This window comes from Streptomyces solicamelliae (assembly GCF_045348655.1).
In the GTDB taxonomy this organism is placed as follows: domain Bacteria; phylum Actinomycetota; class Actinomycetes; order Streptomycetales; family Streptomycetaceae; genus Streptomyces; species Streptomyces solicamelliae.
In genome coordinates this window covers 4,475,179-4,588,680 of sequence record NZ_CP160404.1, presented here as the reverse complement: position 1 = coordinate 4,588,680, position 113,502 = coordinate 4,475,179, and the positions used below count along the sequence as shown (strand labels likewise).

Genomic DNA, 113,502 nt, shown 5'->3' with positions numbered 1-113,502 from the left:
ATGACACCGATGTGCTTCGGCACCTGGGCGTGATCGAGTCGGCCTTCCACCCGGCGCGCATAGAGCCTGTACACCAGGTCGCGCAGGTTCACTGTTCCTTACCCCTCCATGGCTGCGGCGGCCCCCGAAGCCGCCACACTACTGCGGACGGGTAACGGGCTCCCAGCCCGGTGCTGTCACAAGGCCGTGATAAGGAGGGATACGTGACTGATTCCCTCCCCTACCGCGCCGCCGCGGACCGCTACGACCACATGGAATACCGCCGCAGCGGGCGCAGCGGCCTCAAGCTGCCCGCCGTCTCGCTGGGCCTGTGGCACAACTTCGGCGACGACCGCACCCTCGACTCGCAGCGGGCGATCCTGCGCCGCGCCTTCGACCTGGGCGTCACCCACTTCGACCTGGCGAACAACTACGGGCCCCCGCCCGGCTCGGCCGAGCTGAACTTCGGCAAGCTCTTCGCGCAGGACTTCGCGCCGTACCGGGACGAGCTGATCGTCTCGACCAAGGCCGGTTACCTGATGCACCCGGGCCCCTACGGCGAGTGGGGCTCCCGCAAGTACCTGATGTCGTCCCTCGACGCCTCGCTGCAGCGGATGGGCCTCGACTACGTCGACATCTTCTACTCGCACCGCTTCGACCCGCACACCCCGCTGGAGGAGACCATGGGGGCGCTCGCCTCCGCGGTCCAGCAGGGCAAGGCGCTGTACGTCGGCGTCTCCTCGTACAACAGCGAGCAGACCGCCGAGGCGGCGCGGATCCTGAACGAGATGGGCGTGCGGCCGCTGATCCACCAGCCCTCGTACTCCATGATCAACCGCTGGACGGAGGAGGACGGCCTGCTCGACACGCTGGAGGCGGCCGGCATGGGCTGCATCTCCTTCGTGCCGCTGGCCCAGGGCCTGCTCACCAACAAGTACCTGAAGGGCATCCCCGAGGGCTCCCGGGCCACCCAGGGCAAGTCCCTGGACCCGGACCTGCTCTCCGACGAGGTGCTGCGCCGGCTGCGCGGCCTCGCCGACATCGCCGAGCGGCGCGGCCAGTCGCTGGCGCAGCTGGCGCTGTCATGGGTGCTGCGGGACGAGCGGATGACGTCGGCGCTGATCGGCGCGTCGAGCGTGGCGCAGCTGGAGGAGAACGTGGCGGCGCTGGCGGCGGCGCCGCTGACGGAGGAGGAGCTGAAGGAGATCGACTCCTTCGCCGTCGACACGGCGGGCACGAACATCTGGGCCGGCCGGGGGTAGCCCGGCCCCGGCGGCGACAGAGGGGCGGTGCGTACGTGGGGTACGCACCGCCCCTCCGGCGTGTGCCGGGCCGGCTTCGGGCCGGGGTCAGGTCACTTGCTCGCCTTCACGGCGTGGTTCACCGCGCCGGGGCTCTGCTGCCCGCCCAGGAACCGGGCGGCGTTGTTCGTGCCGTCGGGGTTCGGCTGCAGCAGGATCCACCGGCCCCGGGGGTAGTCCGGGTCCAACGGGTCGTCGGTGACCGTGCTGCAGTCGAGCGTGTTGCCCGAGCCGGGAACCGTCACGCACCGGAACTCCCACACCTCGCCCTCGAGGGTGAGCGTCTCGACCGAGATCTGGTTGGCCTGCTCCGCGATGGACACCGAGCACGCGCCGTCCGGGGCGCCGGCGAGCGGGTGCCAGATGAAGTCCGTGACGTCTGCCTGCAGATCCCGGATGCCGGCGAACACGGCGCCGTCGACGAGCACGCCCTTGACCTCACGGCTGGCTTCGAGCCGGTGGGCGTCGATGTCGTTGCACACGGCCGGGCCGGTGTCGCCCTGGGGACCTTCCGGACCCTGAGGCCCTGCCGGGCCTGCGGGACCTGCCGGGCCCGCGGGCCCCTGCTGCCCGTCTTCACCCGCCGGCCCCTGGGGTCCTGCCGGTCCCGCCGGTCCCGCCGGGCCTGCCGGGCCTGCCGGGCCTGCCGGGCCTGCGGGACCTTCGGGGCCCGGGGGTCCGGGCGGGCCCGGCTTCCCTTCCTTGCACTTGTCCTTGTCCTTGTCCTTGTCGACGCCGCCGGACCGCAGGTACTGCGGCATGCTCTCCGCGACGGCGCGCAGCTCGCGGTCCACCAGCTCCCCGATCCCGTCCGGACCGCGGAGCCCCGCGGGTCCGCCCTCGGGGGGCGCCGGGTGGTGATCCTTGCAGTCGCCCCCGTTCGCGGGTTCCGCCGCGATCATGTCCGGGGACGGTGCCGGGGGCGGGGCGACGGCGACCGCCGGGGCGGCGATGCCCGCGATCGCGAGGGTGAGCGAGGCGACGGCCCCGCCGGCGGACCAGGAACGGCGTCGGGCGAGCGGTCCCAGAGGGGACCGGGTCCTGAGATCAGGACGCATGCGTATGCTCCTTCGATTACCGGATCGAACGATGATCTGGAAACCTGTTCGGGCCTCCTCGGGGGTTATCGGATCGCGACTGCAACGCCTTGAGGTCACGACGGAACCATCAACTCCCTGGCCTACGGGCCCTTCCGAATGGGCGCGTACGCGGGAGCGAACCCCGGACCGGCCTCGGCGTGCCGCATTCGGGTGGCCGGGGCCCGTTCATAAGGGCACCCGCCACCAGGCCCTCCGGACCGGTCCGCTGGGAGTGGGTTGCCATGAAGCCGTCTGTCTGCCTGTGCATGATCGTCAAGAACGAGTCCCGCGTGATCGAACGCTGCCTCGCCTCGGTCCGCGACCTCGTGGACACCTGGGTCATCTCCGACACCGGGTCCACGGACGGACCCCAGAAGCTGATCCGCGAGGCGCTCGACGGCATCCCCTTCTGCCTCGCCCAGACCCATGCGCGACCTGGGCCGTACGGACGAGGCCGTCGAGCTCTACGAGCGCCGGGCCGCAATGGGCGGCTGGGACGAGGAGGTCGCCTACGCGCTGCTCCAGGCGGGGATCCTCACCGCGGACGCCGGCGACTGGCCGGCGGCCGCGGAGCTGCTCACCCGCGCCTGGGAGGCGCGCCCGGGCGCCTCGAAGCCTGCTACGAACTGGCGTCCCGGCTGCGGAAGATGAAGCGTCACCATGTCGCGCACGCGATCGTCTCCGCCGCCGTCGACCGCGGGCAGCCGGACGACATCCTGTTCGTCCAGCCGTGGGTGTACCGCTGGGGGCTGCTGTTCGAGTACTCGATCACCGCGTACCGGGTCGGCGACCACGCGGCCGCGCTCTCCGCGTGCGACCGGCTCCTGGCCGTGCCCGCGGCGTACCGGCGGCAGACGCGGACCAACCGTGAGTTCGCCGTCCGGCGGCTCGCCCCGGTCCCCGAGCCGAGCCGGTGAGCGGCCCCGGGAAAGAAAACGGGCCGGTCCGTGGGGGGGGATACGGACCGGCCCGAGGGGGGGTTTCCACCATAACCCTTCATTAGTCGTGGTGCGTGCCACGTGACTCCGACGGAGTGCCGCGGAACCGCCGGAGGCCAGGCGGGACACGGGTTCTGGGGCCCGGTGGCGGGTTTACGCCCGGGCGTGGCGGCGGGTTCCGTCCCTCCCAAGGGGGACCCCCGGGACCGGGCACCCGGTTGACGCGGCAAGGAGGACGGAACCTGTCCTCCTTCACACCTACGGTCGGGTCATGACCTCCACCGCGCACATCACCTGGGCCCGGGCCGACGCCCGGCGCATCCACCGCCAGCATCTCGACGAGCCGGCGGACGCCGCCCCTGCGGCGGTGGCCGCGGCGATGCTCGGGGTGCATGCGCAGATCCTGTCGGCGGCAGAGCTGTCGCTCGCGCTGCGTACGGCGTCGGCGACCCGGGCCGACGTGCGGGCGGCCCTGTGGGAGGAACGCTCCCTGGTGAAGACGCACGGCCCGCGCGGCACGGTGCACCTGCTGGCGGCGGAGGACCTGCCGCTGTGGACCGGCGCGCTGTCCGCCCTGCCGGCCGGGCGGGGCGGACAGCCCGAAGGCGTCCGGCTGAGCGAGGCGCAGACGGACGAGATCGTGGCGGCGATCGGGGACGCGCTGACGGGCGCGGAGCTCACGACGGACGAACTGACCGAGGCGATCGTGGCGCGCACCGGGCCGTGGGCGGGCGAGCGCGTGATGGAGGCCTTCCAGGACAAGTGGCCGCGCTGGCGGCAGGCGACGATGACGGCCGCGCACCGCGGGGTGCTGTGCTACGGGGCGAACCGGGGCCGCAGGGTCACGTACACGAACCCCGGGGTGCGGCCGCTGGCCGGCCCGGAGGCGTTGGCGGCCCTGCTGGACCGCTACCTGTCCGCGTACGGCCCGGCGACCCCGCAGCACTTCGCCACCTGGCTGGCGGCCCCGGCCGGCTGGGCGAAGGACCTGTTCGCCGGGGCGGCGGAGGCGGGACGGATCGAGGAGCTCGTCTTCGAGGACGGCCCGGCGTGGGTGGTCGCGGGCGACACGGAGTTCCCGGCGGAGCCAGCGCGCGGGGTGCGGCTGCTCCCGTACTTCGACTCCTTCGCCGTCACCTCCCAGCCCCGGGCCCGTCTCTTCCCCGGCGCCACCTCCACCCGGGCCCTGGCCGGCGGTCAGGCGGGCAACTATCCCGTGCTCCTCGTCGACGGCGAGGTCGCCGGCGTCTGGCACCAACGCCGCAGGGGAGGCCGGGTGACGGTGACGGTGGAGCCGCTGAAGCCCCTGGACCCCGGCCGCCTCCACGAACTGGAGCGGCAGGCGGCCCGGGTGGGCGAGGTGCTGGAGAGCCGGGCGGAGCTGGTGGTGGGACGGGTGGAGGTGGGCCCGCACGCGTAGCGGCGCGGCGGGCCACCGCTGTCGGGCGATCGGGGGCTGGTCATGGGCCGTGCGGGGGACGGCGCGGCGGGGTGCCGGGCAGCGGTGCCTGACGGATCGCCATGTTCGTCGTGGCACCGCACGCCCCGCGCCGACCTGCCGTATCAGGAGAGAACCTCATGCCCCGACTCCCCCGTCTCGCCGCCACCGCCTCCGCCGCGCTCGCCCTCGCCGTCCTCGGTTCCGGCCCGGCCGCCGCCCACGAGCCGACCGTGTCGAACCCGCGGATCGTCGCGCACTTCGACCTCGCCGCCGGCCAGACCCCCGAGAACATCGCCCTCGCCCCCGACGGCTCCGCCGTCCTGACCTTCGCCCTGGCCCGCCAGGTCGTCCGCGTGGACCGGCAGGGCACGACCACGGTGCTCGCCCAGCTCCCCGCCGTGGCGAACCCCCAGACCCCCGTCATCGGCGCGGCCGCCACCATGGGCGTGGTCCGCGCGAAGGACGGCACCCTGTACGTCAACTACGCCACCGGCACCGCCGCCGAGAACGGCGTCTGGCGCATCCGCCCCGACGGCGGCGCCCCCGAACGGATCGCCGCGCTGCCGCCGGGCGGCTTCCCCAACGGACTCGCCCTCGACGAGAAGTGCGGCGCCCTCTACGCGGCCGACTCCGTCCTCGGCACCGTCTGGCGCGTCCCACTGGACGGCGGCGCGCCCACCGCCTGGGCCACCGGAACCGCCCTCCAGCCGCTGCCCGCACCGAACGGCCTCGTCGGCGCGAACGGGATCAAGGTCCACAACGGCGCCGTCTGGGTGTCCAACACCGACCGGCAGACCCTCCTGCGCATCCCCGTCCGCCACGACGGGACCGCCGGCCCCGCCGAGACCCGGGCCACCGGGATCGCCTGGATCGACGACTTCGCCTTCACCGGCCACGGCGACCACGTCCTCGCGGCGCTCATCATGAGCAACGAGCTGGCCCTCGTCCGCCCCGACGGCACGCACAAGATCCTGCTCACCGCCCAGGACGGGCTGTCCAACCCCACCTCCGCCGCCGTGCACAAGGGCACCCTGTACGTCCCCAGCGCGGCCTTCTTCACCCAGACCGACCCGAATCTGCTGCTCGCCGACCTCGAGAAGAACGGGAAGAACGCGAAGAAGTAGCGCTACCCGCCGCGGCGGTGGAGCAGGGTGACGCCGTCACGACGGGCCACCACCCGGTACCCGTGCACCTTCTCCGCCGCCGCGAGCTCCGCCTCCTGCTGCTCGACCGGGTAGGGCCAGTGGCCGGGCTTGTACGGCCAGGACTCCGGGGCCTCGCGGTCGTACACGATCCACTCCGCGGTCGGCGGCGGCAGCCGCTCGCGGTCGTACCGGTACAGCTCGCCGGCCACCGGGAACGTCGGGAAGACGACGACCGTGCACCGCGAGGTCAGCTGCGGGGCCAGCCGGTTCGACGCGGCGACCGTCGCGCCGTCCGGGATCCGCTCAAGGAGCGCGCGGGCCGCCTCGATGTGCGGGGTGGTCCGCCAGGTCGCCCGCTGGGCGAGCTGCGCCAGCGGGAACGACGGGAGCATGACGACGGTCACCGTCAGCACCGTCGCCAGGGACGCGCGGACGTCGCGCGCCGCGTCCGGCCCACCGCGCCGCCGCCGGCGAGCGAGTACGTCGACCAGCCCGGCGAACACCACCGGCATCAGGATCGCGCTGTAGTGGAACGAGGTCCCCCAGTGGAAGCCGTTCTCCGACACCATCCGCCACGCCAGCGTCGGCGCCGCGATCAGCGCCAGCGGCGAGCGCAGCGCCAGCAGCGCCGACGGCGCGAACACCAGCACCAGCGTCATCGCCTTCACGTCCGGCCGCAGCACGTCCAGCGGAGCGTGCGCCAGCGTGGAGAGCAGCGAGCCGTACCCGTCGGCGAGGTTGCCGCCGTGCGCGTACCCCCCGCCCGGGTTGAACGCGGGCAGCAGCAGCTTGATCTCCACCGCCGAGCCGATCAGGCCGGCCGCCGCCGTCACCAGGCCCAGCCGCCGCGGCCCCTTCAGCGCGATGTACCCGCCGACCGCGGCCAGCGTCACCCCCAGGTCCTCCTTGACGAGCAGCAGCGGCGCGGACCAGGCCACCGCCGCGCCCCAGCGGCGCCGTCCCAGCGCCTCCAGGGCGAAGGCCAGCAGCGGTACGGCGAGCGCCACCTCGTGGAAGTCGAACGCGGCGGCCGAGGCGATGCCCCAGCTCAGCCCGTACCCGGCGGCGACGGCATGCGCCGAGCGCCGCCCCAGGACGCGCAGCGCCCAGCGGGCGAGCGGCACGACGGCGAGGGCGAGCAGCGCGGACTGGGCGACCAGGAGCAGCAGCGGGGAGGACCACAGCCGGTAGAGGGGCGCGAGGACGGCGACCAGCGGGTGGAAGTGGTCGCCGAGGAGGTTGAAGCCCTCGCCGCGCAACGGCGCGACAGGGGCGCGTAGTTCGGCGTACGCGCGGACGGCCTGCTCGAAGATGCCGAGGTCGTACCCGGTGGTGCGGAGCAGGGCGTGGCGGCGCACGGCGACGGTGGAGTACAGCACGCAGAGGGCGAGGGCCCACGCCCAGGGGAGGAGAGGGGCGGCAGGGTGAGGACGGGACGGTCGTGCTTCCGCGGCGGGAACGGGCACATGACGACGCCGAATGTCGGTGATTGTCCGCATATGGCTGGATGCTAGGGCGGACGACCACCGATTCCGGGGACGTCAGTCGGTGCGTGGCAGGCGTGCGTGAGAGGCGTGGATGGAAGGTGTCCGTGCCAGGTGGCCGGCTCAGGCCGTCGCGGAGAGCGCGCCGAACAGTACGCCGAGCAGCGCGCCGCCGATCATGAACGGCCCGAACGGGATGTGGGACTTGCGGTTCGCCTTGCGCAGCAGCACGAGCCCGAACCCGTACGCCCCGCCGAACAGGAACCCCGCGAACGCGCCGGCGAACAGGATCCCCCAGCCGTACCAGCCGAGCAGCACGCCGAGCGAGAGCGCCAGCTTGACGTCGCCGAAGCCCATGCCGTTGGGGTTGATCACGAACAGCAGGAAGTACGCGGCGCCGAGCACCAGTCCGCCGAGCAGCGCGTACGCGAAGGACCCCGCCGCGCCCGGCACCAGCGCGGCCGCCCCGAGGAGCAGCGGCGCGGCCACGGCGAGCGGCAGCGTCAGGTGGTCGGGCAGCCGGTGGACCCGCAGGTCGACGACGGCGAGCAGGACGGCGAACGGCGCGCACAGCAGCCAGACCGCCAGCTCGGGCCGGAACCCGGTGGCCGCGGCGAGCGCGGCACACGACAGAGCGGTGACGACGGGGATCGCGGGGTTGGTGCGCAGCGGCGGTACGGGCCGGGGCGCAGGCGCGGCCTCCTCGCCGTCACCCTCCTCGCGGGCCTCGTCGGCGGGCAGTTCCGCACCCGCCTTCCCGCCCGCGGCGACCTCCGCGTGCACCGGCCGCCGAACCGGGGCGGCCACCGCGCACACCTGGCACTTCGTCCCGCCGAGCCAGCCGCGGGCCGGGCCCATGAGCGCATGGCCCTCGGGGCACTCGCCGCGCCACGCCTCCTCCGGCTCGACGGAGAGCCGGTACGCGGCGCGCGGCACGAGCAGCCCGGTGGCGGCGCCCCAGAGGGCGGCGACGGCGATCAGCGTGACGTACACGCTTCGACCCTACGGGGCGCCCCGGGCCCGGTCTTGGGCCCAGGGGCCCACTGGAGGCGGGTACGGGGCCCAAGTCACGGACCGCGGACGGGGCGCTACGGTCTTCGACCATGGCGAAATGGCGCAACGGCAAGGGCACATTGACCGTCCAGGGACGGAACGAGGCGATACCGGTCGAGATCGCCGCGTCGTACGGCACGCGCCGGCGCGGGCTGCTCGGCCGCGACGGCCTCGAGGGCGCACTGCTGATCACCCCGTGCAACAGCGTCCACACCTTCCGGATGAGGTTCACCATCGACGTGGCGTACCTGAACCGGAATCTGGAGGTCGTCGCGGTGAAGACGATGAAGCCGGGCCGGATGGGCCGCATCAGCCTGCGCGCCCGGCACGTCCTGGAGTCGGAGGCGGGCGCGATGGAGGCGTGGGGGGTACGGCCGGGGGCGAGGCTGAGCATCGAGGCGTAGGGGACGGGGGGATGGGCCGGCGGCCCCTCCCCGTCGTTCTCCCTACTCCCTACTCGCCACTTCTTCAGACTCCCTACTCCCTACTCCCTACTTCTTCAGCTTGTTCACCTGAGCCGTGACGATCGCCTCCGGGATCTTCGGCGTCGCGGGTCCCTCGAAGTTGGCGGTGTAGAAGGTCGCGACGGTCGGGCCCTGGCGGACGACCTGGAAGACCAGCGGCACCGGCGCGCCCTCGAAGTCGGCGGTGAGCTGGTACGTGAAGCTGTCGTCGCCGATCCGCTGCCCGGGCAGTTCCTTGACGCCCTTGTACGTGGACGGGCCCGAGGCGCTGCGGGTGGTGAAGCCGCCCTGGCAGGCGGTGGCGGCGGCGCGGAGCCGGGAGAGCACGGTCGCGGCGCTCGGCCCGTGACTGGTGAGGTACTCGGAGACGGCCGGCTTGAGGTCCTTGTTGGCGCCGGTGAGCTGGCGGTAGGCGGCGGCCGAACCGGTCGGTTCGGGCTGCCCGTTGAGAACCGAGATGAGTGGGGCGCACTCGGGCTTCTCGGCGATCTCGCCCTCCGGCGGCGGGGCGTCCATAGGACCGACGTTGAAGCCGGGGACGTCGGCGGCGACGAGCATCGCCTTCTCCAGCTCGGCCTTGGCCAGCGGCTTGCCGGCGGGCGCGACGGACGACGGCGTGGGCGAGGGCGCGGCCGGCGGGGCCGTGGCGCTCGGGGTGGGCTTCTGCTCGGCGACGCTCTTGCCCTCGTCCTTCTTTTCACCGCCGTCGCCCTCGCAGGCCGTGGTCAGCCCGAGGGTGAGCGCGGCGGCGACTGCCGCCGTGGTGAGCCGTGCGATCCGTCGTCGAGTCATGTACCGCACGCTAACAAGGCGGATCGGGCCGGAGCATGGGCCCGAGGACCCATTGCGGTGCGGTCGGCTACGGCGGTCCGGAGCCGAGCAGGCTGAAGGCGCCGAACGCCCCGGACGCGAGCGCGAGCACGGCGACGACGGCCACCCGGCCGCGTACCGGCAGCCGGACGAGGGCGACGGCCGCGGGCAGGAGCAGCCCGAAGGCGGGCATCATCAGGCGCGGCCGGGAGCCGAAGTACGCGGCGCCGATCAGGGAGATGACGACGACGGCGATCGTGTAGACGAGCAGCGGCAGCGGCTGGCGCTGCCGTACGCAGAGCACGAGCACCCAGGCGACGAGGGCGAGCGCGGCGCACAGGCCGAGCGCGGCGAGCGGCGGCTGGTCGGCGATGAAGCGGGCGAGTGCGACGCCGCCGTCGATGCTGTTGCCCCAGGCGGCCTGGACGTCGAAGTAGGCGGTGACGCTGCCGCGGCGGACACCGACGTACACGACGTACACGAACCAGCCGAGCGGCGCGAGGAGGGCGCCGGCGGCGACGGGCAGGCGCAGCCGCCGTTCGCGTACGACGGTGACGACGGCGGTGATCCCGATCGCGGCGACCAGGGCGGCGGCGGAGGGGCGGGTGAGTCCGGCGAGGGAGCAGAGCAGTCCGGCGAGGACCCAGCGGTCGCGCAGGACGGCGTGGAGGGACCAGGCGGCGAGGGCGGTGAAGAGGCTCTCGGTGTACGCCATGGACTGCACGAACGCGGTCGGGTACACCCCCCACAGCACGGCCAGCGCGATCCCGGCGGGCCGCCCGGCGACCTGCGCGCCCACGGCGTAGATCCCCCAGGCCGCGGCGAAGGCGGCGACCCAGGCGAGGACGAGCCCGGCGGTCGCGGCGTCGAACGGGGACACGGCGGCGAGGGCCCGCTCAAGGGCGGGGAACAGCGGGAAGAACGCGAGGTCGGAGTGTACGTCCCCGTTCGGCAGCGTGACCTCGTACCCGTACCCGTGCTCCGCGATCCGCACGTACCAGACCGCGTCCCACCGCCCCTTGAGCCGGTGCAGCGCGTCCTCCCCCTGCACGGCCGCGGCCACGGCGAACACCACCATCCCGACCGCCCGCACGGCGGCGTAGCCGAGGAGCGCGGGGGCGGCGGCGGTGAGGCGGGCACGGGCAACGGGCAGGAGATCAGACATCAGCGGCGTCGACGACAGCCATTCCCTCGAAGACGAACCGCTCCAGATCCTCGAAATAGTCGGGGAATCCACCGCGCCGTGTCAGCAATTTCACCGTCGTGCCGTGCTCGAGATAGTCGTCGTCGATTCCCACCGAGATCACGCCCACAAGGCGGTCCGCTGCTTCGAATCCGCTCGCGGCTTCCACGGCACAGGCCAGGAACCCACGCGCCCTCGCCACCATTCCGGGCAGGAAGACGTCGCGGTCCTCGTCGAGTCCCGTGGGCGGTACCCACACGTCGTTCACGTCGATCTCGTGACGCGCGACCTCGCCCGGACTCCAGTCGTCCCGCCACCCGTCACCGTGCATGCCCCCGAGGAGCAGCGCGCCGGCGGGACCGGTCTTCCAGCCCTGGTCGACCAGGTCCCGCAATTCCACCGGGAGGTCGCCGTACCCTACGTCCAGCGGCTCACGCCAGAGCGACCGCATCGACGAGTTCATTCTCATGGAGCTTCCATACCAAAGTACTGATACGCCTTCTTGATGGCGCTCTGCGGAACCTGCTTGGCAACCTTGGCCGGCAGCTTCGCCCCGTTCTCCGAGACCCAGCTCCCGTCCACGGGATTGTAGTAGTACTTCGTCGGGTCCGCGCCGCGCCCCATGAACTGCAGATGGATACCGGCTCCGGGCTTCCCGGGATTCTGGTTCTCGATATCGATGCGGAAGGAATTGTCCTTCGCCTTGAACACCGTCTTGCTGTTGATCACCGGTGCGTCCTTGGGCGTGGTGATCGAGCAGGGGCCGGGCGGGGTGTTGTGGACGAGCACGCTGCCGAGGCCGACACCGACGTAGTAGGTGTGCAGGCCCGCGACCGTCAGGTCGTGAGTGGTCTGCCGCTGCGTGAACCTGTCCACGGAGAGTACGGGGACTCGGGTTCCCGACGGCGTACGGAGCAGGTCGCCGGCCTCGATCTCGCCGGCGTCGGCCCAGCGGCGTTCGTCGACGAGCCAGAACGGGTGCGTGTCGGTGGCGGTGACCGTGCCCGTGGAGGTCGTGAGCCTCGTGAAGTCCTTGTCGTCGTGCGTGGTGAAGGTATGTGTCACGGTGCGCAGGGTCGTCAGGCCGGTGACCGGGTCGGTCGCGACGACCTGGTCGCCGAGCCGGACGGACTCGATCGGAACGGACAGGCCACCGGGGACGAGCACCCGCGTACCGGGTGGGAAGCTGTGACTGACGGGACAGGTCGTCGGGTCCGGTTCCTTGTCCTTGTCCTTGGGCGGGTCCTTCTGCTCGGCGTCGACCTTCCTCTTGGCGTCGTCGAGCTTCTTCTGGGCGTCCTTGACCTTCTTACGGTTCTTGATCAGGTCCTTGATGCCGTCGTAGAGATCCCCGCCGTGCTTCTTGAGCTTCTTGATCAGCTCGGCGGCCTTCTTCCACTTCCACGGAGCGCCGTACTTCGCGGCCAGCTTGCCGACGGCACCGCCGATCAGGCTGGTGAGGATGTTGATGAGGGTGTCCGTGCAGGCCCCCATGTCGCCCTTGGTGATGCAGTCGAGAGCGTCGGTGATGCCGAGCTCCTCGGCCAGGATCTTCGCCAGCTCCTTCGCCGCGTCCTTGGCCTTGTCGCCGGCGTCCTTCTCCGCCTTCTGCGCGTCCTGAAGCTCCTTCAGCGCCTTCTCGTAGTCGATCTGCGCCTGAGACTTCGGCTTGCCGCCGTCACCCTTGTCACCGGCCGGCTGATCACCGTTGCCGTTCGCACCGTCGGCCTGATCGTCCGCACCACCACAGTTGTCGCCGCCCGTGGCCTCACAGACCGCGGTCTTGAAACTGCCCGCCAACTCCGGCCCCATATTGGTGGCCAGGAGCGCACCGACGATCGCCACCACGACCACGATCAGACCGACGTACTCCAACGCCCCCTGACCCGACTGCGACTTACGCAGCCCGAACAGACGACTCTTCGTACTCGGCATCACCGCGCGCACGCGACGCCGGACCTTGCGGACACCCCGAGGCAACGACATGGGCCCGACGCTACGGACACCTCCCCGCAGAATCATGGGCCCAGAGGCCCAATGCGGGCCTCAACCCGCGCCTGGGCGCGCGTCCTGTTGCGCCTGCTCGTCCACGTTGCGTTGCTCAGGCGAGGCGGCCGGCGGCACGGCGCAGGCCTGCGGCCATCCCGGCGGCGTTCTCCCGGAAGTACCCCACCTGTTGCATGAAGGTGAGCTCGGAGGGGACGAGGACCAGGAGTGTCGTCAACATCGCGTGGATCGCGTGCAGTTGTTCGGAGGTGACGACGACCGTGACGGACCCTTCGGCGTCCCCCTCTGAGGGGGCGAGCAGCTCGACGAGGTCCGCGCCGCCCGGCCCGAGCGCCAGGTCCCGCCCCGGCCCCTCGGGGAGGAGCGAGCAGAACGCCTGGGCGGACCGGCAGAGCAGCTCGTGCTGCGGGCCGGTCAGCCGCAGCGTCACGCCGCGCCCGTCCGGCGCGGCCTCGACGCGTACGCGATTCACCGGGCCTCCCGGAGAGCCCCGACCAGGAGCCCGGCCAGCTGTCGTACCGTCTCCCGGAAGTGACCGACCCGCTTCACGAAGTCCTCCTCCGACTGCGGCCAGAAGGTCGCCACGGTGAGCAGCATCGCGTACAGCCCGCGGACCTCCTCGAAAGCGAGCGGGAGCGGTCCGGGAACCACGTCGGCGTAGTCCCGCTCCACCTGGAGCGCGGCTTCCAGACCCGCCCGGCCCGGGCCCAGCACCAGCGCCCGTGCGGCCGGGGCCGGCTCCGCGCCGAGGTACGTGATCAGCGCGCGCCGGAGCAGGTGGAACTGCTCCTCGTCGACACCGAACACGTACCGGTCACTGCCGGCCGGGTCATCGCTGCTCCGTGCTTCCAGTTCGGGCTTCATCAGCTGCGCTTGGCTCCCGGGGAGTACAGCCGGTCGAAGTCGGCCTTGGACATCTTGTAGCCGTGGATGTTCTTGCCATTGTTGATGATCACGACACCCTTGTCCTCATCGTAGAGAACGTCCGCCTGCGAACTCGGATTGTTCGGGTTCGGCGGGCGCGGGTCGTGGTGGGTGAACTTCTTGTCCTTGAAGGACGCGAAGTACTCCGCCATCTTCGCCGGGTCGCCGTTGGTGCCCGGGATGATGTGGTCGTCCGCGTTCTTGAGGCGCTGGGCCTTCTCCTCGGGGGTCTCGTTCGGCGGCGCCTGGTCCTTGGACTTGATGCGCTTCACGTTGTAGTCGACGCCGTCGGCGATCTCCACCCCGTACTTGTCGTCGATCTTGTTGAACGCGTCGTCCGTGATGCCGTACTCCGGGTCCGGGTCGTAGTCCGGGTGGTCGCACGGGTCGTTGTTGTGGACGAGGGCGTACTGCGTCCCCAGGCCGACGTAGTACGTGTGGATGCCGGCCACGGACAGGTCGTGGGTGGTCTGCCGCTGCGTGTACCGGTTCACGGCCGTGACCTGGAGCGTCGTACCGGACGGCAGGCGGAGCAGATCGCCGCGCTCGATGTCGCCGGCGTCCGCCCAGCGGCGCTCGTCGACCAGCCAGAACGGATGCGTGTCCGTGGCGGTGACCGTGCCCGCGGACGTCGTGAGCCGCGTGAAGTCCTTGTCGTCGTGCGTCGTGAAGGTACGGGTGACCGTGCGCAGCATCGTCAGGCCGGTGACCGGGTCGGTGGCCAGGACCTCGTCGCCCAGCCGCACCGACTCGATCGGGACCGACAGACCACCGGAGACGAGGACCCGCGTACCCGGCAGGAAGCTGTGGCCGACGGGGCAGGTGGTCGGCTTGTCGTCCGGCTTCTTCTCGTCCGGCTTGCCGTCGGGTTTGCCCTTGTTCTCCTGGTCGACCTTCGCCTTGGCGTCGTCGAGTTTCTTCTGGGCGTCCTTGACCTTCTTGCGGTTCTTGATGAGATCCGTGATGCCGTCGTACAGATCCCCGCCGTGCTTCTTGAGCTTCCCGATCAGCTCGGCGGCCTTCTTCCACTTCCACGGAGCGCCGTACTTGGCCGCCAGCTTGCCGACCGCACCGCCGATCAGACTGGTCAGGATGTTGATGAGGGTCTCCGTGCAGGCCCCCATGTCGCCCTTGGTGATGCAGTTGAAGGCGTCGGTGATCCCGAGCTCCTCGGCCAGGATCTTCGCGAGTTCCTTCGCGGCGTCCTTGGCCTTGTCGCCGGCGTCCTTCTCCGCCTTCTGAGCGTCCTGAAGCTCCTTCAGCGCCTTCTCGTAGTCGATCTGCGCCTGAGACTTCGGCTTGCCGCCGTCACCGGCCGGCTGATCCCCGTTGCCGCCGTTGCCACCGTCATCGGCCCGGTTGTCCGCACCACCACAGTTGTCGCCGCCCGTGGCCTCACAGACCGCGGTCTTGAAACTGCCCGCCAACTCCGGCCCCATATTGGTGGCCAGGAGCGCACCGACGATCGCCACCACGACCACGATCAGACCGACGTACTCCAACGCCCCCTGACCCGACTGCGACTTACGCAGCCCGAACAGACGACTCTTCGTACTCGGCATCACCGCGCGCACGCGACGCCGAATTTTGTGCAGACCCCGTGACAACGACATGCACTCGACGCTACGGACAACTCCCCGCAGAAGCATGGGCCCAGAGGCCCAAAGAGGGTCGCATCCCTCACAGTTGTCTCGAAGCGTGACGGGCGCACCGCGCTCGGCCCAGTCGTCCCCGATCCCCACGCAGGCACCGCAACGAGTCGAGAGGCACCGGCCGACGGCCACGCCGGCGCCCGCTCACGATCCCGCACGAACCGCAGCCCCGCGCCGTCGTCCCGGTACTCGGGCACAGCGATCGTGCGGTCGGGTCGTCCGCGTGCACGATTCAATCGGCCCAGGCCCGGCGCGGACGCCGCGTGCGCCACCAGCGTGCGTCGCCGGGTGCCGCCGGGTCCTCTTCCGTGAGCTCCCGGAAGAGCGCGTCCACCTCGGCGGTCGCGGCCGCCAGCGCCGCCCGGTCCGGCTCCGGGGTCTCGGCGAGCCGGCGTTCGAGGTGGTCCCGGGCGTCCAGGTCCTCCGCGTACAGCTCCAGCAGGTACCGCCCGGCCGGCGGCCAGCCGGCCGCCATCCGCCGGACCAGCCGCTCCCAGATCGTCAGCGAGACCACGCCACGGCCGTCGAAGCCGAGCGCCGAGGCGACGGGCGTCGAGAGCGGTCCCTCGCGGAGGATCTCGTACAGCGGGGTCACCTTCGCGTGGGGGAAGGCCAGGGACGGGTACTCGACGGCGTCGACCGTGTGCACCGGAAGATCGTCCTCGGAGGCGAGGAGCCGGATCCGGGTCAACGTGCCGCCGGAGTCGGCCAGCCACCACGTCTCCGGGTCGGCGCGGTCGTCCGAGTACACCACCCCTGCACCGGTCCGGCCCGCGAAGGCCGCGGCCAGGGCCGGTTCGCCGGCCGTACTGTTGCCGTGCTCGTCCTGTACGTACACGTCGAGGCTCATCGCGATGTCCCCTCGCACGTGGTGGTACGTGCACAGGACGGTCGCGTCCCAGTCACGGGCGTCCTGGTCGCCGTCCGAGAGACAGACGTCCACCTGGTCGACCGGTACCCCGACCACGTCCGCGAGCGCCGCGGCGAGCGCGGCCGGATCGAGACGCCGGCTGATCAGCAGGTTGGCGATCACTAGGGGAAGTTTCCTTCTTTGATCTTCCTGGCCTTTTCGACAGCCGCCGGGTTGTTCTTGAACTTCGGGGCCATCTCCAACTGCTTCAAGGACTTCGGGTCACCCTTCAGCAGGAGCTGGAGCTGGAGCGCCGAGTATCGGGTGTCGGGTGTCGGGTGTCGGGTGTCTGGTGACCGCCGTACCCCTCCGACTTCAGCGTCGACTCGTCCCCGGCATGGAAACCGAGCAACAGCGGCGCCCCCGGACGAAGAACCCGGTGGAAGTGGCGCAGGACGGGGCCGCCGTTCTCCACACGCGCAGGCTACTCAGGCCTCGGGGCGGAATGTGGCCAGTCGATGCGGTGACCGTCCCGTTCCAAGGACTCCTCGACAGCGGGCCAGTCCTCGACCCACTCGGCGCGGACGTCCACCGTGACACCCGGATCTCGGGCGACCCGGATCATCACGCCCATCGCCTCGGGGTGGTCGGCAAGGCGGTCCACGCGTATGTACCCGCCGGCGTCCCGCCCCTCCACGACACGGCCGACGACGCCGTAGCGCGGCACGGCGTGCGCGTACTTGGCGAGGACGGCGGAGCGGTCGACGGTCGCGGTCACACGGAGGGCGGGGCCGGGCGGCGGGCCGGCCGTGGCGCGCTGCCAGGCGGCTGCGACGCCCATGTAGTACCGGCCGTCCTCCGCCGCGGCCGCACGGAGCGCGAGCAGATCAGGCTGACCGTCCCGGTTGGCGGCCTGGATGTCGCGCTCCTGCGCCGCCTGATCCCGGGCGGCCAGGTCCCGGCCCGCCCGCTCGCCGAGCCCGGCCGCGAAGTCCAGGGCAGTCAGCGCGACCTGCGTCGCACCGAGGGAATCGCCTCCGTCTCCGCCTCCGCCTCCGAGAACGACCCCGAGTGCGGTGTGCGCCACGTCGATGGCCTCGGCAGCGAGCTCGTCGAGCTCATCGAGTGCATCGCCCTGCTCGGACATGCCATCGACACTCTCCTGCAGCTCACCGTAGACGCCGCCTACCTCCTCGAAATCCACGGGCCCGGGCTCCCACAACAACTCCATGGCCCGGAACCACGCCTCAGGCGCAGCCCGCCCCGTGGACTCGGCGTACGCCCAGAAGGCAACCGCCCCTGCCCTCTCCGAGCAGGCAGCCATGAAGCCCCTGGCCTGCTCGAAGGAGGCCGAACGGGCGAAGCGCATCACGTCCTCCGAAAGATCCACACTCTCCCCCTCCCTCTCCGATCCAACTCACACCACGTCACCGCAGCTCGACTCAACTCAGCTCAGCTCGACTCAGCCCAACCTCAGCTCGACTCAGCCCAACCTCAGCTCGACTCGACTCGGCTCAGCGCCAGGCTCTCCCACCAGCCCTGCCCGACCGGCGACCACTCCTTCACCTCCGGATCCCGCGGCACTCGACGTGCGTGCCGGGGGCGACGAGCGCCGGCTCGTCGCCGTCCTGGAAGTCGGCGGTCGAGCGGACCGACCCATCCACGTCGGCGCGAGCAGCCCTTCCAGAGCAGTCCTCACGCGATGTCCAATCCGTACGGGACACGGCACGGGCGTCGCTGCCACCACCAATCGCGGGTGCCGATCTCCGTGCCGGGTCCGGTGAGGCGCCCCAGGAACTCACCTTCGTCGACGACGGTGTGGCTTTGGAACAGCGCGTCCAACTCGGCCACGGCAGCGGCGAGCTGGGTCGCGAGGTCGGGCGGGAGGGTGGCCAGGCGGGAGGACAGTTCGTCGCGGCTGCGTAGGTCGTCGAGGTACGACTCGCCGGGGTAGCGGTCGGACGGTGACCAGTCGGCCTCCAGGCGCCGGACCAGGCGCTCCCAACAGTAGAGAAGCCAGCATGCCAGGCGGGTGGGCGAGTTCTGCGTGGAAGCGGTCCCGTCCAGGGCTATGGCCGCCTCGAACGCGTCCGTAACCGGCGTCGGGACGCGTTCCGCGGCGTACGCCTCCGGGAGGCACCGGACGCGTATGCCCGGGAGGTCCGCCACCGGATCCTCGACCGCGTCGACCGTCATGAGCAGGTCCGGCTCCTCCGGGTCGTAGACGCGGGCGCGGGTGCGGGTCCCGTCCGGGCTCATCGCCCAGCACGCGGAGGGCAGTCCCACGTCGAGGGCCTCGCAGAACACGGTCGCCCCGATCGCCGCGGCCAGGCGGGAGGCGGCGGTCTCCTCGTCGGGCGGGTCCGGGACGGCGTCGGTCACGTAGATGCTCCAGGACAACGTCAGGTCGCCGTCGAGGAAGTCGTACGTGCAGAGCACGTCCGCACCCCAGTCACGTCCGTCCGGATCGGCGTCGTGGTGGCCGACGTCGACGCGGTCCGGCGCGACCCCGACGGCTGCGGCGAGTCCGGCCGTCATCACGTCAGGCGCGGGGCGGTGCACCGTGTGGAATTCGTAGTCCGTCGTCATGGGGGAATCCGATCGTTCGCGGTCTCGGTCCTGAATCGACCATAGAACCCGGCGACGACACGGCCGGAGTTGTCCACAGCTCAGCTTTTGCCCACTGCCTCGTTATCCACAGGGAATGCGAATTCGGTGACGTGGATGGATCGTTGACAGCATGCGCGAACTCGACCTCACGGTGATGGCCAGGGGCGGAATCCTCCTGACCGCATGGGCTCTGGACGCCGGCGTCCCACCGAGCAGCCTCCGCGCCGCCCTGCGCGCGGAGGGCTGGCAGCAGCTGTGCCGGGGCGCGTGGGCCGTGCCGGGGAGAGAGGTGGACTGGAGGACCAGGGCCATGGCGATACAACTGCTCACCCCGGACCTCGTATGCAGTCACCGCACAGCAGCGGCGGTACTGCGCATCGAACGACTGACTGCGGAGCCGGCGGACTCGGCAGACTCGGAAACACTCGAGTTCGTACACCCGCGCCGCTCCGTCGCCCGGCCCGGTGTACGGGTCCACCGCGTGCCTGGGCTCGCCGGACGGGACCACGTGGTGCGCAGGGGCCTGCGGGTGACGACGCCCGCCCGTACCGTCGCCGACCTCATGCGCGCCGCCCGCTGCCGCGAGGAGGCGGTGGTGCCGGCGGACTCGGCCCTCGCGCGGCGCGTGATCAGAGGCGTACGCCGCGACGCGCTGGTCGGCGCGGAGGGGGTGGCCGCCGAGCTTCGGGCCCGCCGGCCCGGCGCCCCGGCCGCCCGCCGATGGCTGCGCCTGGCGGACCCGGGCGCAGGCTCGCCCGCCGAGACGGTGGCCCGGCTCCACCTGCACGACGCGGGCCTGCGCCCGGAGTCCCAGCCGGTACTCCGCACGGCGAGCGGCCGCGCGATGCGACCGGACTTCTACTTCCGCGCCGCGGGGCTGGTCGTGGAGATCGAGGGCTACGCCTTCCACGGCACCCGACACGCCCATGAACGCGACATCCGCCGCTACAACACCCTCGCCGGCTGCCACGGCGTCCGCAGAATCCTCCGCTTCACGGCAACGGAGGTGTTCGGCAGGCCGGAGGAGGTGATCGCCGCGATCAAGGGCGCCCTAAGGGAGCTGTCGGGCGAGGCGACCACGTGAGGCGCGGGTCCTGTGGCTTCAGGGGGTGGGGGTTGCCGGTGGGCTTCTGGTGCGGCCGCCCTCTTCCCGAGTGTGGCCCCTGGAGGCACCGCGTCAAGGGCGCTCCTCCGTCGCGTCGCTTCGCGATTCCGCTTGCGCTCCACCCTTGACCCGGCACCTCCAGGGGCCTTTTCACACTCGGAGGGCGGCCGGGGGTGAGGGTCCGCGCAGGGGGCGCCGATGTTCCTGGCCGCCGTAGGCGGCTGGCAGGTGGGTACGCGCCAGTTGAGTGGGGCGCCCAATGCCGTCTCGGCGCCTGGAAGGCCGGTGGGCGACGGCGTCCATGCCCGGCTGGTCATTGCCCGTGGGGGGGAAAAGAGAAGGCGGTACATGGGGCGGGCAACGATGGGGCCACCCCAGCCGCCAGTCACAACACCCCCACCCCCGGAAAGAGCCCCTGGGGCCGACGGGATGCCCTTCGTGTGCTCCCAACACCCTGGAGCGATACGCGAGTGGCAAGACGAGACCAATGTGACTCACGAGTCCGCGCGACCCGCTCCACCGCACCGAAACGACAGACGTCGACTCCCGCTTGGGAGGGAGTCAGGGGCAGGCACGCCGCACCCCCGGCGTCACACAGGCAACACCCGCCCCGGCCGTGACGGGCTAGAGGGACGAGAGGGCGTCGAGATTGTCGTTTCGGTGCTCTCAACGGACTGCGGGGGTACGGGGGTGACGGGACGAGACCCGTGTGACTCATGAGGCTTCGCGCCTCGCTCCACAGCACCGAAACGTCACATTCCCCCCGGCCCCGGCCCGTCTGTCTTCGCTCCCCACGGACAATGACCAGCCGGGCATGTACCGCACCCCACGACGGCCTGGTCGCCGCCGAGACGGCAATGGGCACCCCACTCAACGACCGCGTACCCACCCGCCGGCCGCCCACGGCGGCCAGGCACCACCGCAGGGCTACGCGCGGACCCTGCCCCCCGGCCGCCCTCCGAGTGTGAAAAGGCGGCTGGAAGGGGCGGGTCAAGGGTGGAGCGCAAGCGGAATCGCGAAGCGACGCGACGATAGGAGCGCCCTTGACGCGCCCCTTCCAGCCGCCACACTCGGAAAGAGGGCGGCCGCACCAGAAGCCCACCAGAAACCCCCACCCCGACTACCCCCTCCCCCGCCCCCACGCCCCGACGCCCGACGCCCCGACCGCCAGGGAGTGCGGCCCGCTCTCAATCGGCCTCGGCCCACGCGTGGCGCGGGCCCCAGGTGCGCCACCTGCTGGTGTCGGCGGGTACCGCAGGGGCCTCCTCCATAAGCTCCCGGAAGATCCCGTCCATTTCAGCGGTCGCAGTCGCCGGCATCACCCACTCCGACTCCGGGAGCTCCGCGAGCTCGCGCTCGAACCAGTCCCGGGCGTCCAGGTCAGCGTCCGGTGCGACTCGACGGTGAACCCGGCGTCGTCGAGCCGGGCGGCCGGCCGGCGCTGCCGGCGGCGGTGCACGTAGACCTTCATCGGGTGACCGCCGTACCCCGGCGCCGACGGCTACATCGCCGTCGGCGGTCAGGAGGACGCCCCGATCACCGACACCCGCGAGGCCCTGCGCAACCTCATCCTGGAGATCAAGGCCGGCAAGGCCGACCATCTTCTATAACCACCACGGCACGGGCGACGGTTCGATGCCCACTGCGCCGCCGAGGCTCATGCGGGCCACCGCCTATGCTGTGATCACGCGCAATGTGCGCCACGGGGGAGGCAGTTGAGGTGTTGGGGGAGTTGCACGACGGCGCTCCCCGGGCCATCGGCCCGTACCGGGTCGTCGCCCGGCTCGGCGCGGGTGGCATGGGCGAGGTGTTTCTCGGGGCGGACGAACGGACCCCCGCGGTACGGACGTTCGTCGCGCTGAAGATCGTACTGCCGGGGATGGCCGACGAGCCCGGCTTCCGTACCCGCTTCCGGCGCGAGATCGAGACCGGCCGGGCGGTCGTCGGGCGCTACACCGTCGACGTCCTGGACGGCGACCATGAGGCGGTCCGCCCCTGGCTCGCCACCGAGTACGTGCCGGGGCCGACGCTCGAACAGGCCGTGCGTGACCACGGACCGCTGCCCGAGGCGTCGGTGGCCCTGCTCGGCCGCGACCTCGTGCGCGCGCTCCGCTCGATCCACCACGCCCGCATCCTGCACCGCGACCTGAAGCCGAGCAACGTCCTGCTCACGGCCGACGGTCCCAAGGTCATCGACTTCGGCATCGCCCGCGCCTTCGGCGCGAGCCGGCTGACCGGCACGGGAATGATGATCGGCTCGCCCGGCTTCATGTCGCCCGAGCACGTCGCGGGCGGCGAGCACGTCGTCGCCGCGTCGGACGTGTTCTGCCTGGGCGCCGTCCTCGTCCACGCGGCGGCGGGCCGCAGCCCGTTCGGCGAGGGTTCGCTGCCCGCCGTGCTGTACCGCATCGCCCGCGCCGAGGCCGATCTCACGGGCGTCCCGCCCGGCCTGCGGGACATCGTCGCCGACTGCCTGCGCCTGGACCCGTCCGACCGCCCGGATGCCCTGGCCCTCGGCCACCGCCTCGACGCGGCCGTCGCGGCGACGACGCCCGGAACCGCCACGACGCCCGGCACCGCCACGACGCCCGGCGCCGCGACGGCCCCCTCGGCCGGGCCCGTCTCCCCCTGGCCGGCGCCGCTGGCCCGCGCGATCGACGACCGGGTGCGCGAACTGACCGCGCTCGACGCCCGCCTGGGCCCGCCGGTCGCGCACCCGCTCACCGTGCCCGCCCGCGCGCCCGGCCTGCACGAGGCCGCCACGATGACCGCGCCCGCACGGGTGGCCGATGCCGAGGACGACGCCGCCCGTCGCCGCCGTACGAGGCGACTCACCGCCGCCGTCGTCGCCCTGGCCGTCGTGACCGCGACGATCGTCGTCGCCCGCTCGACGGACCTGTGGCCCGGCAGCGGACCGAACGACCCTCCGGCGAACGGCGCGCCCGGCTCGCCCTCGCCCTCCGGCGGCGCCGGCCTCCCGCGCACCGTCACGTCGATGGACGCCCTCGGGGCGGCCGACCGCAACCGCAGCTTCGACGCCGCGCCCTCCCTGCGCCCGGCCGGCTGGAAGCCCTGGGACGCGCGACTCCCCGCCGGCCCGACCGCCTGCGCGGCCGACCCGGCCACGCTGGCCTGCCGGTTGGACGACGGGTCCCTGCAGGCCCTCGCTCCGGCCGACGGCAAGCTCCTGTGGCGGGCCCGGCCGGGCGCCGGGTCCGCGGCCGGTGCGGCGACCGGTCCGCTCATAGCCGGGGACGTGGTCGTCTCCGCCGAGGACGGACGTCTGCGCGCGCGATCCGTCCGTGACGGCGCCGTTCGCTGGGACACGCCGTTCACCGGACGGCCGGTCGGCCGGCTGCTCGGCGTCGAGCGGCAGGTCTTCGTCAACCGTGCCGACGCGACCGGGGTGCACGTGGACGCGTACGACCTCGCCACCGGGAAACGCCGGTGGACCGAAGTCGTGACGACGGCCTCCGCCTCCAAGGCCGGGACCGACGGCAAGGCCAGGAACGACGACAAGGCCGGGAACGACAACAGCAAGACCGGAAACGACAGCAAGACCGGGAAGGCCGAGCGGTACGGGGCGATGGCCTACGGGATGGGTCGCCTGCTCGTGAACGGCGAGCGCGGGCTCACGGCCCGCGATCCGGCGACCGGCGAGATCGAACTGACCGCCCCCGAGGCCACCCCCGCGGGCGGGTCCGGCACCACGAAGGCCTGCCCCGACCCGCGCATCTCGTCGAGCCAGCTGTTCTGCCCCGACCCGAACGGCAAGGGCATGCACGTACGGCTCCTGCGCGATCTGAGCCAGCTCTTCACGTCCGACGACCGGGTCACGATCCCGTCCACCGCGGCCGGCGACGTCGGCTGGGTCTTCGGTCCCGTGCGCAGCCTGTCGATGCTGATCGCCCTGCCCGCGCACGGGCGTGTCGTGTGGATCGGCAACAACCAGGTCGACGGAACACCCGCGGCCGAGGCCGGCCCCGTCCCGCGCGCCCGGGACGGCTCCCCGGCCGCCGTCGGCACGCCCGTCCTGCTCGGCTCGGCCGCCACATACGCCGACAACGCCTCGCTGTACGTCCGCCCCGCGGACGGCGCCCTGACCGTGGTACCGGTGCCGGGTGCGCCGGGGAACGTGTCCTCCGCGCAACGGCCGCCGGAACTCATGCCCATGGGCGACGTGGTCGTCCTCGGGTACGCCGACGGGACCGTGCGGAGCATGGCGCTGCCCGACGCCTGACGGGCAGTCCGCCACCACCAGCCCTGCACCGCGGCAGCGCCGCGGGACATCCGACCGAGTCATTGGGGAACCGTCATGCTTCAGCCGCTGGACGCCGCCGCCGTGCGCCGCGTCGGACCGTACGTGACGTTCGCCGTCATCGGCTCGGGCGGCATGGGCGCCGTCCACCTCGCCCGCCGAGCGGACGCCCAGGGAGCCGAAGCCGGAGCCGGAGTCGGAGCCGAAGCCGGGGCCGGGGACTCCGCGGTGGAGGGGGCGGGCCGGCCGACGGCCCCGGTACTGGCGGCGGTCAAGACGGTCCACGCCGGACTCGGCGTGGACGACCGGTTCCGGATCCGGTTCCGCCGCGAGGCGGAGGCCGCCCGCGCCGTACGCGGCCCGTACACGGCGGCCCTGCTGGACGCCGACCCCGACGGCAACCCCCCGTGGCTGGCCACCGAGTACGTCCCCGGCCCCTCGCTCGCCGACGCCGTCTCCCGGCTCGGCCCGCTGCCCCTGCCGTTGGTCCGCGCCCTGGGCGCCGACCTCGCCCGGGCCCTGCGGGCCGTCCACGGCGCCCGGCTGCTGCACCGCGACCTCAAGCCGGGCAACGTCCTGCTCTCCGCGGACGGCCCGAAGCTGATCGACTTCGGCATCGCGCGGGCCTTCGACGGCACGGTCCTGACCGCCGCGGGGCAGGTGATCGGCACGCCCGGGTTCATGTCCCCGGAGCAGGTGGCGGGCCAGGACGTCCTCGGCCCGGCCTCGGACGTCTTCGCCCTGGGCAGTCTGCTCTGCTGGGCGGCCACGGGGCGCGGACCGTTCGACGACACGGAACTCGCCGCCGTGTTCAGCCGGATATCGGAGGGCCACGCCGATCTCGTCGGTCTCCCGGCCGAGTTGCACGAGATCGTGGCGGCGTGCCTGGCCGTCGATCCGGCCGCCCGCCCCACGACGGACGCCGTCCTCCGCGCCCTGGACGAGCGCGCCGCGGAGGAACGGCCGGGCGCCGTGCTCGCCCGCAGGGAGGGTCCGTTCCCCTGGAACGGCGAGGTCCGTGAGCTGATCGGCACGTACGAGGCGGAGACCCGCCGGCTGCTCGCCGCCGCGCCGAAGGAGCCGCCTGCCGCGGCGCCGGGACAGCCGCCCCGGCCCCACACCGCGCCGGGACAGGCCGGCGCGCCCGGCCCGTGGGGCGTGCCCGGGCGGGCGTACGCTCCGACTCCGGCCGCCGCCCCCACTCCCGCACCGCGCGGGGCGAAGCGGCGCACCGGCGTCGTCGCGACGGCCGTGGCCGGGGCTCTGGCCCTGGTCGGCGGACTCCTCGTCGGCCTCGGCTACTCCGGCGGCGACAGCGGCGACGGCGCCCGGCTCGGGCCGAGCCCCTCGGCGTCCGCCCCGCAGCCGCCGCCGGTGGACGGGATCGAGCACGTCAGCGCGCGGGACGCGGTGGGCGCCCCGCGCACGCTGTCGTACCCGGCTCCGTCGCCCGACGGGAGCGACACCCCCCGCGGCTGGAAGCCGTGGCGGGCCGCCCACAAGGGCCGCGTGAGCAGCTGCGTCCACCAGGAGGACCTGCTGATCTGTGCGGGCGGGTCGTCCGCGACGGCGTTCGACCCCGCGGACGGCTCCGTCGTCTGGCAGCGCCCCAACGGCGCGCTCATCCCCGGCGTCTCCCGCGACCGCGTGTACCTCTCCGAGGGCGAGGCGGTCGTCGTCGCGCAGCGCTCCGACGGCAAGACGGTGGGGCGTTGGCCGGGAACGGCCGGCTTCGTCCCCACGCGTGCCCTGGCCGCCGGCGGCGTCGTGTACGTCGGTTACATGGGTGACGCCGGGGTCGGCACGGCGAGCGAGATGATGTTCCGCGCCTACCGGGAGAGCGACGGCTCCATGCTCTGGGAGTCGATGGTGCACCAGGCGTACCCGTGGGGCCTGACCCTCCTCAAGGACAAGCTCTACATCCCGGCGGCCGGCCCGATGAGCATCCTCGACCCGAAGACCGGCAAGGAGCTCGGGACGGACCGCGTCTGCCTCGATCCCGTGGTGAGCCTGGCGGGCACGATGCACTGCAACTTCAATATGGACGGGAAGGTCGAGGACGAGATCGTGGCCGCCGGGCCCGACGACGTCGTGATCACTCAGCAGGGCCACGAGGCGGGGGCGATCCTGATCTCCGCGGTGAAGGCGTCGACCGGCCGGGTGCTGTGGTCCCAGCCGGTCGTGTCCGCCTCCGAGCCGGTCGGCCTGGGCGGCACCCTGGTCGTCGGCGACCGCGTGGTCGTGGCCACGGGGATGGGCGTCACCTCGTACGCGCTGAAGGACGGCAAGCAGCTCGGCGAACCCGTCCCGGCCACGTGGCAGGTCCCGGCGGACGAGACCAGCCGTCCCTCGTTCCTGGTCGTCGGGGACGTGTTCTTCCTGACCTGGAACGACTCCGTCGTCTCGGCCCGCATCCCCCGCTGACCCGAGCGGGGAAGACCAGGGAGCCGCTCCGGGGCCGGCCGGGCCGCCCGGCCGGCCCGGGAGTCAGCCGCGCTCCGCGCCCGGCTCGACCGCACGCGCCGCCTGCTCCACGCGGTCGTGGTGGGCCTGCCAGAACGCCGCGCCGCCGGGCGGCAGGTTGCTGTTCACGGCTCCGTGACCCGCCGCGCCGTCGGTGAGTTCGCGGACGATGTCCGCGTGGCCCGCATGCCGTTGGGTGTCGCTCAGCACCCGTACGAGGACGTGGTGCAGGGTCACCTGCCGGCGCTCCTCCGGCCACCAGGGTACGAGCCCCTTCGCGTCGAGCGGCAGCTCGGCGACCGTGGCGTCGGTGTGCTTCCACGCCTGGCGGTACAGGTCGATGATCTGCTCCCGCGACTCCTCCGGCGTCGCCCACATGTCGGCGTTGTCCTCCGCGGTCTCCCGGTACCAGGCAGGCGCCGGCCTCGACGCCTCCTCGAAGAACGGCCGCCCGAAGGTGTCCCCGAAGTACCCCAGCTCCACACCGGTCACGTGCTTGACCAGGCCCAGCAGGTTGGTACCGGTCGGGGTCATCGGGCGGCGGACGTCGTACTCCGACAGCCCGTCGAGCTTCCAGAGCAGGGCGTCGCGCGCGTCCTGCAGGTAGCGGAGCAGGTCCGTCTTCATGTCCGTGTCGGTCATGCGCGGCAGTGTCCCACCGGCCACTGACAGTGCAGCTGCGCAGACAGCCGCCCGCCCTGCAGCAAAGCCTGTCGCGCCTGAGCAAGAGGGGGACGGCGAGCGGGACACGCGCGAGGCGGCTGAGTCACGGCGTCGTCCTGCTCGACTCGGAGGGTCTGAGCAAGTTCATTGCCAACGAGGCTCGAGTCACGGGTCTGATTCGGACGGCGCAGTCCAAGGACTCGCTTGTCGCCATCAGCAATCTCACGCTGATCGAGGCGTGGCAGTCGGAGACCCGCATGAATCGATTGCGCCGGAACGTCTCCCGACTGCAGGTTCTGCCCGTCACAGATGCCCTCACATGGCGGGCCATCGACCTGCTCCGGAACGCGAACCTCCACGGCCACGAGTACGCCGTCGTCGCTGCGACCGCACGCGGGCGTTGTCCGCCCACGCTCCCTTTCAGTGCTCCTTTCCACCTTCGGCGGCGAAGGTGATCGGAGTCGCCGTCGGCGCGGCAGCGATGACGGCGATCCCGTCGCCGGGGACTCCGACGGCCGGTCGGGGGACGCGACCGCCGTACGGGACGAGCCGCAGCGCGCCAAGGGCGATCTTGCACTCGCCGGCCTCCTCGACCTTCTTCCTCGCGTCGTCCGCGGCGTCCTGCGCTCGTTCGCAGCATCCCGCGCCCCCTTCGCGTCTCCTGGGACCGCGGCCTTCCCGGCCTTGCTCAGCGCGCCCTTGGCCTTGCCTGTCACCTCGGTGACCCGACCACCTCCCCGGGGACCTGATACCACCCGGGCCGACCGCCCGCTCCTGTCTCAAACATCGAAGCCGGTGTGCCAGTCGATCACCTCCTCCAACGCATCCCGGAAGATCTTGCGCCGGCGCTGGTCCCCTTCCTCGACCTGGACCTCCGCCAGCAACTCTCTGAGGGGCTCAAGTGCCGTGGGATCACCGTCCACGATCGTGTCGAAGACCTCGTCGTCTGTCAGGGCGAAGAAGCGAGCGACCCAGGTACCGAGCTCGGGATCCTCGGGGGAATCCGGCACTTTCGTCCACGAGTTGCAGAGGTGCGCGGCAGGGCGCTCCAGGAGCCAACCCACGTACCGACCATCTGCGATCAGCAGGTCGAGGTCCTGCGCGATTCCGAGCCGCGACCGGACGACCGCACCCCCTGAGAAGCCCTCCTCGGTCAGGCAGACCAGCGCCGAGCCAGAACGCTCACACCACCGCACGGATACCCGCGGCAGGTCGAAATTCCTGCCCGGGACTACTGCCAGACGGGCGTCGGCACGGTCTGCATTCAGCCAGGAACCCGGATCGGTGCCTTCCCTGGCAACTCTGCCGGGAGCCTGAAACCAGGCGCTCACCAATGAACCTGCGTCCAAGGAGAAGCGCATTTCGTCGCTGGCGTCGGCGACCCACCATCCGGCACCGCTCGTCGCCAAGAGGTGCCGCTCGTGGTCGTCCGCACTTCGATAGGGCCCGGCGATGACCAACCGTTCACCGAGGCTCAGGTCTACGGACAAGGGCAGCGGGGCACCGTGCACTACGCGCACAGGCATCTCGCCGAGCCTGATTTTTTCCATGTCAGTCTTCGTCTTTCATCTTGATCTCCACGCCTGGTGGAAGAGTGCCACCCTTCGGGTTGGGTATCTTTCCGCGCTCGATCATTTCCTTGGTGACCGGCATTCCTGGTTCCGTCGGAGATCCGCCATAGATGGCCGCCCCGCTCTCGCCCCTAGGTCCCGATTTTCCATAACTGGTCACCACCTGCCCCGCCTTGGCCCCCTGGCCTTCGACAATCACGATATTGCCGTCCTTCTGGAAGATGAGGCGGCCGCCAGTGCCCGTCGAGGCGTACACCGCTGAATCAGGGTTGCCGAGGATGTCCTTCTCCAGATCGCCTGGGAGCCGCCCGTGATAATTCGGTGCCTTGCGAACTGTCCCCGACTGGGCACGTCCACGGATCTTCTCTGCCCGCTTCTTGTCACGGGAGGTGGCGACCTTCTCGGCCTCCCGCTTCGCCTCGTCCGCCTGCGCCTGCGCCTCGTGCGCCTCTTCACAGGCCTTGCCCTTCCTGCGGCGTCCGGCCAGGACGGCTACCTGACCGTCGGCCGTGTCAGCAGCCAGGATTCCGGTGCCGGGCCCCGCAACCCCGAGGCCGGAGCGGTCACGCCCCCCGTACGGGACGGGGCGGTCACCACCGGCGGCGACGGGGCAGGCTCCTTCCTTCGCGGCCCTCTCCGCGGCATCGTCAGCATGTCGCTGGGCTTCGTCCGCGGCCTTCTTCGCTCCGTCGAGATCACCGGCCTTCGCCGCCCTACGGGCCTTGCCGGCGGCATCGGTTGCCTGCTGTGCCGACTCACCGGCCTTACCCGCGCCCTTTCCCTTGCCCGCTTTGTTGATCTTGTTGATCAGCGAGAAGCCCTTGCCGGCCTTCAGGATGGGGACGAACGTGGTGACTCCGTTGTAGACGAATTCGCCGCCGGCGCGACCCCAGTTGCCGTCTTCGACCGAGTCCTTGACGCTTGTCTAAGGAATTGTGCTCTCGCCCCAACCGGTGCCGTCTACGTGATGAGGCATTTGGATTGCGATTGCATAAGAGTCAACGCCCACGCGCCTGTTCCGACGCGAGTACGAAGACCTGACGTCGACCAGAACCGCCACCTCAGCGCGGCAGCACCACCCACGACCGCTTCCCGTGGTGCGGCGGCTGCGCGTCGCCGAACCCCCACTCGCCGCCCCAGTTCGTCCACCACCGCCGCACGCAGCCACAGCGCCCCCGCCGACGCGCGGCACAGAGGGTCTCGGCGTCCGGGTCCTCGTGCCGCAGATGCTGGTCCCACAGGGCCAGCCGAAGGGCGCCGGCGCCGGACGCCTCTCCCCCGCCCGCCCTCCGTCGCAAGGACAGGTAGAGCCTTCTGTGGCCCCGCCCGGGTCAGACTCGGTCCGCCGCCTCGCGGGCCGCGCGTTCCACGCGGACGCGGTGGTTCTGCCACGTCGCCGCGTCCCATCGAGCGGCAGCTCGGCGACGGTGGCGTCGGTGTGCTTCCACGCGTGGCGGGCGGTACAGGTGGTGATCTGCTCCCGCGGCTCGTCCGGCGTCGCCGTCGCGCGCGTCCAGCAGGTAGCGGAGCAGGTCCGTCTTCATGTCAGCCGAGACGGTTTTGCTCCGTGGTCTTCCAGCCGACACTGACGGCCTCCCGGTCGGCGACCGGCCCCGCTCAACGCGCCGGGGCCGCCACGGGAATCGTCCCGTGGCAGCCCCGGCCGTACTGCACGGCGACTACGAGCCGCTCGCGGTGCGCTGGAAGGAGACCTCCACGCGGCGGTTCTTCTTCCGACCCTCTTCGGTGGTGTTGTCGGCGATCGGGTACTGCTCGCCGTAGCCGCGGATCTCGTACGTGATCCCGGCCGACGCCAGTTCCTTCGCCAGCACCGTGTGCACGGCCTCGGCGCGCTGCTTGGACAGCACGTCACCGTGCGCCGACGAACCGAGGTTGTCGGTGAAGCCGAACACCCGGACCTTCTTCGCGTCCTGCTTCTTGATCTCGGCCGCGATGGCCGCGATCCGCGAGTTCGCGGCGGAGGACAGCTTCGCGCTGTCCTTGCCGAACAGCACCTCCGCCTGGAGCGCGAACTTGATGTCGGTGTTCGTGTCCTCCCGACGCTCGTTGCCCTCCAGGTCCTCGACGACGGACTTGATGTCGAGCACCTTGGCGGCCGCGAGCGTGCCGCCTTCGGGGAGCTTGAGGTCGGGGTCGTTCGGGTCGATCTTCACCGGCGGCGCGGCGGACGCCGACGGGTACGGGTTCTCATCGGCAAGAGCATTCGGCGCGGCCAGCAGGCCGAGAGCGAGCGCCCCGGTGACAGCGACACCGGCCGCGCGCACGGCGGTCCGCCGAGTACGGGTCAGGGTCAGGGTCATCAGGAGATCTCAATCGTGCCGGTGGTGACTCCCGGGAACGTGACGCCGACCTGGGTGGTCGAGGTGGGCGGCGCCGGGAACTGGGCGAAGAAGGGCAGCGTCTTGCCGACCGGAATCGTCGCATCGTAGTTCGTCGTGGTCAGCGGACGGTTGTCCGTGTCCCGCAGCACGTAGTACCGCTTCTTCTCCTTGGCGTCGGTCAGGGTCATCGCCGCCAGGGAGGGGCCCGTCAGGGCAACGTCCTGCTCCGCCCCGTTCCACTGAACAGGAGTGGTGAAGTCCTCGGTACCCGCGTTCTTCATCGTGCCCGTGACTGTGAGGAAGCCACCCGAGTCGCGCTTCGCCTCGTGGATCACCATCTCAAGGCCCTTCTCGCCCTTGAACGTGGCGATGACCTTGCTGTTGTCCGGGTAGGTCTTGCCGTCACCGCTCTTGGACGGCTCGTCCTTACCGGCGCCCGAGGACGAGGACGAGGAGGCGTTCTCCTTGCCCGTGCCGTCGTCCCCGCCGCAGGCGGACAGCGTGAAGGTCAGGGCTGCCGCCAACAGGGCGGCTGCGCCGGCCCGACGCGTCGTCCTCACATGCCGAATGCTCATGACTGGTGTTCCTTTACTTCGCTCGCGGTCAGTCCTCGGCAAGACGGACGTTGAACAGGTCCGCCATGCCCGGAAGGAGGTCTAGATTGCCTGGATCGAGTTCCCAGTCCCTGCCGTCACACTCGAGACCACCCAGAGAGGGCTTCTTGTCGTTGCCCTTGCCCTGATCGTCGTCGTCCCCGTCCTCGGGCTTGGGCGCCTCGGGGGGCTCGAACTGACAACGGAACTCGACCACGGCCGTGGCCTTGGATTCCGCGTAGTCCGTTTCCGTTCCCTCGACGATGCTCTTGCCCACCGGCTTCGTCGCCCTGACGTCCACCGTCACACCCCAGCGACCGTCCCACGTGTCCCGGCAACCGATCTGTCGGGCATCGTTTGCCTGGGCGAAACGTGGTGACTCCCAGCAGCCGTTGCGGCGCTCGGGAACGTTGCCGTTGTTGAACAGGGCCATCAGCCAGGGCACGTCGCGCGCGAGGATGTGCTGACGGAGGGCGTTGTCGAGGTCGTCCCGGGACTCCTGGGCCGCTGCGAGAGCAGCCGCGTCAGCGGCCGTCTGCGTCTTGTTGCGGCTGACATCCGCCTGACCGAACGCGAAGAACATCAACGCGAGAAAGAGCAGGCCGACCACCGCTGCGATGTACAGCGGTGCGGCCTGCCCTGACTCGCCGCGAAGGCGTCGCACTACTTGATGACGCTGCTGATCTTCGTCTTGAAGGTGTTCGCGATGGTCTGACCCATGTTGGTCTGCAGCAGGGCGGCGAGGATCGCGACCACGAGGATCGTGATGCCGACGTACTCCATCGCGCCCTGACCCCGGTCGCGCTTCGCCTGCAGGGCCTCGACGCGGGTGTTCACCCAGGAGCCGACGTAGACCTTGGTGGTGGTGGCAGCCTTCAGCATGACGTCGTTCATGATGTTCCCCTCCGGGTTCGGCCGACCGTTTGCCGGCCGACTCTGCGTAAGTCTTCGTGTCGTTCGCGCTTCCGGCTTCCTCCTGGCCGGTCTCGCTGTCGACATGAGAAACGTACGCCGGGGCAACACCCTCGGGCATGGGTCCCAGGGCCCAACTCCGGTCCCAACGCGGGGATTGGGCCCGCGCCTCGACGAGGTGGGCCCGGAGGCCCTGAATGCGCTCACGCATGGCGGGACGCACCTCCCCGGGTCACGCCGTGCCAGATGGCGATGGCCTCGCCACGGCTGCCGGCGTTGAGCTTCGCGAAGATGCGGTTGATGTGGTTCTTGACGGTCTTCTGACTGATGAAGCAGGTGGCAGCGATCTGCTGATTGGTCATGCCGGACGCGATCAGATCCATCACTTCCACCTCCCTCTGGCTCAGTTCGGACAGCAGGGCCCCACTCACCTGGGGACCCGTTGAAGACTGTCCCATATTCGCTTGCAAAAGCGAAGGGTTTTGCTGTGATTGTTGCGCAGCCGACACGCCGCCAACCGCGTTCACCTGCGGGTTCATTGGTGGCATGGGCTGATGATGCCCACTTGTGTCGTATGCGGGTGCAGACGGTTGCTGCGGTACGACCGGCTGGTAGCCGGGTCCCGTGAACGCCGTGCCCAGGCCCTCCGGCAGAGGATGTCCGCCCTGGCCCGGGACTCCGCCCCGCAGCTGCTCGATGAGCGCGGAGGAGGCCGAATGGGTGAAGTGGGCCCGGCCCTGCTTGATGTCGCGGACCGCGGCGACCAACTGGTCCGCGGTGAACTCGCCGTGGACGAGATAACCGCCCGCGCCCAGCCGCAGCGCCTCGTGCACGATCTCGCTCTCGCGGCTGTAGGTCATCATCAGCACAGGAGCGATGCGGACGAGATGCGGTAGGGCGGATATGCCGTCCACCCCGGGCATACGGACATCCAGCAGGACCACGTCGGGCCTGTGCTGGACCGCTGCCTCGTACGCCTGGCGGCCGTCCGCGCCCTCCGCGACGACCTCGATGTCGTCGCGTCCGGACAGCAGGACGGTCAGACCCGCCCGTACGACGGGGTTGTCGTCGGCGACGACGACCCGCAGCGGCTGGACCGCGGAGGGCGCCTGCTGGGGCAGGGCCGGGAAGCCCCCGGAGCCCGGGGTGGGTGAGGTGGGGACGGGTGATCCGGAAACCGGTGTTCCAGCGGTGTGGTGGGAGCTGAGCGGTGACGGATGCGACGAGGTGTGCTGCGAGACGTGATGCTGCTGGGTCCAGTGCTGGCCAGAGCTGGGGGAAACGTCGTCCGGCATGGTGCGGCCTCCTCTCTCAGAAGGTGGGGGACGTCAGGGAAGGAGCAGTCATGACAACGTGCTGTGGGGGGAGCAGCCGGGCCCACTCCGGGCCCAGCGATGCGACGGACAGTTCCAGTCGTACTTCGGTGCCTTGCGCGGCCCGGCCCTTGCCGATGCGGATGCGCGCCCCGATGGACGCGGCCCGCTCGACCATGCCGACCAGGCCGAAGTGCCCGGCGCGCCTGAGGTCGTCGAGCGTGGTGCCCGCGGGCAGGCCGGCGCCGTCGTCGTAGACGCTGATCCTCAGGACGTCCCCGACGATGCCGGCGGAGACCTCCACGTGCGTCGGACGGGCGTGCCGGTGCGCGTTCTCCATGGCCTCGCCCGCGATGGTCAGCGCATGACGGGCGATGACCTGCGGCATCGGCGGGACGGGGATCGGACTCAGGCGGCGGAACGTCGCCCGGAAGCTGTGGCGGCGCGAGAAGTCGGCGGTCCGCGCCTCCAGTTCCGTCACCACGTCGACGCCTCCGTCGAGGCCCGATTCGCGGCGCAGGTCCGAGAGCAGTTCCCGGGACTCCGCCGCCGCCCGCCGGGCCGAGCGGGCGACCAGTTCGGCCTGGTGCTTCACGGTGAGCGGATCCATCCGCTCGACCGTGCTGGCCAGGCCGTCCGCCGCGAGCGCCAGACCGTGCAGGGTCTTCGCGACGGAGTCGTGCATCTCCCGGGCAAGCCGGGACCGCTCCCCCTCGACCGCCTCATTGACGGCCAGCCGGGCGCGGGTCTCGGTCAGTGCGGTGGACGCGGCGCCGAAGCGGAGCAGCAGCCCGCGCAGGGTGCTGCCGACGGCGCCGGCCATCAGACACAGGCCGACAAGGAGCAGTGCCGACATGTCGGCTTCGGCCGGGCTCACACCGTAGGCCGCGCCGAGCAGCGCGACCTGGCAGACCGCGAACACCGCGCCGCCGCGCCAGCTGTAGACCAGGCCGGCGAGGAGAGGCGTACAGATGGTGACGTAGGCGAGCGTGGAGTTCGGCGACGCGGCGAACAGCAGCAGCGCGCCGAAGACCATGTCCGCCGCGAGCAGCCACGGATGCTTGAGCAGGAACGGACCGAAGCGCTCCCAGTCCCGCAGCAAGGCGTACGAGCCCATGACCGTGACCAGGACGGCTGCTCCTATGAGCCAGCCGGCCAAACCGTGCTCGGCCTTGGCGAGGGCGAACGGGGTGGCGAGCGCCGTCATGGCGAGCCGGAAGCCGAAGAGCTGCCGACAGAGCGCCTGGAGCGCGTTGATCTGGATGGGAATCCCGGGCGCCGGCTCGATGGCCGGCTGCGCCAGTCCACCACTGATCCCACCGGACATCATCGTCATGCCGTCGTCACCCCCTTCTTTCCTTCTCGTGCAGTCGCCGTGATCACCCGAACATGGTGCCGAAGTCGACCTCGGAGGCGTAGTAGAAGCCCACGCCGATGAGGATCATGGTGGCCGGCAGCATGAAGCTGGTGATGAGGAGCGTGGCCTTCGGTACGGCCTTCGATGCCTTCTGACGCGCCAGCTGTGCGTCCGTGCGGCGCATGTCGTTGGCGATCTGGATGAGCGTGTCGACGATCGGGGCGCCGAGCTCCTCACCCTGCTGGAGCGCGGAGACGAACATCGACACCTGCTCCGATTCGTTGCGCCTCCGCAGCTCCTCGAACGCCTGCCGGCGACCCATGCCCATGTCCATCTGACGCAGGGTGATCTTGAGTTCGTCGGCCCAAGGTCCCTCGTACTTCTCCGAAACGCGCTCGAGCGCCTGCCGGAAGCCGAGACCGGCGGAGACGACGACCGCGAGGACGTCGAGGAAGTCGGGGAGCGTGCGCTCGATGTCGTCGCGTCGCTTCTGCAGCGCGATGCGGAGCAGGAAGTCCACCCAGAAGAGGCCGTAGACACCGAAGATGACCGCGAGGAAGACCTGGCCGTTGATCAGCGTGGCGAACGCCGCAGCGCCACCGAGGATCGTGTAGCCAGCCTTCCGTGCCGCATAGCGGTTGATGGTCATGCCGTTCGGATTGCCCGCAAGATCGAGCTTCTTGCGCATCTTGTCGACGCGCTTCGGGCCCATGATCTTGTGCACCCGCCCGACATGCCGCTCACCGAGCTTGTCGATGAGCGAACCCGTCGCGCTCGTACGCGACGACCCCGACTCCAGCGCCGACACCAGGTCGCCGGGGAGCTTCGCGTCCGCGCGGTACATCCGTACGCCCTGGAAGACGCCCCAGACGGCGAGGCCTATGACAAGGGAGAGAATCAGATCCATGACAGCGTCCTCGCCCTTCAGGTACGGATCTTGGTGAGTCGGGTGATCAGGAAGAAGCCGGTGGCGTAGAGGCCGGCAGCGACGATCACGGCGATCTTTCCGGTGGTGGCCGCGGTCATGTCGTCCAGTGCGCCGTCGCGCATGCTGTCGATGATCAGCAGGAAGCCCGCGCCGAGCAGGGGCACCATCACGGCCGTCATCTTCACCTGCGAGAGGAGCGTGTTGACCTCGCGTCGGGTCTCCTTGCGCTCCTCCAGCGTGTCGGTGAGGTTGCGCAGCGAGGTGACGATGGTGCCGCCCGCGCGGCTGGAGAGGATCAGGGTCGTCATCAGTACCGTCAGCTCACGGGACGGCAGGCGCTCGCTCAGCTCGTTCAGCGCGTCCTCCAGCGAGTGGCCGACGGCCAGCTGGTCGGCCACGCGGCGCAGTTCGGAGCGGGCCGGGTCGTCCATCTCCTCGCAGGCCATCGCGATGGCGGTGCGCAGCGCGAGGCCGGCCTGGGTGGCGTTGGCGAGGAGGCGGGTCAGCTCGGGGAGCTGGTTGATGAACGCCTCGGTGCGCTTGTTGATCTGCATGTTGAGGAAGGCGTTGCCGCCCCACACGCCGATCGCTGCGGCCAGCAGGCCGAAGAACGGGGCGAAGATGGACGAGACGATGAAGTACAGCACCACGAGCACGGCCACGACGTAGACGGCGTACTCGCCCGGCGTCATGTCCAGACCCGTGGCCGCGAGCTTGCGCTCGATGTGGTTGCCGAGCTTGGTGCCGCGCAGCCTGCGGTCGACCTTGCCGAACCGGCGGCGCCGGCCCACGCCCTCGAACTGTCCCGTCTGGGACATCCGCCGGTAGAGCTCCTCCTGGTGGGCCTTGCCCGACGAGAAGGCGTGCACGCCTATCACCACGAGCACACACGCGGCGAGCGTGACTCCGATCGTCAGAAGCGGGAGTTTGTCCATGTCGGGCGGGAACCTTCGGGTGAGCGGCGGATGGGGGGACGTGGGGCGGGGCCCGTCGGGCGGCGGCCTAGGCGGACTTGCGCATGTTCAGCTGGTCGTCGGACTGGGCGACTCCGAACGCGGCGGGAATGGGCTCGCTCCTCATGTACAGCTTCTCGGCGATGCGGCGGGGCAGCGGGTAGTACTCCCAGTTGCCGTAGATCCGGCCGTCGGCGGCCATCGGCTGGGCGTGGTACTTGCAGACCGAGACGATCCGGTAGTCCTCGCGGCCGTGCGAGTCGACGATGGCGATCTCGGTGATGCGGCGGGAACCGTCGGTGTGACGGGTCAGCTGGACGATGACGTCGAGGGCGCTGTTGATCTGGTCCTTGATCGCCACGAAGGGGATCTCGACCTCGGACATGGACGCCAGGGTCTGGAGTCGCATGAGCGCGTCCTCGGCGTTGTTCGCATGGACGGTGGCGAGCGAGCCGTCGTGACCGGTCGACATCGCCTGGAGCATGTCAAGGGTCTCACCGCCACGGACCTCACCGACGATGATGCGGTCGGGTCGCATACGCAGGGAGTTCTTGACCAGGTCGCGAATGGTGATCTGGCCCTTGCCCTCGACGTTCGGGGGCCGGCTCTCCAGGGTGATGACGTGGGTCTGCTGGAGCCGGAGCTCGGCGGAGTCCTCGATCGTCACGATGCGCTCGCCGTCGGGAATGAGTCCCGAGAGCGCGTTGAGCAGGGTCGTCTTTCCGGTACCGGTGGCGCCGGACACGATCACGTTGAACTTGGCCCGCACCAGACCGGACAGCAGCACCATCATGTGCTCGTCCAGCGAGCCCAGGCCGATCATCTCCGCGAGCGTGTACGCGCGGGGGAACCGTCGGATGGTGAGGATCGGGCCCGTCAGGGACAACGGCGGGATGATGACGTTGACACGCTCGCCGGAGGGCAGACGGGCGTCGACCATCGGGTTCGCCTCGTCCACACGGCGGTTGACGGTCGACACGATGCGCTCGATGGTCTGCATGAGCTGCTCGGACGACGAGAAGCGCATCGGCAGCAGTTCGAGCCGGCCGCCGCGCTCGACGAAGACCTGGTCGGGGCCGTTGACCATGATCTCGGAGACCGACGCGTCTTCGAGCAGCGGTTCCAGGATGCCGAGGCCGAGGGCCTCGTCGACGACGCGCCGGATGAGCTGGGAGCGCTCGTTGGTGGAGAGGACCGGGCCCTCGCGGCTGATGATGTGGCCGAGGACGCGTTCCAGGCGGGCCCGGCGCTCGGCCGCGGCCAGCGAGGACATCTCCGCGAGGTCGATCTCCTGGAGGAGTTTGGCGCGGTAGACACCGACGAGGAGGTCGCCCTCGTTCTGGCCGCTGTTCGGCTCAGGGCTGTTGATGCGTGCCCTCAAGCTCATGTCGTCAACTCCTGCGTGCTGCTGGTTGCTTACTCGGTCGTGCGTGTACGGGGCCGGGTCCTGTCCCGGTCGGGACCGGTCGGTCCCGGTCGGTCCGGGTCAGTCCCTCGGCATCGTGGCGCTCTTCTCGGCCTCGCCGAAGCTGATGCCGGGCACGACCGAGGGGACCTTGACGCGGACGGTCACGGTGACCTCGTCGCCCCAGCCGCTCTTGGTGATCCGGGCGCCGCCGTTCTTCTCCAGGAAGTCGGAGAGCGAGTCCCGGGCGGCGCGCTCGTACCAGGTGTCGTTGCGCTGGTCGGAGTCGGCGCGGGCGGCCGCGCGCGCGGCGGTGCCGGCCTGCTGGGCGGCGAAGACGCCGAGGCCGAGCTGGATGACGAGCAGGCCGACGAGGAGCAGGAGCGGGGTCCAGCTGACCAGTTCGATACCTGCCTGGCCGCGGTCGCGGCGCTGTGTGCGGTTGCGTACGCGGAGGTTCATCGTCAGTTCTCCCTCGCCGCTGCGGACGTGAGCTCGGCGTCGAAGCCGATGCTGGGACCGCCGGGGAAGAGCAGCGGGATCGGCAGTTCGACCTCGGCCTCGACCATGTCCTTGTTGTCCGGATCAAGCCCGCAGTCGATGCGCGCGTCACGCCACTGCTCCGGCAGGTCCTCCCGCCCGGCGATCTCACACATCCGGTCCCGGCCGTCCCACCAGTTGTAGTCGGTCACCGCCGCCTCGCGGACCGCCTTGTCCGCCGCGTTCCCCGCCAGCGAGAAGGTGTAGCCGATCAGGGCGCACTGCCACAGCACGACCAGCACCAGCAGCATCAGCGGGAACGTGCCCGCGAACTCGATGGACGTCTGGCCCCGGTCGTCAGCCGACCGGGCAGGCGCTCCCACCCGTATCTCTGGTGAACTCATGATTCAACGTTCCCCCTTGACTCCTGATGACGACTGACTTGCGGCTGACTGACCACTGACCGGCTCGCCGGCTCAGCCGCGCTTGCGCAGCCCGAACGACCCCCGGTCGCCGCCCTTCGCGCGACCGCCCGCCTTCTCCGGCTGCTCCTCGCGCTTCACGAGCTCCAGCTCGCCCGCCAGGGCCCACATCGCCTGCTTGACCACGGCCCGGGCCTCCAGGTCCTGCATCCGGCCCGCGTCCACGGACGCCTGCAGTTCCTTGAAGTTGGACGGGATCGCGACGCCGGCCACCTTCGTCCCGGTGATCTTCTGGACGAGCGGCGGCTGGATCTCGGTGTTGCGGATGTAGCGGTTGACCACGGTGACCGTCTCCTCCGCCTTGCGGATCTGGAGGCGGGTCCACAGACCCACCATCCGCTTGGCGGCGCGCACGGTGATCACGTCCGGGGTGGTCACCAGGACGGCCCGGTCGGCCATCTCGATCGCGGCGGCGTTGGCGGAGTTCAGGACGGAGCCGCAGTCGATGACGACGATCTCGTACTTGGTGCGCAGGGCGCTGATGACCTGCCGTACGGCGCGGTCGTTGACCTCCTCGGCCCGCTCGCCCTCGCCGGGGGCGAGGAGGAGCGAGACGTTCCCCGCCTTGTCGCCGGAGTAGACGACGTCCTGGAGGACGCGCGGCGTGATGTCCTGGATGGAGGCCAGGTCGACGATGGAACGGCGGTGCTGGACGTCCAGGTACGAGGCGACGTCGCCGGCCTGGAGGTCCAGGTCGACCAGGACCGCGCTCATGCCCGACGCCTGCGCCGCCAGCGCTGTCTGGACGGCGATGACGGTGGTGCCGACGCCGCCCTTCGAGCCGCTGAAGGTGACGACCTTTCCGCCGGGTCCGCTGAACAGGTCGGCGCCCTGGCCCAGGTGACGGCGGACGCCCACGGACCAGGCGGCCGCGGCCTGGACGCGCTGGGTCAGCTCCTCGTACGAGAGGGGCAGCCCGACCAGGCCGCGGGCGCCGGAGTCCATCGCCGCCGAGTACAGCCCGGGGCTGGCGTCGGCGGTGACGAGGATGACGCCGACGGCCGGGAACCGCAGGGAGACCTCACGGATCAGCTCCAGCGCGGGGACCGGACCGATCCGTTCGTGCACCAGGACGACCTCGGGGAGCTCGTCGAGAGACTCGCCCGCCAGTTGCGAGAGCAGGTCGATGAGCGAGGTCGAGTCACCGACCGGCTGGGCCGGCTCCGCGTCGGGGAGCTGGCTCAGCAGGGTGGTGATGGATCGGGCGGCGTCGGCGTCGCCGACCGCGGGGAGGATACGTGTGGTCATCCGAGTGTCACCTGCTCGTGTCTTCCTGCAGCGTGTACCGGTCCTCGCCGGGCCGCAGGGTGGTGGGGCTGCCCTTGGCGACAAGGGCAAGACGGAGGTTCACGGCGAACGACTCCGCGAAGGCGACTCGCTGGGCGTCCTGGGTGTTCAGTGCGAAGGTGATCGGCACCGCCTCGGCGGCGCCGGCGTTGCGGTCGTCCTTCTTCGGCTCCAGGGCGGTCAGCTGGCCGACGTCCAGGACCTTGGCGTTGGCGACGATGATGCGGGACTCGGCCGGCTTCTTCTCGCCCAGCGCCTCGTCGTTGAACGTGGCGAAGATGTTGACCAGCGCGCCGGGCGTGATCTTGCCGGCCACACCGGTCGCCGCGTCGATCATGATGGCGATCTCCTGCTGGTTGTTCTCCAGCGCGGGACGCTTGACGATCATGTCTTCCTGCAGGAGCGAGCCCCGCCGCAGCGCCGTCACCGCGGTCTTCTGGTCGATCACGCTGATGTCCGTGACCGCGTTGGGCGACAGCCACCGCTTGGGCATGCTGACCTTCTCGAACTGGCCCGGTTCGAGCTTGCTGTACGGGGCTATGTCCTTCTTCAGCCGGTACGCGGTGACTTCGGGCCCCACCTTGGAATTCACGTCGCTGATCACCGACAGGACACCGGCGAAGGCTGCGAAGGCGCACAGCACGGAAAGGAGCAGAAGAACGACGCCGCGGCGTTGGCGTGAATTCATGGGCGGGACAACCTCATTGGGAGACGGTTACGGGCAGGCGGACGAACTGCGATGCACGTGCTGAGCGTGGGCGCGGTGCTGTGCAGCGGAGCTTCGAGCGGATCGATCCGTACGTGGGGGGCGGAACACGCGCATCGGGAGTGCACCTGGAACCAATTTGCGGGACACACCCTCGGCGTTCCTTGATGCCCCCTAAGCGTTCAGGACACCATGAGCGTGGTTTTGGTTCTCCGCGGGCGCCAGAGGTGCCGCGCAGAACCCGCACCGGTCTCCGATGAGTTCGAGACCGCACCAGGTGCAGATCTCGCGTCTGACGGAGGAGACCAGCTGGTAGATGATCGAGATGTTCGGCAGGAACGCGGCGAATTCCACCAGTTTCGACGTGCCCCACCAGCGCGCGGAATCCGACGGCAGCGCCACCTCCTGCACTCCCTGCACCTGCCAGGCGGGCGCCAGCGTGCTGGTCACCCAGTCCGACTGGAGCTGGCCCTTGGCGACCGCGAGGTGGGTGCCGAACTCGGGGCCGGTGAGGTCCCCGCTGCCGACCTTGATCAGCTGCGGCGTCGGGTTGGCCAGGACCGCGAACTGCGAGCCCGGGACCCACGACTTGGCGTGCGCCTTGAGGCTGACCGGTACGCGGTCGAGGCGGGTGACCGAGTTCAGCAGGGCGCCGGCGTGGATGTAGTGCGAGAGCAGGCGGGCCGCCGAGGCGACGACGCCCGCGCTGAAGTCGCAGATCGACAGCTGCCGCAGCTGGCGCACCAGGACGGCGACGCCCAGGGGCGGCAGGTCGAGCTTCAGCAGGGCGATGCGGTCGCTCTCCAGTACCGCGCGGATGGTGTGCAGGCGTCGCTCGTGCGCAGCCGGGATGGACGCCGGGTACACCGCGACGACGTAGCCGTGCTGCTCGACCAGGACCTGCATGTCGGCCAGGGCAGCTTCCAGCGGCTGCTCGTCAGGATGCTGCAGCAGCGCGGCGGTCGGCGTTTGATGATCTTGTGGTGGCAGCACCAGCTCCGTACTGGTGACGGCAATGGCGGTCGGCACGCTGATTCCCCGTTCAGCTCCGGTCCACCGGGGATCCGGCGGCCGCAGTTCACTCATACTCTCCGTGCTCAGGTATCAGCACTTTATCCACCTCCTACGACACAGAGAACACCCGGCAGGTTCCGAGCGGGCAACCATCACAAGGCCTCTACGGGTCAATCCGGGCATAACGCCTGCTAGTTCACTGTTCTACCAACTTTCCCTTCCACCGCACAGCGGGCCCAATCCCCGGGCTGGGCCCTCAATGGGGCCCCAGGGCCCACGCGCACGCCCCCGCACGATCCGTACTCTCGGCTTCCGTTCGGAGAAATCTCGAGGAGGCCGCAGCCGTGCGGCAGAGTTCGGAGGGGGCGCGGTATGCGACGAAGGAGCCGAATACCGGCCGAGTCCAGATTGTGGCGCGACACACATATGTCGCGTGACACATGGGGTCGTTCGCTGAGGCCCGACGGCTCCCCGTACGACGACCGCGGCGCCTCGGCCCTGGACTACGTCGGCGCGACCGTCGTCGTCGTCGCCATCGTCGCCGCGCTGCTCGGCACCGGCACCGACTCCCGGCTCGCCGACAAGTTCCGCTGTCTGCTGTCCTTCAGCGGCGCCCCCTGCGGCTCCGGTACCGGCGACGAGGCCTCCGCCCCCAAGACCGACGCCGACTACGAGCCCCCGCTCTGCCAGATCTCGGCCATCAGCGACAAGGCCGGCTCCAAGGCCAAGTTCCTGTTCTGGGAGTTCGGCAAGGAGTACGGCTTCCAGGAGCAGCACTTCCAGTCGAAGACCGACCTGAACAAGGACGGCAAGGTCGACGACAAGGACAAGATGGTCATGATGACCTTCACCGACGCCGCGTCGATCGCCGCCAAGAAGGAGTTCAAGCCGGGCCTCAAGGTCGGCAAGCTCGGCGCCGACACGCTGGAGCTCGGCGCCGGTGTGAAGGTCACCAACGGCGACACCTGGGTGTTCGAGAGCGAGGATGAGGCCAAGCGCTTCCGCGACGACATCGAGAAGCTGCAGATGTACGAGATGCGGCGCACCATGCCCGGAGGCGCCGAGGCCAGCATGGGCGACAGCATCCTGTACCTCTTCGGGACCGGCCCCCTCAAGGAGGAGGAGGAGACCCGGGAGCGGATCGAGCGCGACCTCGGCAAGAACCGCAACATCACGTACGGCAAGCTCGGCGCCGAGGGCTCCGCCTCCGGCGGTCTCAAGCTCTCGGCTGGCGACGACAAGAAGCTCAGCGCCACGCTCGGCGGCAACGTCAAGATCGCGCCCGAGGTCACCTGGACCGACAACAACTACAAGGGCACCAAGGCCTACACGTACTCCATGGCCATCGAGTACGGCACGAAGGTCGGGTACGAGGCGGGTCCGCTGAACGGCGAGCACTCCGCCCAGACCTCCCAGACCGGCACGATCACGGTCACCAAGGACAAGAAGACCGGCGAGATCGTCCGGATCGACATGACGCGCACCGTCGAGAAGAACGCGACGAAGGACGGCGTCAAGGGCAAGGGCGACAACGGCAAGAAGGACGACGACAAGCGCGGCGGCAGCGGCGGGATCAAGGGATCGGACTCCGAGACCGGCATCGATGTCGTCACGAATTCGATCGTGATCCCCAAGGGCGACCAGGGCGCCGCCGACCGCAAGACCGTCGAGGACTGGCTGGCCGGCAACAACGAATTGGGCACCGCCTGGGGCTACATGTTCGACGACAACGCGCCCACCACGCGTCCGGGCAATGACGACCCGTTCGGTCAGCTCATGTTCGACAAGGGAATGTCCAGCAAGACGAAGTACACCGGAAAGACCGACGCCGCGGAATACGGCTTCGATCTGAACCTCGGACTCAGCCTCGGATTCTCGATCTCGACGGAGCGAAAGGAAGAAACGCTCAACGACGCGGAATTCCTGGGCGCTCCCCAGGGTGGATCGCGGTCCTATGTCCCGTACAGCTACTGTGCGAACTGATCCGGACAACGGGAGCAGGAGTACGGTCATGAAGATCTTCCAGCGCGCGGCGGCCCTCGGGGTGGGCGCCGTCGTCGCCCTCGCCCTGACGGGCTGCGGCGGAGGCGACGACAAGAGCACGACGACGGCGGCGGTCCCCGAGGGCTGGTCCGAGCTGACCACGAAGGGCGTGGACGTCGCGTACCCGCCGGCCTTCAAGCCGCAGGGCGACGCGGAGCGGAGCAAGTACAACGCCGCCGCGGCCACCCTGACCGAGGGCGACCGGACGGTGGGCATCATCACCGTCCAGCTGAACTTCACCACCGCCCACGACGCGGAGCAGGCCGCCATCGCCGCCGAGGCGGGCGTCCAGCTCGGCTCGAAGATCGAGGGCACGAAGAAGGTGGAGATCGCCGGCACCGACGACGCGCAGCGGATCGACTTCGCCTTCGTCTCCGACGGGGACAAGGGCCAGCCCGTCAAGGGCGCCCGGATCCATGGCACGATCGTCACCGGCCTCGACTCGAAGGACAAGACCTTCGCCGTCCGCATCGACGCCCAGAAGGGCAAGCTGTCGGACGCCGACCTGGCGAAGATCGTCGAATCGATCGAGGTCCACTGACATGGACGTCCCCGGCGGCAACCTGCTGTTCTTCGGCTTCATGGCCGTGCTGTTCGGTGTGTTCGCGGCGTCGTACGGGCGCCGGCTGCTCACCGTGCTGCGCACCCTCCGCCGGGGCGTCCGTACGACGGGCACGTGCAGCAGGGTCGAGTACCCGGACCGGGACTCGGACGCCAAGGACCACTACTTCGTGTTCCGCACCGCCGACGGCCGCGAGGTGGAGTTCAAGGATCTCGCCGGCTGGACCATGAGCAAGGGCACGCAGGTCACGGTCGCGTACGACCCGGCCGACCCGGAGCGCACCGCGACCATCGCGAGCCGGGACAACTGGGCGCCGGTACGGCTCGGGCTCGTCGTGGTGACGGGCTGCGGGCTGGCGTGCCTGCTCTTCCTGGTCCTGCTGTTCCACGAGCTCACCGGCTGACCCGTACGCGCCTCCGGCACCACCCCCGCACCACCTGCACTCCCCGCACCACCCGCACCACCGGTCTCGGCGGACCCCACGCCGCGGGGACCGGACCCCCTGCCCCCAACGCCCCCGTTCCCCCCACTCGGATCCCAGGGATTTCCCATGTCGTACTCCCGCAACTACGGCTCGCCGGCCCCGGCCGACACCGGACGGCCCATATTCGCCCTGCTCAAGTCCTGGGCGGCCGGTCTGATCGTGCTGCTCCTGACCTCCTACCTCCAGACCGCCTACTTCTACGGCGCCCTGGCCACGCCCGAGCGCCTCGAGTCGTTCGCCGACGTGCTGTGGCTGGTGCACCTGCCCAACGCGGTCTGCATCGCGCTCGCCGTCTGGGTCTCGGCCCGCGTCCACGCGGAGCCGCACCGCGAGTCGACCGTGCAGCACATGAGCGCCGCGTTCGTGGTGCCGGTCGCCGCGCAGCTGGTCGGGTTCGCCGTGACCGCCGGGCTGCCGTGGCGGAATCTCGGCGTGCTGAGCGTGATCATGTCGATCGCCGTCCTCGTCGTCGGCTGCGTCGCCGGGTACGCGGCGGAACGGCTGCGTGAGCAGGACTGACGCTCCCTTTCCCCGCCGGAGGGCCCCCGCTGATGCGGGGGCCTTCGGCGTTCCCGGGGCACCAGAGGTCTTGACAACTCAATTGGTCTGGACCAGATTTCACCCGCGGTGGCCACCATCCGTACGACCCCCCGTACAACGCCGTACGCCCTCCACCTCCCAACTCCCCACTGGAGGCAGCAAGTGGACCGCACCACACGCGCTCGCGGGCGCCGCCTGCTCGGCGCCTCGCTCGCGCTCGCCGTCGGGTCCGGACTCGTCCTGATCGGTACGGCCGGCACCGCGCAGGCGGCCGACGTGAACGTCGCCAAGAACGCCGGCTTCGAGTCCGGCCTGACCAACTGGAGCTGCTCCGCGGGCTCCGGCGCCGTCGTCTCCTCCCCCGTCCGCACCGGAGCCGGTGCGCTGAAGGCCACCCCGGCCGGCCTGGACAACGCCAAGTGCGCCCAGACCGTGGCCGTGAAGCCCAACTCGACGTACACGCTGAGCGCCTGGGTGCAGGGCGGGTACGCCTACCTCGGCGCGTCCGGGACCGGCACCACCGACGTCTCCACGTGGACGCCCGACTCGCCGTCCTGGAAGCAGCTGACGACCACCTTCACCACCGGCGCGTCCACCACCTCCGTGCAGGTGTACACGCACGGCTGGTACGGCACCGCCGCCTACCACGTCGACGACGTCAGCGTGTTCGGGCCGGACGGGGGCGGCGGCACCGACCCCGACCCGGTCGTCCCGGCCACCCCGGCCGGCCTCGCGGCCGGCACGCCGACCTCCTCCTCCGTCCCGCTGAGCTGGAACGCGGTCTCCGGCGCGACCGGCTACAAGGTCTACAAGGACGGCGCCCTCGCCCAGACCGTCTCCGGCACCTCGGCGACGGTGAGCGGCCTCGCGGCCGACACCGCGTACCAGTTCCAGGTCTCCGCGACGAACTCCGCGGGCGAGTCGGCCAAGTCGACGGCGATCAGCGCCCGTACGGCCAAGACCTCGACCCCGGGGCCCGGGCCGGCCGTGCCCAAGCACGCGCTGACCGGTTACTGGCAGAACTTCAACAACGGCGCGACGGTGCAGAAGCTGCGCGACGTGCAGTCCCAGTACGACATCATCGCCGTCTCGTTCGCGGACTCCACCACCACGCCGGGCCAGATCGTCTTCAACCTCGACCCGGCCGTCGGCTACTCCTCCGTCGCCGACTTCAAGGCGGACGTCGCGGCCAAGAAGGCGGCCGGCAAGTCTGTGATCATCTCGGTGGGCGGCGAGAAGGGCAACGTCACGATCAACAGCGACGCCTCCGCGACCGCCTTCGCGAACAGCGCCTACGCCCTGATGCAGGAGTACGGCTTCAACGGCGTCGACATCGATCTCGAGCACGGCATCAACTCCACCTACCTGACCAAGGCGCTGCGCCAGCTGTCCGCCAAGGCCGGCTCGTCGATGGTGCTGACGATGGCCCCGCAGACCATCGACATGCAGAGCACCGGCACCGAGTACTTCAAGACGGCGCTCGCGGTGAAGGACATCCTCACCGTGGTCAACATGCAGTACTACAACAGCGGTTCGATGCTGGGCTGCGACGGCAAGGTGTACAGCCAGGGCTCGGTGGACTTCCTCACCGCGCTCGCCTGCATCCAGCTCCAGGGCGGCCTCGACGCCTCCCAGGTCGGCCTCGGCGTGCCCGCCTCCACGCGGGGCGCGGGCAGCGGGTACGTCGACCCGCAGATCGTGAAGAACGCGCTCGACTGCCTGGCCCGCGGCACCGGCTGCGGCAGCTTCAAGCCGTCGCAGACGTACCCGGGCATCCGGGGCGCCATGACCTGGTCGACGAACTGGGACGCGACGGCCGGCAACGCCTGGTCGAACGCGGTGGGTCCGCACGTCCACAACCTGCCGTAGTCCGGGAGGGCGTACGGCGTCCCCCGTGCGCCCTCCCCCGCCCCGCACACCACCCATGTGACCGCAGCGCCGCCGCTCCCCCGGCGGCGCTGCCGTGTGTAGTGGTGATTGTCCGAACCCCGTCTTGACCGGAGCATGTCACCGCTCGGAGGATGGCACGACACCCCGCACCACAGCGCATCAGTCTGCTTGTCGCACACCCCCACACTCCCCACCCAGGAGACAGCATGCGACTTCGAACCCGCGGCAGAAGGACCGCCACCCTCGCGGCCCTGGTGGCGTTCGCCCTCGCCGCGCCCCTCTCCGCAGGAGCCGGCCAGGCCGGCGCCGACGCGGAACCGACCGCCGCCGCCGAAGAGGTCATCCGGCAGTACGAGATCCACGGCCCGTCCACCGCGGCCGAGCGCACCGCGCTCACCGCGACCGGCGTCTCCGTCGACGAGGCCGACGACCACTCCGTCGTCGTCAGCGCCAACGCCGCCCAGCTGCGCAAGCTGCGCGCGCTCGGCCACAAGCCGGTGGCCCTGCCGGCCCCGCCCGACCGCTCCCTGGCCGGCCAGGCCGTCAAGCCGCTCGACTTCCCCTCCGCGGACGCGAAGTACCACAACTACGCGGAGATGAACGCCGAGATCGACCAGCGGCTCGCGCAGTACCCCACCCTCATGAAGAAGCAGGTCATCGGCAAGTCGTACCAGGGCCGGGACCTCGTCGCGATCAAGATCAGCGACAACGTGGCCACGGACGAGGCCGAGCCCGAGATCCTCTTCACCCACCACCAGCACGCCCGCGAGCACCTCACCGTCGAGATGGCGCTCTACCTGCTGCGCGAACTCGGCGCGGGCTACGGCAAGGACACCAGAATCACCAACGCCGTCAACGGCCGCGAGATCTGGATCGTGCCCGACCTCAACCCCGACGGCGGCGAGTACGACATCGCCTCCGGCTCGTACCGCAGCTGGCGCAAGAACCGGCAGCCCAACGCCGGCTCCTCGTACGTCGGCACCGACATGAACCGCAACTGGGACTTCAAGTGGGGCTGCTGCGGCGGCTCCTCGGGCTCCAAGAGCTCCGAGACCTACCGCGGCGCGGCGGCCGAGTCCGCGCCCGAGGTGAAGGTCGTCGCCGACTTCGTCCGCTCCCGCGTGGTGGGCGGCAAGCAGCAGATCAAGGCCGGCATCGACTTCCACACGTACAGCGAGCTGGTGCTCTGGCCGTTCGGCTACACCAACGCGGACACCGCCCCGGGCATGACCCAGGACGACCGCGACGCCTTCGCCGCCGTCGGCCGCAAGATGGCGACCAGCAACGGCTACACCCCCGAGCAGTCCAGCGACCTGTACATCACCGACGGCTCCATCGACGACTGGCTGTGGGGCAACCAGAAGATCTTCGGGTACACCTTCGAGATGTACCCGGCGTCCTCCTGGAACGGCGGCTTCTACCCGCCCGACGAGGTCATCGAACGGGAAACCAGCCGCAACCGCGACGCGGTGCTCCAACTGATCGAGAACGCGGACTGTATGTACCGCTCCATCGGCAAGGAGGCGCAGTACTGCGCCTGACGCCGTACGACGCCCTGACCGTTCTCAGCCGAGGACGGCCAGGGCGTCGATCTCGATCAGGAGCCCCTTCGGGAGTCCGACGTACACCGTCGTGCGGGCCGCGGCGGGGGCCTTGAGGTGCTGCTCCTCGAAGTACGCGTTGTAGATCTCGTTCATCTCGGCGAAGTGGTCCACGTCCGTGAGGTAGACGCGCATCATCATCACGTCGTCCCAGCCCGCGCCGCCCTCCTCCAGGACCGCCTTGACGTTGGCGAAGGTCTGCAGGGTCTGCTCGCGCAAGGAGGGCCCCGCGACCTCCGGCGCCCGGCCCTCGACGGCCGGCAGGAATCCGACCTGGCCGGCGACCTGGAGGATGTCGCCCTTCCGCACGCCGTGCGAGAACCTCGCCGGCGGCGCGGTGTGCGTGGACGGGGTGATCGCGATCTTCTCGGTCATGCGGTGGCTTCCTTCGGAGGGGTGGTGCCGGAGTAGTCCCGGCTGATGGCGTCCGCGGTGCGGCGCACCAGCGGAAGCAGGGCGAGGAGTTCCTCGGCCGTGACCACGACATTGGGCGCGGACACCGACATGGCGGCCACGACCCGGCCGTCCGCGCCGCGGATGGGCGCGCCGACGCAGTTGATGGACTCCTCGTGACCGCCGAGGTCGGTGGCCCAGCCCTGTTCGCGTACGGTCGCCAGCTCCGCGAGGAACGCGGCGGCGTTCGGCGTCGACCGGGGCGTGTACGGGGGGTAGTCGAGCTTCGCGGCGAGCGTCCGCCGCTCCGGCTCGGGCAGGTCGGCGAGCAGCAGCTTGGCCACCGCGGCGACGGTGATCGCGACGGGCTTGCCGATGCGCGAGTACATACGCACGGGGTAGCGGCTCTCGACCTTGTCGATGTACAGCACCTCGCCCTCCTCGTACACCGCGAGGTGGACGGTGTGCCCGATCTGCTCGTTGAGCGCGGCGAGATGAGGGTGGGCGATCTCGCGCACGTCGAGGTTCTCCACGGCCTCCTGCGCCAGCGCGAACAGCCGCGCACCCAGCCGGTACCGCTGGTCCTCCTGGCGGTACACGAGCCCGTGCTCGTGCAGCGTGCGCAGCAGACGCAGCGCGGTCGACTTGTGCACCCCCAGCCGCTCGGCGACCTGCCCGAGGTCGGCGGGGCCCTGGGCGAGCAGCGGCAGGATGCTGAGCGCGCGGTCGACGGTCTGGCTCATGACGTACGTACCTCCAGGTCCTCCCCCGTCCAGCCGGGGCCCAGTCGAAGTCTCCCCCAGGCGTCGTCGGACAGGGCGACGAGCCGGTCGGCGTGGGCGCGGGAGGGGGGTGCGGCCAGGTCGTGGGGGGTGGTGAGGGCGGCGGCGGCCATGAGGTGGCCGTGGCGGATTCTTTCGGCGACGGTCAGCCCGCGCAGGGTTCCGGAGAGGAACCCGGCGGCGAAGGCGTCGCCGGCACCGACGGGGGCGACGACGGTGACGTGGGGGGCGGGTGCGGCGGTGACGGTGTCGGGCGCCGGGGCGGGGACGGTGGTGCGGGCGGCAGAGCCCGGTGCGGGGCCGCTGCGCTGGGCTTCACCCCACGCGGCCCCTTCCCGACGGGCTGAGTCGCGCTCGTACGCCACCGCTCCCCGCCCTCCCCGCTTCACCACCAGCACACCCGGCTCCGGGAGCGCCTCCCGGATCGCGTCCGCTCCCCTCAACCCCCACGCCTCCTCCGCCTCGTCCTCCCCCACGAACACCACATCCGCCGCCCGCGCCAACTCCAGGAGCACCGCCGCTCGGCCGCCCCGCCACAGGCCCGCGCGGTAGTTCACGTCGAAGGAGACCAGCGGGCGACCCGGCCGGGGAGCGACCAGCTGGTGCATCAGCGCACCGCAGCCGTCCGACAGAGCCGCGGTAATGCCGGACACATGCAGCATCCGCCCGCCCTCCACCACACCCCACGGCACCGTCTCCGGCGACATCGCGGAGGCGGCCGAGCCGGCGCGGTAGTAGAGGACCTCATGCCCGCCGTCCGCACGATCCGTGGCCGCGCGGAAGTAGACGCCGGTCTGCCGGTCCGGGTCCCGGGCGACGGCCGTCGTGTCGACACCCCACCCGCCGATGGCCTCGACCAGATGGTCGCCGAAGGCGTCCGCGCCGACCCGCCCCACCCACTTCACCCGGTGTCCGGCCGCCGCCAGTGCGCACGCGACGTTGGACTCGGCGCCGCCGATCGTCCGGGCGAACGCGGACACGTCGGCGAGACGCCCCGGAGTCGTGGGTACGAAGGTGACCATGGACTCGCCCACGCAGACGACGTCGACGCCCGATGCACCGGTCACCCTCGGACTCCTCGTCGGTCATGCGGATCCGGTTCCATTGACCCGGCATCGGCTCGGATGTTAGACACCACGAAGCGACACACGCAACGATCGTTGCACATAATGCAACACACAAGGAGGCGCCCATGCACGCCGACGAGCGCGTCGACCACCGCTTCAAGGCCCTGCCGCCGGACGCCCAGGGCCTGACCCTCGACGAGCTGGCCGCGGAGCGCCGCAACCTGTTCACCGGCGGGTTCACCACGCCCGTCCTCGCCCTTTCCGCCGAGCGCCTGGAGCACAACCTCCGCCTCCTGGAGGAGTACACGCGCCGCCACGATCTGGCCTTCGCACCCCACGGCAAGACCTCGATGTCCCCGCAGCTCTTCGAGCGCCAGCTGGAGCACGGCGCCTGGGGCATCACGGCCGCCGTCCCGCACCAGGCGCGCGTCTACCGGGCCTTCGGCATCCAGCGGATCTTCCTGGCGAACGAGGTCGTGGACGCCGCGGCCCTGCGCTGGATCGCCCGCGAACTCGCCGAGGACCCCGACTTCCGCTTCCTCTGCTACGTCGACTCCGTCCGCGGCGTCGAGCTGATGGACGAGGCCCTGAGCGGCACGCCGCGCCCGGTCGACGTGGTCGTCGAGCTGGGGGCCGGCGACGGCGCCCGTACCGGCGCGCGCACCGAGGAGGACTGCCGGGCGATCGCCGACGCGGTCGCCGCCGTCGACACCCTGCGCCTCGTCGGCGTCGCCGGCTACGAGGGCGAGGTCCCGCAGGCCACCCCCGAGCGCGTCCGCGCCTGGCTGGACCGACTCATCGGACTCGCCGTCGACTTCGACAAAGCAGGCCGCTTCTCCGACGAGATCGTGATCAGCGCCGGCGGCAGCGCCTGGTTCGACGTCGTCGCCGAGACGTTCGCCCGAATCCCCGAACTCAGCCACCCCACGCTCAAGCTGATGCGCTCGGGCGCGTACGTCTCGCACGACGACATCCACTACCGCTCGCTCACCCCGTTCAACCGGATCCCCGAAGAGGGCGCACTGCAGCCCGCGTTCCGCCTCTGGTCCCAGGTGATCTCCCGCCCGACGCCCGAGCAGGCGTTCACCAACGCGGGCAAGCGGGACGCCCCGTACGACCTCCACCTCCCGGTGGCACAGATCGTCCGCACCCCGAGCGGCGCGTTCCACGAGGCGACCGGCATCACGGTCACCGCCCTCTCCGACCAGCATGCCTGGCTCGCCACCGACGCCACCGCAGAGCTCCGGGTCGGCGACTGGGTCGGCATGGGCCTCTCCCACCCGTGCACCACCTTCGACAAGTGGCAGCTGATCCCGGTCGTCGAGGCCGACGGCACCGTTGTGGAGTTCATCCGCACGTATTTCTAGGAGACCCGTGATCGATCTCGTCATCCAGGACGTCGAGGTCGTCGACGGCAGCGGCGCGGACTCGTACCGCGCCGATGTCGCGGTCGACGACGGCCGCATCGTCTCGATCGTCAAGGAGGCCGCGGCGGCGGGCTGTCAGCGGCCCACCGGCATGCGCATGCTCGACGCCGAGGGCCTGGCCCTCGCCCCCGGCTTCATCGACATGCACGCCCACAGCGACCTCGCCCTGCTCCGCGACCCGGACCACAGCGCCAAGCTCGCGCAGGGCGTCACCCTCGAAGTCCTCGGCCAGGACGGCCTGTCGTACGCGCCCGTCGACGACCGCACCCTCGACGAGGTCCGCAAGGCGATCACCGGCTGGAACGGCGACGGCTCCGACCTCGACCTCGACTGGCGCACCGTGGGCGAGTACCTGGACCGCCTGGACCGCGGCATCGCGGTGAACGCCGCGTACCTGATCCCCCAGGGCACGGTCCGCATGTACGCAATGGGCTGGGAGAACAGAACAGCGACACCCGGCGAACTCCTCCGCATGAGACAACTCGTCGCCGAGGGCATGGAACAGGGCGCGGTCGGCATGTCGTCCGGCCTCACCTACACCCCCGGGATGTACGCCCCCGACGCCGAACTCACGGAGCTCTGCCGCGTCGTCGCCCGGTACGACGGCTACTACTGCCCGCACCACCGCTCGTACGGGGCCGGGGCCCTGGAGGCGTACGCGGAGATGGTCGCCCTCACGCGCGACGCCGGCTGCGCGCTGCACCTGGCCCACGCCACGATGAACTTCGACGTGAACAAGGACCGGGCCCCGGAACTCCTCGCCCTCCTCGACAACGCGCTCGACGCCGGCGCGGACATCACCCTCGACACCTACCCGTACACCCCCGGCAGCACGACCCTCGCCGCGATGCTGCCGAGCTGGGCCCACGAGGGCGGCCCGGAGACCCTTCTGGCCCGCCTCCGGGACGACACAACGGCAGAACGCATCCGTGAGCACCTCGAACGGGGCTCCGACGGCTGCCACGGCGTACCGATCGACTGGAACACGATCGAGATCGCCGGCGTGGCCACCCCCGCCCTGTCACCCCACATCGGCCGTCGACTCCCCGACTGGCCCACGGCCCGCCGCCTCCTCCTGGACGACCGTCTGGGCACCACGATCCTGCACCACGTGGGCCACGAGGAGAACGTCCGCGCGATCATGCGGCACCGGGTGCACACCGGGGGCTCGGACGGCATCCTCCAGGGCGCGAAGCCGCACCCGAGGGCGTACGGCACGTTCCCGGAGTACCTGGGCCGGTACGTCCGCGAGGAGGGCGTCCTCACGCTCGAGGAGTGCGTCGCCCACCTCACCTCCCGCCCCGCGGCCCGCCTCCGCCTCCGGGACCGGGGCCTGGTCCGGGAGGGCTACCGGGCGGACCTGGTCCTGTTCGACCCGCTGACAGTCGCGGCAGGCTCCACGTACGAGACCCCCCGGGTTCTGCCCACGGGCATCCCGCACGTCCTGATCGACGGCAGGTTCGCCCTGGAGGACGGCCGGAGAACCGACGTCCTGGCGGGCAGATCGATCAGACGCACGGCGGGATAGCCGGACACGAACGGGAGCGGGGGACGTGGAGGGGGTGGTGTTCGGGACGTAGAGCGTGATTTGTGGCGCAGGAGAAACGCTCAGAACTGAAGCGACCCGAACGCGCCGTCAATCATGCAGTCCCGAACACCACCCCCTCCACGGCCCACGCGTCAGGCGGAGGCGCTGGTCAGCGAACCGTCCGCGGTCCGCACCCGTTCGACCCCAGCAGAACGAAGGCCCACGACACCAGCCATGGCCACCACCCCCGCCAGCACGAAGCCGTACCAAGGCGTGTGCCCCGTGGGCGCGGTCTCGTAGACGAGCGCAGCGGACAGAACCGCCGCCACACGCCGCGCACGCGAGTCCCCCGCGCAAGCCGCCGCCACGGCCGCCGTCCCCCACAGGAAGTACCACGGCTGAACCATCGGCGAGAGCGCCACCAACGCCAGCAGGGAGACACCGAGCCCCCGCACCGGATCCAGCCTCCCCTGCCACACGCGCCACGCCAGCCACGCGATGACGGCCGCCGCCACCGCCAGACCCACCCGCTGCACCGCCGTCTTCACCCCGTCGTCGCCGACGAGAAGCCCCAGCCCGAGCCCCACGTCGCTCGTGACGGACAGCGCCGTATGGATCGTCCCCGCGACCCCCTGCGTCCGCAGCCACCCGAACCCGGTCCCGGCCACCACGGAAGCCCCGGCCGCCACAGCAACCGCAACCGCTCCCGGCCCCAGCACCCCCCGCACCACCCCACCCCGCCGCGCGACCAGTACCGCCACGAACAGCAGCGCCACCGCCGCCGGCGACTTGACCATGATCGCGAGCCCCACGAGCGCACTGCCGAGCACCCACCGCCCCCGTACGGCGAGCAGCACCCCGCCCAGCATGAGCGCGATCATCAGCCCGTCGTTGTGCATCCCGCCCACGACGTGGATCAGCAGCAGCGGATTGAGCGCGGCCAGCCACAGCGCGCGCGGCCCGCCGCCGAGCCCCCGTACCGCCCACACGATCAGCGCGACCGCGCCGAGCGCGACGAGCCGCATGCCGAGTACGGCCGGCACGACCGTCCCGCCGGTCACCCCCACCACCGCCTCGGCGAGGAGCAGGAAGGCGGGCCCGTACGGCGCGGGCGTGTCCGTCCAGTGGCCGCCCACGCTGTCGGCGGCGTCCGCGCCGAGGTCGCCGGGGCCCAGCACGGAGGGCCCGACGGCGTACACGTCGTGACCCTCCAGGACCATCGCGCCCTGCGCGATGTAGCTGTACACGTCCGCGCTGTACAGCGGCGGCGCGAGGACCAGCGGCGCGGCCCACCACGCGAGCGTGACGAGCACCCGGTCGCGCACCCCACGGGCGAGCAGCACGCCGTACCGCCACCAGGCCGCGACGAGCAGCGTGAGCCCGAGATACGTGAGAAGGGCACCCGCAAGCGTCAGCGAGGAGCCCCGCGGCTCCCACAGCCCCCAAGGGTCACGGACCGGCAGCGCGCCCGCCGCGAGCCCGCCCACGGCGATGCCGAGCGACCCGGCCGCACCGAGCCACCGGCAGCCGGAGGCGCTCGCCACCCCATCGCGCACGGACGCCGACACTCCCATGACAGGTCAACCTACCGGGGCCGCTTGGTCACCCCATGGCCCTTGCCCGGCCTCCCGGGCCCGTCCCCGTCCCCGGTGGACGCGGTGCTCTGTACGGGCGCGGGCGCCGACGGCGACGCGCTGGCCTTCGGAGCGGAGGCGGAGGGCGCCGCGGACGGCCGCCCCGAGGGGGACGACGACGAGGACGAGGGCGACGACGAGGACTCGGCCGCGCCGCTGCTCACTCCCCCGCCGATCAGCTCCGGCGCCTCCCGCCGCTGCTGATCGGACTCCGGACGCGCGGGCCCGCCGGAGGAGCCACCGCCGAACAGCGCGGCGAGGCCGCCGACCGCGAGGCCGAGGAACGCCACGACCGCGCCGACGGGGGCCCAGGCCGGTATCCGGCCGCGCTTTCGATGCCTGGACGCACACATGTGCGCAGATCGTAACGGTCGTGCGCGGGGCCCGTGCACGCCCGCCCCCGCCTGCCTGTCCGCCCCGCCCGCCTCGCCCGACGTGTCCCAAAACACGGAGCGTCCCGCCCACCGCCGCCGTAAGCTCTCGTCATGCAGGTGATCCAGTCCACGAAGCTCGCCAACGTCTGTTACGAAATCCGCGGCCCGGTGCTCGAGGAGGCGATGCGGCTGGAGGCTGCCGGTCATCGGATCCTCAAGCTGAACACCGGCAACCCGGCCGCCTTCGGTTTCGAGTGCCCGCCGGCGATCCTCGAGGACGTGCTCCGCAATCTGGCGGACGCGCACGGCTACGGCGACGCGAAGGGCCTGCTGTCCGCGCGCCGCGCGATCATGAGCCACTACGAGACGAAGGGCATTCCGCTCTCCGTCGAGGACATCTACCTCGGCAACGGTGTCTCCGAGCTGATCCAGATGGCGATGCAGGCGCTGCTCGACGACGGCGACGAGGTACTCGTCCCGGCGCCGGACTATCCGCTGTGGACGGCGTCGGTGTCGCTGGCCGGCGGCACGGCGGTGCACTACCGGTGCGACGAGCAGGCCGACTGGATGCCGGACCTCGCCGACATCGAGCGGAAGATCACCGACCGCACGAAGGCGCTGGTGATCATCAACCCGAACAACCCGACCGGCGCGGTCTACGACGACGAGATGCTGCGGGGACTGACGGAGATCGCCCGCCGGCACAACCTGATCGTCTGCTCGGACGAGATCTACGACAAGATCCTCTACGACGGCGCGACGCACACCCCGACGGCCGCGCTCGCCCCGGACCTGCTCGTCCTCACCTTCAACGGGATGAGCAAGAACTACCGGGTGGCCGGTTTCCGCTCCGGCTGGATGGCGGTCTGCGGCCCGAAGGCGCACGCGGAGTCGTACATCGAGGGGCTGACGATCCTCGCCAACATGCGCCTGTGCGCGAACATGCCGGCGCAGCACGCGGTGGCGGCGGCGTTGCAGGGGCGGCAGTCGATCGAGGACCTGGTGCTGCCGGGCGGGCGCCTGCTGGAGCAGCGGAACACGGCGTACGAGCTGCTGACCCAGATCCCGGGCGTGACCTGCGTGAAGCCGAAGGGCGCGCTGTATCTGTTCCCGCGGCTCGACCCGAACGTCTACAAGATCAAGGACGACCGGCAGATGGTCCTGGACCTGCTGCGGGCCGAGAAGATCATGGTGGTGCACGGCACGGGCTTCAACTGGCACGAGCCGGACCACTTCCGCATCGTCACGCTGCCGAACACGACGGACCTGGCGGACGCGGTGACACGGATCGGGCGCTTCCTGGACGGCTACAGCCAGCCATAGTCCGACCACACTCCGGACTTCACTCAACTTTAGACCGAATCCAAGGTAGGATGCCTCCAGAGCTATCGCCCAGGAGGCCGTCCCCATGTACGAACCGATCCGCACCAAGTCGGTCCACCGGATGGCCGACGACGCCCAGGACTCCTTCCCGCACCGCTCCCGCGAGGAGGAGCTGGACATCCAGCTGGCCGGCCACCTCGCCGCGCTGCTCGCGGTCACCGACGAGCTCGGCGACGCACCGGCCGGCGAGCTGATCGCCCAGCAGATCGCCCGGCTCCGCGGCGCGCCCCCGGCCCGGCACGCCGGACTGTCCGGCGCGGACGCCGCCGCACTGCACCGCCGCGCGCACGCCCTCGCGGGCCGCGCCCTGGTCGTCGCGGCCTCCCGCGCCGACACCGCCGCCGCGATCCTCGCCGCCGAGCGCATGGACGCCCACAGCGCGGCCCTCGCCGACCACGACCTGGTCGGCGCCCCCTGACGGCCCCGGTCCGCGCGCCGGGGAGGCGGCGCGGACCGGGCGCCACCCACCCCTGACGCGACACCGCCGGCCCCGCACCGAACGGCATCGACACGCCCGTACCGAAATCCCCCACTCCGGTTCGGTACCGCGATACCAGCTTCACCTCGCGTCCACCCAACTCCCCCTGGAATGTGGGTTTCCGCGAGCAGATTGCCCCCGTGAGACGCATCGTGGGAATCATCCTGGCGGTGCTGCTGATCGGCGGTGTGGCAGCAGCCGTCGTCGCAGGCCGCGACACAGGAGACGGCACGGCAACGAAGACCGTGCGTGGAGTGATCGGGTCGGAGAAGGCGGAGTTCTTCGACGACCCCGACGTGGTGAAGGCCCTGGCCGCCAAGGGCTACACCGTGACGACGGAGACCTCCGGGTCCTGGGACATGGAGCAACTGACCCTCACGGGTTACGACTTCGCGTTCCCGTCGTCCAAGGCGCCCGCCGACACCCTCAAGGCCAAGTCGAAGGTGACCGGCGCTCCGCAGCGCCCGTTCTACTCGCCGCTCGTCGTCGTCGCGCACCGCGGCGCCGCCGAGGTGCTGGCGGGCAACGGGCTCGCGACGCTGAGCGGGCCGGCCGGCGGCACGCTGAAGATGGACGCGTACCTCGCCGCCGTCCGCGCCGACCGGACCTGGCAGCAGCTCAAGGGCGCGGAGAAGCACAGCGAGTTGAGCGGCACGCTGTTCGTCACCTCGACCGACCCCGTCGCCTCGAACTCCGGCGCGCTGTACCTCGCCGCCGCGAGTTACGTCGCCGACGGCGGGAAGGTCGCCGGCGACACCGCGGCCGTGGACCGCACCGCGCCGCTGCTGCGCAAGCTCACCCAGGTGCAGGGCGCCCAACAGGCCGGATCGGACGCGCCGTTCCGCGACTTCATCAGCGGCGTCGGCAACCCGCTGGTCCTGGTGTACGAGTCCCAGGTCGCCTCCCAGCTGCTGGCGAGGCAGGACCTCGGGGACCTGGTGCTGCTCTACCCGGACACCACGGTGAGCAGCGACCACACCGTCGTACCGATCACCGAGAACGGCCGGGCGTTGGGCGAACTCCTCGCCACCGACCCGGAGTTGCGCAAGCTCGCGGTCCGGCACGGCTTCCGCCCGCAGGGCGCCGCCGCCGAGTTCACCGCCGCCACCGCGGCCCACAAGGACCGCATCAACCAGACGCTCACCGGAGTCCGCCAGGCGCCCGTGCCCACCAGCGAGGTGCTGCACGAGATGGCGCGGCGGGCCCGTTCCTGAGGAAGACCAGGGGGACACACGCATGACCGCAGGCCCGCACGGACCGCTTCTGACCCCGCCCGGCGACGAGCCGCCGCTCGTCCTGACCCCGCCCGAGCCGGTCGCCCCGGTCCGCGCCGAGCAGGCGTCCGGGCTCGTCCCGCTCGATGCCTCGGTGCGCACCGAGATGACGCGGCGTGCCTCCGAGTACGTCGGCTCGCTCGCCGGCATCGACCCGCGCTCGCCCGAGTTCGCCGGTCGCATCGGCGAGATCACCGGCCTCGGCGCGGGCGACATCCGCAGCGCCGCCCAGCAGACCAACCGGATGCTGGACCGCACCGTCCACTCGCTGTCCGACGGCGGCGGCGACGCCTCGACCCGCGTCGGCTCGTCGCTGGTCGAGCTGCGCCGCACCATCGACGACCTCGACCCGCGCGACACCCCCGCGAAGGGGGCCCGCAAGCTCCTCGCGAAGCTGCCGGGCGGCAACAAGGTCCGCGACCACATTGCCAAGTACGCCTCCTCGCAGACCACCCTCAACCGGATCGTGACGACGCTCCGCGGCGGCCAGGACGAACTGCGCCGGGACAACGCCGCGTTGCAGACGGAGCGGGCACGGCTGTGGGAGACCATGGGCAAGCTCCAGGAGTACGCGGTGCTCACCGAGGCCCTGGACGCCGCCGTCGAGGCGCACATCACCGCCACCCCGGACCCGTCCGCGGCCGACGCGCTCCGCGCCGACGTGCTCTTCCCCGTCCGCCAGAAGCACCAGGACCTGCTGACCCAGCTCGCGGTCTGCGCCCAGGGCTATCTCGCGATGGACGTGGTCCGGCGCAACAACGACGAGCTGATCAAGGGCGTCGACCGGGCGGCGACGACCACGGTGTCCGCGCTGCGCATCGCGGTCATGCTCTCCTCCGCGCTGGAGAACCAGCGCAAGGTCACCGAGCAGATCAACGCACTGACGGCGACCACGGACCAGCTGATCCGCACCAACTCGGAGGTGATCGCCGGCCAGTCCGTCGAGATCCAGCGGATCGCGGCCGACCCGGCGGTGGCCGCGGACACCCTGCGCACCGCGTTCCAGCAGATCTACCGCACCCTCGACGCCATCGACACGTACAAGGTCCAGGCGACCGAGGCGATGGCCTCGACCGTGCAGTCCCTCACGTCCGAACTCCAGGCCGCGAGCACGTACTTGGAACGCACCCGCCGCACCGGCGCACTGGAGGGCGGACTCGGATGAGACGTACCCGTACGGGCCGGGCCCTCCGCCGCACCGGCGCCCTGCTCGCCGCCGCTCTCCTCCTCGCCGGCACCGCGGCCTGCGGGACCGACGGCGACGACGGCGAGGGCGAGGACCACACCTACAGGTCGGGCACTCTGCGTGTCCTCGCGTCCTCCGAACTGGCCGACATGAAGCCGGTCCTGGACGCCGCCGAGAAGGCCACCGGCGTGGCCGTGCGCCCCACCTACGCGGGCACCCTCGACGCCGTCGAGCAGGTGGCCTCCGGGAAGGCGGACGCCGCGTACGACGCCGTCTGGCTGTCGTCCAACGACTATCTGCGGCTGCGCCCCGAGGCGGGGAAGCGGATCACCGCAGAGACGCCGGTCATGACCTCGCCGGTCGCCCTGGGCCTGCGGCCCGAGGCGGTCGCCCGGCTCGGCTGGGACCCGGCGAAGGTCACCTGGGCGCAGGTCCACCGGGCCGTCGCCGACGGCAGGCTGGGCTACGGCATGACCGACCCGGTCCGCTCCAACTCCGGCTTCTCCGCACTGGTCTCGATCGCCTCCGGTCTGTCCGGCGCGCAGTCCGCGCTCACCGACGCGGACGTGGCGCGGGCGACGCCCCGGCTGAAGGAGTTCTTCGCCGGGCAGAAGCTGACGTCCGGCTCGTCCGGCTGGCTGGCCACCGCCTACGCCCGCCGCTCCGACGTGGACGCGCTGGTGAACTACGAGTCGGTGCTGCTCTCCCAGCCGCAGCGGCTGACGGTGGTCCGCCCCAGCGACGGCGTCGTCACCGCCGACTACCCGTTCACCACCCTGACGGCGGCCCGCCCCGAGGCCAAGGACGCCGCCCGCCGCCTCACCTCGTACCTGCGCGGTGCGGAGGCCCAGCGGCTGATCACCGAGAAGACGCTGCGCCGCCCGGTCGTCCCCGGAGTGAAGCCGGCGAAGGCGATCGCCGCCGACGCCCGCCGCGAACTGCCCTTCCCCGGCAGCCGGTCGGTGGCCGACGGGCTGCTCGACGCGTACGAGAACCGGCTGCGCCGCCCCTCGCGCACGGTGTACGTGCTCGACACCTCCGGCTCCATGTCGGGCGAGCGCCTGGAGCGGCTGAAGAAGTCGCTGACCGAGCTGACGGAGGACTTCCGGGACCGGGAGGAGGTCACGCTGCTGCCGTTCGGCTCGTCGGTGAAGCGGGACCAGGTCCGTACCCACAGGGTCGACCCGAAGGCCCCGGAGAAGGCGCTCGACGCGATCCGCGCCGACGCGGGCCGGCTGTCCGCCTCCGGCGAGACCGCGATCTACAGCAGTCTGCAGGAGGCGTACGAGGTCCTCGGCAAGGGCGACACCGGCTCCGCCTTCACCTCGATCGTGCTGATGACGGACGGCGAGAACACCGCGGGGGTCCCGGCCTCCGGCTTCGAGGACTTCTACGGGAAGCTCCCGGCGGACCGCCGCAGCACCCCGGTCTTCCCGATCCTGTTCGGCGACTCGGACCGCGCCGAGCTGGAACGCATCGCGAACCTCACCGGCGGCCGGCTGTTCGACGCCACGACCGGTTCGCTCGACGGCGCCTTCGAGGAGATCCGTGGCTACCAGTGACCGCCCCCACCCGGTGCTCCGCTACCTGGAGTCCCGCAAGAACCTGGCCGGATCCGCCGCGGGCCTGGCCGGTCTGGTGCTGACCTTCACCGGCCTGGCCGGCGCGTACTGGCCGGCGGTCGTCGCCGGGCTGTACGGCGCGGCCGCGCTGATCGCCCCGCCGGAGCGTCCGCCGGTGCCGCCCTTCCCGGACCCGGAGGAGGAACTGGGCCTGCTGCGGGAGAACTTCGGGACCCTGCGGACGTATCTCGCGGAGGTCGACCTGCCGCCGGCGGCGGCGGGCCGGCTGACCGAGCTGAACACGGTGCTGGAGGCGCTGCTCGACGAGCGCTGGGTCGCGGACGTGCTCAGGCAGGACCCGGAGGCGATGCACACCCTGTCCCGGACGGTCCGCCAGGACATCCCGGACGCGGTGGACGCCTTCGTCCGTACCCGCTGGTGGAACCGGGTGGCGCCGGGCGCGGAGCCGCCGGAGCGGCACCTGGAGCGCCAGCTGAACGCGCTGCACCAGAGGATGACGTCGATCGCGAGCGACATGCGGGACATAGAGTCCCGCCGTCAGCAGGCCCACACGATCTTCACGGAAGAGGACCGCTAGAACGGGCGCGGACAGAAGGGTCGCGGACGTGCTGCGGCCCCCGGAAGCACGGTGAGGGTGGCTTCCGGGGGCCGTTGCGTCGTGGCGGGCCGTCGTGACCCCACTGGTCAGGGCGGTGTTTCGGGGCAACCCGCCACGAGTCTCGGTGCGGGGACTAGCCCAGGCGCTCCACGAGGGCGCGGTACTCGTCCCACAGCTCCTTCGGCGTGTGGTCGCCGAAGGTGTTGAGGTGCTCGGGGACCAGGGCGGCCTCCTCGCGCCAGACCTCCTTGTCGACGGTGAGCAGGAAGTCCAGGTCCGCGTCGGCCAGGTCCAGGCCGTCGGTGTCCAGGGCCGCCTTCGTCGGCAGGATGCCGATGGGGGTCTCGACGCCCTCGGCCTTGCCGTCCAGACGCTCGACGATCCACTTGAGGACGCGGCTGTTCTCGCCGAAGCCGGGCCAGACGAACTTGCCGGCCTCGTTCTTGCGGAACCAGTTCACGTAGTAGATCTTCGGGAGCTTGGCGGCGTCCGCGGACGCGCCGACCTTGACCCAGTGCGCCATGTAGTCGCCCATGTTGTAGCCGCAGAACGGCAGCATGGCGAACGGGTCGCGGCGCAGCTCGCCGACCTTGCCCTCGGCGGCGGCGGTCTTCTCGGAGGCGACGTTCGCGCCGAGGAAGACGCCGTGGTTCCAGTCGAAGGACTCGGTGACCAGCGGCACAGCGGAGGCGCGGCGGCCGCCGAAGAGGATCGCGGAGATCGGGACGCCCTTGGGGTCCTCCCACTCGGGCGCGATGATCGGGCACTGGCCGGCCGGGACGGTGAAGCGGGCGTTGGGGTGGGCGGCCGGGGTCTCCGACTCCGGCGTCCAGTCGTTGCCCTTCCAGTCCGTCAGGTGCGCGGGCGCCTCTTCGGTCATGCCCTCCCACCACACGTCGCCGTCGTCGGTGAGCGCGACGTTGGTGAAGACGGAGTTGCCCCACATGGTCTTCATGGCGTTGGCGTTGGTGTGCTCGCCGGTGCCGGGCGCGACGCCGAAGAAGCCGGCCTCGGGGTTGATCGCGTAGAGGCGGCCGTCCTCGCCGAAGCGCATCCAGGCGATGTCGTCGCCGATGGTCTCCACGGTCCAGCCGGGGATCGTCGGCTCGAGCATGGCGAGGTTGGTCTTGCCGCAGGCCGACGGGAAGGCGGCGGCGACGTACTTCGACTCGCCCTGCGGCGGGGTGAGCTTGAGGATCAGCATGTGCTCGGCGAGCCAGCCCTCGTCACGCGCCATGACGGAGGCGATGCGCAGCGCGTAGCACTTCTTGCCGAGCAGGGCGTTGCCGCCGTAGCCGGAGCCGTACGACCAGATCTCGCGGGTCTCCGGGAAGTGCGAGATGTACTTGGTGGAGTTGCAGGGCCACGGCACGTCGGCCTCGCCCTCGGCGAGCGGGGCGCCCAGGGTGTGCACGGCCTTGACGAAGAAGCCGTCGGTGCCGAGCTCGTCGAGGACGGCCTGTCCCATGCGGGTCATGGTGCGCATGGAGACGGCGACGTACGCGGAGTCGGTGATCTCGACGCCGATGGCGGAGAGCGGGGAGCCGACGGGACCCATGCAGAAGGGCACGACGTACATGGTGCGGCCCTTCATCGAGCCGCGGAAGATGCCCTCCTGGCCCGCGAAGATCTCCTTCATCTCCGCCGGGGCCTTCCAGTGGTTGGTCGGGCCGGCGTCCTCCTCCTTCTCGGAGCAGATGAAGGTGCGGTCCTCGACGCGCGCCACGTCGGTGGGGTCGGAGGCCGCGTAGTAGGAGTTCGGGCGCTTGACCGGGTCGAGCTTCTTGAACGTTCCCTTGGCGACGAGCTCCTCGCACAGGCGCTCGTACTCGGCCTCGGATCCGTCGCACCAGACGACGGCGTCCGGCTGCGTGATCTCGGCGATCTCGTTCACCCAGGCCACAAGCTCTTTGTGCTGGGTGGGGACGGTGGTGGGAGCCGCGTTCTCGCGCGCCACGATTGCTCCTTGATGAGGGGTTTTCAGATGTATGCCCCGTGGGGGCTTCGACCCGGATGCGTCGTAGCTGCTCATCCGGTGCCGACCGCACTCATTTGATCGTAACCGACCCCCGTGCCCATATGTCCAGAGGGCCGCCCACGTGAGCATGGCCACTCCGGCCGTGGACCTACGCGCGCGTAGGTAGCATTCGGGCCATGACTGCAGCCGTGCCGGAGGAGACCCAGATGGAGCAGGCCCCGCCGGTGCCGCTGACACCGACGGCCCCGACGCCGGTACCGCTGAAGCCACGGCTGCGCGGCTGGCTGCACGCCGGCATGTTCCCCGCCGTGATCGTCGCCGGTCTGACGCTGGTGGCGCTCTCGGACTCGCCCCGGGCCCGGATCGCCTGCGGGATCTACGTCCTCACCGCCTGCCTGCTGTTCGGCATCAGCGCGCTGTACCACCGGGGCAACTGGGGCCCGCGCGGCGAGGCCGTGCTCCGCCGCCTCGACCACGCCAACATCTTCCTGATCATCGCGGGCACCTACACCCCGCTGACCCTGCTGCTGCTCCCGGACTCCACCGGCCGCCCCCTCATGTGGGCCGTCTGGGCGGCCGCCGCGGCCGGCATCGCCTTCCGGGTCTTCTGGGTCGGCGCCCCGCGCTGGCTGTACACGCCCTGCTACATCGCCATGGGCTGGGCCGCCGTCTTCTTCCTGCCCGACTTCATGCGGGCCGGCGGCATCGCCGTCCTCGTCCTGGTCATCGTCGGCGGCGTGCTCTACAGCGCCGGCGGCGTCATCTACGGGATGAAGCGCCCCAACCCCTCGCCGCGCTGGTTCGGCTTCCACGAGGTCTTCCACTCCTTCACCCTCGCCGCCTTCGTCGTCCACTACGTCGGCATCTCGCTGGTGGCCTACCAGCACGCCTGATGAGCTCCACCGACGACGAGGCGCCCCGGCTCACCCTGCGCGAGCGCAAGAAGCTGAGGACCCGGGCCGCGATCCGCCGCGCCGCGTACCGGCTGGTCGGCGCCCGGCCCTGGGAGACGATCACCACCGAGCAGCTCGCCGCCGCGGCCGACGTCTCCCCCAGCACCGTCACCCGCTACTTCCCGGTCAAGGAGGACATCCTCCTCACCGACGACGCCGACGAGCTCCTGGAGGCCCGGCTGCTCGCCCGGCCCGCCGGAGAGGACCCGCTGGACTCCCTGCGCGCCGTGGTCACCGACGCCGTGAGCGCGGCCCTGGCCGAGCAGCGGGAGCAGGTCCTGCTGCGGGCCCGGCTGCTCGTCGAACTCCCCGCCGTACGGGCCCGGCTCACCGAGACCACCGCGGAGACCGCGCAGCGGCTGGCCGGCGTCCTCGCCCGGCGCACCGGCCGGGACGCCGACGACCTGGAGGTACGGGTCTTCACCGCGGCCGTGCTCGCCGCGCTGCGCGAGGCCACCGTGTACTGGGCCGAACAGGGCCACGACCCCGAGGCGCTGGTCCCGCTGCTCGGCCGCACCGTCGACGCGCTCAGGGGCGGCCCGGCGCTGCGGGCGCGCCCCTGACCCGGGTCGACCGGTCCGCCGGCCCGTCCGTCAGCTCGTCCAGAAGTCCCACCAGCGGGTGAGGATCAGCATCCCGATGATCCCCAGGTGCAGCAGCGGCAGGGCGAAGGTGAACTCGGCGCAGAAGCCGCGCAGTCCCGCCGGCGCGGGCAGCACGCCCGTGCGCACGTTGTGCGAGGTCACGTACCAGAACATGACGATCGTCGCGGTCCAGGCGAGACAGCACCACAGGCAGAGCGCGTTGATCTCGTACAGCGACTGGTGCATCAGCCAGGTGCAGAAGCCGACGCCGAACAACGTGCCCGCGTTCAACCCCAGCCAGAACCAGGGGCGGTAGCGGGCCCCGGCCAGCAGCGCGGCCCCGATCGCCACCACCATCCCGTACGTGACGAGCCCCAGCATCGGGTTCGGGAAGCCGAACACCGACGCCTGCTCGCTCTTCATGATGCTGCCGCAGGACACCACCGGGTTGAGGCTGCAGCCCGGCTTGAAGCCCGGGTCCTCCAGGAGGTGGAACTTGTCGAGCGTGATGACCCAGCCGGCGAGCCCGCCCGCCGCGCCGGTCACGACCAGCAGCCACCCGAGCGCCCGGCTCGCGCCGATCCGCCCGTCGCCGGTCTCCGTCTCCCGGGACCTGTCCAGCCGGTGCCGCTGACCCGGCACCCCGTCCCGTACACCTGTCCCGGCCATCGGATCAGCCCTGGATGCGGCGCACCGGCAGCATCATGTGGGCCGCGCTGCGGACCACCTCGCCGTCGGCGACGAAGGTCTTCAGCCGCGCCTCGGTCACGGTCTCCCCCGGCACCGCCTCGGGCCACGGCTTCGTCGGGACGATCAGGTACACCTGCTCGCCCTCCTTCGCGGCCGCCTCCCACTCCGCCGGCACGGGGCACTGCACCTTCATGAAGGGCAGCGTCAGCACGGCCTGGCGGGCCTCGACGAGCAGGTGCGCACCGGGCTGCCGGGTGCCGTCGGCGACCTCGCCGCCGATCTGCAGCCCCATGCCCTCCAGGGCGGCCCGCATCGCGGCCTCGCCGGCCTCGGGGCCGTCACGGCCGTCGCCGAGGGAATACACCATCAGAAAGGGCGTGATGGAGGCGTTCTCGTGCGGACCGATGGTCCAGGGAATGACGGTGAGCGTTCCCAGCGGATTGGCGCTGCGCGCCCGGGAAATCGCGTTCGGTGAGGTCATGACGCCGGATGCTAGTGGCCCGCCGGGGAATGCCCGAGCCGGTGTCACCCGTCCGGCAGACATTCACCCGACCCCGCGATTTACCCGTGACTCCGGTGCTTCTTCCTCGTTTCAGTCAGAAGGGCATTCGCCCTTTCGCCTTTCGCCCAGGAGAACTCTCAGGAGAGGACCGTATGAGCGTTCCGCGCCGCTACGCCCTGCGCACCCTGTTCGCGGTGGCCGTCACCGCCTTCACGGGCGGTGCCCTCGCCCGTATCGCCGCCGTGGAGAAGGACGCACCGCGCACCGGCGGCGGCCGCCTCGCCTTCGACGAGGTCTACCGCGGTCGCCGCATCCAGGGCGAGCCGCTCGCCGCCGGGGCCGTCCGGGTCCGCGTCGACGGCCGCCCGCTGCACGTCATGCGCTGCGCCGACGGCGGCTGGCTCACCCCGATCGACCACTACCGCTCCTGCCCGACACCGCTGGCCGCGGCCCGCGCGGCCGTCGACGAGCTCGGCTCCGCCCAGCTGTCCCCGCTCGCCGCCGCCCACGGCGGCCACCCGGAAGGGAGCCCGCGTGGCGTACGTGCGTAAGAACCAGCGCGATCTGACCCCGGCCGAGCGGCGCCGCTTCGTCGACGCGGTCCTGGAACTCAAGCGCCGCGGCACGTACGACGACTTCGTCCGCCTGCACATCGACTATTTCCGGGCCGACGGCGAGGGCGGGCTGCGGCTGGCGCACGGCGCGCCCAGCTTCCTGCCCTGGCACCGCCGGCTGCTGCTCGACTTCGAGCGGGCGCTGCGCCGGATCGACCCGACGGTCACCGTTCCGTACTGGGACTGGACGCGGGACAACCGCGCGGACTCCCCGCTGTGGGCGGCGGACTTCATGGGCGGGACGGGCCGGCCGGGCGATCTGCGGGTGACGACCGGCCCGTTCGCGTACGGCGGCGGCCGCTGGCCGATCGTGGCGGCGATGACGACCACCCGCTTCCTCACCCGCGACCTCGGCCGGCCGCGCGCCCCGCTGAGCCTGCCGACGCCGGCCGACGTGGAGCGGGCGATGGGCGACGCGGTGTACGACGTCTCGCCCTGGGACTCCACCAGCCGCTCCGGGTTCCGCAATCTGCTGGAGGGCTGGGGTCCGGGCTCGGGCCCCACGAGCTGGCGCAACCACAACCGGGTGCACCGCTGGGTCGGCGGGATGATGCTGGGCGGGGCCTCGGTCAACGACCCGGTGTTCTGGCTGCACCACTCGTTCGTGGACCTCCTGTGGACGCGCTGGCAGCGCCGGCACCCGCGGTCCGGCTACCGGCCGGCCCTGCCGCCGCCGTCCGGGGACCCGCAGCACGGCCGGGTCGCGGCGCTGCACGAGCCGATGCCACCGTGGCAGGTGCGGCCGTCGGACCTGCTGGACGTCTCGCACATCTACCGGTACGCGTAGGGCTCCCGGCGCCGCACGAGAGAGCGGCCCCCCGGTCCTCGGACCGGGGGGCCGCTCTCGGCCCGGAGGCGGGTGGTCAGCTGCCGTAGCCGCCGTCGCCGTGGCCGCCGTCCACGTTGGCGCAGGTGTTGCCGAACGCCGGGTTGATCAGGCCGATCACGTTGACGGTGTTGCCGCACAGGTTGATCGGGACGTGGACCGGAACCTGGACCGCGTTGCCCGAACCGACGCCGGGCGAGTGGGCGGCGAAGCCGTGGGCGCCCGAGTCGGCGACGGCCAGGCCGGCTCCGCTGAGGGCGACGGCACCCGTGCCGGCGAGTACGGCGGCAGCCTTCGCGATGCGAGACATCAAGAACTCCTTGAACGGTGAAACGCGACCGCGAGAACCACGGCCGTCACAGGCGTTCAACGCGGTGACGCGGAAGGGGTAACGGGGAAATGTGTCAGCCGACCCGGATCACTCATCCGGCGCTTTCGCGTTCGAATTCCCTGGAGGAAGAGGAAGGCCCGTGGAGCGGAATCCGTCACGCCGTCGGATACGGCGGTACGGACCCCGGATCCACGGGCCGCGGCCATGCGACAAGCCTCCTGTCGCAACGAGCGAAAGCCCTTGGGGTGGCGGGGAAGAATCGTGTCTTCACGACCCCTCCATCGATCACACAAGAACGATTCGCCGAGGGCCCGTTCCGCGCCGGTGTCAGACCGCCGGCGGCTGGACGCCCAGGCCGGAGTCGAGGGTCCCGGACAGGGCCGGCGCGAGCACCCCGGCCTCCGGCGCGTTCAGCCCGGGCAGCGGCAGCCCGAGCGGGCCGGGCCGGCCGTCGGGCACGGCGACCGGGGTGCCGATGATCGCGCCCGGCGTGGCGGCCGAGAGCTCCGAGCCGGGCGCGGTGAGCAGCGCGCTGCCCATCTCGCTGCCGTCGAGGAGCTCGGGCAGCGGGGCCTCGACGAGGGTGCCGGGCACGGAGCTCGCGACGGGGACCCGGGGCAGCTGGGCGTCCGGCAGACCACCGCGCTCGGCGGTCGGTCCGGTCGGGGCGCCCGGCACCGGCAGGGGTACGGCGCTCGCCACGGTCGGCGCGTCCAGGCCGGGGGCCGCGGTCTCCAGGCCCTGCAGCGGCAGGACCACGGGAGCCTCGGCGGCCGACGCGGAGGAGGCGGTCGACGCCATCGCGGCGGAGGCCAGGCAGGACATCAGGATTCCCATGCCGGCTCGATTTCGCAGGTTCATCACTGCGCACGCCCTTCAGGAGCTTGTGGTGGGGAGGGGTGGGTGGGTCGGTGCTGTGCCGTCTAGAACGAGTCCCTTGACCGCCGCGTCGCGAAGTTCGCCTGATCGCAGCAACGTCTCGACCCTTGCCGGTGAGGGCGGCGGCGACCGGTTGACGCGACGGGACGGGCGGCGGGGCCCGTGGATCGCGCGCAGGGCCCGCTCCGGACGACTGGCTCCTCGTCCCGAGCAGACCCTGACCGCGCTCGCCCTTACTTGGGGAGCGGAAGGCCGCCGAGCAGCGGGGCGGTCTGGCCGACCTGGTTGACCTTCTCGGCGGTGTCCGTGACGGCCTTGAGCGGGGAGCCGTCGGTGGTGCTGCTCAGCGCGTCGCTCTTGAGGGGCTGGCTGCTGCTGAGCGCACCGAGCGCACCGTTCAGGCTGGGCGCGGCCTCGGCGGCCATCGCGGGCGCGGCCGCGCCCAGGGCCATCATCGAACCGGCGACGACCGCGGCAACCTTGGTGGGCTTCATGAATGAGTCCTTCCTCTGCGGGCTGGTCAGGGGACGCACCGGACTCCCGTTCTCCTGCTGGATTCCGGCGTGTCGTTTCCGTACTTCTGTAACGAGCCCTGTTCGCGCCGGAAACTCCAGGTCATGGGAATTCCGGCCCTTGCACTCGATCGATGAGGACCGGTGCGATTTTCGGACCGGAAGCCGGAAAAGGCCGTGCCGGCCCGGGTATTCCGGGCCGGCACGGCCGGTGCGAGGCTGCGTTACGTGCGTCCTAACGGAACGGCAGCGTCACGGGGAGATCGACGGCGGGATCGGCGGCGGGATCGGCGGGAAGCTCCACCAGCGGGTCGACCGGCAGGGTCGGCACGTCGGGCAGTTCCAGCTCGGGCAGCTCCGGGACGGGCACGTCGACGCCGAGCACCGTGTCGAGGACCTGACTGATCAGCGAGTTCACCGTCGTGGTGAGCTGCGGGATCAGGCCGAGCGGGTCGCCCGTGAGGGAGTCGAGCAGGTCGGCGACGGTCTGCTGGACGGTCTCGAGGACGTCGTCCGTCAGGTCCGCCGGCGCGGCCGGCGCGGATCCGGGGGCGACGGTGGCCACCGCGGCGGTCTCCGTACGGGGGGCCGGGGCGGTTTCGGCGAAAGCGGGTCCCGCCGCGCCGAGGGTGAGAGCGGCGCATATTGCGAGGGTGCAGGCGCGGCTGGATACGTGACGCATGTGTGTTCCTTTTCCTATGCGTCGGACAACTTCCCTTCCAACCTGACCTGCAGAGACTCCGCTCCGCAACCGCTCGACCACGTTCCGCGCCCGAACGTGTTCCGGGCAGCGGAAAGGCCGGTGCGCCGCGCTCCGTCGAGGGAGTGCGGCGCACCGGCCTGGGCGGGTGCGCGGGCGCCGGGCCCGTGCGGTCGCTCCTGGGGTCAGTAGTTGACGCAGACGTTGCCGAACGTCGGGTTCAGGGCGCCGATCACGGAGACGGTGTTGCCGCAGGCGTTGATCGGGATGTTGATCGGAACCTGGATCAGGTTGCCGGAGAGGACGCCCGGGGAGTGCACCGCGGCACCGTGCGCGCCGGCGTCGGCGACGGCGGACCCGGCGGCACCGGCGACGGAGGCGGCGGCGACGGCGGACAGGGCTACGGCCTTGGCGATACGGGACATGGAGAGTGCTCCTCGATTGTGCTGACGGTGCGGACGGTTTCGCCCGGCTCCATCAACAACGCAGTCGTATTTCATCGGTTGCTCTCCCGAACGGGTGACGTTCAGCAGATCTTTGGGCCATTGGAGGGGCGCGAACCGCATTCGGCCGTAAAAAGGCGCAACACGCTCAACGAGCAAACTGCCGAAAGGATACGGAAGTTGGCGTTTAAGGGCATCTAATGCTTACTATCGCCCGGCGTTGGGGTTATACCTGCCATCCTCCGGACCTTTATCGACGGTTCCGGACCCCTACTCGTCCCTGCGGAGAACCAATATGTGCAGTGCCGCGGTTCTTCCCCCGACCGTCCTCCACCTCGTCCAGCCCGGTGACGGCGGAGTCGCCCGCGTCGTGACGGACCTGGTCGCCGACCAGTCCGGCCGCGGGCTGCGCGTCGCCGTCGCCTGCCCGCCCGGCACCCCGCTGGCCGCCGCCGTACGGGACCACGGCGCGGAACTCCACCCCTGGCGGGCCGGACGCGAACCCGGTCCCCAACTCATCAGTGAAATCCGCGACTTGGCCCGGATCGTACACACCGTCGCGCCCGGGCTCGTCCACGCGCACAGCGCCAAGGCCGGGTTGTGCGGGCGGCTCGCCGTCCGCGGCCGGATCCCCACCGTGTACCAGCCGCACGCCTGGTCGTTCGCGGCGGTCGAGGGCACGACCGCCGCGCTCGCCCGCCGTTGGGAGCGGTACGGCGCCCGCTGGGCGCACCGCGTCGTCTGCGTCAGCGAGGCCGAGCGCCGTACCGGCGAACGGGCCGGCGTACGGGCCTCCTGGGCCGTGATCCGCAACGGCGTCGACGTGGCGCGGTTCGCCGCGGCGGACATCGGTGCGGAGCCGTCCGGCGACGGCACGCCGACCGTCGTCTGCGTGGGCCGGCTCTGCCGGCAGAAGGGGCAGGACGTACTGCTGCGCGCCTGGCCCGCGATCCTCGACCGCGTGCCCGGCGCCCGGCTCGTCCTCGTCGGCGACGGCCCCGACGAGCAGCGGCTGCGTGCCGCCGCGCCCGCGTCCGTACGGTTCACCGGCGCGGTCGCCGACACCGCCCCCTGGTACCGGGAGGCCGACCTCGTCGTCCTGCCGTCCCGCTGGGAGGGCATGGCGCTGGCGCCGCTCGAGGCCATGGCGGCGGGCCGGCCGGTCGTCGTCACCGACGTGGACGGGGCGCGCGAGAGTCTGCCGCCCGGCCACGCGACCCACTGCCTGGTCCCGCCGGAGGACCCGGCCGCGCTCGCCACCGCCGTCTGCCGTCTGCTCGGCGGACCGGAGCCCCGGCGCACCCTGGGCCGCCAGGCCCACGAGCACGTCCTCAGCACGTTCGATGTGCGGCGCACCGGTGCGGCCATCGCGGACCTCTACCGCGAACTGGCCCCCGTGCGGGGCACCCAGCGCGGAGAGCCGATCTTCCAGTGACCACGGAAAGCACCAGCGTTCCTCCCTCGTCCGGCCCCCTGTCCACCGCGGGCCGCCCCTCCGTCGCGCCGCCGCGCGGCTCCTCGGACCGGCTCGCGCTGCCGCCGCGGCGGCGCGCCGCGCCCGCCCGGGGCGCCGCGGCGCCGCTGATCGCCGTCGACTGCCTGGCCGTGCTGTGCGCGGTCGCGCTGCTGCCGGCCGCGCACCACGGGCCGCTGCTGCTCGTGCCGCTGGTCGCCGGCGTGCTGCTGCTCGACGGGCGGGCCGGGCTGCACCGGCCGCGCGGCGGGCTCGGCTCCGTCCTCGACGACCTGCCCGCGCTCGCCGGCCGGGCCGCCGTCGCCTGGTGCGCCACGGCCGCCGCCGTCGCCACCGCCGACCCGGCGCGGATGTTCGGGCCGGCCGCGCTCGGCACCGCGTACGCCGTCCACCTGGCGGTCGCCGCGGTCGGCCGGGCCGTGGTGCACGGGCGGATCCGCCGGCTCGCCGCGGCCCGGCCTCGGTCCGCGCTTGTCGTCGGCCCGGCCGGCGAGGCGCAGCGGTTCGCGGCCTCGCTCAGCGGGCGCCCCGAGTACGGCATCCGGCCGGTCGGGGTGGTCGGGCTGCGGCAGGACGGCGTGCCGCCGGACGCGGGCGCGCCCGCGCTGCCGGTGCTCGGCACGGCGGAGGACATCCACCGGGCGGTCATCCAGAACAGCGTCCGCGAGGCGGTGTTCCTCGCCGACGACCCGGCGATGGTCACGCTGTTCCAGCACTACGGCTGCGCCACCTGGCGGGTCGGCGGCGCGGGAGCGCTCGACACGCCGATGGGCGCGCACCTGTGGGGGCACGCCTGCCGCCGGATGACGCCGCTCGGCGAGCGGCGCGGCCGGGCCGCGAAGCGGCTGCTCGACCTGGTGGTGGCGGTGCCGGCGCTGCTGGCCGCGGCGCCGGTGCTGCTGGCCTGCGCGGCGGCGGTGCGGGTGTCGGACGGGCCCGGGGTGCTGTTCCGGCAGGAGCGGGTCGGGCAGCACGGGCAGCTGTTCACGCTGCTGAAGTTCCGTACGCTGCGGCCCGCCGACGCGACCGAGGCGGCGACGAAGTGGAGCGTCGCGAACGACTCCCGGATGGGCGCGGTGGGCAACTTCCTGCGGCGCAGCTCGTTGGACGAGCTGCCGCAGCTGTGGAACGTGCTGCGCGGCGACATGAGCCTCGTCGGGCCGCGGCCCGAACGGCCTTACTTCGTCGCGCAGTTCAGCCGGATCCACGCGGGCTACGCGGCACGGCACCGGATGCCGGTCGGGCTGACCGGGCTCGCCCAGGTGCACGGGCTGCGCGGCGACACCTCGATCGAGGACCGCTGCCGGTTCGACAACCACTACATCGACCACTGGTCGCTCTGGCAGGACGTCTGCATTCTGCTGCGGACCGCCGCCGGCCTGGTCCGTCCGACGGGGAGCTGACGATGCCGGGGGCGGGACGGCGGCCGCGGCGGCGGCGGCGGGAGCTGCGGGACCGGGTGCGGGATCGGCTGCGGGATCGGCTGCACCTGGCGCCGGTGATCGCGGTCGTCGCGCTGCTCGCGGTGCCGGGTGGGGGCGGGGCCGAGGGCGGCACAGGCGGTACGGGGACGCTCGCGGACGCGGCGTCCGGGCTGCTGGTGCTGTACTGCCTGGCCCTGGTGGTCCGCAGCGGGGCGCGGCCGCTGACCGTCACGGCGGCGGTCGTGCTCGGGCTGCCGGTGCTCGGTGTGTGCGCCGCCGCGATCACGTCCCACGACCCGGCGGCGAGCCTGCCGGGGGTGGCGCGGTACGTGCAGATCTTCGTCCTCGTCCCGGCGGCCGTGCTGCTGCTCGTACGGGACCGGGGGGACTTCGCGGTCCTCGCGTGGGCGCTGGTGGTACTCGCCCTGTTCCAGGGCGGGGTGGGCGTGGCCCAGTACCTGACCGGCACCGGTGCCTCGTACATGGGCGAGGACATCCGCGCGGTGGGCACGTTCGGGCCGACGGACGTGATGGGCATGGCGACGGTGGTGGCGTTCGGGCTGGTCGTCGCGGTGGGCCTGGCGCTCGGCGACGGGCCAGGGCGAAGGGCCGCCCTGGTGTGCGCGGCGCTGCTGGTCGTCCCGCTGGTGCTGTCGTTCAGCCGGGGCGCGTGGATCGCGACGGTGCTGGCGTGCGGGGCACAGTTGGTGCTGGCCGGGGTGCGGCGGGCGGTGAAGGTCGGGCTCGCGGTGGGGGCGCTGGCGGTGGTCCTGGTCGGGGGCCTCGGGGTCGGCTCGGCGATGGTGAAGGAGCGGGTCACCAGCATCACGCAGGTGACGGCGGCCCCGGACCGGTCAGTCACCGACCGGTACACGATGTGGGCGGCGGCGGCCGGGATGTGGCGCACCGACCCGCTGACCGGCGTCGGCCTGAAGGGCTTCCCGCAGTACCGCGACAGCCACGCCTCGCTGGCGCTGTCGTCGGGCAGCGACACGGCGGGGGCGGGGCGCGGCTTCCTGCGGCAGCCCCTGCTCTCCCCCCACAACATGTACCTGCTGGTCCTCAGCGAACAGGGCCTGCTCGGCGCGCTGGCCCTGACCGGCAGCTGGCTGGCGCTGCTGGTGGCGGCGGCGCGACGGCTGGGGAGGGGCGGTGAGTGCGCGCTGGTCGCCGTCGGCCTCCTGTCCTGGCAACTGGTCGACTTCGCCTACGCCGACATCGGCGGCCCGAGCACGGTCCTGACGGCGGTGGTCCTGGGCCTGTCCGCCTGGCCGGGCCTGTCGCCGCGCGCGAGCGCGGCGCACTCGTCCCGCCGGGGCGGCCCCCGCCTCCACCGCTGCGGGCCGTCACCCCGCCCCCGTGGGGGCAATCGTCCCTCCCCCAGACTTCGTCCGGGAGGTGCCCCCAGGGCGGGACGGGTGGGCACACGGGACGGCGCCCATGCGGGGCGCGTCCCGCTCCCGGGCCTGGACCCGCACCACGGGGGCGGCACGCTTGCGGGGGCCGACGCGCACGGGGCGCGGGTTACGGCACGGGGCGCAGGCGCGCGCAAGGGCGCCGTCCCGTTGTGCCCACCCGTTCCGCCCTGCGGAACGATTGCCCACGACGAGCGGGGCGAGGGCCGCGGCCTGCCAGACGAAGGCCCCCGCGGTACAAGGGGCCGTCGTGACTGAGTCCGTCGACGCGGTCGTGGAGGCGGCACCCCGGGTCGCCGTGCGGGCCGCGCGGGGGCGGCATCGGGCCACCGCCTCCGGGCTTCTCGCGCGCGCCGCGCTCGTCACCGCCGCGCTCACCGCCGCCGGGTCGCTCTTCGGGCTGGTGCGGGATCAGATCCTCGCGGAGTCCTTCGGGGCCGGTGCCGACAGCGACGCGTTCCTCATCGCCTGGACCGTCCCCGAGTTCGCGTCCACGCTGCTGATCGAGGACGCCATGGCGCTGATCCTCGTCCCCGCGTTCAGCCGCGCCCTGCTGCGCCGCGACGGCGCGCTCGCGCTCGTACGGGCCACCCTGCCCCGCCTCGTCATGGCCGTCGCCGCCCTCGCGCTGCTGCTCGTCGTGCTCGCGCCGCGCCTCGTCGCCGTCCTCGCGCCCGGCCTGCCCGATCCGCAACTCGCCGTCGACTGCACCCGGTTGACCGCGACCTGCGTGCTCAGCTTCGCGCTCACCGGGTACTGCAGCGCCGCGCTGCGGGCGCACGGCCGGTTCCTGCCGCCGGCCACGATCTACGTGGCGTACAACGTCGGGATCGTCTCCACTGTGCTCGTCCTGCGCGAACCCCTCGGCGTGCGGTCCGCGGCGGTCGGCGTCGCCGTGGGCGGGACGCTGATGGTGCTGGTCCAGGCCCCGTCGCTCGTACGGGCCCTGAAGGAGCCCCGGCCACCGGCCCTGTCGGACGACGCGCCGCCGCCCCACGTCGTACTCGCGCTCGTCGCGCCCGTCGTCGTCTTCACCGTCGCCCGCCAGTCGCAGGTCCTCGTCGAGCGATTCCTCGCCGCCCCGCTGCCCTCCGGCGCGATCTCGCACCTCAACTATGCGCAGAAGATCGCCCAGATGCCGATGATCCTGTCGCTGATGCTGTGCACGGTGACCTTCCCGGTCGTCGCCCGCGCCATCGCCGCCGGCGAGCGGGACACCGCCCGCCGCCGCGTCGAACGGGACCTGCTGCTCGCCGTCCTCGTCGTGCTCGTCGGCGCGTCCGTCGTGATCGCCGCCGCCCCGCAGATCGTCGACATGCTGTTCCAGCGCGGCGCGTTCGACCGCGCCGACACCGAGGCGACCGCCGCCGTCATGCGCGTGTACGCCCTCGGGCTGCTCGGCCAGACCCTCGTCGGCGTCCTCGTCCGCTGCTACTTCTCCGCCGCCCGCCCCCTGTGGTTCCCGGCCGCGACGATGCTCGCCGGGCTCGTCGCGACCGCGCTGGCCGGCCTGGTCGGCGTCCGCCTGTGGGGCGTGCTGGGGATCGCCGCCGCCAACGCCCTCGGGATCACCCTGACCGCCGTGCTGCTGCTCACCGGCTCCGGCCGGCAGAGCGTGCCGCTCGGGACCGGGCCGGTCGCCGCCGGAGTGGCCCGGCTCGCCGCGGTGGCCGCCGCGGCGACCACCGTCGCCTGGCTGTGCGCGGCCGCCGTCGCCACCGCCGTACCGGAGAGCCTCGCCCCCGCCGCCGGGACCGCCACCGCCTGCGCGGTCGTCGCCCTCGTCTTCCTGCCGTCCGTCGCGCGCGCCGTCCGGGCGCCCGGGGCACCGCCCCTGTTCCTTCCACCCCTGTTCCGTCCCGCCTCACGGAGGCTCGCCCATGCCCGCTGTCTCGGCCCCCGACCGCGCCCGCGCGCGACTGCGCCGGCTGCTGCCGACGCCGCCCCCGTGGGTGGCGATGTACCACTCGATCGCGGACGCCCCCGATGATCCGTACCGCGTGACCGTCTCCCCCGTCCGCTTCGCCCGCCAGCTGCACTGGCTCGCCGACCGCGGGCTGCGCGGCGTGTCCGTGCGCGAGCTGCTCGCCGCGACCGCCGCGGGGCGGGCCCGCGGGCTTGTGGGGCTGACCTTCGACGACGGGTACGCGGACTTCCTCGACTCGGCGCTGCCGCTGCTGCGCCGGCACGGTTTCACCGCGACCGTGTTCGTCCTGGCCGGCCGGCTCGGCGGGGAGAACGCCTGGGACGCGGAAGGGCCGCGCAAGCGGCTGCTCGACGAGGAGCAGATCGCCCGGATCGCCGCCGCCGGCATGGAGATCGGCTCGCACGGGCTGCTGCACAGCTCCCTGCTCACCGTCGACGACGACGCCCTCGCCGAGGACACCCGGCGCAGCCGCGAGATCCTCACCGCGCTCACCGGCACGCCGACCGACGGCTACTGCTACCCGTACGGGCATGTCGACGCACGCGCGGTCCGGGCGGTGCGGGCGGCCGGGTACCGGTACGGCTGCGGCATCGATCCGGGCGGGCTGACCAGCAGGTACGCGCTGCCACGGGTGCACATCGGGGAGCAGGACACCTCCTGGCGGCTGGCCGCGAAGCGGGCCGTGCACCTGCTGCGGCGGCGCCCGCCCGCCGAGAGCGCCGAGCCGTTCCGCCCGGCCGCCGGGGCGGCTCTGTCATGAAGGTCCTGCATGTCATCACCGGCCTCGACATCGGCGGCGCGGAGCAGCAACTGCGGCTGATGCTGCGGCACCTGCCGGTGCGCAGCGAGGTCGTCACGCTCACCGCCCCGGGTCCGGTGGCCCGGGGCATCGAGGCCGACGGCACCCCGGTCACCCACCTCGGCATGGCCGGCAACCGCGATCTGAAGGCGCTGCCCCGGCTCGTCCGGGTGGTCCGGCAGGGACGGTACGACGTCGTGCACACCCATCTGTACCGGGCGTGCGTGTACGGGCGGATCGCCGCCCGCGCGGCCGGTGTGCGGCGGGTCGTGGCGACCGAGCACTCGCTGGGCGACCGCCAGATCGAGGGCCGCCCGCTGAGCGCGGGCACGCGCGGCCTGTACCTGGCCACGGAGCGGCTCGGCTCGGCCACGGTCGCGGTGTCGGACAGCGTGGCGCGGCGGCTCGAGGGGTGGGGGGTGCGGCCCGGGCGGATCCGGGTGGTGCCGAACGGGATCGAGCGCGGCCGCTTCGGCTACGACGCGTCCGCCCGGCGGGCGGTCCGGGCCCGGCTGGGACTGGCGGAGGACGCGTTCGTGGTCGGCGGGGTCGGGCGGCTCGCCCCCGGCAAGCGGTTCGACCGGCTGGTCCGCGCGGTCGCCGCGCTGCCGGACGCCCGGCTGCTCCTGGTCGGCGACGGGGAGCAGCGCGGCCGGCTGCAGGCGGTGGCGCGGGCGTGCGGGGCCGGGGAGCGGGTCCTGCTGACCGGCGCCTGCGAGGACCCGCCGGGCGATCCGTCCTCCGGACTCCCGTCTCTACCCGCCCTGTTGTCCGCGATGGACGTGTTCGTGTCCGCCTCGCCCGACGAGGCGTTCGGGCTCGCGGTCGTCGAGGCGCTGGCCGCCGGGCTGCCGGTCCTGTACGTCGCCTGCCCGGCCGTCGACGACCTGCCGCCGGACGCCGCGCCGGGCGCGCGGCGCATCGGCGAGACCGTGCCCGAACTGGTCTCCGCGCTGGCCGGGATCCGCGAGGCGCGGGTCGGCCGACTGCCGCAGCCCGCCGCCGCGCACCGGTACGACATCGCCCGCAGCGCCCGGCAGGTGCTGTCCCTGTACGAGTCCCTCCCGCCCCTTTCCGATAAGCGAGTGACCCCATGAGCAGTCAAGACCCGAAGCCCGAACGCCCGTCCTTCCTGGCTCGGTTGCGGGCCCGACCCCGGCTTCTGGTGCTGCCCGCCGCCGTGTTGGCCGGCGTGGCCGCCGGCGCGGGGTACGGACTGCTCAAGACGCCCGAGTACGCGGCGACCAGCTACGTCGTGGTGGTCCCCGGGGAGAAGTCCGACCCGGCGGCCGCGCTCGGCTTCGCCCAGGCGTACGGGCGGGTCGCCACCGACCTCGCGATCACCGGCGACGCGCAGGTGTGGGCCGGGGTGTCGGTGGCGACGCTGCGCAAGAACGTGCAGGCGGCCACCTCGCCGGACGCGCCGATGATCTCGGTGACGGCCCGCTCGCCGAAGCCGGCCACCGCCGTGGCCATGGCGGACGGCGTCGCCCGGGCGCTGGTGACGAGCGGCACGCACGCGTCGGCCGGGACGGGCGTGAAGGTGGTCCAGTTCGCCCGGGCGACCAAGCCGACCAGCCCCGTCTCCCCGTCGGCACCCCTGTCCGCCCTGGTCGGCGGCTGCGCGGGCGGACTGCTCGGCGGCCTGGCCCTGCTGGTCCGCCCGAGGCGCGGGGCGGAGGCGGGGGTGGAGGTGGAGGCGAGCGACGAGGACGGCGCACGCGTCGCCGTACCGTCGCCGGCCACGTCCCCGGAACCGCAGCCGGAACCGGAGCGGGCGCGGGAGCGCGGGGGCGAGCGGAAGCGGAAGCGGGAGACCGCGTGACCGCGCCGGCGAGGTCCGGCTCCGCGGTCCCCTCGGCGATCGCCGCGTCCACCGCCGCACGGGCCCGCTCGACCGTGGCCGAAGTCTGCCGGGACGGGGAGGAGTTCGGGCGGCTCGCGACCGAGTGGGCGGGGCTGTACGCACGGTGCCGTGCCGCCACGCCCTTCCAGAGCCACGCCTGGCTGCACTCCTGGTGGAGCGCGTACGGCGTCCCCGGCGCGCTGCGCGTGTTCCTGGTCCGCGACGCGGTGGACGGGCAACTCGTCGGCGCGGCGCCGCTCATGCTGCGGCGCGGGCCGCTGCCCGTGCTCACCCCGCTCGGCGGGGCGATCAGCGACTACGGCGACGTGCTGCTCGACGACTCCCGGCCCGAGGCCGCCGCCGCGCTCGCCGCGGTGCTGGCCGGGGCGGCCCGGACCGCCCTGATCGACCTGCGGGAGGTACGGCCCGGCGCCGCCGCCGAGCGGGTCTACGCGTCCTGGCGCGGGCCGCGCCGGCGGCTCGACGACTCGGTCTGCCTGGAGCTCCCCGCCGTCGCCATGGACGTGCTGCTCACCCGGATGCCCAGCGCCAAGGCGGCCCAGCGCGCCCGCGCCAAGCTGCGGAAGCTGGACGCGCTCGGCATCGAGGAGCGCTCGGTCCCCGGCGAGGACGTACCCGCCGCGCTCGCGCGGCTCCTCGCGCTGCACCGGCGGCAGTGGGAGGGCCGCGGGGTGACGGCCGAGCACACCAACGAACGGTTCGCCCGGCACCTGACGCGGGCCGTACAGCCGATGGTGGCGAGCGGGAACGCGCGGGTGACCGAGTTCCGGCTGGGCGGCGAGGTCGTGGCCGTCGACCTGACGCTGCTGTCGCCGAGCCTCGCCGGCGGCTATCTGTACGGGGCCGACCCGGGCCTGCGGGAGCGGAAGGTCGACGTCGCCACGATGCTGCTGCGGCACGGGGCCCGCGAGGCGGACGCGGGCGGGCGGACCACGCTGAGCCTGCTGCGCGGCACGGAGCCGTACAAGCACCACTGGCGGCCGGAGACGGTCGGCAACCGGCGGCTGCTGCTGGCCCGTCGGCGCACCGCGCCGCTGCTGCTGCTCCGCGCGGCGGCGGTGGGCGCGCGGCGGCTCGCCGCCGAGCAGGTGCGGCGGCGGGCGTGGGCCGGACGGCTGCTGGGGAAGCGGAACGGCGGCGGAGGGTGACCTCCGCCGCCGTTCGGCGGTGACGCGACCGGTCGTACGGGTCAGAAGGGCCAGAGGTCCTTCAGGTCGTCCTTCCAGCCACCGGTCGGGACGCAGACGGCCCCGCCGACCCACTGCTCCACCCAGGACCCGAGGTCGACCTTGAGGCAGGCATCATCGGTGGGGGTGGGAGTCGGGGTCGGGGTGGCTTCCGGCTTCGGCTCGGGCTTGGGCTCGGGCTTCGGCTCGGGCTTGGGTTCCGGCTTCGGCTCGGGCTTCGGCTCCGGCTTGGGCTTCGGTTCCGGCTTCGTCTCCGGCTTCGGCTCGGGCTTGGGCTCGGGCTTGGGCTCGGGCTCGGGCTTGGCTTCCGGCTTCGTCTCCGGCTTCGGCTCAGGCTTCGGCTCCGGCTCGGGCTTCGGTTCCGGCTTCGTCTCCGGCTTCGGCTCGGGCTTGGGCTCGGGCTTCGTCTCCGGCTCGGGCTCCGGCTTGGGCTCGGGCTTGGGCTCGGGCTTCGTCTCCGGCTCGGGCTCGGGTTCCGGCTCCGGCTTCGTCTCCGGGAGGGGGATCGGGGTCGTCGGGTCGAACGGGCCCCAGGGGTCGGTCGGGTCGATCGGCTCCCACGGCTCCCACACGCCGCCCGGCGGGAAGTCCGGCTCGCCGGGCTCGGTCGGCTCGGCCGGCTCGACCGGCGGCGACCCGGGCTCCGTCGGCTCGGTCGGCTCGGTCGGCTCCACCGGCGGCAGACCGGGCTCGGTCGGCTCCGTCGGCTCGACCGGCTCCGTCGGCTCCAGGTCCGACAGCATCGAGCGGAAGACCTCCGCCGCCTTCGGGTTCGCGCCGCACTGCCAGACGCCGTGCGGGCAGTAGTCGGTGATCGTGTGGTACAGCGGCTTGTGCTGCTGCATCCATTCGAGCATCCGGCGCATGTACACGGGGTTGTCGCCGTTCCGGAAGAGTCCCCACTCCGGGTACGAGATCGGCTTGCCGTGCTCCTTGGCGAAGTCGACGTGCTTCTGGAGCCCGAACGGCTCGCCGATGTGCTCGTCGAAGTCCATGCCGGGCGGCTGGTCGTACGAGTCCATCCCGATGATGTCGACGACGTCGTCGCCCGGGTAGCACTCGGTCCACGGCACCGCGTCCCGGCCCCGGCTGGGCGTGAAGTCGAAGCGGAACTTCTGCCCCGGGACCGCCCGCATCGCGGTGACGATGCGCGTCCAGTACGCCTTCCACGCCTCCGGGTCCGGCCCGCAGCGGTGCGTGTAGGTGATCCCGTTCATCTCCCAGCCGAGGACGAGGACGGTGTCGGGAACCCCGAGTTCGACCAGCCGCTCCGCCAGGGCGGTGAAGTGCTGGTCGAACGCCCCGTCCGCGCCGCGCCGCAGCTGCCGGCGGACCTCCGCGTCGGAGACGCCGGCCTCGTTGCGCTCCAGCATGGGGACGTTGAGCACGAACAGCCGGTCGGCCTTCTGCTTGCGCCACTGCGCCCAGGAGTCCAGGAACCCCGGCCGGCCCTCGATGTTGGACCAGAGGTCGCCGGGCAGGTACGTGTGACCGACCCTCAGTTCCGTGCCGCCCAGCCACTTCTCCAGCTCGGCGATGCGGGCGACACCGCGCGGACCGTAGTCGAGGTACGCGCCCAGGGCGGTGGTCACCGGCGCCGCGGCCGGCCGGGGGTCCTGAGGCCGCGAGTCCTGCGGGCGCGAGTCCAGAGGCCGTGGGTCCTGCTGCCGTGGGTCCTGCGGCCGGATGTCCTGCGCCGGAGGCGACTCGGCGGCGTGACTCGGCGAGGAGAGCACGACGGAACCCGTGGCGAGGAGACCTGCGGTGAACACCCCCAGCCATCGACGCGTCGTTCGTCCGTTCCCAAGGGTCATGGCCGTGCTCCTTCGCACCTCGTGTTCCGCATGACCCCAGATGTACTCAGAAAATATGCTTAATAAGCCGAACGGAAAGGCAGTCACCTGATCAGTCGTCAGAGAAAAGCCGAAGGGCCGGTCCCGGCCGGGTGAGAACACCCGGACCGGAACCGGCCCCTTCCGCTCGCGTCAGGAGTTGACGCAGACGTTCCCGGCCGTCGGGTTCAGCAGACCGATGACGTTCACGGAGTTGCCGCAGACGTTGATCGGCGCATGGATCGGCACCTGGACGACGTTGCCGGACAGGACGCCCGGGCTACCCACCGCCGCGCCGATGGCACCGGCGTCGGCCATCGCGGGCGACGCCGCACCCAGGGCCATGACGAGTCCGGCGACGACGGTCGCAGCCTTCTTAACCAGCATTTCGCCTGATTCCTTTCTGCGGCGGAGGAGACTCGCGACTCTCGCGAACCCCGTGCCCCGTGAAGGACCCGGGCCTCCGCTGCACACATCGGACACGACCGTGCGGTATCCAGACACCGAACGGCGTGCGACAGGGCCGCGCCGGAGAAACCTTCACTCCTTCGACGGCCTCCGATTCCGCCGTGCGCCGAGGCGTTCGGCGGAATTCCGGGGCACGGCGTTTCAGCGCGGCGCGGAAAGGGCCCGGGCCAGCGCCTCCGGGTCTGTCGTCGGCGCCTCGCAGGCGAAGTGCCGGCAGACGTACGCGGCGGGCGCCCCGCCCACCAGCGGCCGGTCCGCAAGCAGCGGGAACTCGTCCGAGCCGGCCGGCCCGTGGGCGACGACGGCGCCCGGGGCGGTGCCCAGCAGGGCCGTACGGTGCAGGGCGCGGCCCGTGGCCCCGTCCCCGACCACGGCGATCTCCCGCGGCCCGTCGAGCAGCGCCTCGGCGACCGCGAGGCCCCAGCCGATGTGGCGCGGGGCGCGCGGGCCCAGGGCCCGTACGACGGCCAGGCCGGCCTCGGCGGCCGAGCGGTGCGCCTCGGAGCCGGTGTGCGCCGCATACGACAGGAGCGCGCCGGTCGCGGCGGTCCAGCCGGACGGCGTGGCGTTGTCGGTGGGGTCCTGGGGGCGGCGGATCAGGGCCTCGGCGTCGTGCGCGGTGTCGTAGAACGCGCCGCCCTCGGCCCGGAACCGGTCCAGGACCATGTCCAGGAGGAAGCCGGCGAACTCCAGCCAGACGCCCTCGCCGGTGACGGAGGCCAGCGCCAGATAGCCCTCGGCGACGTCCGCGTAGTCCTCGAGGACGCCCGCGTTGGTGCCCGCACGGCCGTCCCTGGAGGTGCGGACCAGGCGGGCGGAGTCGTCCATGTGGAGGCGGAGCAGCAGGTCCGCGGCCTCGGTGGCGCGGGCGATCAGGTCGGGCCGGTCGAAGTACGCGCCGGTCTCGGCGAGCGCGGCGATCGCCAGGCCGTTCCAGGCGGCGACGATCTTGTCGTCGCGGCCGGGGCGCTCGCGCCGCTCCCGGGCGGCGAGCAGCCGCTCCCGGATCGAGCCGAGCCTCCCCCTATGCCCTGGGGGCATGGGGGGACCCCCAGCGTCGGCGACCCCGGCGTCCTGCGGGAGCTGGAGGACGGAGGCGCCCTGCTCGAAGGTGCCCTCCTCGGTGACCCCGAAGTACCGTGCCGCGTACGCCGCGTCGTCCTCGCCGAGCACCTCGGCGAGCTGCGCGGGCGTCCACACGTAGTACGCGCCCTCGACGTGCCGGCCGGTGCCGTCGTCGCTGTCCGCGTCGAGGGCGGAGGCGAAGCCGCCCTCGGCGGTGCGCAGCTCGCGCACCATGAAGTCCGCGGTCTCCAGGGCGACCCGCCGGGCCAGGTCGCTGCCGGTGGCCCGCCACAGGTGGGCGTACACGCGGCAGAGCAGGGCGTTGTCGTAGAGCATCTTCTCGAAGTGCGGGACGACCCACTCCCGGTCCACGGCGTACCGGGCGAAGCCGCCGCCGAGCTGGTCGTAGATCCCGCCGCGGGCCATGGCCTCGCAGGTGTCGGCGGCCATCTGCAGCGAGCCCTCGGCGCCGGTGCGGGCGTGGTGGCGGAGCAGGAACTCCAGCACCATCGACGGCGGGAACTTGGGCGCCCCGCCGAAGCCGCCGTGCCGGTCGTCGTACTCGCGGGTGAGCCCGAGCAGTGCCTGCGCAAGCTCCTCCTCGCCGGGGACGCCCTCGCCGCCGAAGGCCAGGGAGCGCTCCGACAGGTCCTTGGCGATCTTCCCGGCGACCTCACCGACCTCGTCGCGCCGTTCGGACCAGGCCCGGGCGACTCCGTCGAGGACCTCGGGGAAGGACGGCATGCCGTGCCGGGCCTCGGGCGGGAAGTAGGTGCCGAAGTAGAAGGGCTCGCCGTCCGGGGTCATCCACACGGACATCGGCCAGCCGCCCTGCCCGGTCGCCGCCTGCACGGCCTCCATGTAGACGGCGTCGACGTCGGGCCGCTCCTCACGGTCGACCTTGATGTTGACGAAGTGCTCGTTCATGTAGGCCGCCGTGCCGGCGTGCTCGAAACTCTCGTGCGCCATGACGTGGCACCAGTGGCAGGCGCTGTACCCGACGCTCAGGAACACGGGGACGTCGCGCCGCCGGGCTTCGGCGAACGCGTCGGCCGCCCATGGCCACCAGTCGACGGGGTTGTCCGCGTGCTGGAGGAGATACGGGGACGTGGCCTGCGCAAGTCGGTTGGACATACCCCCATCCTTGCGCAGGTCCGTGCGTCAGGGCAGGTGTGACAGCAGCAGAACGCTCGGCGAGGCCCTGCCCCGAGCAGGGGCGGGCCTCGTCGTGGTGCGCGGGTGCGCGGGTGCGCGAAAGATCAGTAGTCGATGCGGTCGGCCTTGGCCAGCCAGGCGTCGAAGGGCTCGGTGCGGTTGGGCAGGTCGAGGCGCTCGACGTCCGTCGGCCAGTCCGACTCGGGGCGCTTCTCGAAGAGGTCGTAGAACTTGCGGTCGTCGAAGCCGGCCACCGCGGCGTCGTCGCGGTCGGCGGCGAAGACGATCCGGTCGACGCGGGCCCACAGGGCCGAGGACAGACACATCGGACACGGCTCGCACGACGTGACGAGTACGCACCCCTCCAGCGAGAAGGTGTTCAGCTGCTTGCAGGCGGCGCGGATCGCGCTGACCTCGGCGTGCGCCGTCGGGTCGAGGTTGGCGGTGACCTGGTTGTTGCCGAAGGCCACGATCTCGCCGTCCTTGGCGATCAGGGCGCCGAACGGCCCGCCGCCGTTCGCGACGCTCTGCGTGGCCAGTCTGATCGCCTCTTCCAGCCAGGCGCGCTCGAGCTCCTGCGTGCTGACTTCCTGGGTGTGCGCGGTCATGCTCGCTCCTTCTCGGAGGTGGTGCGCCGGGTCTTCGCGTCCAGCGCTTCCGCCCAAGTGGCGGGTCGGAGGAAGTCCACTGCGCTCATCCCTTGCTTTCATCGAACGTGTATCTGGAGTACACAGGGTGTGAGCGGAGTGAGCCAGGGACGGAAGGCATGAAGAGGTCCGCGAGGCGATCTCGTAGCTTCGTATCTTTCTCCAAGCGGTCCGCGTTCCGGCGCTCGTCACTTTCCGTTCATCCGCCTGTCACTGTGTGATCCCGGCGGTCCGGGCGGGTACGCAGACAGGGAACGGCCCCGTTCCTCGCACTGGCTCTGCGAGGAACGGGGCCGCTCACGGACGGGGCAGGGGTCAGCCGCCGACGTTCCCGTTCTGGGAGAGGACCTCGCCCAGGATGTGCGACAGGGCGTCGTCGCCCTTCTGCTGCACCGAGTTCTGGTTGCAGGTCTGGTTCGACATCGGGTTGCCGAGGACGTCCTGGACGGCGACCGGGACGGCGATGACGCCGACCGGCACCTGGGCCTGGACCTTCTGGATGTCGAAGCAGTGCAGGACGCCGCCGTTGACGAGACCGAAGTTCGGGCTCATGTAGCCACCGGTCTCGTTCGCGCCGATGGACTGCTTCGACGTGTTGCCGATGATGTTGGCGGAGCCGCCGTCGTTACCGGCCGCCATCGCCGTGGTCGCGGACATGCCGGCGACGGAGGCTGCGACTGCCGCGGTGGCGAGAACCTTCTTGATCACGAGATCGTCCTTCTTGCTTGAGCCGAGGGGCCTGGAGTGCTCCGTTGCCGAAGCACGCTGATCAACTGCCCGGCCGCTGTTTGGTTCCGGGCAGTCACCCGGAAGCCTCAATCAGCAGATCAACGCCATCGAACAGGGAAGATTCGGTCACACGCCCACCGTGGTTCCCCCCGGCCCGGCCGGTCCTCTCGACCGGGCGTCTCCCGGGCCTTCACCGGACGTCCCTCGCGCCGACGCGCGTCACGCAGGACACTTGGGGCCGGAAGCGGAAGATCTCGGAGGGGGACGCACATGCGGGACAGCCACCGGACCGAAGCCGAGCGGCTGTTGGGGCGCGCCGTCGAGGAGGAGGTGCGCCGCTCCGGTGGCGCGCTCGACACCACCGCGCTGCTGGCACGCGGACGGGCCGCGCTGGACTCCATGGCGGCGAGCGCGGGCGAGGAGTACACGGCGTACCGGCTGGCCCTGGAGGAGGCGGAGGCGGGCAGTCGGTCGCTGGCCGAACGGTTCACCGGGCCGGCCGTCGGAACTCCCTTACTGGTCACGGCCGTTGCCGCCACCGCGGCCTTCTCTGCGGACCTGGCCCTGGGCACGGCCACCGGCACGGCGCTGGGCGCCGGAGCCGTGGTGGCGGTCGCCGGCGCGGCCGCGACGGTACTGAAGGTGACCGCGCAGCACTGGCCGGCCGCCCACCGCCGGGCCGGGGCGCTCGGCCAGCCGGGCGGGGCCGAGCAGCTGCGGCTGCAGTGGCTGACGGCGCTGGAGGTGCGCGGGATACGGCCGTTCCTGGACCAGCAGCGGATGCTGCACACCGCGACCGCGGCGACGGCCAAGCCGGCGAAGCAGCCGGTACCGGCGAAGCGGGGCGGCGACCGCAGCGCGGCGGCCCGCCTGCGCCATGTCCTCGAGCAGTCCTTCGGCCATCTGCCGGACCGCGACGGGCCGTTCGCCGGGCGGCGGGCGGAACTGGCCCGGATCACCCAGTGGGTACAGGCCGCCCGCGCGGCGACCACGACCCGGCCGACGGTGGTGGTGCTGCACGGCGAGCCCGGCTCCGGCCGGACGACGCTCGCCGTCCGGGCGGCGCACTCGCTGCGGGACCAGTTCCGCGGGGCCTGCGTGGTGGACCTGCGCGGCGCGAGCCGCGGCGTGAAGCCGCTGGCGACCCGCGACGCGCTGCTGCACCTGCTGAACCGGCTCGGCGCCCCGCGCGACCAGCTGCTGTTCCGCGACCGCAGCTCCGCCGAGCAACAGGTCGGCCGGCTCGTGGAGTTGTACCACCAGCACCTCACCGGACTGCCGGTGACGATCGTGCTCGACGACGCGGCGAACGCGGCGCAGGTGCTGGCCCTGCTGCCGGAGCGCTCCGACAGCCTGGTCCTGGTGACCGCGCGGCAGCCGCTGGACCTGGGCGCGGGCGTGGCCGCCTCCGTCCACCACCTGGAGGTCGCGGCGCTCGACGCGGCGGGCGCGGAGGAGCTGCTGCACGGGGCGGCCGAGGACCCGGGCCCGTACGACGCGGAGGCTGCGGAGCGGATCCGGGAGCTGTGCGGCGGGCTGCCGCTCGCGCTGCGGGTGGCGGGCTCCTCGCTCACCCGGCGGTCGGCGGCTGAGCAGGCGCGGCTCCTGGAGCGGTACGAGCAGGACGGCGGCGCCGTCGAACGCGCCCTGGCCGCACGGTACTTCACCGATCTCGACGAGGACGGGCGGCGGCTGCTGCGGCGGCTCGCGCTGGCCGGGCGGGCCTCGCTCGGCGCGGCGGCGGCCGCGGCACTGCTCGACGGCGGCGAGGCGGAGGGATCGCGGCTGCTGCGCGAGCTGGCCGGGGCGGGCCTGATCGACCACGTCCGCGGGGAGCGGTACCGGCTGCACGAGGTGGTGCGCCGCTTCGCCTCGGCCCGGCTGCGCGACGAGGAGGACGGCGCGGCGGTCACGGCCGCGCAGGAGCGGCTGATCCGTACCTACGCGGAGCTGGCGGACGCGGTGATCCGGATGGTCGACGGCAAGATGTCGACCCGGGTGAATCACGCTGCCCGGTTCGGCGGGCACGGTTTCGGCTCGCTGGAGGCGGCGCTGCGCTGGCTGGACGACGAGTCCAGCTTCATCACCGCCGCGCTGCGGCACGCCGAGGGCGTCGACCAGGAGGCGGTGCTGCATCTGCTCGGCGCGCTGTGCGACTACTGCCTGCTCCGCGGCGACCTGTACCGGCTCGGCGAGATCGAGGAGCTGGCGGAGGCGGTCGGGCACGGCGGCCGGCTGTCCCGCTCGGTGCAGTGGCGGACCGGTATCGCGGCCCGTCAGCTGGGCGAGCTGGACAAGGCGCGGACGACGCTGACCTCGGTGGTCTCGCTCTACCAGGAGGCCCACCAGGACGCGGGCGCGGCGCTGGCGCTCTGCTCGCTCGGGATCACCCTGCACCACCAGGGCAATCTGCCGGAGGCCGCGGCGCGGCTGCGGGAGGCCCTGGAGCTGCAGGCCCCGGACTCGCTGGCGGCGGACCGGGCGTGGACGCTGCACGCGCTCGCGGCCGTGGAGCGGGACCGGGCGAACCTCGCGGAGGCGATGGAGCTCCTGGACCGGGCGCTGGCGCTGCACCGCGCCGCGGAGTCGGTGCACGGCGAGGCGTGGTCGCACTTCCAGCTGGGCCAGGTGTGGCTGCGCCGGGGCGACGTGCCGCGCGCCGAGGAGGAGCTGCGGGCCGCGCTCGACCGGTACGGCCGCACCCACGACGGCCGCGGCGAGGCGTGGGCGCTGACCCAGCTGGCCCGGGCCCGGCTGGTGGCCGGCGACGCCTCGTCGGCCGTGGACGGGCTGCGGCAGGCGCTGTCGCGGCACCGGGAGCAGGAGGACGCCCGCGGCGAGGCGTGGACGCTGTACTACCTGGGGCAGGCCCTGGAGGAGCGCGGCGACCTGGACCAGGCGGTGCGGGAGCTGGAGCGGGCGCGGACGATGTTCTCGCGGATGCGGGACGTGTACGGGCTGGCCTGCGCCCGGCACCACTCGGGGCGGGTCACCCGGGACCTGCGCGCCGCGCAGACCGGCAACCTGCGCAACTCCGGGTTCGCCCGGCAGCTCCTGAGCGACGCCCGGCACGACTTCCGGCGGATCGGGGTGGCGCACGGCGAGGCGTGGAGCTGCCTGGAGCTGGCGGTCGTCGACGCGGGCAACAGCAAATCGGCGCAGGCGCTGGAGCTGTGCGACGAGGCGGCGCGGTTGTTCGCCTCGTACGGGGACCGGCGCGGTGCGGACTGGGCCGCGTTCCTGCGGGTGACGCTGCTGCCGTACGCCTCGCCGGGCGGGGTGGAGGTCGGCACGGTGGTCGCCGAGGAGGAGCTCGCCCGGTTGTCCGAGGACGGTCACGACCTGCGGGACGCGCGGCTGACGCGGTGCGCCGCGACGTACGCGCTCGCCCTGGCCCGCGGCGTCCACCTGGACGCCGGCTGGCAGGCCTGGCCCCTGGGCCTCACCCCGAACCGCCACGCGCGGGAGGTGATGGGGGTGGAGGTGCGGTAGGGCGCGCGGCGCGGCCGCGGTGGTCCGGGACGTCCCCGGACCGCCGCGGCCGCACGCGGCACTACTGCTCCTGCGAAGCCTGCTTCTGCCGCGTGCCCGTCGCCGCCGGGGCGGCCGGGGCGGCCGGGGCGGCCGGGGTCTCCTCGAAGGAGACCTTGCCCATGTGGCGGTTCATCGACTTCATCAGCAGCCAGACCGCGCCCGCCATCACGGCGAAGACGACGAACCCGAGGACGCCGGGCGTCACCTTGTTCTCGTCGAGCTCCTTCGCGGCGAGCGGGACGAGCTGGGTCAGTGCGAGGTGTGCGCTCATGCTAGGCATTGTCGCGGATGCCCGCGAAGAGGTCGTCCTCGGGGAGGGAGGTGTCCACGAGCGACTTCGCCAGCTCGTACTCCTCCGTCGGCCAGACCTCCCGCTGGATGTCCATCGGCACCCGGAACCAGCCCCCGTCCGGGTCGATCTGCGTGGCGTGCGCGATCAGCGCCTTGTCGCGGATCTCGAAGAAGTCGCCGCAGGGAACGTGCGTGGTCAGCGTCCGCTCCACGCGCTCGAACTCCTTCCAGCGCTCCAGCCACTCCCCGTACGGCGACTCCATGCCCCGGTCGAGCAGCGCATGGTGCAGCGCCAGGGTGCGCGGCTTGTTGAAGCCCTGGTTGTAGTACACCTTCAGCGGCTGCCAGACCGGACCGAACTCGGCCTCGGGGTACTTCTCCGCGTCCGTCGCCCCGTCGAACGCCACCATCGTGATCTTGTGGGTCATGATGTGGTCGGGGTGCGGATAGCCGCCGTTCTCGTCGTACGTGGTGATGACCTGCGGCCGGAACGCGCGGATCTTGCGCACCAGCTCGCCGGCCGCGTGGTCGACGTCCTCCAGGGCGAAACAGCCCTCCGGCAGCGGGGGCAGCGGGTCGCCCTCCGGCAGACCGGAGTCGACGAAGCCGAGCCACTCCTGGCTGACGCCGAGGATCTCCCGGGCCTCGTCCATCTCCTTCTTGCGGACCTCGTGGATGTGCTCCTCGATGTACGCGTCGCCCTGGAGCTTGGGATTGAGGATGGAGCCGCGCTCGCCGCCCGTGCAGGTGACCACCAGCACGTCCACCCCCTCGGACACATACTTGGCCATCGTCGCCGCGCCCTTGCTCGACTCGTCGTCGGGGTGGGCGTGCACGGCCATCAGACGCAGCTGCTCAGTCAAGACTCGATCCCTAGTCGTTGGTCGCTGGAAAAAGTGGGCGCCGTCCTCCGGGGGACGCCCTCGAGGGGCGGCGGTCGGGTGACGGGTGGGCAACTTCTATAGTGACGGAATCGGGGGGCCGAAAATTCCGCCTGCCCGGCGTCGTGAAGGGATCGATCATGAGCGCGGTACGCGAGTCGCTGCCCGAGGGCCGGTACGGCCGCTCCGCGGACGAACGCGCCGACGGCCGGCTCAAGATCGCGGGCATCGTGCTCGGTGTCCTCTTCACCGGCCTGCTCGGCTGGTTCGGCTGGCACTACGTGGTCGACTCGAAGCTCAGCGCCGAGGTGATCAAGTTCGAGGTGGTCGGCGACCGCGAGGTGCAGATGCACCTGGAGGTCCGCAAGGACGCCGGCGCCGCCGGCACCTGCACCCTGCGCTCCCGCTCCGCGGACGGCGCCGAGGTCGGCCGCAAGGACGTCCGTTTCGAGGGCCCGGAGACCCGGATCGACGAGGTGGTCTCCATCCGCACCACCGCGCGCGCCACCAGCGCCGAGCTGGTCGGCTGCACGGAGCGCTAGAAACGCCGCGCTCCCCCCGCGTCAACCTGCCTGACCAGCGGGGACGTATTTCTGATGACTTTCGTCCCTTCCTTTTTCGCCGCCAATTGTTAGGCTCGTGGTTTCGCCCACCCAGGAAGGCACATCCTTCTGGGTAGGGCGATGCTTTGTATTCCCAGTACCTACGAGGAGCACCTGTGACCCAGACCAGCGACAACGTCACCTGGCTCACCCAGGAGGCGTACGACAAGCTCAAGGGCGAGCTTGAGTACCTGTCTGGTCCCGCGCGTACCGAGATCGCCACCAAGATCGCCGCGGCGCGCGAGGAAGGCGACCTGCGCGAGAACGGCGGGTACCACGCGGCCAAGGAGGAGCAGGGCAAGCAGGAACTCCGCGTCCGCCAGCTCACCCAGCTCCTGGAGAACGCCAAGGTCGGCGAGGCGCCGGCGGACGACGGCGTGGTCGAGCCGGGCATGGTGGTCACCGTCGCCTTCGACGGCGACGAGGACGACACCATGACCTTCCTGCTGGCCTCGCGCGAGTACGCGAGCAGCGACATCGACACCTACTCGCCGCAGTCCCCGCTCGGCGTGGGCGTCAACGGCAAGAAGGCCGGCGACGAGGCTCAGTACGAGCTGCCGAACGGCAAGATGGCGATGGTCAAGATCCTCGACGCCAAGCCGTACACAGGCTGACACGACGAAGACGACACGGGGCCGGACCGCAGCGGCGGTCCGGCCTTCTGCATGTTCATGCTGAGGCGCGTGGGATGATGCGGGCGGCCGTCACGTCCTGAGGGGGAAGACACACGTGCTGTTACCGCTGCGCGAAGGCACGCCCGCGCGGATCGGGCCGTACGAACTCCTGGCGCGGCTCGGCGCCGGCGGCATGGGCGAGGTCTTCCTCGGCCGCACGCCGAGCGTGGCGGGCGCGCACGACGGCACGTACGTGGCCGTGAAGACGGTCCGCCGCGACGTCGTCGCCGAACCGGCCTTCCGCGACCGGTTCCGGCGCGAGATCAAGGTCGCGCGCCTGGTCTCCAGTCCGTACGCGGCCGCCCCGCTGGGCGGCGACGCGGACGACGAGGTGCCCTGGCTGGCGACGGCGTACGTACCCGGCCCCAGCCTGTCGCAGGCGGTGCGCCGCGGCGGCCCGCTGCCCGTCCCGACCGTACGCGCCCTCGGTACGGCGCTGGCCCGCGCCCTCGCGGACCTGCACGGCGCCGGGGTGCTGCACCGCGACCTCAAGCCCGGCAACGTCATGCTCGCCGCCGACGGCCCGCGGGTCATCGACTTCGGCATCGCCCGCAGCAGCGGGGCGACGACGATGACGGCGACCGGGATGATGGTCGGCACCCCGTCCTTCATGTCCCCGGAGCACGTCGCGGGCGCGCGGCACGTCACCGGGGCGTCGGACGTCTTCTGCCTGGGCTCGGTGCTCTGCTACGCGGCGACCGGCGAGGACCCCTTCGGCGACGGCCCGCTGGCGGCCGTGCTGTACCGCGTCTCGCAGGCCGAGGCGGACCTGAGCCGCGTCCCCTCCGACCTCCGCGACGTCATCGCCGCCTGCCTGGCCGCCGACCCGGCGGCCCGCCCCACGCCCGAGGGCCTGGTGGCCCTCCTGGGCGGCGGGGAGCGGGCGAGCTGGCCGCAGGGGGTGCTCGACCACATCGGCGAGTACGGCCGCGAGCTGGCCCAACTCGTCGCCACCGGCACGGCCCTGCGCGAGGTCGCCTCCGCGCCGACGGCCCCGGACCAGCTCCCGACCCTGCCGCCGGGTGCACCGACGAGCGGCCCGGCCCCGGCCCCGCGGAAGCGCCGCCGCCTGCTCGCTGCGGGCGTCGCGCTGGCGTTGGTGGCGGGCGGGGTGGGGGCGTATGTGCTGTGGCCGGAGGGGAAGCAGCCGGCGGCCGACGCGAAGCCCCCGAAGACGGCCGGTCCGCGGATCCCCGGCGTGGACGACCGGGGCCTCACGGACGCCTCAGGCGTGGTGCCGCAGAACACCGAGCAGCGCCCTGCGGGCTGGAAGCCGTGGAAAGAGAAGCTGACCGCGCCCGCCCTCGGCTGCTCGGCCGGCGAATCGGTGCTGGTCTGCCGGACGACCGACGGGCGGTACGAGGCACTGGACACGGCCACGGGCAGAAAGCTGTGGGACGCGAACCTCGTCAAGGACCCGCGGGACAACCTCAGCTTTGTCGGCCCCAGCGGGGGCATCTTCATCGCGGGCGCCACCGCCCGGCCCTCCGTCCACGGCGACACGGCCGTCCTCGCCACCGGCGAACGGCTCCAGGTGCGGGACGCCCGCACCGGCGCGGTGCGCTGGGAGAAGCGCGCTGCGGCGCAGCAGGGCCAGGGCAGCCGCCCGATCGTGGCCGACGGAATCGTGTTCGCGGCGACACCGCGGACCGAGGAACTCGACCTCGAAGAGATCGGGATGACGGCCTTCTCCCTCGCCGACGGCAAGGAGCTGTGGAGCAAGGGGCTCACCAATGCCGGTATCCCGCGGTCCGAGATCAAGGACTTCGAGCCCGTCGCCTACGCCAAGGGCGTCGTGTACGCACTCGGCGACGCCGGGATCATCGCGTACGACGGGAAGACCGGCACGGAACTCGGACAGGTCGACCAGGAGGCCGAGGACTGCGAGACGGTCAAGGTCCTGGGCCCCGACGCCTACTGTCTCGGCACCCCGCACAGCGGCGCGGCGGAGGGGCGTCTGCACCGGCTCGACTCCCGCACGCTCGCCGCGAAGGGGAGTCTGCCCGCGCCGGTCGAGGGGCTCCGGCCGGACGCCGTGGGGCTGGGCGCGGCCGTCGGCCTCGGCCCCGACGCGGTGAAGATCCACGCGCTGAAGGACGGCGCGCTGCTCGGCTCGTACGCGACGAAGGCCGCGCCCGAGGGGCTCGCCCTTGCGAGATCCGCTCCGCTGCTCGCGGGCGAGCAGGTGGTGTGGGCCGACTACTCCGCCCTCTACACGGTGCGGCTCGACAAGCACGGGAAGCCGGCCGGGCTGAAGGTCACGCCGGTTCCGGGCGCACCCGGGCCGCGCGCGGAGAAGGAACCCGATCCGAACGGGACCAGCTTCGCCGACATGATCCGCTCCCCCGAGGTGCTGCTGATCGGCGGGATCGCCCACCTGGTGTACGACCAAGGCGTCGTGGCCTCCGTCGAACTGCCCAAGTGACCTGCTGAAAGGCCCCCACACATGCTCAAGGCCCTGCCCGCCGGGCAGCCTCCGCGTCTGGTCGGCCCCTACCGGCTGCTCGCCGCGCTCGGCGCCGGCGGTATGGGCGAGGTGCATCTGGCCTGCCGCGCGGACACGCCGACGGCCGATCCGCACCGGATGGTCGCGGTGAAGACCGTCCGCGCCGACCTGGAGGTCGTCGACGGCGACTTCCGTACCCGCTTCCGGCGCGAGATCACCGCCGCCCGGGCCGTCAGCGGCCCGTACGCGGCGCGGCTCGTCGACGCGGACCCGGACGCGGCGGCGCCGTGGCTGGCGACGGAGTACGTGCCCGGCCCCTCGCTCGCCGAGGCGGTGACGCGGGCGGGCGCGCTGCCGGTCGAGGCCGTACGCGCGCTGGGCGCGGCGCTGGCCCGGGCGCTGGAGTCGGTGCACGCGGCGAAGGTGCTGCACCGGGACCTGAAGCCGGCGAACGTGCTGCTGGGGGCCGCCGGGCCGAAGCTGATCGACTTCGGCATCGCGCAGGCGTTCGAGGCAACGGCTCTGACCTCGACGGGACTTGTCGTCGGCTCGCCCGGGTTCATGTCGCCGGAGCACCTGGTCGGCAGCCGGGCGGTCGTACCGGCCTCGGACGTGTTCTGCCTGGGCGCGGTGCTGGCGTTCGCGGCGAGCGGGCGGGGGCCGTTCCACGACGAGGAGCTGGCGTCGGTGGTCTTCCGGATCAGCCGGGCGCAGGCCGAACTGGACAATGTGCCGGAGGAGTTGCGGCCGGTCGTCGAGCGGTGTCTGCGGCTGGACCCGGCGGAGCGGCCGTCGCCGGCGGAGCTGGCGGAGCTGCTCGGCGGCCGGGCGCCCGCCGCCTTCCCGTGGCCGGGCGGCGTGCTGTCGCTGCTCGCCGAGTACGGGGACGCGGCCCGCCGTATCGGCGAGGCGGCGGCGTCCGGGACGGGCGTGGCCGACCTGCCGACGATCGGCCCCCAGGTCCCGTACTCCCCCACGGCGGCGGGGTACCGGCCGCCGGCCGCCCCTGCAGCTTCCGGGCGCCGTCGCCCGTGGGCGGCGATCGCGGCCGGCGCGGTGGCGGTCGCGGTCCTGGCGACCGGAGGCATCGCATGGTTCAACAGCCAGGGCGGGCAGGAGGGTTCGTCGGGCGGCGCGGCCGGTCCCACGGCCGGCACGAGCGGCGTTCCCAAGGCCCCGGCGACGCTCGGCCACGTGGTCCTGCCTTACGGCGGCGAGGGCCACGGCGGCGACTTCGGCAGCACGGCCACGGACCGGGCGTCCCGGCCGGCGGGCTGGTCGCCCTGGAAAGCGAAGGTCGAGGCGGGCGCGGAGTCCTGTGCGCTGGCCCCGAAGGTGCTGCTCTGCGCGGGAAGCGGCGGGTCGGCGGTGGGGCTGAGCGCGGCGGACGGCCGGAAGCTGTGGGAGGTGCCGGCCCGGAAGACCCCGGGCGGGGAGGGGCTGTACGCGACGGCCGGCTACCCGGCCGTCGTCGGCGACACGGCGTACGTCTCGGGCCCCGAGGGGGTGACTGCGTACGGCATCGAGGACGGGAAGGAGAAAGGCCGGATCCCCGCGCCCGGGGGCGACTGGGCGGTGAAGGGCTCGGACCTGCTCGACGGGGTCCTGTACTCGACGTACATCCACCTGGCAGACGAGGGCAAGGGCCTGGTCACCGCCCTGAAGCTGACGGGGGACGGCGGGCAGGAGCTGTGGCGGCACGAACTCGACGGCCTTCCGGAGCAGCCGGTGGCGGCCGGCGGCCGGGTGTACGTACCGGTCGGCGTCACCCCCGTCGCGCTCGATGCCGGCACGGGCAAGGAAACCGCTCGCGCCGCCGGGGGTCTGACCTGCGGTGAACTGGTCGTTCAGGGGCCGTACGTGCTCTGCACGGCCTCCATGGACGGTGGCGTCCCCGTGCTCGACTCCCGGACGCTGCGGCTGGTGCGCACCTTGGGCAAGGGCCTGACGATCGCGGGCGGCCCGGCGTTGAGCAAGGACGGGATCGTGGCCCTGCTCGCCGGTGACGACGCGCGGACCGTGGTCACGTACGACCTGAAGAGCGGCAGGGAACGGTGGCGGGCGGACGTGCACTGGAGCTACACGATGGGCATCGGACCGCTGAGCCGCGTCTGGTTCATGGGGGACAAGGTGGTCGCCGGCGGGCGTCACCACGTGCACGCCATCCCGCTGTCCGGACCGACGGGGAAGCAGGAGCACGAGTTCGAGGTGTTCGAGGCTGCCCTGCCGAAGGACATCGACCCGGCCGTCCTGGCGTCCACCGAGGCACTGGCCGCCGGAGGGGCGGTGTTTCTGCCCTTCTCCGACGGCCTGATCGTCTCCGGCCACCTGCCCTGACCGCGCCTGCTCAGGGCGGCACCCGCCTCACACCGTCGCCGACCGGTACTTCCGTACCGACAGCGTCCGGAAGACCACGATGATCAGGAAGGACCAGATCAGCGAGGCCCACACCGGGTACTGCATGGGCCAGGCGTCGGACGGGGAGACGCCGGGGTTGCCGAAGAGTTCGCGGCAGGCCTGGACGGTGGCGCTGAAGGGGTTCCATTCGGCGATCGGCTGGAGCCAGGACGGCATCTGACTGGAGTCCACGAACGCGTTCGAGATGAACGTGACCGGGAACAGCCAGATCAGGCCGCCGGACGTCGCCGCCTCCGGGGTGCGGACCGACAGGCCGATGAGCGCGCCGATCCAGGAGAAGGCGTAGCCGAGGAGCAGCAGGAGGGCGAAGGCGGCCAGCGCCTTCGGGACGCCCTCGTGGATGCGCCAGCCGACGAGGAGGGCGACGATCGCGAGGACGACGAGCGTCAGCGTGGTCTGCACCAGGTCCGCGAGGGTGCGGCCGGTGAGGACCGCGCCTCGGGCCATGGGTAGCGACCGGAAGCGGTCGATGAGGCCCTTGTGCATGTCGTCCGCGATGCCCGCGCCCGCGCCGGCCGTGGCGAAGGTGACGGTCTGCGCGAAGATGCCGGCCATCAGGAACTCGCGGTAGACCTGCGGAGAGGTCGAGCCGCCGATGCTCATGGAGCCGCCGAACACGTAGCTGAACAGCACCACGAACATGATCGGCTGGATCAGCCCGAAGATGACCATCTCGGGGATGCGGGTCATCCGGATCAGATTGCGCTTGGCGACGACCAGGGAGTCGGCGATCGACTGGGAGACGCCGCCGCGCGGCTTCGGGGCCGTCCTGGTGGACGCGGTCACGGTGGTGGTCACTTCGTCGCCTCCTTCCGCTCGCGCGTGCGGCCCCTCGCGTTCGCGTTCTCCTCCTCGTCCGCCAGCTCGGCCGCGTGGCCGGTCAGCGAGATGAAGACGTCGTCGAGGGTGGGGCGGCGCAGGCCGATGTCGTCGATCTCGACGCCGACGGTGTCGAGGTCGCGGATGACCTCGGCGAGCAGCTTCGCGCCGCCGGTGACCGGGACGGTCAGCTTCCGGGTGTGCCGTTCGACGGAGACCTCGCCGTGGCCGATGCCGGCCAGGCCGTAGCGGGCGAGGACGTCCCGGGCGGGTTCGATCTGCTCGGGCTGGTGGACGACGACCTCGACGCGCTCGCCGCCGGTCTGCGCCTTGAGCTCGTCGGAGGTGCCGCGGGCGATGACCTTGCCGTGGTCGACGACGCAGATGTCGTGGGCCAGGTGGTCGGCCTCCTCCAGGTACTGGGTGGTCAGGAGAAGGGTCGTACCGCCGGCGACCAGCTCCTGGATGATGCCCCAGAGGGCCTGGCGGTTCCGCGGGTCGAGGCCGGTGGTCGGCTCGTCCATGAACATCACGGGCGGCGAGACGACGAGCGCGGCCGCGAGGTCGAGGCGGCGGCGCATGCCGCCGGAGTACGTCTTGGCGGTCCGGTCGGCGGCGTCGGCGAGGCCGAAGCGCTCGAGCAGCTCGTCCGCGCGGACCTTCGCCTCCTTGGCCTTCATCTGGTACAGCTGCCCGACCATCTGGAGGTTCTCGCGGCCGGTCAGGTACTCGTCGACGGCGGCGAACTGGCCGGACAGGCCGATGGAGCGGCGTACTTCGTTGGGGTGCTGGAGCACGTCGATCCCGGCGACGACCGCGCGGCCGCTGTCGGGCTGGAGAAGCGTCGTCAGCACGCGCACGGTGGTGGTCTTGCCCGCGCCGTTCGGGCCGAGCAGGCCCAGGACCGTGCCCTCGGGCACATCGAGGTCGACGCCGTCCAGAGCTCGTACGTCACCGAAGGTCTTCACCAGACCCTCGGCGTATATCGCGCCTGGCATGTGGGTTCTCCCAGGGGTTATCCCGGATTCGGGCGATTCCCGCCCAAGTCTAGGGAGGCTGGGCGCCCCGCGCCCAGCGATCGAGTGATCCGGGCCACATCCGGACCACCACCGAAGCTAACGCGATACATCGCGAGCGACAAGAGGCGCGACCGCACCCCGCGCGCCCCGGCCCGTCAGCCCGCCATCACCACGTACCCCGCCGCCCGCAGCGCCGACTCCACCTCCGCGCAGTGCTCCGGGCCCTTCGTCTCCAGGTGCAGCTCCACCTCGACCTCCGTCAGCCCGAGCCGCGGGTCGGTGCGGACGTGGCCGACGTCGAGGACGTTCGCGTCGACCGCCGACAGGACGCCCAGCAGGTTCGCGAGCACCCCCGGGCGGTCCGCGACGCGCAGCCGCAGGCTCAGGTAACGGCCGCCCGCCGCCATGCCGTGCCGCAGGATGCGCTGCAGGACGAGCGGGTCCACGTTGCCGCCGGACAGCACCGCCACCACCGGGCCCTGGAACGCGCGCGGATCGCTCAGCAGCGCCGCCACCGGGCTCACCCCGGCCGGCTCCACCACCAGCTTCGCCCGCTCCAGGCAGAGCAGCAGCGCCGACGACAGCGCGTCCTCGGAGACCGTACGGACCTCGTCCACGTACTCCCGGACGATCCGGAACGGCACGTCGCCGGGGCGGCCCACCTTGATGCCGTCCGCCATCGTCGTCGGCGACTCGATCGACACCGGATGCCCGAGCGCCAACGACGGCGGGTACGCCGCCGCGCCCTCCGCCTGCACGCCGATCACCTTCACGTCCGGCCGCACCGACTTCACCGCGAGCCCGATCCCCGCCGCGAGCCCGCCGCCGCCGACGCCCACGACGATCGTGCGGACCTCCGGGCACTGCTCCAGGATCTCCAGGCCGACGGTGCCCTGACCGGCGATGACGTCCGGGTGGTCGAAGGGATGGATGAACACCGCCCCGGTCCTCTCCGCGTACTCCTCCGCCGCCGCCAGCGTCTCGTCCACGACCTGCCCGTGCAGCCGCACCTCCGCCCCGTACTCGCGGGTCGCCGCCACCTTCGGCAGCGGCGCGCCGACCGGCATGAAGACCGTCGCGTGCACCCCGAGCAGCGAGGACGCCAGCGCGACGCCCTGCGCGTGGTTGCCCGCCGACGCCGCGACGACCCCCGCCGCCCGCTGCTCGGGCCGCAGCCCGGCGATCCGCACGTACGCGCCGCGCAGCTTGAACGAGCCGGTCCGCTGCAGGTTCTCGCACTTGAGGTGCACCGGGGCCCCGACCAGCGACGACAGATAGCGGCTGCCCTCCATCGCGGTCACGCGGGCGACACCCGACAGCATCTTCTGCGCGCCCCGCACGTCGTCGAGGATCAGAGGGTGCAAGGGGTCTGGCCCGCGATAGCTCATGACCGCAAGTCTCGCAGCTCACCGCCCCTCCGGCGGCCCCACCGCCAAGCATCCGAGCGGGTTTGCGCAGCCCCGGTACGGACCTGCGTCCGCACGCGTACTCTGTCCCCCACCAAACCGACCACGCACGAGAGAGCCACCACAGCCATGCCCACGTCTCAGGACATGACGACTGAGCTCGACCCCGGTCTCCTCGATGCCCTCCAGCACCAGGTGGCCGTCTTCGCGCGCCGTGCGGAGCAGACCCGGCTCGGCGGCACCGGCCAGCTCCGCAACTCCATGGACCGTGCCGCCTACCTGCTGCTCAACCGGCTCGACCAGGAAGGCCCGATGGGCGTGAAGGCGCTCGCGGCGGGCATGGGGATCGACTCCTCCACGGTCACCCGCCAGGTCGCCCCGCTCGTCGACACCGGGCTGGTCAAGCGCACCTCGCACCCCGAGGACGGCCGGGCGGTCGTCCTGCAGCTGTCTCCGCGCGGCCAGGCCCGCCTGGAGGAGGTCCGCTCCTCGCGGCGCGCGCTGATGGCCCAGGTCACGGAGGGCTGGACGGCGGACGAGCGCGCCTCGTTCTGCACCCTGCTCACGCGCTTCAACTCGGCACTCTCCGCCCGGCAGTCGGGGCTCCCGGCGCAGGCGGAGGCGAGCACGGCGGCGCCGGCACAGGAGTCCTGACCGCTCCCCCGGTCCTCGGCCGCACGCGAGTATTGACCTGAACCGCACCCCTGTCCTCATATGAGGACGTGGCAGATCAGCGGGACCGGCGCGGTGATCAACAGCACCGTCGTACGCGCGAGTTCGAGGCCTTCGTCGCAGGAGCCGGCGGCCGGCTGCTGCATGCCGCCACGCTGCTCACCACCGAGCCCCCGGCACGCAACCCGCGCGCCCGCGCGCTCCTGACCGCCTCCCTCGCGCACACCTACGCCCACTGGGACCGGCTGCGCGGGGAGGACCCGTACGACCGGACCCGTACCGAACTGGCCACCCGCTTCGCCCGCGCCGCCTGGCGGCACCACCGCGGGCACGGCGGCGTGCTGTCCGCGCTCACCCCGCAGGAACGGCTGGTCGTCGTGCTGCGGATGTACGAGAACGTGGCGGAGGAGCAGACCGCCGCGATCCTGGGCCTGCCGATGGACCGGGTCCGCGCGGTCTGCCACCGGGCGGTGTCGGCGCTGCGGCGTACGGGGACGGGGACGGGGGCGGCGGCCGGGCCGGTGCCGGGTACGGATCCCGGGAGGGCGGCGTCGTGAGGCGTGCGGGACGTGGCAGGGGGGACGCGTCGTGAGCCGGTCCGCCGACCGGCGCGACGAGGAGATCCGGCGGCTGCTGCGCGGCACCGGTCACCCCGCCGTCCCGTCGGACCTCGCCGCGACGGCCGTCGCACGCGGCGCCCGCCGGCTGCACCGCGAACGGCTGCTGCGCCGGGCCGGCTGGACGCTGCTCGCCGCCGCCGTCCTCGTCTTCGTCGTCTGGGCCGCGGTGGCCCGCCCGTGGGAGCCGCCGCCCGCCACGACTCCCCCGCTCGAAGGCTGGTGAGGACGGGCCTAGCCTGGAGGAAGAGGAGCCCGACGGGAGGTCGTCATGGCCAGGAAAGCATCCGACTGCCGGGACACGCCCAGCGTCTCCGGCTGCTCCCTCTACATCTCCGGCGAAGAGGAGGAAGTGCTCCGGGCAGCCGTCGAGCACGCGGTGTCCGTCCACGAGCACACGGACACCCCGGAGTTCCGCGAGGAGGTCCGGGTCAGCCTGAAGGACCCGCTGCCGGGCACGTGAGGGGTACGTGACGGGTACGGGCGTCCTGCCCGTACCCGTCACGTACGACGGGGGTACGACAGGGGTCGACTAGCCCAGCGCCTGGCGCAGGTCGGCCAGCAGGTCCTCGACGTTCTCGATGCCGACCGACAGCCGGATCAGGTCCGCCGGGACCTCCAGGGCCGAGCCGGCGACGCTCGCGTGCGTCATCCGCCCCGGGTGCTCGATCAGCGACTCGACGCCGCCCAGCGACTCGCCGAGCGTGAACAGCTTCGCGCGGTTGCAGACCTCGACGGCCGCCTGCTCGCCGCCCTCGACCTGGAAGGACACCATGCCGCCGAAGTCCTTCATCTGCTTCGCGGCGATCTCGTGGCCCGGGTGGTCCGGCAGGCCCGGGTAGAGGACCTTGGTGACCTTCGGGTGCTGGGTCAGCATCTCCACGACCCGGGCGGCGTTCTCGCTGTGCCGGTCCATGCGGACGGCGAGGGTCTTGATGCCGCGCAGCACGATCCAGGAGTCGAACGGACCGGCCACCGCGCCCATCGCGTTCTGGTGGTACGCGAGTTCCTCGCCGAGCGCCTCGTCGGCCGTGACCAGCGCGCCGCCGACGACGTCGGAGTGGCCGCCCATGTACTTGGTGAGCGAGTGCACGACGACGTCCGCGCCCAGCGCCAGCGGCTGCTGGAGGTACGGCGAGGCGAAGGTGTTGTCGACGATCAGCTTCACGCCGGCCTGGCGGGCCACGCCCGCGACCGCGGCGATGTCGGTGATGCCGAGCAGCGGGTTGGACGGCGTCTCGACCCAGATGAGCTTGGTCCGCTCGTTGACCGCGGCGCGCACCGCCTCGACGTCGGAGGTGTCGGCGACGGAGAAGTCCACGCCCCAGCGCTGGACGACCTTGGCGAAGAGCCGGAAGGTGCCGCCGTACGCGTCGTTCGGGATCACCACGTGGTCGCCGGGCACGAGCAGCGTGCGCAGCAGGCAGTCCTCGGCGGCGAGGCCGGAGGCGAAGGCGAGACCGCGGCGGCCGCCCTCGAGCGCGGCGAGGTTCTCCTCCAGGGCGGTACGGGTGGGATTGGCGCTGCGGCTGTACTCGTAGCCGCCGCGCAGCCCGCCCACGCCGTCCTGCTTGTAGGTGGACACCTGGTAGATGGGCGGGACGACCGCGCCGGTCAGCGGGTCGGCGGTGTTGCCCGCGTGGATGGCGCGGGTCTCGAAGCTCTGGTGGGTGTGCTGGTCGCTCATGGTCAGGAGCGTAGTCCCGCGCGGGGTGCACCGCCGCCCGTGCCCGCAGCGGGTTCCTGGACAATGGACGCATGGAGATTCTGTGGGTCCTGCTCGCGATGGCGATGCTGTTCGCGGTCCTCGGTCCGATCATGATGCGGCGCCGCGGCGGCATCCGGCTCGCGCTGCCCGGCTCGCCCGACGCCGCCGACCCGGAGGCGTACGGCTTCCTGCGGCAGGAGGAGCAGGACGTCCGGATGCCCGGCCCGGACCACGACCTGGTGGACGTGCTGAACGTCGTCCAGCACACGCAGGACTGGCGGGCGGCGTCGCAGCTCCTCGCCGGTACGGACAAGGGCGACGAGCTGCGCTGGCAGCGGGTGCAGGCGTTCGCCGGAGCGGCGTCGCTGGAGCTGAAGGAGCGGCCGGGCGTCGGCGGCGCGTGGCTGCGGGCCTGGCGGTCGGAGCAGCCGAAGGACGCGGGCGGCGCGGCGGTGCACGCGGAGTTCCTGGTGCAGCAGGCGTGGCGGTCGTCGGCACCCGGCACGGACGAGTTCCGGATCATCCTGGAGGAGGCCCGCAAGGCCGCCGGCGAGGCGGCGCTGCTGGCCCCGGGCGACCCGGTGCCGTACATCGTGGAGCTCGCGGTGGCCCGCGGGCTCGGCTATCCGCCGGAGCAGTTCGACCGGGTGTGGGCCCAGGTGATCGACCGGGCGCCGCAGCACATGGGCGCGCATCTGGCGGCGCTGCAGTACTGGTGCGAGAAGTGGCACGGCTCGCGCGAGGAGGCGGACCACTTCGCGACGACGGCGGCGGCCCGGGCCCCGCACGGCTCGCTGCTGGCGGCGCTGCCGCTGTTCGCGGTGTACGAGCACCTGCCCGAGGTGAACCTGGTGCAGGGCTTCTACCGGAGCGAGGTCGTGACGAAGGCGGTCGAGGGCGCGCTGTACGCGGTGCACTCGGCCCGCGCGGACGACCCGATGCTGGCGCACGTCCGGCACCTGCTGATCCTGTTCCTGATCCGCTCGGAGCGCTGGGCGGAGGCGATGCACCAGCTGGTCCACGTCGACGGCCACGTCGGCGCCCTCCCGTGGACGGCGGTCCCGGACCCGGCGGCGGAGTACGTCGTCCACCGCAATCTGGCAGTGGCGGGCTACGAGGCGAACGGGGGGAACCCGGCGACGCTGCGGCACTGAGGTACCGCGGCATGCAGGGAGGGGGCGCGGCTGTGTGGGCCGCGCCCCCTCTGTCGTGCTCCGCCGGGCGGCCGATCAGAACGGGGTCTCGCGCGGGTCCCAGTCGTAGCTCGCGGTGTACTGGGACAGCGATCCCCAGCCGTTGTTCACGTACAGGTCCATCACCGGCGCGTCCTTGCCGTACAGATCGCCGTACCTGCCGTCGCGGTTGGCGTCGCCGAGCGCGAGGATCCGCTCGAACCGCCCCCAGCCGCTGCCGATCTGCTTGCGCGCGCCCATGCCACCGGTGCCCTTGCCCGGGTAGAGCCACAGCCTGCCCGAACCGTCGCGGGCCACGAGGTCGTTCTTCCCGTCGCTGTTCATGTCGCCGGCGCCGACCAGGGCTGTCATGCCCTGCCAGCCGGAGGTGCCGATCTGCTTGCGCGGCTCGAGGGTGCCGTTGGCGCGACCGGCGAAGAGCCAGAGCCGCCCGCTGGAGTCGTTGGTGACGACGTCGCCCCGACGCCCGTCCCCGTTGAAGTCGCCCATCGCGGTGACGTTCCGCAGCGTCGACCAGCCGACGCCGATCTGCACGCGGGCCTTGAGCCCGCCCGTGCCGTTGCCCGGGTACATCCACAGCACGCCGTTCCCGTCCCGCGTCACGAGGTCCTCGGCACCGTCGCCGTCGCGGTCGCCGTGCCGCTGGAGGACGTTCATGGAGTTCCAGCCGACGCCGATGCGGGTGGCGGTGGCGTCCCCACGCTGGAAGTAGAGGGCGCCGTCGAAGGTGCGGAAGATCAGGTCGGTGATGCCGTCCCGGTTGAAGTCGCCGAACGGCTGGGGCTCAGTCCGGCCCCACGAGTCCGAGTTCCAGTCCATGTACTTGTTGCCGTTGCCGCACTCGTGACGGGTCGGCGACAGCCGGAAGGAGCTGACGTTGTTCGCCATCCCGACGTTCTCGTCGTGGAACGGCGTGAGGTCGATGTCGCCGCTGTACTCGGCCTTCGCGTAGAAGACACCCTGGTACACCGAGTCGTCGTAGACGTGGTACCGCTCGGTGAAGAGGCAGGCGTGCAGGCCGGTGCGGTTGCGCATGCTCGCCGCCCAGTTGTCGTACGCGCCGAGCGTCGCCATGCTGCCGCTGTAGGTCGCCATCGCGCCCGAGCCGTCGGCGTTGTCGAACAGACAGAACCGGCCGGCCGGACACCGGTCGAAGCCGGTCGAAGCCTGCGCCGGCGACACCGCGGCCGCGAGCAGTCCCAGCGCGGAGAGCCCCGCGACGACGGCGCTCCGGAACGCACGCTTCATGCGCACCCCTCCCTTGAGTCCCATGCCCCCCACGGACATCGAGTGGCTGTACGGTACACGTCAGACGAGAGAGGCAGCCCGGGGAATCCCGGCACGCGCCCCCGCGTTGTCATGGGGGCGCCGAGCAGCCGAGGAGAGCCCGCATGTACCTGTCCCGCACCCCCGTCCTCCCCACCCCCGAGCAGGCACTGAAGGGCCGCTCGGAACCCGAGTTCCCGGTCCCGGAGCGCCACACGGTCCTGGGCAACCCGCTGCTGGGCCCGTACCCGGAGGGCCTGGAGGTGGCCGACTTCGGTCTGGGCTGTTTCTGGGGCGCCGAGCGCAAGTTCTGGCAGACCGAGGGCGTCTGGACGACGCTGGTCGGCTACCAGGGCGGCTACACGCAGAACCCGGCGTACGAAGAGGTCTGCTCGGGCCTGACGGGCCACACGGAGGCGGTCAGGGTCGTCTTCGACCCGGCGAAGGTCTCGTACGAGCAGCTCCTGAAGGTCTTCTGGGAGTCCCACAACCCCACGCAGGGCTTCCGCCAGGGCAACGACGTCGGCACCCAGTACCGCTCCGCGATCTACACCCACACCCCCGCACAGGCGACGGCCGCGGAGGCGTCGCGCGAGGCGTACCAGCAGGTCCTGACCCGCGCGAACCACGGCCCGATCACCACCGAACTCCGCCCCGCCGAAGGCCGCCCCTTCTACCCGGCAGAGCCGTACCACCAGCAGTACCTGGACAAGAACCCGGCCGGCTACTGCGGCATCGGCGGCACGGGCGTCAAGCTAGATGCCCCGTCGGAGACCAACTGGGGCCGTGCCTGCCCGACCGGAATCACCCCGGCTCCGAACCCCACGGAGGCCTGACCGCACTCCGCCACATGGTGAGCAGAGCGGGACCGGGCGTCGACGCCAGTGCTGAGAGGTCCGGACGAATCCTGAGCCCCGGTGCCTACTGCTCGGCCCCGCGCTGAACGCCCTCTTATCGGTGGGTCCGCTGGGCGGGCTGTCCGCCGCCGGCGTCTCCCGGCTGCCGGCGACGGTTGACCGCACCCAGGATGATCTTGATGGCGAGCCCGAGGATGACGAAATCAGCGACGATCTGCCCGGTGACCACGAGCCGTGCCGCCTCGCTCTTGGCCGCGATGTCGCCGAACCCGACCGTCGAGAACACGGTGACAGCGAAGTACAGCCCGTCGGTGTGCGTCAGCCGCTCGCCGAAGTTGCTGGCCGACATCGTGGCCATGACGACATACGTGCTGGCGAACAACAACAGGAACAGCGGAACGCTGGTGGTCAGGGCTTCGACGGCGCACAGGCCCGGGAAAGGCGACCGGAGGATCGCGCGGACCTGGAATGCGATCAGTCCGACGAACACCACAAGCCCGATCACCAGCATCGTGATGGCGCCCCAGGCCGAGGAGTGGCTCAGGGGCAGCGCATAGTAGAGGGCGACCAGCGCGGCGGCCGATCCCACGATCCGCAGCACGGCCCGCGCAATCATGCGGCGTGAGGGTCTGGCCTCACGCCGGGCAGCCGGCGCCGGGCCCGCGCTATCAGTCAACGCCCCCACCGCAATCTGCTGACGACGTTGCGGAACGACAGGTTTCGCTCTTGCCGCACGATGCGATCCCGCCTAGCGGTTCGTGCTGGAGGGCTCGCCGATGGCGGCGCGCACCCAATCGTCAGCGCTACCGGGGGCAAGAGCGGCGAGAAACTCTGCCAGTGAGCCATCCCAGCTATCTTCCGCTCTGTCGGCCGCTGCCGCGGCAACCATCTGCCGCGTCTGGTGGTCCTTGCAGCGAACCAGCACCAGGGCCCCATGCGGGCCGGCTTCGGCGAGGAGTTCGTGGGCCGGTGCTCAAACGATCCGGCGTGCCCTTTCCGCACGCGAGCGGCGTGCACCCCGCTCTTTGCGCCTCTCAGCATGGAGAACAGGCCGATGAACCCGATCAACCATGACAGCGAGACACGGATCAGCGTGTACATGAAATCACCGGCCGACAGCACCCGAGACACGGTTACCTTCAGCGACCCGTCGGGGTTGCCTCTGACCACGGCAGCAGTCGTGCCACTCTTGCGGGCCTCCGTTCGGAACCCCCGCCCCAGCGACGCCAACATGTACTCGGCGCGACGGTAGCTACCGAAGCGGGCAATGACTACCGATGCTTCCCCGGATTCCGCACCCGAGTTGGTCCCAGACGTCATGCAAGACCTCCCAGCTCGCGCAGCTCCGGCTTTCCCTCACCCGGGTCCTCGGTCTCGCTCACCGCACATGTCTACCGCGCAGCAACCCTGAGCCGCGGTCTGACAAGCCGAGGTTGCTGAATCCCGGCAGCAGGTTGTCAGGTCAGACTCACAAAAGGCACTGATCCTGACGAACGTTCTGCTCTCCGGGGAGGACATCGAGACTGCGGGAAGCCTCGTGCTCGGCGCGAACCTCCGCTTCACCCGGGTCATGGCAGCCGCGGGCAACGTCACCGGTGCGTCCTGGGCGGGCTGCTCCCGGGCGTGTTCCCGGACCTGGGGCTCATCCCTTCCTGGCCGTGATCCCCTTCGTGTCAGCGGTCAAGCTCGCGCGTCACCCCTGACTCTGTTTCTGGTCCCGAGCTGTGCCTGCCGTTGATCAGAACGGTAGCTCTGGGGTGCTTGCGCCGCGTGTGATGGTCAAGACGCGTTCGTGGAAGTCGCGGGTGGCGGTCTCGCGGGGGTAGCGGGAGCGGAGTTCCTTGTCGAGTTCGTTGGCGAGCAGGAGGAGGGACGGGAGTGACTTCCGGTCGGCGTCGAGGGCCTTGGTGGCCATGCTGATGGCTTCGTCTATCTCGCCCGTTCGGGCGGCGGTGACTCCGAGGGTGAGGCGGGCTTCTGCGGCCCGCATGGGGGAGATCTCGGTTCCGTCGGGACCGGTGCTGATCCGGATCACGGACCGGGCGTGGTTGGCGGCGCGCTCGTCGTCTCCGAGGAGACGGTAGGCGTCCATCTCGTAGAAGTCCCACTTGTCCGGGTCGATGATGAAGTGATGTTCGGGGTGCTCCGGGCGGGGCAGGCGGTCCAGCCTCGCCCGTCCGGCGTCCAGGGAGTCGCGGACCAACCGGGCGTCTCCCATACGGGCGGCGGCTCGGGCCTTGTGCGCCCGATCGGCGTGGCGAAGACCGAGGACTGACGTCGCCTGATGCCCGGCCGCCTTGCTGCGCGCGCTGGAGACTCTGGAAACCAGCCGCGGTCCGGCTCAGGGAGCTCGACGCCATCGCCGTCCGACGTCGCGTGGAGGCAGCGGCCGGTCGACGAACCCGCGCCGCATCGACACGACGCACATGAGGGGACCTCGCTGGCCCGACGAAGAGGCACCCTCTCGGCTGGGACTCGTCGCCGCCGTGGCGAACAGCCACACGACGTTCAGGCGTTCTCCGTACCCGGGCGAGAGCGCGGCAGCACTGACGTCGTACGACTCGCACCTCGGTCACTGGTGACTCTCGGTATCCCGACCACCGGCCGCGATCGGAGTGAGGGCGGAGGAACCCTGGTCGCCACAGGTTCGAGAGGTTCCGCAGGTGGGCATTCGGCCGCCGGGACCAGGACCTAGGCGCCAGCGACCAGCATTCCGCCCATTGTCAGCATGGTCGCCGCGACCAGCCCGTCCAGTACCCGCCAGGCCTTCGGCCGGGAGAGGACGCCGCTCAGCAGCCGGGCGCCGAAGCCCAGCGCGAAGAACCAGGTCAGGCTGGCCAGGGCCGCGCCCACGCCGAAGGCCCAGCGCAGGTCTCCGCGGTCCGAGGCGAGCGAGCCGAGGAGCAGCACGGTGTCCAGATACACGTGCGGGTTCAGCCACGTCATCGCCAGACAGGTCAGGACCGCCCGGCGCGCCGAGCCGGCCTCCGGTCCGCCCGCGGTCAGGGCAGCGGCGGGATCAGCGCGCAGTACGCGCCGGGCCGCGAGAAAGCCGTAGCCGAGCAGGAACACCCCGCCCAGCAGGCCCACTGCGGTCAGCGCCGCCGGCCAGGCCGTGACCACCGCGCCGACGCCCGCCACGCCGAGCGCGATCAGCGCCGCGTCCGACAGGGCACAGATCGCGACCACCGCGAGGACGGCGTGACGGCGGGCGCCCTGGCGCAGGACGAACGCGTTCTGGGCGCCGATGGCCACGATGAGGGAAAGGCCGGTTCCGAATCCTGCGAGTACGGCGGCGAGGAGGCTGCTGGTCATGGCTTCGACCGTAAGGACGACACCTTGATGAGTACAGCTAAAGATTCTTAAGTACCCTTAGCCATAGTTATGGACGAGCTTCCCCTGGACCAGGTCCGGACGCTGCTCGCGGTGGTCGACGAGGGCACCTTCGACGCCGCGGCCGCCGCCCTGCACGTGACCCCCTCCGCCGTCAGCCAGCGCGTCAAGGCTCTGGAGCAGCGCATCGGCCGGGTCCTGCTGATGCGCACCAAACCGGTGCGCCCCACCGAGTCCGGCGAGGTGGTGGTCCGCTTCGCCCGCCAGCTGGCGCGGCTGGAACGGGACGCCCGCGCCGAACTGGGCCTGGCGGCCGAGCAGGGCCCGGTCCGGATCCCGATCGCGGTCAACGCCGACTCCCTGGCCACCTGGTTCCTGCCCGCGCTCACCCGGGTGCCGCAGGACCCGCCGATCTGCTTCGAGCTCTACCGGGAGGACGAGTCCCACACCACCACCCTGCTGCGCGAGGGACGGGTGATGGCGGCCGTCACCTCGTCGCCCGATCCGGTGGCCGGCTGCACCGTACGGCGGCTGGGGCTGGCCCGCTACCGGGCAGTTGCCGCACCCGAGTTCGCCGCACGCCATCTCACGGGGTCCCTGCCGCAGGACCTCCGAGAGGCCCCGACCGTGGTCTTCGACCCGCGCGACAACGCCCAGGACGCCTTCGTGCGATCCCTCACCCAGGGCAGCTCGGACGCCGGGCGAATCCGTCACCTCGTGCCCACATCCGACGGCTTCCGGGACGCGGTCGCCTTCGGCCTCGGCTGGGGCATGGTGCCCGAACCACAGGCCGAGCCGCTCCTGCGCGCTGGCCGGCTGGTGGAACTGGCGCCCACGCGGCCCATGGACGTCCCGCTGTACTGGCAGCAGTGGAAGCTCGACTCGCCCGCCCTGTCCACGGTCGCCGACGTGGTGGCGACCGCCGCCGCCGAAGTGCTACTGACCGACGGGGGAAGCGGCTCGCCTGAGAACCCATGGCGCCCCTCTATCGGCGTACGGACTGAAACTGTGCCCGAAAACTCGTGAACTGGTCTGACGTGCCTCGGTGCAGTGGAAGGAATCGACTCTGGCACCGGCAGAACCTTTCGACACCAAAACCCGAACGGCTACTTCGGCTCGGCGGCACGAGCGCCTCGTGCCCGAGCGGGGTCGCGAAGGCCGGGGTCGGCCACCAAACGCTCCTTCG

At 71.8% G+C, this 113,502-nt stretch carries 104 protein-coding genes and 2 pseudogenes (1 of these 106 only partly in view); 48 read left to right on the top strand and 58 right to left on the bottom strand.

Features of this window, described 5'->3' with window-relative positions; genetic code table 11:
• A protein-coding gene (locus ABZO31_RS21505) for an isoprenyl transferase (protein ID WP_406862868.1) crosses the window boundary here: on the bottom strand, positions 1-92 show its 5' portion. Its footprint begins 670 nt before the window's first position; the window shows 92 of its 762 coding nt (coding positions 1-92); its start codon is at positions 90-92; its stop codon lies beyond the left edge, outside the window.
• Between the two features lie 111 nt (positions 93-203).
• Between ABZO31_RS21505 and mgrA the strand changes: the two genes are divergently transcribed.
• Complete coding sequence (mgrA, locus tag ABZO31_RS21500; protein ID WP_406862866.1) at positions 204-1,241, top strand: L-glyceraldehyde 3-phosphate reductase; 1,038 nt, start codon at positions 204-206, stop codon at positions 1,239-1,241.
• 92 nt (positions 1,242-1,333) lie between these two features.
• On the opposite strand, the gene ABZO31_RS21495 is transcribed toward mgrA, so the two are convergent.
• Positions 1,334-2,338, bottom strand: coding sequence for a hypothetical protein (locus ABZO31_RS21495; RefSeq protein WP_406862865.1), 1,005 nt, complete (start codon positions 2,336-2,338; stop codon positions 1,334-1,336).
• Positions 2,339-2,785: 447 nt separating this feature from the next.
• Between ABZO31_RS21495 and ABZO31_RS21490 the strand changes: the two genes are divergently transcribed.
• The 4 genes from ABZO31_RS21490 to ABZO31_RS21475 all read left to right on the top strand — a co-directional run bounded on the left by ABZO31_RS21490 (position 2,786) and on the right by ABZO31_RS21475 (position 5,862).
• Positions 2,786-3,010 carry a hypothetical protein gene (locus ABZO31_RS21490; protein ID WP_406862863.1) on the top strand — a complete coding sequence of 75 codons (225 nt, stop codon included), beginning with the start codon at positions 2,786-2,788 and terminating at the stop codon, positions 3,008-3,010.
• Positions 3,007-3,276, top strand: coding sequence for a hypothetical protein (locus ABZO31_RS21485; RefSeq protein ID WP_406862862.1), 270 nt, complete (start codon positions 3,007-3,009; stop codon positions 3,274-3,276). The genes ABZO31_RS21490 and ABZO31_RS21485 overlap by 4 nt, the downstream gene beginning before the upstream one ends.
• Positions 3,277-3,568: 292 nt before the next feature.
• Positions 3,569-4,717 carry a winged helix DNA-binding domain-containing protein gene (locus tag ABZO31_RS21480; RefSeq protein WP_406862861.1) on the top strand — a complete coding sequence of 383 codons (1,149 nt, stop codon included), beginning with the start codon at positions 3,569-3,571 and terminating at the stop codon, positions 4,715-4,717.
• Between the two features lie 158 nt (positions 4,718-4,875).
• On the top strand, positions 4,876-5,862 hold the full coding sequence (locus tag ABZO31_RS21475) for an SMP-30/gluconolactonase/LRE family protein (protein WP_406862860.1): 987 nt from the start codon (positions 4,876-4,878) through the stop codon (positions 5,860-5,862).
• Between the two features lie 2 nt (positions 5,863-5,864).
• Here the strand turns inward: ABZO31_RS21475 and ABZO31_RS21470 are convergent, their stop codons facing one another.
• Together ABZO31_RS21470 and ABZO31_RS21465 are read right to left on the bottom strand one after the other, a co-directional pair.
• Complete coding sequence (locus ABZO31_RS21470) at positions 5,865-7,262, bottom strand: DUF2079 domain-containing protein (RefSeq protein ID WP_406862859.1); 1,398 nt, start codon at positions 7,260-7,262, stop codon at positions 5,865-5,867.
• Positions 7,263-7,490: 228 nt separating this feature from the next.
• A complete protein-coding gene (locus ABZO31_RS21465) occupies positions 7,491-8,360 on the bottom strand; it encodes a prepilin peptidase (protein ID WP_406862858.1) in 870 nt (289 codons plus the stop codon).
• A 110-nt stretch (positions 8,361-8,470) separates the two neighbouring features.
• Between ABZO31_RS21465 and ABZO31_RS21460 the strand changes: the two genes are divergently transcribed.
• Positions 8,471-8,824 (top strand): DUF192 domain-containing protein, encoded by a 354-nt coding sequence (locus ABZO31_RS21460; RefSeq protein WP_406862857.1) that lies wholly within the window; start codon positions 8,471-8,473, stop codon positions 8,822-8,824.
• Between the two features lie 87 nt (positions 8,825-8,911).
• Here ABZO31_RS21460 and ABZO31_RS21455 read toward each other — a convergent pair whose 3' ends face one another.
• From ABZO31_RS21455 to ABZO31_RS21410, 10 genes are all read right to left on the bottom strand, one after another.
• The gene (locus ABZO31_RS21455; RefSeq protein ID WP_406862856.1) at positions 8,912-9,676 is read right to left on the bottom strand and encodes a hypothetical protein; all 765 of its coding nucleotides are present in this window, start codon (positions 9,674-9,676) and stop codon (positions 8,912-8,914) included.
• A 67-nt stretch (positions 9,677-9,743) separates the two neighbouring features.
• On the bottom strand, positions 9,744-10,859 hold the full coding sequence (locus ABZO31_RS21450; RefSeq protein ID WP_406862855.1) for a hypothetical protein: 1,116 nt from the start codon (positions 10,857-10,859) through the stop codon (positions 9,744-9,746).
• Positions 10,852-11,340 carry a hypothetical protein gene (locus ABZO31_RS21445; protein ID WP_406862854.1) on the bottom strand — a complete coding sequence of 163 codons (489 nt, stop codon included), beginning with the start codon at positions 11,338-11,340 and terminating at the stop codon, positions 10,852-10,854. The genes ABZO31_RS21450 and ABZO31_RS21445 overlap by 8 nt, the downstream gene beginning before the upstream one ends.
• Before the next feature lie 2 nt (positions 11,341-11,342).
• Complete coding sequence (locus ABZO31_RS21440; RefSeq protein ID WP_406862853.1) at positions 11,343-12,863, bottom strand: polymorphic toxin-type HINT domain-containing protein; 1,521 nt, start codon at positions 12,861-12,863, stop codon at positions 11,343-11,345.
• Between the two features lie 115 nt (positions 12,864-12,978).
• On the bottom strand, positions 12,979-13,356 hold the full coding sequence (locus tag ABZO31_RS21435; protein WP_406862852.1) for a hypothetical protein: 378 nt from the start codon (positions 13,354-13,356) through the stop codon (positions 12,979-12,981).
• Positions 13,353-13,748, bottom strand: a complete 396-nt coding sequence (locus ABZO31_RS21430; RefSeq protein WP_406862851.1) for a hypothetical protein — start codon at positions 13,746-13,748, stop codon at positions 13,353-13,355. The genes ABZO31_RS21435 and ABZO31_RS21430 overlap by 4 nt, the downstream gene beginning before the upstream one ends.
• Entirely contained in the window at positions 13,748-15,310 is a 1,563-nt protein-coding gene (locus ABZO31_RS21425) for a polymorphic toxin-type HINT domain-containing protein (RefSeq protein WP_406862850.1), read from the bottom strand. Before ABZO31_RS21425 ends, ABZO31_RS21430 begins: the two co-directional genes overlap by 1 nt.
• 382 nt (positions 15,311-15,692) lie before the next feature.
• Complete coding sequence (locus ABZO31_RS21420; protein WP_406862849.1) at positions 15,693-16,493, bottom strand: hypothetical protein; 801 nt, start codon at positions 16,491-16,493, stop codon at positions 15,693-15,695.
• Positions 16,494-16,794: 301 nt separating this feature from the next.
• Complete coding sequence (locus tag ABZO31_RS21415; protein ID WP_406862848.1) at positions 16,795-17,700, bottom strand: hypothetical protein; 906 nt, start codon at positions 17,698-17,700, stop codon at positions 16,795-16,797.
• 305 nt (positions 17,701-18,005) lie between these two features.
• Positions 18,006-18,899 (bottom strand): hypothetical protein, encoded by an 894-nt coding sequence (locus tag ABZO31_RS21410; RefSeq protein ID WP_406862847.1) that lies wholly within the window; start codon positions 18,897-18,899, stop codon positions 18,006-18,008.
• Positions 18,900-19,050: 151 nt separating this feature from the next.
• Here ABZO31_RS21410 and ABZO31_RS21405 point away from each other — a divergent pair, with 151 nt between their 5' ends.
• The 3 genes from ABZO31_RS21405 (at position 19,051) to ABZO31_RS21395 (ending at position 26,707) form a co-directional block, all read left to right on the top strand.
• A complete protein-coding gene (locus ABZO31_RS21405; RefSeq protein ID WP_406862846.1) occupies positions 19,051-20,004 on the top strand; it encodes a hypothetical protein in 954 nt (317 codons plus the stop codon).
• A gap of 1,741 nt (positions 20,005-21,745) precedes the next feature.
• Complete coding sequence (locus tag ABZO31_RS21400) at positions 21,746-24,265, top strand: protein kinase domain-containing protein (RefSeq protein ID WP_406862845.1); 2,520 nt, start codon at positions 21,746-21,748, stop codon at positions 24,263-24,265.
• 75 nt (positions 24,266-24,340) lie between these two features.
• A complete protein-coding gene (locus tag ABZO31_RS21395; protein ID WP_406862844.1) occupies positions 24,341-26,707 on the top strand; it encodes a protein kinase domain-containing protein in 2,367 nt (788 codons plus the stop codon).
• 63 nt (positions 26,708-26,770) lie between these two features.
• On the opposite strand, the gene ABZO31_RS21390 is transcribed toward ABZO31_RS21395, so the two are convergent.
• The 17 genes from ABZO31_RS21390 to ABZO31_RS21310 all read right to left on the bottom strand — a co-directional run bounded on the left by ABZO31_RS21390 (position 26,771) and on the right by ABZO31_RS21310 (position 42,767).
• Complete coding sequence (locus ABZO31_RS21390) at positions 26,771-27,388, bottom strand: DinB family protein (RefSeq protein WP_406862843.1); 618 nt, start codon at positions 27,386-27,388, stop codon at positions 26,771-26,773.
• A gap of 800 nt (positions 27,389-28,188) precedes the next feature.
• Positions 28,189-28,959 carry a hypothetical protein gene (locus ABZO31_RS21385; protein ID WP_406862842.1) on the bottom strand — a complete coding sequence of 257 codons (771 nt, stop codon included), beginning with the start codon at positions 28,957-28,959 and terminating at the stop codon, positions 28,189-28,191.
• Between the two features lies 1 nt (position 28,960).
• Complete coding sequence (locus ABZO31_RS21380; RefSeq protein ID WP_406862841.1) at positions 28,961-29,236, bottom strand: hypothetical protein; 276 nt, start codon at positions 29,234-29,236, stop codon at positions 28,961-28,963.
• Between the two features lie 1,423 nt (positions 29,237-30,659).
• On the bottom strand, positions 30,660-31,301 hold the full coding sequence (locus ABZO31_RS21375) for an OmpA family protein (RefSeq protein ID WP_406862840.1): 642 nt from the start codon (positions 31,299-31,301) through the stop codon (positions 30,660-30,662).
• Positions 31,301-31,897 (bottom strand): hypothetical protein, encoded by a 597-nt coding sequence (locus ABZO31_RS21370; RefSeq protein WP_406862839.1) that lies wholly within the window; start codon positions 31,895-31,897, stop codon positions 31,301-31,303. The genes ABZO31_RS21375 and ABZO31_RS21370 overlap by 1 nt, the downstream gene beginning before the upstream one ends.
• Positions 31,898-31,925: 28 nt before the next feature.
• On the bottom strand, positions 31,926-32,579 hold the full coding sequence (locus ABZO31_RS21365; protein ID WP_406862838.1) for a pilus assembly protein TadG-related protein: 654 nt from the start codon (positions 32,577-32,579) through the stop codon (positions 31,926-31,928).
• Positions 32,579-32,809 (bottom strand): hypothetical protein, encoded by a 231-nt coding sequence (locus ABZO31_RS21360; RefSeq protein ID WP_406862837.1) that lies wholly within the window; start codon positions 32,807-32,809, stop codon positions 32,579-32,581. Before ABZO31_RS21360 ends, ABZO31_RS21365 begins: the two co-directional genes overlap by 1 nt.
• 221 nt (positions 32,810-33,030) lie before the next feature.
• The gene (locus tag ABZO31_RS21355; RefSeq protein WP_406862836.1) at positions 33,031-34,122 is read right to left on the bottom strand and encodes a response regulator; all 1,092 of its coding nucleotides are present in this window, start codon (positions 34,120-34,122) and stop codon (positions 33,031-33,033) included.
• 16 nt (positions 34,123-34,138) lie between these two features.
• A complete protein-coding gene (locus ABZO31_RS21350; protein WP_406862835.1) occupies positions 34,139-35,476 on the bottom strand; it encodes a sensor histidine kinase in 1,338 nt (445 codons plus the stop codon).
• 43 nt (positions 35,477-35,519) lie between these two features.
• The gene (locus ABZO31_RS21345) at positions 35,520-36,404 is read right to left on the bottom strand and encodes a DUF5936 domain-containing protein (protein WP_406862834.1); all 885 of its coding nucleotides are present in this window, start codon (positions 36,402-36,404) and stop codon (positions 35,520-35,522) included.
• Positions 36,405-36,421: 17 nt separating this feature from the next.
• Positions 36,422-37,360: a type II secretion system F family protein gene (locus ABZO31_RS21340; protein ID WP_406862833.1), complete on the bottom strand. Its 939-nt coding sequence runs from the start codon at positions 37,358-37,360 to the stop codon at positions 36,422-36,424.
• A gap of 67 nt (positions 37,361-37,427) precedes the next feature.
• Positions 37,428-38,765, bottom strand: a complete 1,338-nt coding sequence (locus ABZO31_RS21335) for a CpaF family protein (protein WP_406862832.1) — start codon at positions 38,763-38,765, stop codon at positions 37,428-37,430.
• A gap of 99 nt (positions 38,766-38,864) precedes the next feature.
• A complete protein-coding gene (locus ABZO31_RS21330) occupies positions 38,865-39,245 on the bottom strand; it encodes a TadE/TadG family type IV pilus assembly protein (RefSeq protein ID WP_406862831.1) in 381 nt (126 codons plus the stop codon).
• A gap of 2 nt (positions 39,246-39,247) precedes the next feature.
• A complete protein-coding gene (locus ABZO31_RS21325) occupies positions 39,248-39,667 on the bottom strand; it encodes a TadE/TadG family type IV pilus assembly protein (protein WP_406862830.1) in 420 nt (139 codons plus the stop codon).
• Positions 39,668-39,739: 72 nt separating this feature from the next.
• Positions 39,740-40,993 carry an AAA family ATPase gene (locus ABZO31_RS21320; RefSeq protein WP_406862829.1) on the bottom strand — a complete coding sequence of 418 codons (1,254 nt, stop codon included), beginning with the start codon at positions 40,991-40,993 and terminating at the stop codon, positions 39,740-39,742.
• 7 nt (positions 40,994-41,000) lie between these two features.
• Entirely contained in the window at positions 41,001-41,720 is a 720-nt protein-coding gene (gene cpaB, locus ABZO31_RS21315; protein ID WP_406862828.1) for a Flp pilus assembly protein CpaB, read from the bottom strand.
• Positions 41,721-41,912: 192 nt separating this feature from the next.
• Positions 41,913-42,767 carry a hypothetical protein gene (locus ABZO31_RS21310; protein ID WP_406862827.1) on the bottom strand — a complete coding sequence of 285 codons (855 nt, stop codon included), beginning with the start codon at positions 42,765-42,767 and terminating at the stop codon, positions 41,913-41,915.
• A gap of 411 nt (positions 42,768-43,178) precedes the next feature.
• Here ABZO31_RS21310 and ABZO31_RS21305 point away from each other — a divergent pair, with 411 nt between their 5' ends.
• The 6 genes from ABZO31_RS21305 (at position 43,179) to ABZO31_RS21280 (ending at position 49,812) form a co-directional block, all read left to right on the top strand.
• Entirely contained in the window at positions 43,179-44,735 is a 1,557-nt protein-coding gene (locus ABZO31_RS21305) for a hypothetical protein (RefSeq protein ID WP_406862826.1), read from the top strand.
• A gap of 28 nt (positions 44,736-44,763) precedes the next feature.
• Complete coding sequence (locus ABZO31_RS21300; protein WP_406862825.1) at positions 44,764-45,336, top strand: hypothetical protein; 573 nt, start codon at positions 44,764-44,766, stop codon at positions 45,334-45,336.
• A gap of 1 nt (position 45,337) precedes the next feature.
• Positions 45,338-45,760, top strand: coding sequence for a DUF3592 domain-containing protein (locus tag ABZO31_RS21295; RefSeq protein ID WP_406862824.1), 423 nt, complete (start codon positions 45,338-45,340; stop codon positions 45,758-45,760).
• A 147-nt stretch (positions 45,761-45,907) separates the two neighbouring features.
• Positions 45,908-46,360, top strand: coding sequence for a hypothetical protein (locus ABZO31_RS21290; protein WP_406862823.1), 453 nt, complete (start codon positions 45,908-45,910; stop codon positions 46,358-46,360).
• A gap of 183 nt (positions 46,361-46,543) precedes the next feature.
• Positions 46,544-48,250, top strand: coding sequence for a chitinase (locus ABZO31_RS21285; protein WP_406862822.1), 1,707 nt, complete (start codon positions 46,544-46,546; stop codon positions 48,248-48,250).
• 227 nt (positions 48,251-48,477) lie between these two features.
• Entirely contained in the window at positions 48,478-49,812 is a 1,335-nt protein-coding gene (locus tag ABZO31_RS21280; RefSeq protein WP_406862821.1) for a M14 family metallopeptidase, read from the top strand.
• Positions 49,813-49,836: 24 nt separating this feature from the next.
• Here the strand turns inward: ABZO31_RS21280 and ABZO31_RS21275 are convergent, their stop codons facing one another.
• From ABZO31_RS21275 to ABZO31_RS21265, 3 genes are read right to left on the bottom strand one after another with little or no spacing between them, the layout of a single operon-like run.
• Positions 49,837-50,247, bottom strand: a complete 411-nt coding sequence (locus ABZO31_RS21275; protein ID WP_406862820.1) for a RidA family protein — start codon at positions 50,245-50,247, stop codon at positions 49,837-49,839.
• Complete coding sequence (locus tag ABZO31_RS21270; RefSeq protein ID WP_406862819.1) at positions 50,244-51,008, bottom strand: IclR family transcriptional regulator; 765 nt, start codon at positions 51,006-51,008, stop codon at positions 50,244-50,246. The genes ABZO31_RS21275 and ABZO31_RS21270 overlap by 4 nt, the downstream gene beginning before the upstream one ends.
• Entirely contained in the window at positions 51,005-52,069 is a 1,065-nt protein-coding gene (locus ABZO31_RS21265) for a sugar kinase (protein ID WP_406865427.1), read from the bottom strand. Before ABZO31_RS21265 ends, ABZO31_RS21270 begins: the two co-directional genes overlap by 4 nt.
• Before the next feature lie 170 nt (positions 52,070-52,239).
• Here ABZO31_RS21265 and ABZO31_RS21260 point away from each other — a divergent pair, with 170 nt between their 5' ends.
• Together ABZO31_RS21260 and ABZO31_RS21255 are read left to right on the top strand one after the other, a co-directional pair.
• Positions 52,240-53,481: an amino acid deaminase gene (locus ABZO31_RS21260; protein ID WP_406862818.1), complete on the top strand. Its 1,242-nt coding sequence runs from the start codon at positions 52,240-52,242 to the stop codon at positions 53,479-53,481.
• A 7-nt stretch (positions 53,482-53,488) separates the two neighbouring features.
• Positions 53,489-55,069 (top strand): N-acyl-D-amino-acid deacylase family protein, encoded by a 1,581-nt coding sequence (locus ABZO31_RS21255; RefSeq protein ID WP_406862817.1) that lies wholly within the window; start codon positions 53,489-53,491, stop codon positions 55,067-55,069.
• 152 nt (positions 55,070-55,221) lie between these two features.
• On the opposite strand, the gene mptB is transcribed toward ABZO31_RS21255, so the two are convergent.
• Positions 55,222-56,643, bottom strand: coding sequence for a polyprenol phosphomannose-dependent alpha 1,6 mannosyltransferase MptB (gene mptB, locus ABZO31_RS21250; protein ID WP_406862816.1), 1,422 nt, complete (start codon positions 56,641-56,643; stop codon positions 55,222-55,224).
• A gap of 42 nt (positions 56,644-56,685) precedes the next feature.
• Here mptB and ABZO31_RS21245 point away from each other — a divergent pair, with 42 nt between their 5' ends.
• The 7 genes from ABZO31_RS21245 (at position 56,686) to ABZO31_RS21215 (ending at position 63,558) form a co-directional block, all read left to right on the top strand.
• Complete coding sequence (locus ABZO31_RS21245; RefSeq protein WP_406862815.1) at positions 56,686-56,907, top strand: hypothetical protein; 222 nt, start codon at positions 56,686-56,688, stop codon at positions 56,905-56,907.
• Between the two features lie 281 nt (positions 56,908-57,188).
• Entirely contained in the window at positions 57,189-58,400 is a 1,212-nt protein-coding gene (locus ABZO31_RS21240; RefSeq protein ID WP_406862814.1) for a pyridoxal phosphate-dependent aminotransferase, read from the top strand.
• A gap of 85 nt (positions 58,401-58,485) precedes the next feature.
• The gene (locus tag ABZO31_RS21235) at positions 58,486-58,878 is read left to right on the top strand and encodes a hypothetical protein (protein ID WP_406862813.1); all 393 of its coding nucleotides are present in this window, start codon (positions 58,486-58,488) and stop codon (positions 58,876-58,878) included.
• Between the two features lie 173 nt (positions 58,879-59,051).
• Positions 59,052-60,152: a hypothetical protein gene (locus tag ABZO31_RS21230; RefSeq protein WP_406862812.1), complete on the top strand. Its 1,101-nt coding sequence runs from the start codon at positions 59,052-59,054 to the stop codon at positions 60,150-60,152.
• Positions 60,153-60,174: 22 nt separating this feature from the next.
• Positions 60,175-61,377: a toxic anion resistance protein gene (locus ABZO31_RS21225; protein ID WP_406862811.1), complete on the top strand. Its 1,203-nt coding sequence runs from the start codon at positions 60,175-60,177 to the stop codon at positions 61,375-61,377.
• The gene (locus ABZO31_RS21220; RefSeq protein WP_406862810.1) at positions 61,374-62,960 is read left to right on the top strand and encodes a substrate-binding domain-containing protein; all 1,587 of its coding nucleotides are present in this window, start codon (positions 61,374-61,376) and stop codon (positions 62,958-62,960) included. Before ABZO31_RS21225 ends, ABZO31_RS21220 begins: the two co-directional genes overlap by 4 nt.
• Entirely contained in the window at positions 62,947-63,558 is a 612-nt protein-coding gene (locus tag ABZO31_RS21215) for a hypothetical protein (RefSeq protein WP_406862809.1), read from the top strand. Before ABZO31_RS21220 ends, ABZO31_RS21215 begins: the two co-directional genes overlap by 14 nt.
• 154 nt (positions 63,559-63,712) lie before the next feature.
• Here ABZO31_RS21215 and ABZO31_RS21210 read toward each other — a convergent pair whose 3' ends face one another.
• Positions 63,713-65,536 carry a phosphoenolpyruvate carboxykinase (GTP) gene (locus ABZO31_RS21210; protein WP_406862808.1) on the bottom strand — a complete coding sequence of 608 codons (1,824 nt, stop codon included), beginning with the start codon at positions 65,534-65,536 and terminating at the stop codon, positions 63,713-63,715.
• Positions 65,537-65,763: 227 nt separating this feature from the next.
• Between ABZO31_RS21210 and trhA the strand changes: the two genes are divergently transcribed.
• Together trhA and ABZO31_RS21200 are read left to right on the top strand one after the other, a co-directional pair.
• Positions 65,764-66,450 (top strand): PAQR family membrane homeostasis protein TrhA, encoded by a 687-nt coding sequence (gene trhA / locus ABZO31_RS21205; protein ID WP_406865426.1) that lies wholly within the window; start codon positions 65,764-65,766, stop codon positions 66,448-66,450.
• A complete protein-coding gene (locus ABZO31_RS21200; protein WP_406862807.1) occupies positions 66,450-67,073 on the top strand; it encodes a TetR family transcriptional regulator in 624 nt (207 codons plus the stop codon). Before trhA ends, ABZO31_RS21200 begins: the two co-directional genes overlap by 1 nt.
• A 30-nt stretch (positions 67,074-67,103) precedes the next feature.
• Here the strand turns inward: ABZO31_RS21200 and ABZO31_RS21195 are convergent, their stop codons facing one another.
• Together ABZO31_RS21195 and ABZO31_RS21190 are read right to left on the bottom strand one after the other, a co-directional pair.
• Positions 67,104-67,763 carry a vitamin K epoxide reductase family protein gene (locus tag ABZO31_RS21195; RefSeq protein ID WP_406862806.1) on the bottom strand — a complete coding sequence of 220 codons (660 nt, stop codon included), beginning with the start codon at positions 67,761-67,763 and terminating at the stop codon, positions 67,104-67,106.
• Positions 67,764-67,767: 4 nt separating this feature from the next.
• Positions 67,768-68,265, bottom strand: a complete 498-nt coding sequence (locus ABZO31_RS21190) for a DUF5949 family protein (protein WP_406862805.1) — start codon at positions 68,263-68,265, stop codon at positions 67,768-67,770.
• 173 nt (positions 68,266-68,438) lie between these two features.
• On the opposite strand from ABZO31_RS21190, the gene ABZO31_RS21185 reads away from it, so the two are divergent.
• Positions 68,439-68,837: a tyrosinase family oxidase copper chaperone gene (locus ABZO31_RS21185; RefSeq protein ID WP_406862804.1), complete on the top strand. Its 399-nt coding sequence runs from the start codon at positions 68,439-68,441 to the stop codon at positions 68,835-68,837.
• Positions 68,821-69,687, top strand: coding sequence for a tyrosinase family protein (locus ABZO31_RS21180; RefSeq protein ID WP_406862803.1), 867 nt, complete (start codon positions 68,821-68,823; stop codon positions 69,685-69,687). Before ABZO31_RS21185 ends, ABZO31_RS21180 begins: the two co-directional genes overlap by 17 nt.
• Positions 69,688-69,763: 76 nt before the next feature.
• On the opposite strand, the gene ABZO31_RS21175 is transcribed toward ABZO31_RS21180, so the two are convergent.
• The 5 genes from ABZO31_RS21175 to ABZO31_RS21155 all read right to left on the bottom strand — a co-directional run bounded on the left by ABZO31_RS21175 (position 69,764) and on the right by ABZO31_RS21155 (position 72,573).
• Positions 69,764-70,036, bottom strand: a complete 273-nt coding sequence (locus tag ABZO31_RS21175) for a chaplin (protein WP_406862802.1) — start codon at positions 70,034-70,036, stop codon at positions 69,764-69,766.
• A 348-nt stretch (positions 70,037-70,384) separates the two neighbouring features.
• Positions 70,385-70,894 carry a hypothetical protein gene (locus ABZO31_RS21170; RefSeq protein WP_406862801.1) on the bottom strand — a complete coding sequence of 170 codons (510 nt, stop codon included), beginning with the start codon at positions 70,892-70,894 and terminating at the stop codon, positions 70,385-70,387.
• 275 nt (positions 70,895-71,169) lie between these two features.
• Positions 71,170-71,430, bottom strand: a complete 261-nt coding sequence (locus tag ABZO31_RS21165) for a hypothetical protein (protein WP_406862800.1) — start codon at positions 71,428-71,430, stop codon at positions 71,170-71,172.
• Between the two features lie 253 nt (positions 71,431-71,683).
• Positions 71,684-72,130, bottom strand: coding sequence for a hypothetical protein (locus ABZO31_RS21160; protein ID WP_406862799.1), 447 nt, complete (start codon positions 72,128-72,130; stop codon positions 71,684-71,686).
• 203 nt (positions 72,131-72,333) lie between these two features.
• A complete protein-coding gene (locus tag ABZO31_RS21155; RefSeq protein WP_406862798.1) occupies positions 72,334-72,573 on the bottom strand; it encodes a chaplin in 240 nt (79 codons plus the stop codon).
• Positions 72,574-72,886: 313 nt separating this feature from the next.
• On the opposite strand from ABZO31_RS21155, the gene ABZO31_RS21150 reads away from it, so the two are divergent.
• From ABZO31_RS21150 to ABZO31_RS21115, 8 genes and pseudogenes are all read left to right on the top strand, one after another.
• Positions 72,887-74,026 carry a glycosyltransferase gene (locus ABZO31_RS21150; RefSeq protein WP_406862797.1) on the top strand — a complete coding sequence of 380 codons (1,140 nt, stop codon included), beginning with the start codon at positions 72,887-72,889 and terminating at the stop codon, positions 74,024-74,026.
• Positions 74,023-75,468: an exopolysaccharide biosynthesis polyprenyl glycosylphosphotransferase gene (locus ABZO31_RS21145; RefSeq protein WP_406862796.1), complete on the top strand. Its 1,446-nt coding sequence runs from the start codon at positions 74,023-74,025 to the stop codon at positions 75,466-75,468. Before ABZO31_RS21150 ends, ABZO31_RS21145 begins: the two co-directional genes overlap by 4 nt.
• Positions 75,469-75,470: 2 nt before the next feature.
• A pseudogene (locus tag ABZO31_RS21140) lies at positions 75,471-76,772 on the top strand (O-antigen ligase family protein); the annotation flags it as partial.
• A gap of 382 nt (positions 76,773-77,154) precedes the next feature.
• A complete protein-coding gene (locus ABZO31_RS21135) occupies positions 77,155-78,894 on the top strand; it encodes a lipid II flippase MurJ (protein ID WP_406862795.1) in 1,740 nt (579 codons plus the stop codon).
• The gene (locus tag ABZO31_RS21130; RefSeq protein ID WP_406862794.1) at positions 78,785-79,591 is read left to right on the top strand and encodes a polysaccharide deacetylase family protein; all 807 of its coding nucleotides are present in this window, start codon (positions 78,785-78,787) and stop codon (positions 79,589-79,591) included. Before ABZO31_RS21135 ends, ABZO31_RS21130 begins: the two co-directional genes overlap by 110 nt.
• A complete protein-coding gene (locus tag ABZO31_RS21125; protein WP_406862793.1) occupies positions 79,588-80,727 on the top strand; it encodes a glycosyltransferase in 1,140 nt (379 codons plus the stop codon). The genes ABZO31_RS21130 and ABZO31_RS21125 overlap by 4 nt, the downstream gene beginning before the upstream one ends.
• On the top strand, positions 80,724-81,455 hold the full coding sequence (locus ABZO31_RS21120; RefSeq protein ID WP_406862792.1) for a lipopolysaccharide biosynthesis protein: 732 nt from the start codon (positions 80,724-80,726) through the stop codon (positions 81,453-81,455). The genes ABZO31_RS21125 and ABZO31_RS21120 overlap by 4 nt, the downstream gene beginning before the upstream one ends.
• A 38-nt stretch (positions 81,456-81,493) precedes the next feature.
• The gene (locus ABZO31_RS21115; protein ID WP_406865425.1) at positions 81,494-82,645 is read left to right on the top strand and encodes a GNAT family N-acetyltransferase; all 1,152 of its coding nucleotides are present in this window, start codon (positions 81,494-81,496) and stop codon (positions 82,643-82,645) included.
• Positions 82,646-83,292: 647 nt separating this feature from the next.
• On the opposite strand, the pseudogene ABZO31_RS21110 reads toward ABZO31_RS21115, so the two are convergent.
• The 5 genes and pseudogenes from ABZO31_RS21110 to ABZO31_RS21090 form a co-directional block, all read right to left on the bottom strand.
• A pseudogene (locus ABZO31_RS21110) lies at positions 83,293-84,456 on the bottom strand (glycoside hydrolase family 26 protein); the annotation flags it as partial.
• Positions 84,457-84,669: 213 nt separating this feature from the next.
• Entirely contained in the window at positions 84,670-84,903 is a 234-nt protein-coding gene (locus ABZO31_RS21105) for a chaplin (RefSeq protein ID WP_406862791.1), read from the bottom strand.
• Between the two features lie 222 nt (positions 84,904-85,125).
• The gene (locus ABZO31_RS21100) at positions 85,126-87,183 is read right to left on the bottom strand and encodes a thioredoxin domain-containing protein (RefSeq protein WP_406862790.1); all 2,058 of its coding nucleotides are present in this window, start codon (positions 87,181-87,183) and stop codon (positions 85,126-85,128) included.
• A gap of 125 nt (positions 87,184-87,308) precedes the next feature.
• Positions 87,309-87,812: a nucleoside deaminase gene (locus tag ABZO31_RS21095; RefSeq protein ID WP_406862789.1), complete on the bottom strand. Its 504-nt coding sequence runs from the start codon at positions 87,810-87,812 to the stop codon at positions 87,309-87,311.
• A gap of 354 nt (positions 87,813-88,166) precedes the next feature.
• Positions 88,167-88,559: a rodlin gene (locus tag ABZO31_RS21090; RefSeq protein ID WP_406862788.1), complete on the bottom strand. Its 393-nt coding sequence runs from the start codon at positions 88,557-88,559 to the stop codon at positions 88,167-88,169.
• 291 nt (positions 88,560-88,850) lie between these two features.
• On the opposite strand from ABZO31_RS21090, the gene ABZO31_RS21085 reads away from it, so the two are divergent.
• Positions 88,851-92,072, top strand: coding sequence for a tetratricopeptide repeat protein (locus ABZO31_RS21085; protein ID WP_406862787.1), 3,222 nt, complete (start codon positions 88,851-88,853; stop codon positions 92,070-92,072).
• A gap of 61 nt (positions 92,073-92,133) precedes the next feature.
• Here ABZO31_RS21085 and ABZO31_RS21080 read toward each other — a convergent pair whose 3' ends face one another.
• Together ABZO31_RS21080 and mca are read right to left on the bottom strand one after the other, a co-directional pair.
• Positions 92,134-92,394: a hypothetical protein gene (locus ABZO31_RS21080; RefSeq protein WP_406862786.1), complete on the bottom strand. Its 261-nt coding sequence runs from the start codon at positions 92,392-92,394 to the stop codon at positions 92,134-92,136.
• Positions 92,387-93,268 (bottom strand): mycothiol conjugate amidase Mca, encoded by an 882-nt coding sequence (mca, locus tag ABZO31_RS21075; protein WP_406862785.1) that lies wholly within the window; start codon positions 93,266-93,268, stop codon positions 92,387-92,389. Before mca ends, ABZO31_RS21080 begins: the two co-directional genes overlap by 8 nt.
• 158 nt (positions 93,269-93,426) lie before the next feature.
• Here mca and ABZO31_RS21070 point away from each other — a divergent pair, with 158 nt between their 5' ends.
• The 4 genes from ABZO31_RS21070 (at position 93,427) to ABZO31_RS21055 (ending at position 99,345) form a co-directional block, all read left to right on the top strand.
• On the top strand, positions 93,427-93,828 hold the full coding sequence (locus tag ABZO31_RS21070; RefSeq protein ID WP_406862784.1) for a DUF4307 domain-containing protein: 402 nt from the start codon (positions 93,427-93,429) through the stop codon (positions 93,826-93,828).
• A gap of 176 nt (positions 93,829-94,004) precedes the next feature.
• The gene (gene greA, locus ABZO31_RS21065) at positions 94,005-94,502 is read left to right on the top strand and encodes a transcription elongation factor GreA (protein ID WP_406862783.1); all 498 of its coding nucleotides are present in this window, start codon (positions 94,005-94,007) and stop codon (positions 94,500-94,502) included.
• A 115-nt stretch (positions 94,503-94,617) separates the two neighbouring features.
• On the top strand, positions 94,618-96,987 hold the full coding sequence (locus tag ABZO31_RS21060) for a protein kinase domain-containing protein (RefSeq protein WP_406862782.1): 2,370 nt from the start codon (positions 94,618-94,620) through the stop codon (positions 96,985-96,987).
• A gap of 21 nt (positions 96,988-97,008) precedes the next feature.
• A complete protein-coding gene (locus tag ABZO31_RS21055) occupies positions 97,009-99,345 on the top strand; it encodes a protein kinase domain-containing protein (protein WP_406862781.1) in 2,337 nt (778 codons plus the stop codon).
• Positions 99,346-99,372: 27 nt separating this feature from the next.
• Here the strand turns inward: ABZO31_RS21055 and ABZO31_RS21050 are convergent, their stop codons facing one another.
• The 3 genes from ABZO31_RS21050 to ilvA form a co-directional block, all read right to left on the bottom strand.
• Positions 99,373-100,212 (bottom strand): ABC transporter permease, encoded by an 840-nt coding sequence (locus tag ABZO31_RS21050; RefSeq protein WP_406865424.1) that lies wholly within the window; start codon positions 100,210-100,212, stop codon positions 99,373-99,375.
• Between the two features lie 8 nt (positions 100,213-100,220).
• Entirely contained in the window at positions 100,221-101,243 is a 1,023-nt protein-coding gene (locus ABZO31_RS21045) for an ATP-binding cassette domain-containing protein (protein ID WP_406862780.1), read from the bottom strand.
• 176 nt (positions 101,244-101,419) lie between these two features.
• The gene (gene ilvA / locus ABZO31_RS21040; RefSeq protein WP_406862779.1) at positions 101,420-102,652 is read right to left on the bottom strand and encodes a threonine ammonia-lyase; all 1,233 of its coding nucleotides are present in this window, start codon (positions 102,650-102,652) and stop codon (positions 101,420-101,422) included.
• A 147-nt stretch (positions 102,653-102,799) separates the two neighbouring features.
• Here ilvA and ABZO31_RS21035 point away from each other — a divergent pair, with 147 nt between their 5' ends.
• From ABZO31_RS21035 to ABZO31_RS21020, 4 genes are all read left to right on the top strand, one after another.
• Positions 102,800-103,324: a MarR family winged helix-turn-helix transcriptional regulator gene (locus tag ABZO31_RS21035; RefSeq protein WP_406862778.1), complete on the top strand. Its 525-nt coding sequence runs from the start codon at positions 102,800-102,802 to the stop codon at positions 103,322-103,324.
• Between the two features lie 68 nt (positions 103,325-103,392).
• Positions 103,393-103,899, top strand: a complete 507-nt coding sequence (locus ABZO31_RS21030) for a sigma factor-like helix-turn-helix DNA-binding protein (RefSeq protein ID WP_406862777.1) — start codon at positions 103,393-103,395, stop codon at positions 103,897-103,899.
• Positions 103,900-103,930: 31 nt separating this feature from the next.
• Positions 103,931-104,185 carry a hypothetical protein gene (locus tag ABZO31_RS21025; RefSeq protein ID WP_406862776.1) on the top strand — a complete coding sequence of 85 codons (255 nt, stop codon included), beginning with the start codon at positions 103,931-103,933 and terminating at the stop codon, positions 104,183-104,185.
• A 45-nt stretch (positions 104,186-104,230) separates the two neighbouring features.
• On the top strand, positions 104,231-104,422 hold the full coding sequence (locus tag ABZO31_RS21020; protein ID WP_406862775.1) for a DUF1059 domain-containing protein: 192 nt from the start codon (positions 104,231-104,233) through the stop codon (positions 104,420-104,422).
• Positions 104,423-104,491: 69 nt separating this feature from the next.
• Here the strand turns inward: ABZO31_RS21020 and ABZO31_RS21015 are convergent, their stop codons facing one another.
• Complete coding sequence (locus ABZO31_RS21015) at positions 104,492-105,646, bottom strand: cystathionine gamma-synthase (protein WP_406862774.1); 1,155 nt, start codon at positions 105,644-105,646, stop codon at positions 104,492-104,494.
• Between the two features lie 71 nt (positions 105,647-105,717).
• Here ABZO31_RS21015 and ABZO31_RS21010 point away from each other — a divergent pair, with 71 nt between their 5' ends.
• A complete protein-coding gene (locus ABZO31_RS21010; RefSeq protein ID WP_406862773.1) occupies positions 105,718-106,821 on the top strand; it encodes a hypothetical protein in 1,104 nt (367 codons plus the stop codon).
• A 75-nt stretch (positions 106,822-106,896) separates the two neighbouring features.
• Here the strand turns inward: ABZO31_RS21010 and ABZO31_RS21005 are convergent, their stop codons facing one another.
• Positions 106,897-108,108, bottom strand: coding sequence for an FG-GAP-like repeat-containing protein (locus tag ABZO31_RS21005; protein WP_406862772.1), 1,212 nt, complete (start codon positions 108,106-108,108; stop codon positions 106,897-106,899).
• Between the two features lie 143 nt (positions 108,109-108,251).
• Between ABZO31_RS21005 and msrA the strand changes: the two genes are divergently transcribed.
• Complete coding sequence (gene msrA, locus ABZO31_RS21000) at positions 108,252-108,962, top strand: peptide-methionine (S)-S-oxide reductase MsrA (RefSeq protein WP_406862771.1); 711 nt, start codon at positions 108,252-108,254, stop codon at positions 108,960-108,962.
• Between the two features lie 115 nt (positions 108,963-109,077).
• Here the strand turns inward: msrA and ABZO31_RS20995 are convergent, their stop codons facing one another.
• The 3 genes from ABZO31_RS20995 to ABZO31_RS20985 form a co-directional block, all read right to left on the bottom strand.
• On the bottom strand, positions 109,078-109,599 hold the full coding sequence (locus ABZO31_RS20995) for a potassium channel family protein (RefSeq protein ID WP_406862770.1): 522 nt from the start codon (positions 109,597-109,599) through the stop codon (positions 109,078-109,080).
• Positions 109,600-110,721: 1,122 nt separating this feature from the next.
• Entirely contained in the window at positions 110,722-111,186 is a 465-nt protein-coding gene (locus ABZO31_RS20990) for a hypothetical protein (RefSeq protein WP_406862769.1), read from the bottom strand.
• Positions 111,187-111,674: 488 nt separating this feature from the next.
• A complete protein-coding gene (locus ABZO31_RS20985; RefSeq protein ID WP_406862768.1) occupies positions 111,675-112,298 on the bottom strand; it encodes a LysE/ArgO family amino acid transporter in 624 nt (207 codons plus the stop codon).
• 69 nt (positions 112,299-112,367) lie between these two features.
• On the opposite strand from ABZO31_RS20985, the gene ABZO31_RS20980 reads away from it, so the two are divergent.
• Positions 112,368-113,342 (top strand): LysR family transcriptional regulator ArgP, encoded by a 975-nt coding sequence (locus ABZO31_RS20980; RefSeq protein ID WP_406862767.1) that lies wholly within the window; start codon positions 112,368-112,370, stop codon positions 113,340-113,342.
• The last annotated feature ends 160 nt before the right edge of the window (positions 113,343-113,502 follow it).

Bases quoted from the DNA above. Each gene is read 5' to 3' on its own strand.
- ABZO31_RS21495 (WP_406862865.1), bottom strand. From the start codon at position 2,338: ATGCGTCCTGATCTCAGGACCCGGTCCCCTCTGGGACCGCTCGCCCGA.
- ABZO31_RS21490 (WP_406862863.1), top strand. From the start codon at position 2,786: ATGCGCGACCTGGGCCGTACGGACGAGGCCGTCGAGCTCTACGAGCGC.
- ABZO31_RS21485 (WP_406862862.1), top strand. From the start codon at position 3,007: ATGAAGCGTCACCATGTCGCGCACGCGATCGTCTCCGCCGCCGTCGAC.
- ABZO31_RS21480 (WP_406862861.1), top strand. From the start codon at position 3,569: ATGACCTCCACCGCGCACATCACCTGGGCCCGGGCCGACGCCCGGCGC.
- ABZO31_RS21475 (WP_406862860.1), top strand. From the start codon at position 4,876: ATGCCCCGACTCCCCCGTCTCGCCGCCACCGCCTCCGCCGCGCTCGCC.
- ABZO31_RS21460 (WP_406862857.1), top strand. From the start codon at position 8,471: ATGGCGAAATGGCGCAACGGCAAGGGCACATTGACCGTCCAGGGACGG.
- ABZO31_RS21455 (WP_406862856.1), bottom strand. From the start codon at position 9,676: ATGACTCGACGACGGATCGCACGGCTCACCACGGCGGCAGTCGCCGCC.
- ABZO31_RS21450 (WP_406862855.1), bottom strand. From the start codon at position 10,859: ATGTCTGATCTCCTGCCCGTTGCCCGTGCCCGCCTCACCGCCGCCGCC.
- ABZO31_RS21445 (WP_406862854.1), bottom strand. From the start codon at position 11,340: ATGAACTCGTCGATGCGGTCGCTCTGGCGTGAGCCGCTGGACGTAGGG.
- ABZO31_RS21440 (WP_406862853.1), bottom strand. From the start codon at position 12,863: ATGTCGTTGCCTCGGGGTGTCCGCAAGGTCCGGCGTCGCGTGCGCGCG.
- ABZO31_RS21430 (WP_406862851.1), bottom strand. From the start codon at position 13,748: ATGAAGCCCGAACTGGAAGCACGGAGCAGCGATGACCCGGCCGGCAGT.
- ABZO31_RS21410 (WP_406862847.1), bottom strand. From the start codon at position 18,899: ATGACGACGGACTACGAATTCCACACGGTGCACCGCCCCGCGCCTGAC.
- ABZO31_RS21405 (WP_406862846.1), top strand. From the start codon at position 19,051: ATGCGCGAACTCGACCTCACGGTGATGGCCAGGGGCGGAATCCTCCTG.
- ABZO31_RS21395 (WP_406862844.1), top strand. From the start codon at position 24,341: ATGCTTCAGCCGCTGGACGCCGCCGCCGTGCGCCGCGTCGGACCGTAC.
- ABZO31_RS21390 (WP_406862843.1), bottom strand. From the start codon at position 27,388: ATGACCGACACGGACATGAAGACGGACCTGCTCCGCTACCTGCAGGAC.
- ABZO31_RS21385 (WP_406862842.1), bottom strand. From the start codon at position 28,959: ATGGAAAAAATCAGGCTCGGCGAGATGCCTGTGCGCGTAGTGCACGGT.
- ABZO31_RS21375 (WP_406862840.1), bottom strand. From the start codon at position 31,301: ATGACCCTGACCCTGACCCGTACTCGGCGGACCGCCGTGCGCGCGGCC.
- ABZO31_RS21370 (WP_406862839.1), bottom strand. From the start codon at position 31,897: ATGAGCATTCGGCATGTGAGGACGACGCGTCGGGCCGGCGCAGCCGCC.
- ABZO31_RS21360 (WP_406862837.1), bottom strand. From the start codon at position 32,809: ATGAACGACGTCATGCTGAAGGCTGCCACCACCACCAAGGTCTACGTC.
- ABZO31_RS21355 (WP_406862836.1), bottom strand. From the start codon at position 34,122: ATGCCGGACGACGTTTCCCCCAGCTCTGGCCAGCACTGGACCCAGCAG.
- ABZO31_RS21350 (WP_406862835.1), bottom strand. From the start codon at position 35,476: ATGACGATGATGTCCGGTGGGATCAGTGGTGGACTGGCGCAGCCGGCC.
- ABZO31_RS21345 (WP_406862834.1), bottom strand. From the start codon at position 36,404: ATGGATCTGATTCTCTCCCTTGTCATAGGCCTCGCCGTCTGGGGCGTC.
- ABZO31_RS21340 (WP_406862833.1), bottom strand. From the start codon at position 37,360: ATGGACAAACTCCCGCTTCTGACGATCGGAGTCACGCTCGCCGCGTGT.
- ABZO31_RS21335 (WP_406862832.1), bottom strand. From the start codon at position 38,765: ATGAGCTTGAGGGCACGCATCAACAGCCCTGAGCCGAACAGCGGCCAG.
- ABZO31_RS21330 (WP_406862831.1), bottom strand. From the start codon at position 39,245: ATGAACCTCCGCGTACGCAACCGCACACAGCGCCGCGACCGCGGCCAG.
- ABZO31_RS21325 (WP_406862830.1), bottom strand. From the start codon at position 39,667: ATGAGTTCACCAGAGATACGGGTGGGAGCGCCTGCCCGGTCGGCTGAC.
- ABZO31_RS21320 (WP_406862829.1), bottom strand. From the start codon at position 40,993: ATGACCACACGTATCCTCCCCGCGGTCGGCGACGCCGACGCCGCCCGA.
- cpaB (WP_406862828.1), bottom strand. From the start codon at position 41,720: ATGAATTCACGCCAACGCCGCGGCGTCGTTCTTCTGCTCCTTTCCGTG.
- ABZO31_RS21305 (WP_406862826.1), top strand. From the start codon at position 43,179: ATGTCGCGTGACACATGGGGTCGTTCGCTGAGGCCCGACGGCTCCCCG.
- ABZO31_RS21300 (WP_406862825.1), top strand. From the start codon at position 44,764: ATGAAGATCTTCCAGCGCGCGGCGGCCCTCGGGGTGGGCGCCGTCGTC.
- ABZO31_RS21295 (WP_406862824.1), top strand. From the start codon at position 45,338: ATGGACGTCCCCGGCGGCAACCTGCTGTTCTTCGGCTTCATGGCCGTG.
- ABZO31_RS21290 (WP_406862823.1), top strand. From the start codon at position 45,908: ATGTCGTACTCCCGCAACTACGGCTCGCCGGCCCCGGCCGACACCGGA.
- ABZO31_RS21280 (WP_406862821.1), top strand. From the start codon at position 48,478: ATGCGACTTCGAACCCGCGGCAGAAGGACCGCCACCCTCGCGGCCCTG.
- ABZO31_RS21275 (WP_406862820.1), bottom strand. From the start codon at position 50,247: ATGACCGAGAAGATCGCGATCACCCCGTCCACGCACACCGCGCCGCCG.
- ABZO31_RS21270 (WP_406862819.1), bottom strand. From the start codon at position 51,008: ATGAGCCAGACCGTCGACCGCGCGCTCAGCATCCTGCCGCTGCTCGCC.
- ABZO31_RS21265 (WP_406865427.1), bottom strand. From the start codon at position 52,069: ATGGTCACCTTCGTACCCACGACTCCGGGGCGTCTCGCCGACGTGTCC.
- ABZO31_RS21260 (WP_406862818.1), top strand. From the start codon at position 52,240: ATGCACGCCGACGAGCGCGTCGACCACCGCTTCAAGGCCCTGCCGCCG.
- mptB (WP_406862816.1), bottom strand. From the start codon at position 56,643: ATGGGAGTGTCGGCGTCCGTGCGCGATGGGGTGGCGAGCGCCTCCGGC.
- ABZO31_RS21240 (WP_406862814.1), top strand. From the start codon at position 57,189: ATGCAGGTGATCCAGTCCACGAAGCTCGCCAACGTCTGTTACGAAATC.
- ABZO31_RS21235 (WP_406862813.1), top strand. From the start codon at position 58,486: ATGTACGAACCGATCCGCACCAAGTCGGTCCACCGGATGGCCGACGAC.
- ABZO31_RS21225 (WP_406862811.1), top strand. From the start codon at position 60,175: ATGACCGCAGGCCCGCACGGACCGCTTCTGACCCCGCCCGGCGACGAG.
- ABZO31_RS21220 (WP_406862810.1), top strand. From the start codon at position 61,374: ATGAGACGTACCCGTACGGGCCGGGCCCTCCGCCGCACCGGCGCCCTG.
- trhA (WP_406865426.1), top strand. From the start codon at position 65,764: ATGGAGCAGGCCCCGCCGGTGCCGCTGACACCGACGGCCCCGACGCCG.
- ABZO31_RS21200 (WP_406862807.1), top strand. From the start codon at position 66,450: ATGAGCTCCACCGACGACGAGGCGCCCCGGCTCACCCTGCGCGAGCGC.
- ABZO31_RS21195 (WP_406862806.1), bottom strand. From the start codon at position 67,763: ATGGCCGGGACAGGTGTACGGGACGGGGTGCCGGGTCAGCGGCACCGG.
- ABZO31_RS21190 (WP_406862805.1), bottom strand. From the start codon at position 68,265: ATGACCTCACCGAACGCGATTTCCCGGGCGCGCAGCGCCAATCCGCTG.
- ABZO31_RS21185 (WP_406862804.1), top strand. From the start codon at position 68,439: ATGAGCGTTCCGCGCCGCTACGCCCTGCGCACCCTGTTCGCGGTGGCC.
- ABZO31_RS21175 (WP_406862802.1), bottom strand. From the start codon at position 70,036: ATGTCTCGCATCGCGAAGGCTGCCGCCGTACTCGCCGGCACGGGTGCC.
- ABZO31_RS21170 (WP_406862801.1), bottom strand. From the start codon at position 70,894: ATGGGAATCCTGATGTCCTGCCTGGCCTCCGCCGCGATGGCGTCGACC.
- ABZO31_RS21165 (WP_406862800.1), bottom strand. From the start codon at position 71,430: ATGAAGCCCACCAAGGTTGCCGCGGTCGTCGCCGGTTCGATGATGGCC.
- ABZO31_RS21160 (WP_406862799.1), bottom strand. From the start codon at position 72,130: ATGCGTCACGTATCCAGCCGCGCCTGCACCCTCGCAATATGCGCCGCT.
- ABZO31_RS21155 (WP_406862798.1), bottom strand. From the start codon at position 72,573: ATGTCCCGTATCGCCAAGGCCGTAGCCCTGTCCGCCGTCGCCGCCGCC.
- ABZO31_RS21150 (WP_406862797.1), top strand. From the start codon at position 72,887: ATGTGCAGTGCCGCGGTTCTTCCCCCGACCGTCCTCCACCTCGTCCAG.
- ABZO31_RS21130 (WP_406862794.1), top strand. From the start codon at position 78,785: ATGCCCGCTGTCTCGGCCCCCGACCGCGCCCGCGCGCGACTGCGCCGG.
- ABZO31_RS21125 (WP_406862793.1), top strand. From the start codon at position 79,588: ATGAAGGTCCTGCATGTCATCACCGGCCTCGACATCGGCGGCGCGGAG.
- ABZO31_RS21120 (WP_406862792.1), top strand. From the start codon at position 80,724: ATGAGCAGTCAAGACCCGAAGCCCGAACGCCCGTCCTTCCTGGCTCGG.
- ABZO31_RS21105 (WP_406862791.1), bottom strand. From the start codon at position 84,903: ATGCTGGTTAAGAAGGCTGCGACCGTCGTCGCCGGACTCGTCATGGCC.
- ABZO31_RS21100 (WP_406862790.1), bottom strand. From the start codon at position 87,183: ATGTCCAACCGACTTGCGCAGGCCACGTCCCCGTATCTCCTCCAGCAC.
- ABZO31_RS21095 (WP_406862789.1), bottom strand. From the start codon at position 87,812: ATGACCGCGCACACCCAGGAAGTCAGCACGCAGGAGCTCGAGCGCGCC.
- ABZO31_RS21085 (WP_406862787.1), top strand. From the start codon at position 88,851: ATGCGGGACAGCCACCGGACCGAAGCCGAGCGGCTGTTGGGGCGCGCC.
- ABZO31_RS21080 (WP_406862786.1), bottom strand. From the start codon at position 92,394: ATGCCTAGCATGAGCGCACACCTCGCACTGACCCAGCTCGTCCCGCTC.
- ABZO31_RS21070 (WP_406862784.1), top strand. From the start codon at position 93,427: ATGAGCGCGGTACGCGAGTCGCTGCCCGAGGGCCGGTACGGCCGCTCC.
- ABZO31_RS21055 (WP_406862781.1), top strand. From the start codon at position 97,009: ATGCTCAAGGCCCTGCCCGCCGGGCAGCCTCCGCGTCTGGTCGGCCCC.
- ABZO31_RS21045 (WP_406862780.1), bottom strand. From the start codon at position 101,243: ATGCCAGGCGCGATATACGCCGAGGGTCTGGTGAAGACCTTCGGTGAC.
- ilvA (WP_406862779.1), bottom strand. From the start codon at position 102,652: ATGAGCTATCGCGGGCCAGACCCCTTGCACCCTCTGATCCTCGACGAC.
- ABZO31_RS21035 (WP_406862778.1), top strand. From the start codon at position 102,800: ATGCCCACGTCTCAGGACATGACGACTGAGCTCGACCCCGGTCTCCTC.
- ABZO31_RS21020 (WP_406862775.1), top strand. From the start codon at position 104,231: ATGGCCAGGAAAGCATCCGACTGCCGGGACACGCCCAGCGTCTCCGGC.
- ABZO31_RS21015 (WP_406862774.1), bottom strand. From the start codon at position 105,646: ATGAGCGACCAGCACACCCACCAGAGCTTCGAGACCCGCGCCATCCAC.
- ABZO31_RS21010 (WP_406862773.1), top strand. From the start codon at position 105,718: ATGGAGATTCTGTGGGTCCTGCTCGCGATGGCGATGCTGTTCGCGGTC.
- ABZO31_RS21005 (WP_406862772.1), bottom strand. From the start codon at position 108,108: ATGAAGCGTGCGTTCCGGAGCGCCGTCGTCGCGGGGCTCTCCGCGCTG.
- msrA (WP_406862771.1), top strand. From the start codon at position 108,252: ATGTACCTGTCCCGCACCCCCGTCCTCCCCACCCCCGAGCAGGCACTG.
- ABZO31_RS20995 (WP_406862770.1), bottom strand. From the start codon at position 109,599: ATGATTGCGCGGGCCGTGCTGCGGATCGTGGGATCGGCCGCCGCGCTG.
- ABZO31_RS20985 (WP_406862768.1), bottom strand. From the start codon at position 112,298: ATGACCAGCAGCCTCCTCGCCGCCGTACTCGCAGGATTCGGAACCGGC.
- ABZO31_RS20980 (WP_406862767.1), top strand. From the start codon at position 112,368: ATGGACGAGCTTCCCCTGGACCAGGTCCGGACGCTGCTCGCGGTGGTC.